This is a genomic window from Mesorhizobium sp. M0195 (assembly GCF_040322115.1).
Taxonomy (GTDB): domain Bacteria; phylum Pseudomonadota; class Alphaproteobacteria; order Rhizobiales; family Rhizobiaceae; genus Mesorhizobium.
On sequence record NZ_JAMYSV010000009.1, the window covers coordinates 1 to 108727 of the forward strand.

Genomic DNA, 108727 nt, shown 5'->3' on the forward strand with positions numbered 1-108727 from the left:
CTATAGGGGAGTAGGGGAGTAGGGGAGTAGGGGAGTAGGGGAGTAGGGGAGTAGGGGAGTAGGGGAGTAGGGGAGTAGGGGGCATGCGTTCCGCAGTGCAATCTACACCTCACATACTGCCTTACTCCCCTATTGCCCTACTGGCTTCAAATGCCTTCGCCGGCAAGCTCCTCGGAAAGTGCGGCGACCTGGTCCTGGGCGCTGCGCATCATCGGGTAGATGCCGAGAACGCGCTGCCAGGCTTCAAGTGCCGACTGCTTGTGGCCGGTTTCGGCCATGATCTGAGCCAGGCCCGAAAGCGCGCCGAAATGGCGTGGTTCGAGCTGCAGGGTGCGGTCGATGTCCGCCATCGACTTCCCGTAGTTCTTCATCATGAAATGAACAGTGGCGCGCCGGTTCCAGCCTTCCGCATAGGTCGGCTGCAAAGTCACCGCCTGATCGAGAAAATCGAGCGCGACATCGAATTTCTGATTTTCGATTGCCTTCTGCGACCATTGCATCATCAGGTCGATAGAGGCGCTGCCCGACTGGGACCACTCGCTGCCGATCCGTCCGGCGATGCGCTCGGCCGCCTTTTCATTGCGTTCGCGCTTGAGATCGGCAAACAGCTGATCGAGCCGCGCCTGTTTCGTCTTGACGACCGGAGGTGCTGTCGGCGGAGTTGTGGTCGGATCTTCAGCCCACGCCGGCAGCGAGACAGCGCCGGAAACGAGGAAAGCCGTGAAAAATGCAAAAAGAATCCGCATCGCGGGAATCTAGCCCCCGACGCCGGATCGTCAAACTGAATTTAGCGTGAGTGTCGTATCATGCGAACGGAGGCGCGCAGCCTCCGTCGAAAACTCAACCCTGGCGCGCCTTGTAGCGCGGCGCGGTCTTGTTGATGATGTAGATGCGGCCCTTGCGACGAACCAGCTGGTTGTCGCGGTGACGCGCCTTCAACGCCTTGAGCGAATTCTTGATTTTCATGGTCTTGCCCGTCGGTCTGGGCCCGGTCACGGGCCGAATTATTAAGGCGCGCCCACAGACGCGCCTTTGAACTGTGCGTGGCTCATAGACGAGGAGCGTTGCCCGTGTCAACCGCAAGCGCGTTGCCTAAACGATACGGACCGTTTCGTATCATCAAATATCCGCCACTGGCGCCTTGCGGCATTGCGCAGGCTTGCGACGGCTGGAATGATGCGGTTGCGAATTGGAGATCGTCATGCGCCGAATTCTTGTGTCCGCCTGTCTTGTCGTCCTCGCGGCAGGCTCTGTTGCCCATGCGCAGGAATGCGACCGCAACGACGACAGCCAGCAGATGATGAACATCTGCGCCGACGCGGACTACAAATCCGCCGACGCCAAGCTCAACAAGGCCTACCAGGATCTCATCGGCGGAAGTGACGCAAAAGCCAGGAAGCTGTTGCAGACGGCGCAGCGCGCCTGGATCGCTTTTCGCGACGCGGAATGCAGCTATTCCGCCGCGGACAGCGAAGGCGGCTCGATCTATCCGATGCTGATATCGGAATGCCTGACGCGGCTGACCGACGATCGCACTAAGCAGCTCACCGCCGATTCGACCTGCGCAGAAGGCGATGTGAGCTGCGCCAGCCCCGACGAGGACGAGAGCGGCGACATCCAGTAAGCGTAGGTTCTAACTTTGTGTTTGAGCATGATCTTTTCCGAAACCGGATTCCACTTTTCGCTAGCGCGGACCTTCGGTTCGGGATCATGCTCTAGCTGCGGCGGCTCACGCGCGTAAAATGGCCCATCTTGCGGCCGGGCCGCGCCTCGGCCTTGCCATAGAGGTGCAGCATCAGATCGGGCTCGGCGAGCAGCTCAGGAACGCGCCGGATGTCGTCGCCGATCAGGTTTTCCATGACGCAGTCGAACTGCCGGGCGGGACTTCCCAGCGGCAGGCCGGCGACGGCGCGGATGTGCTGCTCGAATTGCGAGATGGTGCAGGCGGCCTCCGTCCAGTGACCGGAATTGTGGACGCGCGGCGCTATCTCGTTGACCAACAGCGAACCGTCGGCAAGGACAAAGAATTCGACGCCGATGACGCCGACATAGTCGAGCGCTGCAAGGATCTCCGCCGCCGCCGTTTGAGCCGCAGCCGCCGTCTCGGATTCTACTCCGGCCGGCAGCGTCGAGCTGTGCAGAATACCGTTGCGATGGACATTCCACGCTGGATCGTAGGCGGCGAGCGAGCCGTCGCTGCCGCGCGCGGCGATCACCGAAACCTCGCGCTCGAAGGTGACGAAGGATTCCAGGATCAACGGCACGTTGCCCATCGCCTCGCAAGTGCCGGCAAAGCCGCCTGTTTCCATGTTGCGGAAGACACGCTGGCCCTTGCCGTCATAGCCCATGCGGCGCGTCTTCAATATGCCGCTGCCGTTGAACTGTTTCAGCGCAGCCGTCAGTTCCTCGTCATTGTCGACGGGACTGAAATCCGCGGTCGGTATGCCGATACCATTGAGGAATTTCTTTTCCGCCAGCCGGTCCTGCGCCACTTCCAGTGCGCGTGCCGGCGGATAGACCGGCACCGTAGAGGCAAGTGCCGCGGCAGCCGCGACCGGAACGTTCTCGAATTCATAAGTAACGACGGCACTGGCCGCAGCCAGCTCGCCAAGCGCGGCCGCGTCGTCGTAGGCGGCGACGATCTGCCGGTTGGCGACCTGTGCCGCCGGGCAATCCGGCTGCGGCTCCAGCACGACGATGCGATAGCCGAGGCGGGCCGCGGCCATCGCCAGCATGCGGCCCAGCTGGCCGCCGCCGATGATGCCGATGCTCGATCCCGCCGGCAGGCTCACGGCGCGTCCGTGGGCTCGGCGGCCACCTTGGCGGTCTGCGCGGCGCGCCAGCTATCCAGCCGGGCGGCGAGCTTTTCGTCGCTCAGCGCCAGCACCGCGGCGGCGAGAAGGGCAGCGTTGGCAGCGCCGGCCTTGCCGATGGCCAAAGTGCCGACCGGAATGCCGGCCGGCATCTGCACGATTGATAGCAGCGAATCCTGGCCCGACAGCGTCTTTGATTCCACCGGCACGCCGAGCACCGGCAGCGGCGTCATCGCCGCCGTCATGCCGGGCAGATGCGCCGCACCCCCGGCACCGGCGATGATCACCTTGTAGCCGGCCGCCTTGGCGCCCTTGGCGAACTCATAGAGCCGGTCGGGCGTGCGGTGGGCCGAGACAATCAGCCGCTTGTGCGAAATGCCAAGCGCCTCAAGCGTTTCGGCGGCGTGGCGCATCGTCGCCCAGTCGGACTGGCTGCCCATGATGATGGCGACGTCGGCGCGGTGATCGTCCAAGCTTCTGCTCTCCGGCGGCAAAGGCGCGCATTAGCGGAAATCGAGGGGAGCCGCAAGGATGGCCGGAAACGGCAAAGCCGCTTGTGCCGTCTGCGTGGCTACGCACATGGACTTGGGCGGTCTGTCATCGGGCGGCCGCTGCTCGGAAGCGGTTGACGAAGTCGTCAAGTTCAGGCCGTTCGGTATCGGAAATCGCCCAGTAGGAAAAGGCGCTGTCGCTCCAGTGGACCAGCGAGAAGCCACCAGCAGAAAGATCGACCGGTCCGGCTGTCGAGCCGGTTTCCTCGGGCGCGGCGACGAGAGTGATCAGGTGCTCGCGGTGCCTGTAGACCAGTGCCGGCACTGGCTGGTCGGCGATCACCTCGACTCGGCCGCCGAGCAACGCGAAGCCGTCACTGGCAAGGTCAGGTGCCGGCGGCGACAGGCCGACCCTGCCATCCAGCCAGGGTTTGACCGTGTGCCGGTCCGACGAGACGACGTCCACCGGGCTGGCTGCCAGCAGGCTGCGGCGGTGGCCGTTGGCGACCGCGGCGGCAAAGCTGTCGGGCGCCCTGCTCAGCATCATCCACTGCGTCGCGCCGCTGGCCAGCACGGCGGTAACGACGATCGACGCCGCCAGCGCGCGCCAGTCGAACGCGCCAAATCGGTGCACGGCTCTGTGTGCCGGCGGCACTCGAGCGGCGGGCGCCGGCGCCGGCAGCACTTTCTCCGTACCGGCTGTCCCGATTGCAGCGATGCGAGCCTTGAAATCCTCACGGACATCGAGCCTCGGCAGCCCGCTGACGACCGTCTGCAGCGCAACGATGCGGGCATGATCGGCGGCGAGCGCCGGGTCGGCGGCGATGCGTCGCTCGACAGCCAATGCTGCTGCTGCGTCGAGCTCGCCATCGACCAAGGCGTGGATCATCAGCGCCACGCCCGCCGGGTCATCGGGCAGTCCATCGTTGTGCGCGCTCATGGCGCCCTCCCAAGTTGGGATATCAGCAGACCGCGCGCCCTCGCCAGCCGCGACATCACCGTGCCTAGCGGCACGCCAAGCAGCGTCGCGATCTCGCGATAGCTGAGGCCGTTGACGTCGCGCAGCACCACAGTCTCGCGAAATTGGTGCGGCAGCGCGGCGATCGCCGCCTCGAGTGCGGCCGTGTCGGCCTTGGCGATCAGGCTTGCCTCAGGATTATCCGTATCCGGCAGGCCGGCGCCATATGCAGCCGTCATGTCATCGAGGTCGCTCAGGTCGCCGACGGCGACGATACTGCGCGGCCGGTTGCGCGCCAGCCAGGAGTAAGAGGCGTTGCGCACGATCGCCAGCAGCCAAGCGCGCGCATTGCCGCCGGCATAGCCGGCGATGCCCGCATGCGCCTTCAAACAGGCCTCCTGCACCACATCCTCCGCATCGGCTGCGTTGCCCGTCAGCCAGCGGGCAAGCGCAAGCGCATCCGCGAGATGGGGCAGAACCACCTCGCGAAAGCGCTCGGTCGCGGCCTCTTGGTTCAACACCGTCGCATCGCCCGGCATCCCGGGCAGAACCTTCCGAAAATCCTCACGGAGCGACGGTGATCCTGCCCTGCATGTGCGGGTGAAGCCCGCAGAAATAGGCATAGTCGCCCACTTTGGTGAAGGTGAAGGCATATGTGTCACCGGTGTCAAGCGCCTTGGAGCGAAACGAGGCATCGTTGGCGACCACCAGATGCGGGATGTCGTCGTCATTCTCGAAGGTCACGGTGTGCCCTGCTTTATCGTCAGCACCGCCGGTGTGAAGGCAAAGTTCTCGATCTTGACCATTGGCTGGTCTGCTGCGTTCAGTGGCATGGCAACCATTATCAGGATCGCCGCCAAACCGAACGTGACAGGGGATACGACCAAGACGCGGGATGGGAAGCGGATCATCGCATTTCTCCTCAAGCCAGCGTGCTGTCGATGATGGCGAGGTCCTGCCCGCCTTGCTTGACCGTCACGCTGCTCGTGCCGAGCAGGCTGCGCAACTGGCCGGCAGGCACCGTCATCGGCCCGGGTGAGGCTGCGGTGCCCGGCGCCGGTTGCGGGAAAGCGGTCGAGCGCGCGGTATGGAAGGTAACGTTGCCTTCGACCTTCTGCATGATCTGGTGGATATGGCCGTTGAGTACGGTGACAGAGCCGAAGCGCTTGAGCAGGGCCAAGGCCTGCGCCGCGTCGTCGGTGCCCCAGCCCCATTCGGGATAAACAGCCCATAGCGGGATGTGGGCAAAGACGACGATTGGCGTCGAGGCGGTGACCGCCTTCAGATCATCGGCCAACCATGCCAACTGGTCGGCGCCGAGATTGCCCAGCCCTCCAGCCTTCAGGTTGACGACGTTGACCAGCCCGATGAAATGGACGCCGTTCTGGTCGAACGAATACCAGCCAGCGCCCTTGGTGCCTTTGCCGTAGCGGTCGAGATAGGCCTGGCCATTGCCGTCATCGATCAGGTCGTGCTCACCGGGCACATAATGTACGTCGAAGCCTGCGCCGCCGATGATCTGGGCAGCGTTGTCGAACTGCGCGACTTTCGACAAATGGGTGATGTCGCCGGTGTGGATCATGAAAGCGGGCTTTTGCGGCAACGCCTGGATCTTGCCGATGGCCTCCTTCAGCGTGTCGATGGCGTGCGGGTTGGCAGCCTTGTCGAAGCCGATGTGGCTGTCGGAGATCTGGAGGAAAGTGAAGCCGGTGGCCAAGGCTTCTGCGGCTTGCGCCGCGCCGAGCAGGCTGAGCGAAACCGGCACGCCGGCCGAAATCGTCCATAGCACTCCCGTGCCGGCCCAGATCATGCATTCCAGTGCATGACGGCGGCTGATGCCGTCAGCTTCATTGTCGTGGTGGTGGGTCATACCGGTCTCCTGCAACGCCGGAAATGGCGTCTGCTTGGGAGACCAATGGGCGGGGTGGTTTATTCCGCCCGACGACCAAAAAGTCATTCACAGTGCCGTGATGGCGCAATGGCCCGATGCCAAGCCGGCGCTGGAAGGCACTGGCTCGACCACGTTATGGCGATGTCTAGTCCGGCCAGCGCAAGGCCCCGGCGGACTGCTTGCGAGCGGGTTTCATCGCATCCGCAGGACGCTCCTTCGCGGTCAGCACGGCGCGAAGCTGCTCGGCGACGATTTCTGCCTCGCCGGGGTGCAGGTTGCACGGATCAAGGAAGAAGTGACCGCGCTCGACCTCGTGGTTGCGCACGATGATGGGGGGCGAGCCCGCCGCCAGCGCCGAGGCAAGGCCGGCGGCGGTGAACCTGCTTTCAGGCGTAACAAACACCTGCAGGCGGTCGAGCGGATTGGCGGTCGGATCGGGAATGATATGCGCGGCGATACCGGGCAGTCCTTGCAATGCGTCTTTCCACAGATGCAGGGCGGCTTCCTCCCGCTGACGGATGCCGGCATGGTCGCGCCGCTCCCAGGCTTCCAGGGCCGCCATGGTGCCGGCAATGCTTTCCTTGCCCACCTTCATCGCCCGCGCAACGCCACGATTCTGGAGATAGGCGGCCCGCACCAGATCCTTGCGCCCCGTCACGATGCCGCTTGTCGGTCCGCTGAGGAACTTGTGCCCGCTATAGACGACGATGTCGGCGCCGCGTGCGAGAAAGCCGCGCAGGTCGTATTCGGAGGCGGCGTCGACGATCACCGGCACGCCCTTGGCGTGGCAGATCTCGCAGAACTCCTCGAGCGAAAGCATGCCGTATTGCACCGTGTGGTGCGCAACTACGTAGAGGCCGGCCGCGGTGCGGTCGCGGATCGCGTCGCGCACATGATAATCCTGCGTCACGCTGACCGTGCCGGCGGGTATTGTCTTCGCCCCGGCCAACCGGATCGACTGGTCGATCGGCGCGCCGTAATTGACGATATGACCGAGCTGGACGATGACCTCCGACTTGAGGCCCTCAGTGTCGTCCGGCAGCCGCTCGATCGCAAGAAGGCTTGTTCCGGTCATCGCGCCGGCAATCGCCATGGTTATGCCGCTGGCGCAGCACGCGGTGATGAAGCCGGCCTCGCCGCCGGTGAGGCGTGCAATCACAGTACTTGCGGCGCGCTGCAGATCGTCCATCTCGACCCATTGCGAGGCGATTTCCGACATTGCGGCAATCGCTTCTGGCACGATGATCGAAGCGCCGAGCGCCGTCATCGTACCGGAAACGTTGATGATCGGGCGAAGGCCAAGCCGTTCGCGGATTGTCGTGTTGGAACGGTCAGCGGCATAGGTCGTCATCTCTGCAGATCCTGTTCGAACGATTTCAGGCGATCTCGACGACCGCCTCGATTTCAACTGTGATGTTGCCCGGCAGCGAGCCGACACCGATTGCCGAGCGGGCATGTCCGCCGATCTTATCAAAGACGGCCGCGAAAAGATCGGAACAGCCATTCACCACCTTGGGGTGCTCGCTGAATGTCGGCGTCGCATTGACAAAGCCAAGCAGCTTGACGACGCGCACGACGCGGCCGAGGTCGCCGGCCGCCGCATGCATGACGGCGAGCAGGTTCAGGCCGGTCAGACGCGCATGATCATAGGCCTCTTCAACGCTGACGTCGTCGCCGACCTTGCCGGTGCAGAGCGCGCCATCGGCGCGCAACGGCCCCTGGCCGGAGAGGAAGATCAGCCGTCCGCTCTCGGCATAGGTGACGAAGTTGGCGATGGGCTTCGGCGGCTCGGGCAGTGTCAGGCCCAATTCCGCGAGCCGGATGTAAGGCGTCATAAAAGCTCCTTGCGACAGCTTTCGCCGTCCGATGTCAAAAATGCGAGGCGCGAAATCGCGCCAGGAAGCTGCGAAGGCGTTCATTGTCGAAGCCCGCCGCCAGAATCTCGGCGGGTGGTCCGACGGCGCTGACGCCGCCGTCCGCCATGAAAACGATGCGGCTCGATGCATCGCGTGCAAAAGCCATCTCATGCGTGACCATCAGCATCGTCATGCCGTCTTCGGCAAGGCTGCGAACGACCTCGAGCACCTCGCCAACCAGTTCGGGGTCGAGCGCCGAAGTTATCTCGTCGAGAAGCAGTATCTTCGGCTCCATCGCCACGGCGCGGGCGATGCCGACGCGCTGCTGTTGGCCGCCGGACAACTCGGCCGGCAGGCTATCGGCCTTGTGGGCGAGGCCGACCCGGCCGAGCCAGTGCTCGGCAATGGTGCGGGCCTCGGCATTGCTCTTGCCGCGCACCTTGCGCAGGCCAAGCATGATGTTGCCGGCGGCAGTCAAATGCGGAAACAGATTGAAGCTCTGGAACACCATTCCGGTCTCGGCTCGCATCGCCGCCAGGTCGCGCTCGCTGCGTCGCTGGCGTGTTCCCGTCTCGCGATAGCCGACCTCCTTGCCATCGATACGGATCGAGCCGCTGTCGTAGCTCTCCAGGAAGTTGACGCAGCGCAGCAGCGTGGTCTTGCCGCTGCCGGAAGGGCCGATGACAGTCACCACCTCGCCGCGTGTCACCTTGAGACTGACCGAGCGCAGGACCTCGACGGATCCAAAGGCTTTGGAAACCTCGGAGACATCGAGAAGTGCCGGATTCTGGTGCGAGGCATTGGACATCTTGCTATTCCCGGATGAAGGAGAAACGCTGCTCCAGCCGCCGGCTGGCCAAGGAGAGGGCGTAGTTGACGGCGAAGTAGACGAGCGCACCGAGAATGTAGAGCGGCATCGCCTCATAGGTGCGGCCGATGACCTGGTTGATTGCCTGCATCAGGTCGGTGATGCCGAGCAGCGAGACCAGCGCGCTGCCCTTCACCGCGTCGGTCACGCCATTGATCCAGGGTGGCAGGAACCGCCTGAACGCCTGCGGAAAAATGACGTAGGCCAGCCGCTGACGAAAGGTCAGTCCGATCGCCATCGCCGCCTCGGACTGACCCTTGGGAATCGAGCCGACGGCGCCCCTCAGATATTCGACCACTTGTGCGGTCTTGAAGAGGGTGAGGGCGAGTACGGCCGCCCAAAAGGATTCGAGATGCAGCCCCACCGCGGGCAGGCCGTAATAGACGAAGAAGATCAGCACCAGGATCGGAATGCCGCGTATGGTGTCGCTGAAGATGCGCACTGCCCAGCGCAGCGGAGCCGGACCGTAGACAAGGCCGACGCCCATCAGCACGCCGGCGATGAGCGATAGCACTACGACCAGCAGCGACACCCACAAGGTCACGGCAAAGCCTTCGGCGAGGAACGGCAAGGCGTAAATGATCTGGCTCAGCATCTCAGCGCGCCGCCTTGAACCGGCGCTCGACCAGCCGCAACGCGAAAAGCAGTGCATAGCCGGTCAACAGGTACATCGCCGTCACCACCAGATAGACTTCGACAATGCGGAACGTGTTGAAGTTGATCCACTGGGCGCCGTAGGTGAGCTCGGGTACCGAGATGACCGATGCCACGGACGTGTCCTTGAAGAGCGATATGAATGTGTTGGAAAGCGCCGGCAGCGTTATGCGCAGCATCGTCGGCAGGCGCACATGGAGCAGCCTTTGCCATGGCGTCAGGCCGATTGCCTTGCCGGCGTCGAGCTGTCCGCGCGGTACCGCCTCGAGCCCCGAGCGAAACACCTCGACCAGGTAGGCGCCGCTGTAGAGCGATAGCGTGGCAATAAATGAGGTTTGCGCACTGTAGGCAATGTCGATCACCGTCGGCAGGCCGTAGAAGACCAGATAGACGAGCAGGATCAGCGGCACGTTGCGGATGAACTCGACATAGGCCGCGATGATGGTCCGCACCGCACGTCCGGCCGATACGTACCAGACCGCCAGAACGAGCCCGATGACGATGCCGATCGCGATCGAGATGACGGCCAGTTCGAGGCTTAACAGCAGTCCGCCCCAGAGCTTGTCGAAATGCCGCCAGATCAGGTTGAAGTTGAGGGTATAACCCATGCATCCCCGTCATAGAGGGCTGTGATGAGAGGGGGGCGGAAGGACGTTTGTCCTTCCGCCTGCTTGCATCAGATGACCGGGAAACCGGGATGGCGGGCCGGCGGCTCCTGTCCGAAATAATCCTTGAACGCAGCGTCGTAGAGTGCCGTTTCATGGCCGAACATGGCGATGGTGAAGGTCTGGTTGACGAAGGTCAGCCAGTCGAGGTCGCCCTGCCGCAGTGCGGCGCCATAAAGCATCGAGAACCAGCTCTTGCCGGCATCGAAGTATTTGTCCGGATTGCGCGAGGCGAGCCAGCGGACCGTTGACAGATCAACCGCGGCAGCGTCGACGCGCTTGGATTCCAGGGCCTGCAGCACGTTGGCCTGCGTGTCTATCTGCATCACCTGCGACTCCGGCAGCACGATATGCACATTTGCCTCGGCATCAACGTTTTGCAGGATGGAAATCCGGGTCGCCGAACCGGCGGCAAGCAGCTTGTCGAAGGTCTTGTTTTCGGCGTTCGGAAGGGTCAGCAAGGCGATGCCTTCGACGTAGTAGGGCCTGGAGAAGTGGATCAGCTGCGAGCGCTGGGCGGTCATGGTCATGAACTGGATGGTGATGTCGACCTTGTTGGTGGTCACGTTCGGAATGCGCTGAGCCGGATCCTGCATGACGAATTCGACTTTGGTCGGGTCGTCGAAGAGCCCCTTGGCGAGAATGCGACCCATGGTGATGTCCATGCCCACCAGTTCGCCGGCGTCGTTCTCGAAATGCCAGGGCGCATTGGTGCTGCCGGTGCCGACGATCACCTTGCCGCGCTCGAGGACGGTGCGCAGCAGGCTGTCCGGCGCTGCCTGGGCCGCCGCTTTCTGAACGTCGACCGCGGTAGCGGCGCTCATCACTCCGGCCGTTGCAAGCCCGGCCATTCCCAGTTTCAGAAATTCACGTCTTTTGGATGTGTCGTTCACGGCGACCTCCTTTCGTGTTGTGTTCCCCTTTGGACCAGCGATACAGGCATCGGTTGCAACTGATGTAATTGTCTCTTACAACAGACGCCTGTACTCTGTACAAGACAGATTAACATCAGGGATCGATAATGCAAGATGGCAACGCCTTGGCCGCTCGACCGGACGTCGGATTGGACGAGGACAAGACCTCGGGGTCTCGGGAGAAGGGTCTCAACCGGGTTCTCCAGATTTTGGAGTTTCTCCACACGACCCAGCGCGCGATCGGCGTTGGCGACCTTGCCAAGGGAGTGAACGCGCCGCGTTCGACGACCTATACGCTGGTGCGCTCGCTGGTCGACGCAGGCCTGCTGGAGATGGCCGGAGACGGCAATCGGGTTTATTTCGGAAAGAAGCTTTATCTCTACGGAATGGACTATGTGCGGGGCAACGACCTGCTCAGGCGAGGGCGCCAGGAAGTCGACCATCTGTCGCGCGAGACCGGCGAGACCTCGGAGCTGTGCATGCTGCAAAGCGGCCGCTATACCATCGTCCATTCAAGCCCGGGAACGAGGCCATTCAGGATCAGTTCGGCGACGGGTCTGCAAATACCGCTTCCCTGGACAGCTTCCGGGCGGCTGCTCCTCGCCGGGTTCGACAGGGCGGCGATCGAGGATATGGTCTCGGAAGACGATCTCGTGCTGCCGGACGGCCGCAGGTTGCGGCTCGACGATTTCATAGCCGACATCGCCGTCGCCAAATCGGCCGGCTACTGCGTCACCTCCGGCCTTGTCGATGCCTATACGAAATGCCTGGCCGCGCCGGTTTTTTCAGCGCCGGGCAGGGTCGAGGCGACGATGTGCCTGGTGGTTCCGATCGATACTTCGAGGGAAAAGACCGACGATCTGATAGCGCTGTTGCGCGAGCGCGCCGCGCGGCTTTCGATCGCGGCATAGCGCTTTTCCAGCAGGCCGGCGCCGGCGTTCGTTCAAGCAATAATGTCTGGAATGATCTTGTCTTCCAGCGCCATCAGCCTGTCCTTCAGGAAAAGCTTCTTTTTCTTCATGCGCTGGATCTGCAGCGGGTCGCAATTCATGGCGATCATCGCATTGATGGCCGCGTCGAAATCGGCGTGTTCCTGCTTCAGCCGGGAATATTCGAGGCGGATATCAGCCTGTTCCTGATCGGACATTTTTACCGTCTGCACGTCTGCGGCGCCCAAACACTGGGCCTGATTGGGCGGGACCGGGGCCTTCTTGCACCGGCGCGCAGCCCATACCACATTTCACATTGTCGTGGAATGCTACCACGCAGCATTCGACATCGGTGCTCGATGGTGGCACACTGTCATTATGCCGTCACAGAAGCGAGCCTGCGGTGGACGTGCCTTGGCGGCTGCAATCGAGGAAACCATGAAAGGGAGAACCAATCATGTCTCTTGCATCCCATCTTGATGAGCTGCAGCGGAAACACGGCGACATCGAACGGGAAATCGACGATGCGATGGCCCATCCATCGGTAGACGACCTCGAAATCGTGAATCTCAAGCGGCGCAAGCTGGCGCTCAAGGACGAGATTGAAAAACTGAAGGCGAAACCGACGACGCACTGAAGCCCTTCCAGGACTAGAAGCGCGCGCCGCCCGGCGCGCGTCTCTTTCCGGTGGCATATCGCTATGCTGCCGGAAATGCATGTGGATTTGCGGCAAGCTGCCGTCTTGTCATTTCCGATTTGCTAGGCCTGCGCGCCAGTCGCCATTGACAAGCCATCTTTGCTCCTCCACCTCATGCCCGGACCTTCAAGATTAAAGGCAGCCGGCATGACCGGATATTTTTCCTCACCCTTCCCACGCCGCAGGTCGGTCGGTGTCGATGTCGGCGGCGTGATTGTCGGCGGCGGCGCGCCGGTCGTCGTCCAGTCAATGACCAACACCGACACGGCCGATGTCGATCAGACGGTCGCACAGGTGGCGGCGCTGCATCGCGCCGGCTCCGAGATCGTGCGCATAACCGTCGATCGCGACGAAAGCGCTGCCGCCGTGCCGGCCATCCGCGAGCGGCTGGAACGACTCGGCATCGACGTGCCGCTGGTCGGCGATTTCCACTATATCGGCCACAAGCTCCTGGCCGACCACCCGGCCTGCGCCGAGGCACTGGCCAAATACCGCATCAATCCCGGCAATGTCGGCTTCAAGGACAAGAAAGACCGGCAGTTCGCCGCGATCGTCGAGATGGCGATCCGATACGACAAACCGGTACGCATCGGCGTCAATTGGGGTTCGCTCGACCAGGAGCTGCTGACCCGGCTGATGGACGACAACCAGGCCCAGGGCTTTCCGCTGACCGCCCAGGAAGTGACGCGCGAGGCAATCGTGCGGTCGGCAATCCTGTCGGCCGAAATGGCTGAAGAGATCGGCCTTGCCCGCGAGAAAATCATCCTGTCGGCCAAGGTCAGCGGCGTGCAGGATCTGATCGCCGTCTACACCGAGCTTGCCACCCGTTCCGACCATGCGCTGCACCTCGGCCTGACGGAGGCGGGCATGGGCTCGAAAGGCATCGTCGCCTCGTCCGCGGCCATGGGCATCCTGCTTCAGCAGGGCATTGGCGACACCATCCGCATCTCGCTGACGCCGGAGCCAAACGGCGACCGCACGCGCGAGGTGCAGGTGTCGCAGGAGCTGTTGCAGACCATGGGCTTCCGGCAGTTCGTGCCGATCGTCGCCGCCTGCCCGGGCTGCGGGCGCACAACCTCGACCGTGTTCCAGGAGCTTGCCCAGAACATCCAGGCCGACCTGCGCAAGAACATGCCGGTGTGGCGCGAACAATATCCCGGCGTCGAGAACCTCAAGGTCGCGGTGATGGGTTGCATCGTCAACGGTCCGGGCGAATCCAAACACGCCGATATCGGCATTTCGCTGCCCGGCACCGGTGAGACGCCGACCGCCCCGGTGTTCGTCGACGGCAAGAAGGCGGCGACCCTGCGCGGCCCGTCGATCGCCGCGGATTTCGAGAAAATGGTTTCCGACTACATCGAACGGCGGTTTGGGCAACACGGCAAAGCCGCGGCGGAGTAGTTCGATGCGGCGTTTGCTTGGGGCGACGCTGGTTGTCATTTCCGGGCTGGGCTGGGCGACAGCCGTCCAGGCCGATCCGCCGCGGCCCGCCAAGCAGAAGCTGATCGATCGAGTTTGCGATCTTATAGAGACGCATGCCGACCAGAACGGCCTGCCCCGGGATTTCTTTGCCCGGCTGATCTGGAAGGAGAGTCGTTTCGATCCCAACGCGGTCAGCCCCGTCGGCGCGGAGGGTATCGCCCAATTCATGCCGGGTACCGCCAAGATGCGCGGGCTCGCCAATTCGTTCGATATCGAGCAGGCTATCCCGGCCTCGGCAAAATATCTCGCCGAAATGAAGACCGGCTTTGGCAATCTGGGCCTCGCCGCCGCAGCCTACAATGCTGGCGAGAGCCGGGTGACGCGCTGGCTGAATTCCGGCGGATTCCTCCCGATGGAGACCGAAAGCTACGTCCTGGACGTTATGGGCGAGCCGGCCGACAAGTTCACCGATGCCGCGTATGCCGGCGTCATCCGGCCGCTCGACAAGAAGGCGAGTTTCGCTGCCGCTTGCCGCGAGCTGCCGGTGATCATGTCCAGAACCGTGCCGATGTCGTCGATCAACATCAAGCCGTGGGGCGTGCAGGTGGCCGGCAATTTCCGTCGCGCCGCGGCGCTCAATCAGTGGAGCAACGTGAAGCGCCGGTTTCCAGCCTTGCTCAGCGGTCGCGATCCGGTGGTCAGCCGGGTGCGCACACCGATCGGCAGGCGCGGCATCTATGCGGTGCGGATCGGCGCCGACACCAAAGCCAAGGCCGACGATATTTGCCAGAAACTGCACAGCGTGGGCGGCGCATGCATCGTGGTGCGCAATCGGTAAGCCATATGTCGGTGCGTTTTCGCGCCATTGCTGCCATCTTGCTCCCCGTGGGCACTTCGTCCTCGACACGTGAATCATATTTTTGGTGAACCGTTAACCAGGTCTTGCATCGTCGTCGATGCGGGGTAAGGTCCCCGCGATTTTTCGCGAAAGGGATCAGCATGGCCGGCTTCAAGACACTGGACGACATCGGCAATATCAGCGGCAAGCGTGTGCTGGTGCGTGTCGACCTCAACGTTCCCGTCACCGAGGGCAAGGTCACCGACGCCACCCGCATCGAGCGCATTGCGCCGACCATCGCCGAGCTCTCCGGCAAGGGAGCCAAGGTCATCCTGCTTGCCCATTTCGGCCGGCCCAAGGATGGACCGGCGCCCGAATTCTCACTCGAACCGATCGCCAGGGCGACGGCGGACGTGCTCGGCCGCCCCGTCGGCTTTGCCGCCGACTGCATCGGCGACAAGGCCGCAAATGCCGTTGCTGCCATGAACGGCGGCGACGTGCTGCTGCTCGAGAACACCCGCTTCCACAAGGGCGAGGAGAAGAACGACCCGGCCTTCACCGAAAAGCTCGCCGCTAACGGCGACATCTTCGTCAACGACGCCTTCTCTGCTGCGCACCGTGCCCATTCGTCGACAGAAGGGTTGGCGCATGTGCTGCCGGCCTTCGCTGGGCGCACCATGCAGGCCGAACTCGATGCGCTGGAAAAAGGGCTTGGCAATCCCGTCCGTCCGGTTGTCGCCATCGTCGGCGGCGCCAAGGTCTCGACCAAGATCGACCTGTTGATGAACCTTGTGAAGAAGGTCGACGCGCTGGTCATCGGCGGCGGCATGGCCAATACGTTTCTAGCGGCGCGCGGCACCGACGTCGGGAAATCCTTGTGCGAGCATGATCTCGCGACCACCGCCAAGCAGATCATGATCGAGGCGGCTGAGGCCGGCTGCGCCATCATCCTGCCCGCCGACGGCGTCGTCGCCAGGGAGTTCAGGGCCGGCGCCGCCAACGAGACCGTCGCCATAGCAGACGTGCCGGCCGACGGCATGATCCTCGATGTCGGCGCAAAGACCGTGAAAACCATTGCCGAATGGATCGACCGTGCCGCGACGCTGGTCTGGAACGGGCCGCTCGGCGCTTTCGAAATCGAGCCATTCGACCAGGCAACGGTGGCGACGGCCGGGCACGCGGCAGCGCGCACCAAGGCCGGCAGACTGGTCTCGGTTGCTGGCGGCGGCGACACGGTGGCGGCGCTCAACCATGCCGGCGTCAGCGATGATTTTACTTATGTATCGACGGCCGGCGGCGCTTTCCTCGAATGGATGGAAGGCAAGCCCTTGCCCGGCGTCGACGTCTTGAAGCGCTGAGCGCGACCGCAAGAGCAGCGCGAAGGAGTGCGCCCGCGACTTTCAATCGATTCGCGCTTGTTTGACGAAATGGTTCGACTTGAACCTGCGTTGCTCTGGTGGTCTGCTGGGCGTGGATCAATTCTTTCAGGAGAAGCACGATGAGCGAACGTCTCGAGGACATTGCCGCCGCGATGGTGGCCGATGGCAAAGGCTTGCTGGCGGCCGACGAAAGCTCCGGCACCATCAAGAAACGCTTCGACGTCATCGGCGTCGAGTCGACCGCCGACAGCCGGCGCGACTATCGCGAGATGATGTTCCGCGCCAGCGAGGCAATGACCAAATACATTTCCGGCGTCATCCTCTATGACGAGACCATCCACCAGAAGGCCGCCGACGGCACGCCGCTGGTCGACATCATCAAGGCATCAGGCGCCATCCCCGGCATCAAGGTCGACGCCGGCGCCAAGCCTCTGGCCGGCTTTCCCGGCGACACCATCACCGAAGGCCTGGACGGCCTGCGCGAACGCCTCGCCGACTATTACAAGCTCGGCGCCCGCTTTGCCAAATGGCGCGCGGTGATCGATATCGATGTTTCCAAAGGCGTGCCTTCCGCCACCTCGATCGGCTCGAACGCCCATGCGCTCGCCCGTTACGCCGCGCTTTGCCAGGAAGCCGGCATCGTGCCGATCGTCGAGCCGGAGGTGCTGATGGACGGCGCCCACGACATCGACACGTGCTACGAGATCAGCAAGGCGACACTGACAAAGTTGTACACCGAGCTCTATGCGGCCCGCGTCGCGCTCGAAGGCACCATCCTGAAACCGAACATGGTCCTCGCCGGCAAGAAATCGGGCAAGGTCAGCAGCCCCGGGGAAGTCGCCGAAAAGACCATAAAACTGTTCCGCGAGACCGTGCCGGCGGCGATTGGAGGCATCGCCTTCCTTTCGGGCGGACAATCGGACGAGGAGGCGACCGCCAACCTCAATGCCATCAACGCCATCGGCCCGCATCCGTGGAAGCTGACCTTTTCCTATGGCCGCGCCTTGCAGGCCGCTCCGCAGAAGGCCTGGGGCGGCAAGGCAGCGAACGTCGCCGCCGCGCAGGCCGCCTTCGCCCATCGCGCCCACATGAACCATCTGGCGGCGCTTGGACAATGGCAGCCGAAGCTTGAGCAAGCCGCCTGACCGAAGACATCTTGCGTTTCTCCCGACCCGGGCCACGTGCCCGGGTTTTTGTTTGAAAGCAGCAAGGGCTGCAATTTCTTGCAACTGAAATGCAGTCCGGTGTCGGTATTCCTCGCTGCCGAACGTCCTCCGTGAAAAGAGGAGCAGACCTATGCCAAACAACAAGACCGTTTCGCAGGAAGACTGGTTTCAGGCGCACAAGGCGCATCTGGCGCGCGAAAAGGAATTGACGCGCTTTCGCGATCGTGTCGCCGCCGAACGCCGCGAATTGCCGTGGCTGAAGATCCGCAAGGACTACGTCTTCGAGACCGAGCAAGGGCCAAAGAAACTGCCCGACCTGTTTGGCGGCAACAGCCAGATGATCGTCTACCATTTCATGTTCGGGCCGGGCGCCGATTATCGCTGCGAAGGCTGCTCATTCCTTGCCGATCATATCGACGGCGCCAACCAGCATCTCAGGCACCACGATGTCTCACTTGTCGTGGTAGCGCGGGCGCCATTGGCCGAATTGCTGCCCTACAAGCAGCGTATGGGATGGAAATTCGACTGGGTGTCGTCCTACGCCTCGGACTTCAACTTCGATATGCAGGTGTCATTCACGGACAAGCAGATCGCGGCCGGCGATACGACCTACAATTTCGAGCGGCGTGCGCGAAACTCGAAAGACCTTCCTGGCGCCAGCGTGTTCTATCGCGACGAGAAGGGCGACATCTTCCTGACCTTCGTCTTGCGCTCCCGAGGCGGCGATCCGCTGATCGGCGCCTATCATTATCTCGACCTGACGCCGAAGGGTCGCAACGAAACCGGCCCGCATCATAGCCTCGTCGACTGGGTGCGGCTGCATGACGAGTACGAAGATCAATCCGGGACACATGACTGCTGCCATTGAGGCGGCAAGGGTGTCATTGTAAGGTCGTTCACCTCCAATGCAACATGCGCTAAGTGCTGTTCGCTATGCCCTAAAAGGGACTTGCCATGCGGCGCTTTCCGACCCTTCTCACCTGGTTCGCCTTTCCGGTCTATGTCTGGCAAGGACTTGGCGTGCGTCGCCGCACTACCCGCATGCTGCCGGCGCAAGGTCCGGTCATGCACGAGATATCTGGCCTGACGCCAGCAATCTCGGTTCTGGTGCTTGGCGATTCCTCCGCCGCCTCGGTAGGCATCGGCAATTCCGAAAACGGATTGGCCGCGCAACTGGCCGTTCTGATTGCGCAACGCACCGGCCGCATCGTGCGCTGGCGGGCAGCCGGCTTCAACTCGGCAACCTCCGGCCAGATCCGCGATCATGTGCTGCCCAACCTATCGGCCGATCCGTGGACGCATATCGTGCTGGCGATCGGCACCAACGACACCAAGAATTTTCATTCGGTACCGCGGTTCAAGCGCGAGTTTGGCGGCCTGCTTTACGCGCTGCGCGCCAAATGGCCGGAGGCGCGCGTCGTGTGGTCGCCGGTGCTTGAGTTCACCCGGGCGCCGGCAATGCCGCCGCTGCTCGGCAAGATTCTCGAAATCCGTGCCGTCGAAATGAACCGGATGGGCGCGCGCCTTTGCCTCGAGCGCGGCGCCATACCGGCGCCCCGCCTGCCGATCACCGATGCCGAGGCCGGCTTTGCGTCGGATGGATTTCATGCTTCGGAAGCCGGCTACCGAGCCTGGGCGGAACATCTGGTCAGCCTGGTGCTCGGCAACGAACCGGGCGTCGCGTAGCGGGCCGCCGGCACTAAAGCGCGTCGCGTTCGATTGGCCTCATCCGACGCGCTTCAGGTACTGTTTCCATGCATGTCATTGTCGCAAAACCGCTGCACACGTTTGCGCGACATGCATCACGTCCAGTGCCCGAGCACCGCCGTAATCGAAATCGCCGCCATCGCCAGCAGCGCCAGCTTCCAGAAATCGCTGCGCCGCTTCAGTCCGGGCCAGCCGAGCGGCTTGATGAGCTGGATGACCATCATGGCGATGATGACGAGCGCGAGAAGTTTCGACATGCAGCCTTTGATCAGCATCGCGGCTGGCTGTCAAAGCGGCTCCGCGATCGCCGTCTTTCCAGTGCGGCAGGCCTCTTTTCAGCACTGCCTTGTCACTTCGATGGATAAATCGGAACGCCGGTCATGAGAGCCGCACCCTCCTGACAGACTGCTGTCAGCAGGGGTGTGCGATAGTGCCTGCATCGAAAGAGAGGAGACCAGCCATGAACGGCATTACCATTCTGCGTAGCGTGCAGCACTATGTCGGCAAGATCCGGACGATCCGCAATGAGATCCGCACCCAGCGATTCATGAACACCCTGCCGGCGGACATCCGCAAGGATATTGGTTGGCCGGACATGTATGGCGACCGCCGCAATGGCAGCAATTGAGGCAAGCTTTCTGCGTGGCGTTTGGATGCGACCTGGCGACGAGCTGAAATGGGCATGCTGAAGCCTCCTGACAGTATGGTGTCAGGAGGCTCGTGCCATAGTGCGATGGCCGCCGAAGCCGGATGGCCGAGAGGACGATCGATGAAAAGCTGGAACGACAGGCTGAACACGCCTGGCCTCAACGGCATAAGACCGTCGCCACGCACCATCGGCGACGTCGTCGAAGGCCAGCCGATGCTGGTTCCTACAGCTCGCCAGGTCCATGCATTCATCCGCTCCATCCCCGAAGGCATGGACGTGGATATCCGCGCTTTGCGCACCGCTCTCGCCATCGAGCACGATGCCGAGATGGCATGTCCGGTCACCATCGGCTATCATCTGCGCACCGTCGCCGAGGCCGCCAACGAGGATCTTGAGCGTGGTATGGCGCTGGGCGACGTTGCGCCGTTCTGGCGGGTGGTCGACGCAAGCACGCCGACAACGAAGAAACTGTCCTTCGGCGCGGCCTTCGTCGCCGCGCAGCGCAAGCGCGAAGGGCTGGAACGATAGACGCCGAGGGACCATACGATGCGCCGCGCCGACAGGCTCTTCCAGATCGTGCAGCATCTGCGTGGTGGTCGTCTGGTCACCGCCCAGAAGCTGGGCACGTGGCTCGAGGTTTCCGAGCGGACGATCTATCGCGACATCGCAGACCTGCAGTCGACCGGCGTGCCGATCGACGGCGAGGCCGGTGTCGGCTACATGATGAGGGAGGGTTTCGACCTTCCGCCGCTGATGTTCACGCGTGACGAGATCGTCGCGCTGGTCGCCGGCGCCCGCATGGTGCGCGCCTTTGGTGGCGCGGCCATGGCGCGAGCCGCCGACGAGGCGCTGGTCAAGATAGGCGCCGTGTTGCCCGACGCCGAAAAGGACCGCATCGCCCGTACCGAGATCCACACGCCGATGTGGGTGGTAAGCGATGCCGCCCGCGAAGCCATCGACCTGATCGAGCGGTCCATCGAGAAACGTCAGGTGCTGACCATCGACTATTCGGATGAGGCCGGCCGCAGCACCGCGCGCGACATCCGCCCGCTCGGCCTGTGGTTCTGGGGCAAGGTGTGGACCTTGGTCGCCTGGTGTGAGATGCGCGGCGATTTCCGCGCCTTCCGCATCGACCGCATCGCCTCGGTGGTCATCGCCGGCCGCACCTTCAAGCCGGAGCGCGGCAAGCAGCTCGCCGATTTCTATCGCGCGGTGGAGCGCAGCGAGGATTACGGCATGGCGCCGGACCGGGCGGCGCGAAGCTGACACGGAAGATCACAAAAAAGCCCGCTTGAAAGCGGGCTTTTTGTTTTGGATGCCAGACCTATTCCTCTTCGTCGGCGTCCTTGTCCTTCGACTTCAGCGCCGAAAGCTTGGCGAAGACGGCGTTGGCGTCGAGTTCCTGGTCCTCGTCTTTCGGCTTTTCCGGCGCCGGCACCAGTCGTTCGGTCAAGGCGGCCGGCAGCAGCGTATCGCCGACCGGCTGCGCCTGCTCACGGCCGCGCGAGGCGCGGTTGATTTCCATATCGAGGTCGATCTGCGACGTCAGGCCGAGTGTCACTGGATCCATCGGCTGGAGATTGGCGGAGTTCCAGTGCTTTCTGTCGCGGATCTGGTCGATCGTCGACTTCGTTGTGCCGACAAGGCGGGCAATCTGCGCATCCTTGAGCTCGGGATGGTTGCGCACCAGCCAGAGGATGGCGTTGGGCCGGTCCTGGCGCTTCGACAGCGGCGTGTAGCGCGGACCCTTGCGTTTGGATTCCGGCACCCGCACCTTGGGATCGGAGAGCTTCAGCCGGTGGTTGGCGTCCTTCTCGGCGCGCGCGATCTCGTCGCGAGTGAGCTGGCCGGTCATGATCGGGTCCATGCCCTTGATGCCTTGCGCCGACTCGCCGTCGGCGATCGCCTTGACCTCAAGCGGATGCAGTCCGCAGAACTGCGCGATCTGCTCGAAGGAAAGCGCTGTGTTGTCAACCAGCCAGACGGCGGTCGCCTTTGGCATCAGCAGCGTATTGGCCATTACAAAAATCCTTCTCGTTCGCCCGCGTTCCCGCGCGGGCGGTGGTTTAGAGCCACCAAATGGGAAAATCGCGGTCTATATAACCGCTCGCTCGCCGTTTCGCAATGTTTTTGGCAGGCGCGCGTCAAGGACGGCACGGCAGCGCGACCAGCAGACCGCGAAGGGTCGGCAGATGACGCCATGCAGTCGAAAGCTTCAAAAAGACAAAGCCCGCCAGACCAAGGTCGGGCGGGCTCGGAACCGGCGACGGAAATCCGTCTGCTGCGGCTCTGGCTTCTAAAGCTTGATCCCGAACCGCGGCTCGGCGTTGCGGAAAAGCAACGCCCGGTCTTCGGGCGGGATCGTGCTCGAGATCAAAGCCCTTGGCGGGCGATTCTCTCGATGTCGCCGCGGTTGATGCCGAGGTCGTTGAGCTGACGAGCGTTCAGCCGGTTCAGTTCGCGCACGGTTTCGTTGTACATGCGCCAGTTACGGAAAGCGCGGATCGGGTTCATGGTAGTCCTCCATCGTTTCGATGCCGCGTAAGTAGGCATCGGCGATGAAAAATTGAACAGACGCTTTTGCATGGCCGCAATGCGTTTGTTGCATTGCACCATTAAGCTTTCGTTCAGTCTGTTTGCCGGTCGTCAGGCGACATCGAGCACAATCTTGCCGATGTGCTCACCCTCCTCCATCCGCTCATGCGCCCGCCAGGCTTCCTTGAGCGGGAAGATCGTGTCCATCACCGGCGCAACCTTGCGCGTGCCGAGCAGCGGCCAAACCTGCGCCTCCAGTGCCGCCGCGACTGCCGCCTTGAACTCCACGGTGCGTGGCCGGAGCAGCGATCCCGTGTGCACGAGCCGCTTTGCCATGATCTTGAAGAAATCGGCGCTCGCCACCGCTCCGCCCTGCGTCGCGATCTGGACGATGCGGCCTTCCATGGCTGCAGCCTCATAGTTCCGCGCCACATAGTCGCCGCCGACCATGTCGAGGATGACATTGGCGCCCTTGCCGCCGGTTGCCTCCTTGACTGCGGCGACGAAGTCCTCCTCGCGGTAGTTGATCGCCCGGTCGGCGCCGAGCTTGAGGCAGGCGTCGCATTTCTCCTTGCTGCCGGCGGTGGTGACGACATAGGCGCCGAAAGCGGCAGCAAGCTGGATCGCCGTGGTGCCGATACCCGACGAGCCGCCATGCACGAGCAGGGTCTCGCCGCTCTTCAGGCCGCCGCGCTCGAAGACATTGTGCCAAACAGTGAAGTAGTTCTCCGGCAACGCCGCCGCTTCGGTGTAGGTAAAGCCGGCGGGCAGCGGCAGCACGCTGCCGGCGTGCACTCTGACATATTCGGCATAGCCGCCGCCCGCCGTCAGAGCACAGACCCGATCGCCGACGCGCCAGCGCGATATCTCATCACCAAGGGCAGCGACTTCGCCTGCTGCTTCCAGGCCCGGCAGATCCGACGCTCCCGGCGGTGGCGGATAGGCGCCCTTGCGCTGTTGCACGTCCGGCCGGTTGACGCCGGCGGCCCGCACCCGGATCAGGATCTCGCCGGGACCGGGATCCGGTACGTCGCGGGTTTCCGCTTTCAGCACTCGCGGCCCGCCCGGTTCCGATATGGCGATCGCCATCATCTTCGCCGGAATTTTCTGTGCGTTCGCCATGAATTTTCCCGTCGTGCTCCGCCGGTTTCTCGTGCCAGCTCTTGCCCGCCATTTGCATCCATACCCTTGCCCTATGTATGCTCATTGGCAAATCAGGCAAATGGGCAATCACGGAGGAGCGACGATGGCGATCTTCGACGACGAACCCAAGAAGAAAGCGCGCCCGCACGAGATCGGGCAGGATCTGTCGCTGCTTTCTGTCGATGAATTGTCCGAACGGATCGGCATCCTGCGCGACGAGATCGCCCGGCTGGAAGCCGAGCTCAAGACCAAGGGCTCGACCAAGTCGGCGGCAGAGGCGCTGTTTCGCCGTGGGTAGTTACTGCGGGTAATTCCAAAAGCTCGGGCACGCCGCCGAAAAGCCCGAATGCCGCTGTCTCCAGACTTGTGCCCTAAACCCCAGCCGGATTGAAAAATGTTCGCAAGCTACAGACCGATCCTCTCGCTGCTGCGCGGCACCGCGTTCCTGTTGGCGGCATCCGGACTGCACGGTCTGCTGTTGCCGCTGCGCGGCCAGGTGGAGGGCTTCTCGACGGCATCGCTCGGCCTGATGGGCACGGCTTGGGCCGGCGGCTTCGTCACCGGCTGCTTCTTTGCGCCACGCATCGTGCGCCGCGCCGGTCATGTCAGGGCTTTCGGCGCCTTTGCCGCATCGGGAGCGATCGTCGCACTGCTCACCGGCCTGATCATCGACGAATATACCTGGATCCTGCTGCGCGCCTTCACCGGCTTCACCATGGCCGGCGCCTTCATGGTCATCGAAAGCTGGCTCAACGAGAAGGCCACCAACGAAAACCGCGGCACCGTCTTCGGCCTCTACATGATGGTCACCTATGCCTCGATCATGGGCGGTCAGATGATCGTTGCCGGCGGCGATGTGAGATCGGCGTCGCTGTTCATGATCACCGGCATTCTGTTCTGCCTGTCGCTGATCCCGACGGCGGTCTCGACGGCGTCTCACCCCAAGCCGCTGCAGGACGTGTCGCTTGACGTCAAGGGGCTCTACGTCAATTCGCCGGTGTCGGCGATCGCTTGCGTGCTGATCGGCATCGCCAACGGCGCCTGGGGTACACTTGGTGCCGTCTATGGAGCGCGCATCGGCATCTCGACAGCCGAGATCGCGCTGATGATGAGCCTCGTGGTCATCGCCGGCGCTGCCATGCAGCTTCCGGCCGGGCGGCTCTCCGACACGACGGACCGTCGTTTCGTGCTGGCGGGCGCGGCCTTCGGCGCTGCGCTGTTTGCCATCGCCATCTTCCTGTTCGAACCGCGCTCCGGCGTCTTCGTCATCGTCTGCACCGCCGCCTACGGCGCCTTCGCCTACACGCTCTATTCGATCGCGGTGGCGCATGCCAATGACCATGCGCGATCGGAGGACTTCGTCAAAGTGTCGGGCGGCCTGCTGCTGCTTTATGGCTTCGGCACGATGATCGGTCCGCTGGTGGCCGCCGGCCTGATGGGCTGGATGCGCCCTGAGGGGCTGTTCCTGGCCACTGCGCTCGCGCATCTCAGCCTGGCTGGCTATACGCTGCTGCGCATCAGCCGTCGCGCGCCGGTGCCGATCGAAGGCCGCGATGCCTTCAAGACCCAGCCCGCCGATCGCTCGGTGACGCCGGAAGCGTTGCGGCTCGACCCGCGTAGAAAAGCTGAAGCCGACAGTTGAGATTCGAGGCGCTTTGCCCCACAAATAAGGCATGATGCTTTCCGACGCCTTCATGGCGATTGCCGATCCCAACCGGCGCCATCTCTTGGAAGAGCTCCGGCGCGGACCGAAGACCGTCAACGAATTGGCATCCGGCTTGCCGGTGTCCCGCCCGGCCGTTTCGCAGCACCTGAAGGTGCTGCTTGATGCGGGGTTGGTCAACGCCAAGCCGGAAGGCACCAGGCGCGTCTATACGGTCAGCAATGCCGGCTTCCTGAAGCTCAACATCTGGCTTGACCAGTTCTGGGATGCGGAGCAGCTCGGTTCACCCGGAAGCTGAGAGGCATCGTCAGCGCGTCGAGCAACTATGCAGCATCGGGCCTAGAGCAATTCCAGGAAAAGTGTGAAACGGTTTTCCGTGCGGAATTGCGCAAAAACAAAGAGACAGAGCGGTTCGGCGTTTCCGTGAACGATGAACTACTCTAGCCATTGTTGTAGGGGAAGAGCTTGAAATACGGCTGCGCTTCCTCGATCACACGGGCAACCGAGGGGCGTTGCAGCAACCGGTCGTGATAGCGCCTGACCGCAGGATATTCGTCTCCGAACGGCTCGACCTTGTTGGCGTAGAACAGCGCGGGGGCGGCAGCGCAGTCGGCCATGGTGAAGCTCGCACCCACCGCCCATGTCGTCGACTGCATGTCCTGTTCAATGATGGCGTAGGAGCTGCGCAGCTGGGCGCGGGCCTGCTCGACGCCGAACGGATCGGTCTTGCCCTCCGGCCGCAGCCGGTCACCAACGATCTTCTGCATCGGTTCCTGGACATAGAAGTCATAGAAGCGGTCGGCGAGCCGGGTCTGGCGAGCGAGATCGAGATCGGCGGGGATCAGTTCGACCGGCCCAGGATAATACGCGTTGAGATATTCGATGACGATCGTCGATTCCGGCACGGTCCGGTCCAGCGCTTCATCGCGCAGCACCGGCATCTTGCCGAGCGGCCACAATTTCAGAAACGCGGCGCGCGACTGTTCATTGCCGAGATCGACAACGACGGATGTGAATGGCGTGCCGTTCTCATAGAGCGCGATCAGCGGTTTCCAGCAGAAGGAGGCCAGTGGATGAAGGTGCATAATCAGGGACATTGTTTTTCGTTCCTTGGGTGGTCTGTCTCGCGGTGTCGGGGTCGGATAACTATCTGGCCTGGCTGTGGGCGACGATGGCATCGATGATCGCAGCCCAGTCGTCGGGATGCAGTTCGTGGCCACCGCCCTCGATCCGGAGCAGCCTTGCACCGGCGACCGCGTCGGCAAGAGCGGCGCCATGCTCGACTGGAAAGATGGGATCGTCGGTGCCGTGGATAACAAGGAGTGGGATTTTCATGTCGCGCAGCCGACCGGTCCAGTCCTCGCCGCTCCCATCTTCGCCACTTTTGAGCATGAAATGATTGGTCGCACTTAGAAAACCGCCGGACCGGTCATAATCCTGTTCGACGAAAGCCCGTGTTCGCTGCTCGTCGAAAGAGTGCGCCGCACCGGTGAGCGCATGCGCGTCCTTAACGATGAAATCGACCACTTGGCCCCGGTCCGACCAGTCGACCTTCGCGCCTTCGGCCGAATGTCTCCTATAGGCCTCGGTGGTTCCGCGCAGATGCGACGTATCGATGCCCAAGGGCGAGCTGCTGATCACCGTCAGCGAAGTGACACGCGACGGGTATTTCAACGCAACGAGCTGCGCGATCATGCCGCCCATCGACATGCCGACCATATGCGCCTTTCGGATTCCATGGTCGTCAAGGACGCGGATAGCATCGTCCGCCATGTCGTCGAATGTATAAGGCGGCTCGCCCGGCGCGTATTTGGTCGAACGGCCGGTATCGCGATTGTCATAGCGGATCACGAAGCAACCCTCGCCGGCCAGCTTCCGGCAAAACGCTTCGGGCCACCAAAGCATGGAAGCCATCGCGCCCATGATCAACAACACCGCCGGATGGGCCGGGTCGCCGAAGGTCTGCGATACGATTTCGGGGTGTCCGGCGCTTTTCATGGTTTTCCTCCGTGGGCTTCCGATCCGATTGCAAATTGCAATCAGTTGCACGATATTAAAACCGATACAATAATGCAACCGGTTTTGGAGATTCGCATGAACATCGATCGTCGGTCCGGATGCCCCATCAACCTGTCGCTCGAAGTGTTCGGCGACCGGTGGAGCCTGATCATCCTTCGCGACATCATCTTCGGCGGCAGACGCCACTTTCGCGAACTGCTCAACGGCTCGATGGAGGGCATCGCCTCCAACATCCTCGCCGACCGGCTGAAGCGGCTGATGGAGCTCGGCATGCTGACCAAGACGGGCGATCCCTCCCACAAGCAAAAGGCGATCTACAGCCTGACCGAAATGGCGATTACGCTGGTGCCGATCCTGGCCCATCTCGGCGCCTGGGGCCGCGTCTGGCTGCCGGTCAGCGACGAGCTCTCGATCCGTGCCGAGCTTCTGGAAAAAGGCGGCCCGCCGATGTGGGAGCAGTTCATGAACGAGTTACGCTACGAGCATCTGGGCACATCTCCCGCGCCAACTGGACCCGCTGTCCGCGCGATCTTGCAGGCCGGATACGATGCGGTGGTCGCCCGCAACGCGGAGCGAGTCGGCTGCGATCCGGCGCCATCACCAACTTATTTTCCCAATTGCGGGCTGGCTCTGCTATCAAGGGACTGAAGATAATTTACGGGATTGGATAACGCTCTTGGTCGAGAACTCTAAGGACACTGCCCGTGCGCGGGCCGATTTGCGTTTCAAGAAACAGGAAGAGGCAGCCACGGTGCGCCAGAAGGCGATGGCGGAATATGTCGCCGAGAGCGACGCGCGCCAAGCCAAAACCAACAAGCTGCGGGCGCTGCGCCTCGCCAAGGAAGCGGAAGACCTGGCCAATGCGCCTCCGGCGCCGGTGAAGAAGCCTCGCGCCAAGAAGAAATAAGCCGGCGCTCCCTGGATCCCACTGCTTCCTTTCGTACGCGAAACAGTTTCACCGCGATCTGTTCTGCCGGTTGATAACTGGCGTTTAGGAGACGGCCATGACCGCACTGACGCTCGACAAAGCCCTTGAAATCATCGCCGCCGCCTTTGCCAAGGGTGCCGAGCTCAAGCTCAGGCCGCTTGGCGTCTCGGTGCTCGACGCCGGCGCCCATCTGGTCGCGTTCCAGCGTCAGGACGGCGCGTCGTTCCTGCGTCCGCAAATGTCGGCCGGCAAGGCCTATGGCGCGCTCGCTATCGGCATGGGCTCGCGCCGGGTGGAAGCCTTCGCCAAGGAGCGCCCGCATCTGATCGCCGGCGTCTCCGACGTGTCGGGCGGGCGCGTCCTGCCGGTCGTCGGCGGCGTGCTGATCCGCGACGAGGCCGGCACGATCATCGGCGCCGTCGGCATTTCCGGCGACACGTCCGACAATGACGAAACGGCAGCCATCGCCGGCATCGAGGCGGCTGGCTTTGGCGCCGACCCGGGCTGAGCCGGGATCCTTAATTCATATTGATGTCGCGGCTGGCCGACCGCATCGACACCGAAAAGCCGGCCAGCACGTCGATCAGCGCTATGACCATCAGTGTGAAGAAAACAGAATGGGCGGCGCCCTTCACCAGCAGGAACTCGACCAGATAGGCCACAAAGACGAAGGTCGACAAAAGGTGGTCCATGATCGAGGCATTTGTCGTACGCGTCGACTTCACTACTTCGACGAACAAGAAGATCAGTGCGATCAGCACGATGAGATCGCCCAGGGTCATCGAGAACACGCCACCCGACATCATCCGGACCGAAAACATTTCGGTCGCCCACGGATCGTCGCCGCTACCGAATATTCCTAGAAGCCCGAGATTGTAGAGGATGAAAGGCACGATCAGCAGCGGGATGGCACCGAACATGTGGCGGCTCCGGTTGGACTGATCTTTGTAGAGTGCGCCCGGCGTTCGCCGTCAAGAATTTTCGTGCGACCGATAAACACGGACAAAGACGGCGTGAAACAACAATGTCAGGCCCGGCTGATACGATCAGTTGTCACAAACGCAAAAAGACCGGCCAATGGCCGGTCGCTTCGCAACCTGTAAACCGTCGAAAGCTCTCTCAGCTTTCCTTCGGCTCCAGAACCTGGCGACCGCGATACATGCCGGTCTTCAGGTCGATATGGTGCGGACGGCGCATCTCGCCGGAGTTCTTGTCCTCGACATAGGTCGGGGCCTTCAGTGCGTCGGCGGAACGGCGCATGCCGCGCTTCGACGGAGAGGTTTTTCGTTTCGGAACGGCCATGGATATGCTCCACTACATGGTCAAAACGCCCCGGCGGCCCTCGTGAAAGGGCCACATCAGGGGCCGGAATCTGAGAAAGTCGGCTGCCTATACACGCCCGATGGCGTTTTGGCCAGCGTCGCCGTGTTTTTTTTTGACACTATCGCAGGCAACCGACATAGGCGCCGGCGCGGCCCGCGCGCCGCTCGATCAACGCGGCAAGCCGCCTCAGTCCTGGCCCGGGCTTCGCTGGATTGCGCACGATCGGGTTCGGCAAGGTGACGGCAAGCAGCGCTGCCTGCCGGCGCGACAGCTGTTTTGCCGAGACGCCGAAATGATGCTGGGCGGCGGCCTCGATGCCGTAGACGCCCGGTCCCCATTCGGCGATGTTGAGGTAGATCTCCATGATCCGCCGTTTCGACAGCACCGCATCGAAATAGACGGCCAGCGGCAGTTCGACGACCTTACGGACCGAGCCCAACGGCCGCGACCATAGATAAAGGTTCTTTACCGTCTGCATGGTGATGGTCGAGGCGCCACGTGTCATCTCGCCGGCGAGCGCATCGTCGACAACGCCGCGCAACTCGCCCAGATCGACGCCGCGATGGAAACAGAACTGCCCGTCCTCCGACATGATGACCGAATATGCCAGCACCGGCGCGACCTCGTCGATGGAAACCCAGCGCCGATCGTAGCCGGAAAACGTCGCCAGGTCCTTCAGCATCAATGTCGACACCGGATGCACGAATGACGGCAGGTACAGGAAGGTCAGCAGCACCGGCACCAGCGCCAGCACGACGGCGACGGCGATGCCGCGCCGGACCCAGCGTTGAAGACCGATGCGGCTGCCGCGTCTCGGTCTCGCCATGTCCAACCCTTCGGTTTCGTGATCGACGATCGGTTCCGCCAAGCCACCCAGTCCGCGCTACTCCCTGCCCCCGGCATAATGGCGCTTGGCTTCTTGCGCAACGTCTGAGTGTCGGCTACCGCTCCCGACCATGACGAAAGACGACCAAATGGCGTTCGAAGCTGCACTTATTGCCCGGGCAGTTCCGCTCGAGGCGCTGCTGAGGCGGTTGCTCGACGGACGCACGCTTTCAGGCGAGGTCGCGCGGCCCGAACGCCTGATGGCGGCAATGCGACATGGCGTGCTGAACGGCGGCAAACGACTGCGTCCCTTCCTGGTTATGGAAAGTGCTGCACTGTTTTCAGCCGACGGCGAGGCGGCGCTGCGCGTGGCGGCGGCGCTCGAATGCGTGCACTGCTATTCGCTCATCCATGACGATCTGCCGGCCATGGACGACGACGATTTGCGCCGCGGCCAGCCGACCGTGCACAGGGCTTTCGATGAGGCGACCGCCATTCTTGCCGGCGACGCCTTGCTGACACTTGCCTTCGACATCCTTGCCGACGAGGCGACAATGCTGCCGGCCGAGCGCAGGGCAGCGCTGGTGCTGGCACTGGCCCGTGCCGCCGGGGCGGGAAGCATGGTCGGCGGCCAGATGCTCGATCTCGAGGCCGAACAAAGCCGGCCGGACGAGGCCGGCATCATCCGGCTTCAGGCGATGAAAACCGGTGCGCTGATCCGCTTTGCCTGCGAAGCGGGAGCCATGCTTGCCGGCGCGCCGTCGGGCGACCGCGAAAGGCTGGCCGAATTTGGTTCGGCGATCGGGCTTGCCTTTCAACTTGCCGACGATCTGCTCGACCTGACCGCCGACGCGCATCAGATGGGCAAGGCCACGGGCAAGGACGCCGCGGCCGGCAAGGCGACGCTGGTCGCGCTGCACGGACCGGGCTGGGCGCGGGACCAGCTCCAGGGCCTCGTCGACCAGGCTCATGCGCTGCTCGAGCCTTTTGGCGCACAAGCCGCGCTTCTGAAACAAGCGGCGCAGTTCGTAGCAGCCCGCAACAATTAAAAGCGCTCCCATGGCGCCGTACAGTCACGGAGAATTGCCGACTGTTCGGCCAGATGCCTTGGAGCAGCCGATCGGGACTCCGGCGATGTCGGACCATATGGCTCGCCACGCCAGTTGCCGAGCCATTCTTCAACCCTCGGCGGCAGGGTTCCGCGGCTAGCGTCGACAGCGGTCAGCCTTCGCCAGTTGCCTTTTCCGCCACGGGCTGCGGAACCGGTACCAGCTCGGCCTCCGCCTCGACCGCCTGCGCTTCGGCCGGCTTGCGCCGGTTGCGGATGAAGGCGGCGATGCGGTCGCGGATTTCGCCGGCGCTGAGGAACACCGGAACGCGCGCCACCGGCGCGGTCGGCTCGAAGGACAGGCCAAGGCCGGTGATCCTGCCCTTGTCGTCGACGTCGCGCACGATCAGCTCGATCGGACCGAGCAGCACGCGGTCGGCGTATTCGGCGTGGCCGCCGAGCCGCGTCGTGACCAGGTCGCCGATGCTGAGCTTGCGTTCCGCTTCGGTCAGGCCCGGCGCATAGGCGGTCTCCAGTTCCTCGGCGGAGCGTGACGGATCGACAGCGAAGGCGCCGAAGAAGTCGGCATCCTCGGGATCGACCACGGCACGGCTGGCGAACAGCTTGTCGAGCAGGCGCGGATAGCGGTCCGGCACGAAGATGTAGACGTGGTCACCGGCCGCCAGCCGGCCCATATCCTGGAAGCGCATCGAGCGTCCGTCGCGCAACACAAGCGATGGCCGCGCCCAGCGCGGAATGCGTTCGCCGCGCGCCACCGGGCTGCCGGGTGCCACGCGGTAGGCGAGAAGCTCATGATGGGCGGAGCCCGGCAGTTCCAATTCGACCTTGTCGAGCGGTCCCAGGCGGGCCGGCACGATAAGGCCGAGGCGGCGCGCCAGCGGCCCGACGGTCCATCCCTGGATGATCAGCGAGACCAGCACGATGATGAAGGCGGTGTTGAAGATGAGGCGGCCGTTCTCAAGGCCGCCGAGCAGCGGCGTGATGGCAAGCAGTATCGACACGGCGCCACGCAGGCCAACCCATGAGACAAAGGCGACTTCCGGGCGTGGCAGCCGGAACGGCACTAGGCACAGCCAGACCGCGATTGGCCGTGCCACAAATATCAGGAACAGGCCGAGCAGCACTGCCGGCATCAGGATCGCCGGAAATTGCGAAGGCGTCGCGAACAGGCCGAGGATCAGGAACATGATGATCTGCGCCAGCCACGACATGCCGTCCTGGAAGCGCTTGAGGATGGTGACGGCCCGGATATCGGAATTGCCGGCAATCAGGCCTGCGAGATAGACCGCCAGGAAGCCGGAGCCGCCGACGGCGCCGGCGGCAGCAAACACCATCAGCGACAGCGTCAGTACGAAGATCGGCAGCAGGCCGTGATCGAGATTGAGGCGATCGACAAGACGCACAATGGCCATGCCGCCGAGAATGCCGATGACCGCACCGAGGCCCATGTTGACCAGGAAACCGACGGCAAGATCGGTAACCAGCACCTTTGCCTCGGGGTGGATGTTGGCGGCGATGACCTCGACCAGCGTGATGGTCAGGAAGATGGCGATCGGGTCATTGGTGCCGGATTCCACCTCGAGCGTGGACCGCACGCGCTCGCGCAAATTGATCTCGCCGGCGCGCAGCAGGAAGAACACCGCCGCGGCGTCGGTCGAGGCGACGGCGGCACCGAGCAGGAAGGATTCCAGCCAGGTCAGGTCGAGCAGATAATAGGCGGCGGCGCCGAACAGGCCGGTGGTCAAAAGGACGCCGAATGTCGCGAGCGACAGCGCCGGCCCGGCCGCCTGCCGCAAGGCGTTGAGCGGCGTACCGAAGCCGGAATCGAAAAGGATGACCGCCAGCGCCAATGAGCCGGCAAAATAAGCAACTCGGGCGTTGTCGAAGTGGATGCCGAGACCGTCGGTTCCGGTAGCGAGGCCGATGCAGAGAAACAGCAGCAGGAGAGGGGCGCCGAAACGGAAGGCGATCAAGCTCGAAAACGCGGCGGCAACGACAAGTGCTGCTCCAACAAGCGTCACCAGATAGATACCATGCTCCATTCGTTGGTCGCCCCTAGTCGATATGCTCCGGCATCACGGGAGAGTGGGGCGAAGACATGGCCGCTGCAAGGCAGCAGCGTGGCTTTTTGCCCCACGCTGCCGATCGTCGAAAGTTTTGGCATCCCCGAGCAGCAGAGCGTGCGTTGGCGGTTCGTGCTGCAACGAAAAACGCCCGGACTGAGCCGGGCGTCTTCCAGGTCGAGAAGATGGTTCTGCGATCAGGCGATGGTCCTGCCGAAGGCGACGGCGGTATCGCCCATGCGGTTCGAGAAGCCCCACTCATTGTCGTACCACGACAGCACCGAAACGAAGTTGCCGTCCATGACCTTGGTCTGGTCGAGCGCCACGATCGAAGAATGCGGATCGTGGTTGAAGTCGATCGAAACATTGGGGTGACGGGTAACGGCGAGGATGCCCTTCAGCTTGCCATTTGAGGCAGCGATCACCGCGTCATTGATCTCCTGGACGGTGGTCGGCCGCTTGGCGATAAACTTGAAATCGACGAGCGAAACGTTCGGCGTCGGCACACGGATGGAGATGCCGTCGAGCTTGCCCTTGAGCTCGGGCAGTACCAAGCCGATGGCCTTGGCGGCACCGGTCGAGGTCGGAATCTGCGACAGCGCGGCAGCACGGGCGCGGTAGAGGTCCTTGTGCATGGTGTCCAGCGTCGGCTGGTCGCCGGTGTAGGAATGGATCGTCGTCATCATGCCCTTTTCGATGCCGACCGCCTCATTCAGCACGGCCGCCAGTGGCGCCAGGCAGTTGGTGGTGCAGGAGGCGTTCGAGATGACGATGTGGTCCTTGGTCAGCTTGTCGTGGTTGATGCCATAGACGACGGTGAGGTCGGCGCCCTCTGCCGGAGCGGAGACGAGAACGCGCTTGGCGCCGGCGGTCAGATGGGCGACGGCCTTGTCGCGGGCGGTGAAGATGCCGGTGCATTCGAGCGCGATGTCGATGCCGAGCTCCTTCCAGGGCAGTTGCGTCGGATCCTTGATCGCGGTGACCTTGAATTTTTCCTTGCCGACGATGATCTGGTCGCCGTCAACCGTCACCTCATGCGGAAAGCGGCCATGCACGCTGTCGAAGCGCAGCAGATGCGCGTTGGTCTCGACCGGGCCGAGATCGTTGACCGCGACGACATCGATATCCTTGCGGCCGGATTCATGGATGGCGCGCAGAATGTTGCGGCCGATGCGGCCAAATCCGTTGATGGCAACTCTGACGGTCATTGTTCTCTCCCTGGGAGCTGGAGGCCGAAGATCAAGTCCGCAGCTTCATAACGGCGGACGGGCAAAGAATCCAGCCGCCGAGGCTTGGATTTAAATCGATTAATGCTCCACCGCCCGGCAAAACCGCTATGCCAGCCCTTGCCGGGCGGGCTCACCTTCATTTGCCGTGCAGACGGGCTTCCGCCGCCTTCACCGTTGCTTCGGCGGTGATGCCGAAATGCGGGTAGAGCTGTTCGATGGTGCCGGAGGCGCCAAACCCGGTCATGCCGATGAAGATGCCGTCGGTGCCGATGAAGCGATCCCAGCCCTGGCGGATGCCGGCTTCGATGGCAATCTTGAGCGGCGCATTGCCGATCGTCCTGCTGCGATAGTCGGCGCTCTGCTTATCGAACAATTCGAAGCACGGCACCGAGACGACGCGGGTCGCATGGCCGTGCTTTTCCAACGCCTGGCGGGCGGCCAGCGCGATCTCGACCTCGGAGCCGGAAGCGAAGATCGTCACCGCGGCTTCACCGCTCGCGGCGGCAAGTTCATAGGCGCCGCGGCTGCTGAGGTTTTCCGCAACGAAGTCGTTGCGTACCGTCGGCAGGTTCTGCCGGGTCAGCGCCAATGTCGAAGGCGTCTTTTCCGACTCAATGGCCAACTGCCAGCATTCCGCGGTTTCGACCGCGTCGGCCGGGCGGAAGACATTGTGGTTCGGGATGGCGCGAAGTGCTGCCAGATGCTCGACCGGCTGATGGGTCGGGCCGTCTTCGCCAAGGCCGATCGAATCATGGGTCATGACGAAGATCGAGCGGATGCCCATCAACGAGGCAAGCCGCATCGCCGGACGGGCATAATCGGAAAAGCACATGAACGTGCCGCCATAGGCGATAATGCCGCCATGCAATGTCAGGCCGTTGAGCGCGGCCGCCATGCCGTGCTCACGAATGCCATAGTGGACATAGCGCTGGCCATAATCGTCGGCGGTGATGTTTTTGGTCTGGCTGGTCTTGGTGTTGTTGGAGCCGGTCAAATCAGCCGAGCCGCCGATGGTTTCGGGCACGGCGCCGTTGATGACCTCCAGCGCCATTTCCGATGACTTACGGGTGGCGACCTTCGGCTTGTCGGCGGCGAGCTTCTTCTTGTAATCCCCAATGACGGCGTCGAAGTTGGCCGGCAGCGTGCCACTGATGCGGCGTTCGAACTCTGCGCGCAATTTGGCGTCTGCCTTGGCAAGCCGGCTTTCCCAGTCGGTGCGCGCCTTGACGCCGGTCCGCCCGGCGCTACGCCATGCGTCGAGGATGTCGGCCGGAACCTCGAACGGCGGATAATCCCAGCCGAAGAATTTTCTGGCGCCGGCGATTTCCTCGGCGCCGAGCGGCGAGCCATGCGCCTTGTTGGTACCGGCCTTGGTCGGCGCGCCGAAGCCGATTGTCGTCTTGCAGGCAATCATCGTCGGCTTGTCGGAATGGCGGGCCGCCTCGATGGCATAGGCGATCGCTTCCGGGTCCTGGCCGTCGATATGGCTGGCATTCCAGCCGGACGCCTGGAAGCGGGCGACCTGGTCGGTGTTGTCGGCGAGCGACACCGGGCCATCGATCGAGATGTTGTTGTTGTCCCAGAAGACGATCAGCTTGTTCAGCTTCAGATGTCCGGCAAGCGCAATGGCTTCCTGGGATACGCCTTCCATCAGGCAGCCGTCGCCGGCCAGCACATAGGTGTAGTGGTCGACGAGATCTTTGCCGAAAGCGGCATTCATGATGCGCTCGCCGAGCGCGAAGCCGACCGAATTGGCAAGGCCCTGGCCGAGTGGGCCGGTCGTCGTCTCGATGCCGGCGGCATGGCCGTATTCCGGGTGGCCCGCCGTCCTCGACCCCAATTGGCGGAACTGCTTGATCTGGTCGATGGTGATGTCTTCGTAGCCGGTCAGATAGAGCAGCGAGTAAAGCAGCATCGAGCCGTGGCCGGCCGACAGGATAAAGCGGTCGCGGTCCGGCCAATGCGGGTTTTTCGGATCGTATTTGAGAAAGCGGGTGAACAGCACCGTGGCGATGTCGGCGCAGCCCATGGGCAGCCCGGGGTGGCCGGAGTTTGCCTTCTCGACGGCGTCCATGGCGAGAAAACGGATCGCATTGGCCATCCGGTCATGTTGTTCGCGCGAGGTCATGCTTCCTCCAAAATGGGGGTTTGGGCCTTGGGAAAGCCCTTGAAAAGGGTGCGCGACACATAGCAGGCGCGGCCTTTTAGTCAACAAATCGGTGTGCTTTTGCCGGTCTTGTGATGGCCATGCGCGACCTACATTAGCGTTAGCAGGGGACAGTCGCGACAGCTTTATTGACGTGCGGTTCACACGACGCGTAATGTTTCAGGGATAACGCGTTCTGAACGTGGATGATTCGGTGATGGGCAGGGCGCAGGACGAAAGCCATGACCGGGGAAACGACCCTCAAGGAAGTCATTGTCAGGCTGGGTAAGGCCATCGAAGGGCTGGAAAACGCCGTCGCGGCCAAGCTCGAGCACGAGCGGGACTATTCGGAAGCCGAGGCCGAAGTGCAGCGGATGAACGCCGACCGCTCGCGGCTGGCGCAGGAGCTCGACAATTCCGAAGCTCGCGCCGAACGGCTGGAAGATGCCAACAAAGAAGTGTCGCGAAGGCTGGTGACAGCCATGGAGACCATCCGCGCGGTACTGGACAGGTAGGCTAATGGCACAAGTCACGGTTTCCATCGACGGCAAGCAATATCGGATGGCCTGCGACGAGGGGCAGGAAGAGCATCTGATCGATCTTGCCGAGCGCTTCGACCGCTATGTCTCGCATCTGAAGGATTCTTTTGGCGAGATCGGCGACCAGCGACTGACCGTGATGGCCGGCATCATGGTCATGGACGAGCTTTCGGAACTGCAAAAGCGGGTCAAGGGCATGGAAAGCGAAGTGCTGACGCTGCGCAAGACGCGCGACGATGCACTGACCAAGGCCGACAAGAACGATTCCGTGCTGACCGGGGCGCTCGGCGCGCTGGCCCAGCGCATGGAAGACCTGGCGACGACGCTGGCAGTGAACAAGGCGTAGCGCGGCGCGTCGCCTCATCGACCCGACGCCACTTAACGGCGGAATGGGCAGCATCTGAGCCGAACAATCGGCGGAAATGCCTGCGCGTTTAACCAACCTCCGGTGCTTTTTCGCCAGCGCGGAAATCACTGCTGTATTTCCCGCCTAAGTGACAAAAATTTTTTGAGGCCGGCCACTATCCTAGCGTCAACAGCCACTTGAAGGATGACGCCGCAGTGTTAGAAATGCAAGCAACGCCGGTGGGGCGTTCAATGCCAGCGGCAAGCCAAACAGGTAGGGACACGCCATGAGCCTTCGCATCAACGACATCGCACCGGACTTCACCGCGGAGACCACGCAAGGACCGATCAGCTTCCATGAATGGATCGGCGACGGCTGGGCGGTATTGTTCAGCCATCCGAAGAACTTTACGCCGGTTTGCACGACCGAACTCGGCACGATGGCCGGGCTCGAAGGCGAGTTCAGGAAGCGCAACGTCAAGATCATCGGCATCTCGGTCGATCCCGTCGAAAGCCACGAAAAGTGGCAGAACGATATCAAGATCGCCACCGGCCATTCGCTGAACTACCCGCTGATCGGCGACAAGGATCTCAAGGTCGCCAAGCTTTATGAGATGCTGCCGGCGGGTGCCGGCGAGAGCTCGGAAGGCCGCACGCCGGCGGACAATGCCACGGTGCGTTCGGTCTACGTCATCGGGCCCGACAAGAAGATCAAGCTGGTTCTCACCTATCCGATGACGACGGGCCGCAACTTCGACGAAATCCTGCGCGCCATCGATTCCATGCAGCTGACCGCCAAACACCAGGTGGCGACGCCGGCGAACTGGAAGCAGGGCGAGGACGTCATCATCACCGCTGCCGTCTCCAATGAGGATGCCATCAAGCGCTTCGGTGCCTACGAGACGATCCTGCCATATCTCAGGAAGACCAAGCAGCCTTCCGCCTGAGCAGGCAGGGGCGGCACGGAGAATTTTCGGTTTTCCTGACCCTATGAGCATGAGGTGCTTGACGGCGCTTGGTTGACGGACAACCATGCCTTTCATTTGCCGTGGCAGAGAAAATCCTTCCTGCCGTGGTGAGGGGCGAAGGAGGCTGGGATTGGACGCATTATCGGCCAGGTCGCAGGTCACCGGCTTCTATGACGAGCCGAGCGGGTCCGTCCAGTATGTGGTCGCCGACATGGCGACCCGCAAATGCGCCATCATCGATCCGGTGCTCGACTTCGACGAAAGGTCCGGTGCAACGGCAACGAAGAACGCCGACGCCCTGCTCGACTTCGTCAGGGAAAGCGGGCTGGAGGTCGAGTGGATCCTCGACACGCATCCGCATGCCGATCATTTCTCCGCCGCCCATTATTTGAGGGGGAGAACCGGAGCGCCGACGGCAATCGGCGAAAAGGTCATCGACGTCCAGAAATTGTGGAAGGTGATCTACAACTGGTCGGAATTCTCCGCCGACGGTTCGCAATGGGATAGGCTATTCGCCGACGGCGCAACTTTTTCGGTCGGCGGCCTTCCGGCGAGAGTGCTGTTCTCGCCGGGCCACACACTGGCCTCGATCACTTACGTCATTGGCGACGCCGCCTTCATCCACGACACGTTGTTCATGCCGGATAGCGGCACCGCCAGGACAGACTTTCCGGGCGGCAGTGCCGAGCGGCTCTGGCGTTCGATCGAGGACATCCTGGCGCTGCCGGACGAGACACGTCTGTTCGTCGGTCACGACTACCAGCCGGGCGGTCGCGAAGCGCGGTGGGAAAGCACGGTCGCGGAGCAGAAAGCCAGCAACATCCATGTTGCCGGCGGCAAGACGGAAGCCGACTTCGTCGCGCTCCGCCAAGCCCGCGACAGGACGTTGCCGATGCCGCGGCTGATCCTGCACGCGCTGCAGGTGAACATGAACGGCGGACGCCTGCCGGAACCGGAATCCAACGGACGGCGCTATCTGAAGTTTCCGCTCGATTGCCTGTGAGGAGATGGGTCGCTGGCACTACAGTGCCATCCAAACTGGGGCCGCCTCATCGTTCTGCGACGGTCATCCAAGTTATTGATCGTTATTGATCCTGATTCGATTTTTGCGATGTTTGAATCCGATAGGTCCAGACGGGAAGACGGTGGCGGCAGCCGGATGAGGAGCGGCGCAGAACGCCAGCTAGGTGTTTACTCTGCGTCAGGGTTTTGTTCGGCGGGCTAAATGTTCATACGTGATTTGCCAAGGGTCGCTCTCGGAAGATCTTTCCTCGCCGATCCAATGGAAGTTGTTGGCAGTGATCTCTGTGAAACGCCAACGAGTTTTCAGACCGCGCGAGTCATCGCCGAGCTGGACAATGTCCTTACCCTCGGCTCGGCCGATCTGGCGCGAGTGATCCCGGTTGAGCGGGTCGTTCCATATGATGTGCCAGCCATCGATCCCAGGGTCGAAGATGCGCAGGGTAGTGCCGTACATCGTGGACGGCGCAGGGCGCTTGGGCCTGATCCAAACGTCCTGAATCGCGCGGCCTTCGAGCACCCAGCCAAAATGGCATTCGCCATCCCATTTCTGGATTGTGCCGTCGTCGAGATAGCGGACCGAGTCCATTTCCCAGCTTCCAATTAGCCATCCATAGAGGGCCATGTCTTTTGCACGATCGGCTGGGGGACCTTCGGATCCAAGAGCGGTCAGAAACGGGGAAATCGTCATCGTCATACTGCCTTTCGTTTTCAATAGACGAGCTCAACTGCCCGGCGCAGCCCCGGCGGCTCGTTGTCGCGCCGCCTGCCGCGAGCGCCGGGTTGTGGAATGCCGCGGTCGGCGCCGCAACATTGCCGCCACAGCTTGCAGTCTTGCGGTTTTCAGGGCTTGGGGAAAATTGCGGTAATGCCGCTATCGATGCGATCGTCTGGAGACGCCATGGCAAGGCTACTGAGCAGTTATGGCGGCGGATCGGACATCCGCGAAGGCGCCGCGGAACCGGCAACCCGCTAATGCATGTCGCGCAAAAGTGTGCAGCGGTTTTGCTTAACGACATGCATAAAAACAAGAATCTAAAGCGCGTCGCACAAGGCCGGCCGAACGCGACGCGCTTTAGAAAAAACGGCGGCGCCAGTTACCTGACGCCGCCGTTATTTGTTTCTACCGGAAGGTCTTACGCCGCCGGCTGCGCCTCGATGGTGCGCAGCGCCTGCGTCTGGCGCTTGGCCGCGGCCTTGACCGCGTCCTGCACCTTCTCGAAGGCGCGCACCTCGATCTGGCGCACGCGCTCGCGGCTGATATCGAACTCGGCCGACAGCTCTTCAAGCGTCAACGGCTCATCGGCGAGGCGGCGCGCCTCGAAGATGCGGCGTTCGCGGTCGTTGAGCACGGCAAGAGCGCCCGACAGCATGCCGCGCCGGTTTTCCAGCTCGTCCTGCTCGATCAGCATCTCTTCCTGGCTTTCGTGGTCGTCGACCAGCCAGTCCTGCCATTCGCCGGACTCGCCTTCACTGGCCCGGATGGGCGCATTGAGCGAGGCGTCGCCCGACAGACGGCGGTTCATCGACACGACTTCCGCTTCCGAGACGTTCAGCCGGGTGGCAATCTCGGTGATCTGGTCGGGCTTCAAATCGCCTTCGTCGAGCGCCTGGATCTTGCCCTTCACCTTGCGCAGGTTGAAGAACAGGCGCTTCTGGTTGGCGGTGGTGCCCATCTTGACCAGGCTCCACGAGCGCAGGATGTATTCCTGGATAGAGGCCTTGATCCACCACATCGCATAGGTGGCGAGACGGAAACCGCGCTCCGGTTCGAATTTCTTGACGGCCTGCATCAGGCCGACATTGCCTTCCGAGATCACCTCACCGATCGGCAGGCCATAGCCGCGATAGCCCATGGCGATCTTGGCGACGAGCCGAAGGTGGCTGGTGACGAGCTTGTGCGCAGCCGTGGTGTCCTCATGCTCGGCATAGCGCTTGGCGAGCATGTACTCTTCCTGCGGCTGAAGCATCGGAAAGCGGCGGATTTCTTCCAGGTAGCGGCTGAGACCGCCTTCGCCGGAAACGATACTGGGTAATGACTGGGCCATGATAGCGCCCCCTCTCTATTGGAGTGATGCCCCCGAAACGCGGCGGGCATGTGGCGCGAATGCCAAAGGCACATTCGCGCCAACCGACATATATAGGAACAAAACCAGAAAGACAGGCATTTGTTCAACACGAAACAGTGTGTCACGTTGAAGTGAACAGCGCCGGTCAGGTTTTCAGGTGGTTGGTTCAGAGCTTGCGGAAGCCGTCGACAAGTTCCTCCATGTCCCACGGTATCGGTGCTTCGAACCTCATCGTTAGATGGGTATCCGGATGCCGAAATGCAAGGAGGCGGGCGTGCAAAGCTTGTCGCGGAAACGCTTTTACCTTGCTTCTTAGCGGCTCGGGCAACCGATTGGCCTTGGTGCGGAAAGCCTGGCCGTATTCGGGGTCGCCAATCACCGGATGGCCGATATGGGCCATGTGGACGCGTATCTGGTGAGTGCGACCGGTTTCCAGCCGGCATTCGACCAGGCTCGCCGTGGCGAATTCCTGCTGCTGCTCGCCAAAGCGCTCGACAACGGTGAAATGCGTGACGGCGTGGCGGGCATCGTCGCGGCCTTGCGGCACCACGGCGCGGCGTACCCGGTCGGCGGCGCGGCCGAGCGGCGCGTCGACCGTCCCGGTCGGCCTTGCCGGTATGCCCCAGACCAACGCCAGATACGCGCGCTCGAGATCGCCGGTCAGGCCGTGGTCGGCAAAGGCCTCCGACAACGCCTTGTGGGCGCGATCGGTCTTGGCGACGACCATGACGCCACTGGTCTCCTTGTCGAGGCGGTGGACGATGCCCGGCCGTCTCACCCCGCCGATGCCCGACAGGCTATCACCGCAATGATGGATCAGCGCGTTGACCAGCGTGCCGGTCCAGTTGCCGGCGCCGGGATGCACGACCAGCCCGGCCGGCTTGTTGATGACGATCAGCTCGCTGTCCTCGTAGAGGACGTCCAGCGCAATATCTTCGCCTTGCGGCTCCGCCGGTTCCGGCTCCGGCATGTCGACCGACACGCTGTCACCTTGTGCCATCTTGCGCTTCGTTTCGTCGACCTGCCTGCCGCCGATCCTGACGGCGCCCTGCTTTATCAGCATCTGTACCCGGCTGCGCGACATGTCGGGGCCGAGCCTGGCCGCCAGCCATTGGTCGAGCCGCTGGCCGGCCGCATCAGCGCCCGCCTCCAGGACGATCGGTCCGGCCCCTATTAATTGTCTGACCTCTTCGTTATGAGCGCTCATCGAAAACAGTTCCGGAATCTGCTGCCATGGCCCGGCCGCTTGCCGACGAAGACGAGGAAAAGCCGCTCGACCCCGAGGTCGAAAAGGTGCGGAGGAAGCTCGTCCGCTTCGTCGCCATCAATCTCGGCCTGCTGTTCCTCGCCCTTATGGTGGTGATCGCAGCACTTGTCTACAAAGCGCGCAACGCGCCGCCTACCGCCCCTCCGCTAAGCAGCGACATCCAGGTGCCGATCGGCGAAACGGTCAACGGCGACATCGTGCTGCCGGTCGGCGCCAGGGTGATCAGCCAATCGCTCTCCGGCAATCACCTGTCGATCGACGCCGAGCTGCCCGACGGCAGCCGCGCCATCTTCGTTTATGACATCACCGAGCGCCGCATCGTCGGGCGTTTTTCGATCAGGAACAAATGACCGGTTTTGCCGAACACCGCAGCATTGCCACGGTCGCGCTTGTCGTCGCAAATTATGACGAGGCGATCTCGTGGTATGTCGACCAACTGGGTTTTGTCCTCACCGAAGATGTCGATCTCGGCGGCGGCAAACGCTGGGTCACGATCACGCCGCGCAAAGGGCAGGGCGCGCGGCTGCTTCTCGCCGAAGCATCCGGCGATGCGCAAAGGCACGCCGTCGGCAACCAGACCGGCGGGCGGGTCTTTTTGTTCCTCGAAACCGACGATTTTGCCCGCGACCATGCGCTGATGCTCGAAAAAGGCGTCGAGTTCCGCGAAGCGCCACGCCATGAGGCTTATGGCACGGTCGCGGTCTTCGCCGACCTTTATGGAAATCTCTGGGACCTGATCGAGCCAAAACGATAGGCTTGCAGCGGATTTTTCGTCTGTGCGAGCAGTGGCCCTGAGCCTAGTTGCTTTTTCCCAGCCGTCAGCCTATATCGCCGGTTCTTGAACGCGCCCATCGTCTAGCGGTCAGGACACCGCCCTCTCACGGCGGGAACAGGGGTTCGATTCCCCTTGGGCGTACCAAGTCTCTCCAAGCTCTCGGCAAACCATCAATCCGATCCATCGCCTTAGGTCGCGGCGGATTTGGCTCATTGCCGCTTCTGACGCAGCGGAGCCGATTGCATTAGTATTGCATCATGGGTCTTGCGGCACAGAATTAGCGGCGCGCAGAACGTCGCGCTGAACAGGGCAGTCGATGCCACGCGGGGAGGAGCCAGATATAGAAACTACAATCGCCAGGCGTCCATCACGCTGGTCGGCACTGCCTGGAGCCGACCTGAGCTACAGCGGCCGGCGGCGGATCGTTTTGGCGAGCTCGGCGAAGGCGCCTCTCCCTTGAAGGGTGGATGCCGGGAATACTCGGCCCTTAGCACCGGCCAGCGAAGCTGCGCGCGACGCGCATGGCTGGGCTCTAAACGCGCCATACTCCAGTTGCAGTATCGTAGTTTCTTTGCCGTTCGAACTTCTCTCATGGTTTCGCACGATACCAAGATGTGCTGCGAACGACACATCCACGGCGCGCTCAACCATTCGATCTATTCCGGCAAGCCGAAAAGTGTTTGCGCGCCTGCTATTCCTCCGAGCGGATGACTGCCCATGGCGATCATCGGCTCGGTAGTTTCTGCCTCGAACACTGTCGACGCGAGCACCGTCCGTCCCAACGGCTTGCACAGCCCTTCGATGCGGCTGACAAGATTTACAGCCTTGCCGATCGCGGTGAAGTCCAACCTGCCGGCAGTGCCGATATTCCCCCAGAGTATCTCGCCGACATGCAGGCCAATGCCATATCCGAGCTCGGGGCCGCCATTGCGGCGCCGAGTTTGGTTGAGATGATCTATCCCGGCGCGCGTGGCCTTCACGGCGCGTATCGCAGCGTCACATGCGGCATTTGCATCGCGCTCGCCAATCGGGAAAATCGCGAGGACGCCATCACCTATAAACTTGAGAACCTCACCACCAAATGCGTGCACCGCGCCGGCGACGCAATCGAACCAGGCATCAAGTACCAATACGATCTCGTCTGCATCATGAACCTCGGATAGATCGGTGAAACCTCGAAGGTCCGCGCACAGAAGCGCAGCCCGTATCGTCTCTCCCTTTACTCGACGCGAATGACCGTTGAGCACATGTGCTGCACTGCGCTTTCCCAAATATGCTTCGAGCAATGCGCGTTTCGCGGACCGTTCTGCGAGTGCGGTCATCGGAGCCGCAGCAAACCGGGAGATTTGCCGCAGCAGCTCTGACTGCGCCTCATCCGGAGTATGATCGAAGGCCCACACCAAAGTCGGTGCGACACCGCCCGCTCGCTCGTCGAACATGATCGCCCGCGTCGTGCCAAGCCACTCCCGCAGCACGAGCCGGGGATCGGCATTCTGACGGTCGGCGCCTATTCCCAAAGCCTCGACCACTTCACCCCCAGGCGCTCGCCAGAGCCAGATACGGCGTGAAATGATTGGGTCGGGAGCATCCTGCGCCAGCGCGCCGGCGATGATCGGCAAGCCGTCTTCCATCAAATGCGTTGAGAGCTGCAATAGAAGTCGCCCACCGTCGCCAATATGCGCGGCGTCGTCCAGAAGGAATGAAAGCGACTTTGCGAGAAGCATCGGTAGAAGGTCACTCGGCACCGGCTTATGCTTACGCCTCGAACATCTTCTTGCAACTCCCCATATTCGCTTAAATAGCACGGTATTCGATGCGGATGTGACCTGGAGTGAGCTATGGCGGAATCGGTTTACACAGAGATTGAGGTCGCCGCGCCACAAGCGACCGTGTTCGCGCTTTTGACGGATCCGGACCAGATCGTGCGATGGATCGGGACCGAAGCGAATTTGGATGCAACGCCGGGCGGTCTGTTCCTCGTCAATGTCGGTGGTCGCCATATGGCGCGCGGTGAGTTCACCGAGGTGATCCCGGTCCACCGTCTTGCCTACAGTTTTGGCTGGGAAGACAACGAGACCGTGCCGCCCGGCTCCAGTCATGTCGAGATCGACCTGATCGCGAGGGATGCGGGGACACTGATCCGCTTCACGCACAGCGGACTGCCGAACGCAAAGGAGCGTGACAGCCACCGAAGGGGATGGGAGCACTACCTCTCAAGGCTGAAGATCACTGCCGATGGGGGACATGTCGGCCCCGACGTGCCGATGAAGAATATGTGATTTCATCTAAGGGCCGCGGATGCCCGTAATCCGAACCAGGCGCGGCATGCGTCAACGAGGCCCCTTTGACCTGCAGTCGCCAAACCGGCCGCTCGGGAAACCCAGCGACCTGCGGGCCGCCGCACCATTACAGCTGCCGGCGACGGATCGTTTCAGCGAGCTCGGCGAAGGCGTCCGCGATCCCGGTGCTGCTCTTGGCGCCTGCGTGGAGTTCTTAAAACTCAGCGCTTCTGGCGCAACGCCTCGGATTGAATTAGCATCCGTTCATCAAAGCTCCGGCCGAACTCCTGCAGGATGCGGAATGCGGAGCGCAGGCGCGCGAGGCCGGGCGCGGTCACATGCCGGGCGCCGATCCAAGCGCGACTGGGCATCCGAACTTCCGTTCGGCGGCAAGACGGCGTGGCCGGGAGGAGTCAGATGCAGAAGCTGCAGTCACAAGGCGTTCATCACATCACGCTGGTCGGCGCCGGGCGTCAGACCTCGATCGATTTCTGGGAGGGCGTGCTCGGCATGCCTTTCATCTTCGAGCAGCCCAACCTCGACAAAGCCACCGAAAGCCATCTCTATTTCGATCCGGGCGATGGCCGGCTGATCACCGTCTTCACCGACGAGAGCCGCACGCCGGAGAAACGGCGCACGCCGACCGATACGGGCTGCGTGCATCACATCGCGTTTGCGGTGTCGCGCGTCACCTTCCTGCAGGCGGTCGCCCGGCTCGACGAGCGCGGCATCAAGCACAGTGGCGTCAAGGATCGCGGCTTCATGGACTCGATCTATTTCGAGGATCCGCTCGGCCTGCTGATCGAGCTCGCCTCCTACCGCTTCGAGCCGCCGGCCGGCTTCAGCCATGCCGACGTGCTGATGCAGGCGCACAAGCTGCGTGTCGCGCGCGGCGACTACAACATCGCCGAAGTGCACCTTGCCGATGCGATCCAGGCGCTGGTCGAGCGTTCGCGCACGACCTTGTCGGAGGATCGCGCACCGAAAAATCCGTACTGACGGCACGCCGAACAAAGGGAGGATATAATGGCAAAGACAGCAACCATGAGTGCAAAGAAGCCCGCGGCCAAGGCAGCCAGGCCAGGAGCGAAGCCGGCGGCCAAAGCCGCCGCCAAGTCAGCGGCGAAAGTGGCAAAGCCGGCGACGAAAGTCTCCACCAAAAAGACCGCGAAGGCCAAGGCGAAACCGGCGAAAAAGCCGGCGCTCACGCTCAGCATGCTGAAGCCGAGCGTCAACAATATGAGCGTTCGGGTGTTTGCACGCGCCGCCGGGCTCGACCATTCCGAGACCGACGTATGGGGCCTCACGCGCTCGCCCGAATACATGGCGCGAAACCCGGCCCATTTGACGCCGATGATCGAGGACAAGGGCCTGCCGAGAGGTGTCTTGTGGGAAAGCTGCGCCATCATGCAGTACCTCGCCAACAAGCACGGCCTGGAGAAACTATATCCCAAGGCGCCGGCCAAGCGGGCAATGATCGACAGTGCCATGTTCTACCTGATCGGGACGCTCTACCCCTATGTGGCGCGCGCCACCTATCCTGCACTGAATTTCCCGCAATATGCCGGCGAGGTCGGGCACAGCGACGCTCATCCCGACAAGAAGTCGGAAGCCCAGAAGGCCGCTATAGAAGCGATAGCCGAGCCGCTGGAGGTGTTTCACTCCTTCTTCAGGAACGGCAAGCCGTTCATCGGCGGCAAGGACCCGTCGATCGCCGACATCCGTCTGGCGGCGACGCTCGAGTTCCTCGCCGTCATCGACTATGCGTTGCCCCAATGGGCAAAAGACTATATGGCGGCGATCGAGAAGAAGCTCGGCAAGGCCTATGCCGAGCCGGCCGGCGACGTGCGCGGCTATATCGCCTATGTGAGGTCGCAGGCCAACGCCTGAGGCACATGCCAATAGCGGTCGTCCGCACGTCTGCAGGAGCCGGTAATGAATTGGGGATTTTTTTAATCTCCCCTGTTTGCACGATGTGGGGAGCTTAAGGTTTCGTTAACCTAAACCCTTTCTACTGAATCCACCTCCAGCCCGCGACCACGGATGTACTGGCGCGGATGGGAAGCAAAGGTCGGCTGCGCGCCGGCCTTTTGCTTATTTCAGCCCCTGCCGAAGTTGCGCCAGACGGCGTTTCACGACGCCTGCATGGCTGATGAAACGCGTCGCCGCCATCTTGTCATCGCCGCCGTCGGCCCTACCATCGAAGTTCGTCCCGTCCTCGAGGGCGGTTCAAGGACAGAGGCCCTGCCATGAAAAGCATTGCTGGAATGATCGTGATTGCAGGCGCCATGCTGGTGGGCGCAACCGGTCAATCGAATGCAGCGACGCTCAACACCATGCCCGAGGTCGGGGCTGCCATCCAGGCGTGCTGGACCCCTCCGGCGAATGCCGGGAATTCCACCGTCACCCTGAGCTTCAGCTTCAGGCGCGATGGCACGCTGATCGGCCGGCCCAAGCCGACCGCCATCCGCGTCGCCGGCGAGGAGAAGGCGCGCCAAGCTTTTGTCGACGCGGCGGTCGCGGCCGTGGACCATTGCCTGCCGTTGAGCTTTTCACCGGCGCTGGCTCAAGGCATCCCGGGCAAGGTGTTCACTCTGCAATTCAACTCGCCCAAACAAGAACAGGCTGCACCGCGAGTGAAGGCTTCGCCTTGATCTTTTCCAAAAACCGGATTCCACTTTTCGGGATCTAGTGGCGGCTTCGTCTGGCCTCGACATGTCGCGCCAGTTCCGGCATCTCGAAGACATAGTCGCTCCAGGCCGATTCCGGAATCTGGCCGGCGAGATAGCACTCCAGCAAAAGCCTCTGCTCGTGATCGAGTGGCCTTGGTGCGCGTTCATGGTCCAGCCCAAGTGAATGGAACAGATTCCTGGTCAGCCCCGCGACAGTGAAGTGGATCGACATCTTCGGTCTCCTCCTTTGGCCGCTCAACGCCGAACCTGGGGCTAAGGTTTCAGCAACGGCCGGCCGGCAACGCCGGATTGATCGCGGTGCGGAACCAGCCGCGCGCTTCAAATTTCGCCTTGGCGGGCGTCGTTGCTGCCGGTTCGTCTCAATCTTGAAATAAAAATGTAATATTGAATTCACGCGAGTGGATTTACTACACTAGAACTGAAGTCTCCGATGGTGTTGTGGTCTACTTCAATTAGGTATAACTGATTTAGCCAGCACTTATCCATAGTCGACAAAGAAATCCTGTTCTCGGTGCAACAAGGACAATGGTCGTTCCAATGACACGCTTCTGGTTCCTCACGATTCTGATGCTGGTGTCGGCAATAGCCATTGCGCTCGGGACATCCTTCTCCTACGCGGATAGCTGCGGTGCTATCAGGAGCCAATTGTTTTCGGCGGGGCGCAGCGGCGGGACCAGCCCCGAGCTTGCCCGACTGCGCCGGCAACTCGCCGCGCTTCAAAAGCTGGAGAGACAACGCCGATGCACGGCAAAAACGGCCGGCTTCTTCTTCAACCCCTGCGCCGACCTGGTCGCCAGCAAGGCGGAGGTGCAACGCCAGATCGCCAGACTGTCGAATTCGGGCAGGGACACGTCCGGATTGAAGGCCAGGTTTGTCGCGCTGGGCTGCGCCGCCCCCGCTGCCAAGAAACAGCCGGCGCAGCAGCGCACAGCACCCAAACCCCAGTTCGCAGGCACAATAATGGGCGGCAATCGGATGCTGTTTTGCGTTCGCTTGTCGGACGGATATTTCTTCCCCGCGCCAAAATCGCAGTTCGCCAAGAGCGACGATCTGAAGGAAACGGTCGATCAGTGCCGCTATATCTGCGACGATGCCGGCGTCGACCTCTACACGCTGAGCGACGCCACTCGCGAGACTGAAGAGATGGTCGCGCTCCAGTCGGGAAAACCCTATGTGGAGCTACCTGCCGCGTTCCGGTACCGCGACGACGCGAACTTCAAGGCCTGCGACGTCAAGCGCTATTATCGGCGCGTCGCCGAACTCAGGGCACGAACCGTGACACCGGCCAACATGACCAACGCCATCATTCCCTTGCCGACGGCAAAGCCGGATTTTGGCATCGTCGCGGAAATTCCTGAATCCGGGATCGAAACCGCCGGTGCCGTTCCCGCAGAGGCAAAAACGCCTGTTGCCGAGGTGCAGGGCGCCGCCCAGCATCAGCCGATCGAAACGGCGATCGGCGCGCGGCCGGTGAGAGTGGTCGGGCCGGCCTTTTTCCCGGCGGACTGATTCAGGCGGGCGATGTTCCGAGACGGCGAACTTTTGACCGGATAGCCGCTTCGAGGCGTAGGGCCGTCGACCGACGTCGGCTGGTTATTCGCAGACCATGCGGGCACGTTTGCCGGGCTCGCTGACGTTCCTGCAAGTTAGCGCCTTCGTCGGCTCCGGCGACAGCACGGGTGGGTTGTTGGTGGCCCTCCTCCGTGGCGCTGCAACGGAAGCTGCATTCCTGCGCATCGCCGGCCTTTTCGTCGTTTGCGGCGCCACTGGAAAGACGTCGGTCTCCAGTTGCGACTGTTCGGCTTGCGCCTGCGGCGAAGGCCGGTCCCAGAACCGGCGAACATCGAGCGGCTTGGGAATGATCACGGTGCCGTCATAGCTGCGAGCGCAGCCGCTTCCCAGAGGCAGCGCCAGGCACAGGAAGACAGGCAGAATCCGTCGAGACATCAGCAATACCCCTGCAAGCTTATAACGCCGCTTCGGCCTAACCGACAACCGGCGGAATAGGGCGAAGGGAGTAGATACCGTGAAGTAGAAGTCGTCGCGCTTCCCGTCGAAGGCCTTGCTCGAAGATCGAGCGCCGAGTCGGGCGCGAATGGGGATCCAGCGCGAGTTAGAAACTTGCGATTCGTCAACGCTTCCAGCGTAAGGCCATGGTGCGATCGCACCATACCAAAGCCGCGCTCAGTGGCGACAATGGGATGTTCGAAGTTCCGCTCCTCCAGTTACGGGCGGGAGCAGCGACCGCCGGCAAGAAACAGGGTCAGATTTACCCCAACGGACCTGTTTCGGCGATGGCGCGGCCATGACACGTTCTGGCTGCATGCAACGCGCTCCCGTCCGGTTTTTTTCTTTTAAAGCCGGTGGCTGCGATCGCCGAGCCGACGATGCCGGCCGGAAATCACGCAAGCTGCTGATTCCAGCGGCAAACCGCGGCCCATGCCGACAAAGCCCGCGGCCGCTCCTTCTTAACCCGGCTGGACGACGTTACCGGAGCGACATGAAACTGTCATGCGACTGTAATAATCGGGGGCTATTGGCCTCAGCGGGCGCCGGAGGAATGGCGCCGAGAGACCATATTCCGAACAGGAGCAGGCCACATGAGACATTTCATCCGCTCGGCGGCCGTTGCGATTGCAATGGCGGCGACGACCACCCTCACCCTGTCCGCCGCGCTCGCCGCGGACATCTCCGGCGCCGGCGCCACCTTCCCCTACCCGATCTATGCGAAGTGGGCCGACACCTACAAGAAAGACACCGGCGTTGGCCTCAACTACCAGTCGATCGGTTCCGGCGGCGGCATCAAGCAGATCAAGGCCAAGACCGTTACCTTCGGCGCTTCGGATGCGCCGCTCAAGGGCGACGAGCTTGAAGCGTCCGGACTGGCTCAGTTCCCGATGGTGATGGGCGGCATCGTTCCGGTCGTCAACCTCGAAGGCCTCAAGCCGGGCGAGTTGGTTCTCGACGGCCCGACGCTGGCCGACATCTTCCTCGGCAAGATCACGAGCTGGGATGACGAGGCGATCAAGAAGCTCAATCCCGACGTCAAGCTGCCTTCGCAGGCGATCGCGGTCGTTCACCGTTCCGATGGTTCGGGCACGACGTTCAACTTCACATACTACCTCGGCGACGTCAGCGCGGACTGGAAAGAAAAGGTCGGCGTCGACAAGGCCGTGGAATGGCCGGTCGGCATCGGCGCCAAAGGCAATGAGGGCGTTGCCAACAACGTCTCCCAGACCGGCGGCGCGATCGGTTATGTCGAATACGCCTACGCCAAGCAGAACAAGCTCACCCACACCGACATGATCAACAAGGACGGCAAGAAGGTCGAGCCCACCGCAGCCGCGTTCTCGGCGGCAGCGGCCAATGCCGACTGGAGCTCGCAGCCGGGCTATGGGGTGATCCTCGCCAATGAGCCGGGCGCCGAGTCCTGGCCGATGACGGCGGCGACGTGGATCCTCCTGTATAAGAAGCCGGACGACGCCGCGACCACCGGCGAAGCGCTCAAATTCTTCGCCTGGGCGTATGACAAGGGCGACGAGATGGCCGGCGAGCTGGACTACGTTCCGATGCCCGACAAGGTGGTTGAGAGCGTCAAGGCCATGTGGGCCAAGGAAGTCGTCGGCGACGATGGCAAGCCGCTCTACTCGGCTATGTAATCTCCTCCAGGGAGGGCGTCGACGGCGCCCTCCCTGTTGCCTTTAATCGCGAGGACCCAATGACCATCGCTTCCGATGCCATGCCATCATCTGCAGCAGCCCGGGCCAGGGACGCTACGGTGCGGCGCTTCGCGCTCACAGATGCCATATTTCGCGGACTCACCCGCGCTTCCGCAATCCTTGTGCTGGTCATCCTCGGCGGTGTCGCGATCTCGCTGTTTGCCGGCTCATGGCAGGCGCTGTCGTCCTTCGGCTTTTCTTTCCTGACGACTGAGAGCTGGAATCCGGTCACGGAAAAATTTGGCGCACTGGCGCCGATCTACGGCACCCTGGTGACGGCGGCCATCGCCATCCTGATCGCGGTTCCGATCGGCATCGGCATTGCGATCTTTCTCACCGAGCTCTGCCCGCGCCCGCTCAGGCGCCCGATCGGCATAGCGGTCGAGCTATTGGCCGGCATTCCCTCGATCATCTATGGTATCTGGGGCCTGTTCGTGTTCGCGCCATTCCTGCAGACGACGATACAGCCCTTCATCATCAACATCTTCCACGGCGTGCCGGGACTATCCAGCCTTTTCGCCGGCCCTCCTTACGGCATCGGCCTTCTGACCTCGGCGCTGATCCTCGCCATAATGGTGTTGCCCTTCATCACCTCGATCACCAAGGATGTCTTCGATACGGTGCCGGCGGTGCTGAAGGAATCGGCCTACGGCATCGGTTGCACGACCTGGGAAGTGACCCGGCGCGTGGTCATTCCCTATACCCGCATCGGCATCATGGGCGGCGTCATGCTTGGCCTCGGCCGGGCACTCGGCGAAACCATGGCGGTGACTTTCGTCATCGGCAACGCGCATCGCATCAGTGCCTCCCTGTTCGCACCGGGCACGACGATCTCGGCGACCATCGCCAATGAATTTACTGAGGCCGACGGCGACCTCTACACCTCCTCGCTGGTCGCGCTCGGCCTGATCCTGTTCGTCATCACCTTCCTGATCCTTGCCGCCGCCCGCTATATGCTGATGCGGATCGACGCCCGTACGGGAGCCTGACCGATGTCGACATCCTCATCGCTCCACAGCCGCCGCAAAGCCAGGAATTCGGTGATGATGGCGCTTTGCGTCGTCGCCGCCGGCATCGGGCTTGCCTGGCTGGCGCTCATCCTCGGTGCGTTGGTCTACAAGGGCACAGCCGGGCTTTCGTTCGCGGTCTTCACCGAGATGACGCCACCACCGGGCGAGGCCGGCGGCCTGCTCAATGCCATCGCGGGCAGCCTGCTGATGACGATCATCGCCGTTGTCGTCGGCACGCCGATCGGCGTGCTGGCGGGAACCTACATGGCCGAGTATGGACGCTTTTCGCGCATCACTACCGTCGTCCGCTTCATCAACGACATCCTGTTGTCGGCGCCGTCGATCATCATCGGCTTGTTCGTCTATGAATTGATGGTGCGGCCAATGGGACATTTCTCGGCCATTGCCGGCGCCGTGGCGCTTGCCATCCTGGTCATTCCGGTGGTCGTGCGCACCACTGAAGACATGCTCAACCTGGTGCCGAACGCGTTGCGTGAAGCCGGTGCCGCGATCGGCGCACCACGCTGGGTGGTGATCCGTTCGGTCGCCTACCGCGCCGCATTGTCCGGCATCGTCACCGGCATATTGCTGGCGATAGCACGCATTTCCGGCGAGACGGCGCCGCTGCTCTTCACCGCGCTCAACAACCAGTTCTGGAGCAGCAATATCAACGCGCCGATGGCCAGCCTGCCGGTGACCATCTTCCAGTTCGCTCTCAGCCCTTACGAGGAATGGCAGCAACTGGCGTGGACCGGCGCACTCATAATCACCCTGACGGTTCTGGGCTTGAGCATCCTCGCCCGCAGCCTTACCGGACGCAGAGAGGACAGATGACACAGATGTTGTCCCCAGACATGACGATGACCGAAACGGTCACCGAGAAGACGAAGATCGAGGTCAAGAACCTCAACTTCTACTACGGCCAGAGCAAGGCGCTGAAGGACATCAGCCTGTCGCTGCCCGAGCGCAGCGTCACGGCCTTCATCGGCCCTTCGGGTTGCGGGAAATCGACGCTGCTGCGCGTCTTCAACCGCATCTACGAGCTCTACCCGAAACAGACCGCCGAGGGCCAGGTGCTGCTTGACGGCAAGAACATTCTCGACCGGTCGCAGGATCTCAACCTCCTCAGGACAAAGATCGGCATGGTGTTCCAGAAGCCGACGCCGTTCCCGATGTCGATCTACGAGAACATAGCCTTCGGCGTCAGGCTCTACGAGAATCTCGGCAAGTCCGAGATGGACGGCCGCGTCGAGCAAGCGTTGAAGCGGGCGGCGCTGTGGAGCGAGGTCAAGGACAAGCTGAACGCCAGCGGCTTGAGCCTGTCCGGCGGCCAGCAGCAGCGGCTCTGCATTGCCCGCACCGTGGCAGTGAAGCCGGAAGTCATTCTGCTCGACGAACCGGCTTCGGCCCTCGACCCGCTGTCGACGGCCAAGATCGAGGAACTGATCGACGAGCTGCAAGCCGACTACACGATCGTCATCGTCACCCACAACATGCAGCAGGCGGCGCGCGTGTCGCGCCAGACCGCCTTCATGTATCTGGGTGAACTGGTCGAGTTCGACCGGACCGAGAAGATATTCACGTCGCCCCGCGAGAAGCGCACGCAGGACTACATCACCGGCCGCTTCGGCTGAGCCGTTCCGATCATGCATATGAGGACAGGACCATGGGCGAACACACAGTCGCTTCTTTCGACGAGGATCTCGAGCAGATCAGCAAGCTGATCCGCGACATGGCCGACCTCGCCGGTTCGATGGTCGGCGGGGCGACCAAGGCCCTGTTGAATTCCGACAACGTGCTGGCGCAACGCGTCGTCTCCGACGACGCCATCATGGACGCGCGTCAACGCGAACTGGACGACCGCGCCATCACCCTGATCGCCAAGCGCCAGCCAATGGCTCACGATCTGCGCCATGTCGTCGGAGCGATCCGCATGGCCGGCGACCTCGAACGCATCGGCGACCTTGCCAAGAATATCGCCAAGCGTGTGAGCGCGGTCGGCCTCAGCGTCACGCCGCGCGACCTATCGCATTCCATCGATGCGATGGCGCAGCTGGTGCTCATCCAGGTGCAGGGCGTCATCGAGGAGTATGCTGCAGGCGATGCGGCCGCGTTGGCCAAGCTGCGCGCCGCCGACGAGCGTATCGACGTCAAATACACGTCCGTGTTCCGCGAGCTGTTGACCTACATGATGGAAGATCCGCGCAACATCACCGCTTGCACGCATCTGCTGTTCTGCGCCAAGAATCTCGAGCGGATCGGCGACCATGTCACCAACATCGCCGAGAATGCGTATTATGTGCTGACCGGCGAGCAATTGCCCGTCAATCGTCCGAAGCAGGACGAAACAACAATGTCCGCGCCGGTGACATGATGGGGGTGCCCAGCCGATGATCGCACCACGCATAATGGTGGTGGAGGACGAGGAGCCGTTGGGCGTGCTGCTCCGCTACAATCTCGAATCCGAAGGCTACCAGGTCGAGGTGGTGACACGCGGCGACGAAGCCGAGATCCGTTTGCAGGAGAATGTGCCCGACCTTCTGGTGCTCGACTGGATGATACCGGCGGTTTCCGGCATCGAGCTCTGCCGCCGGTTGCGCGTGCGCCCCGAAACCGAGCGGCTGCCGATCATCATGCTGACCGCGCGCGGCGAGGAGAGCGACCGGGTGCGCGGTCTTTCGACCGGCGCCGACGACTATCTTGTCAAACCGTTTTCGACACCGGAATTCATGGCCAGGGTCAAGGCGCTGCTGCGGCGCGCCAAGCCGGAAGTGCTGTCCAGCGTGCTGAAGGTCGGCGACATCGTGCTCGATCGCGAATCGCACAGGGTCTATCGCAAGAAGAGCGAGATCCGGCTCGGGCCGACCGAATTCCGGTTGCTCGAGTTCATGATGCGGCATCCGGGCCGCGTCTTCTCGCGTAGCCAGTTGCTCGATAATGTCTGGGGCGAGACGATCTATATCGACGAACGCACCGTCGACGTGCATGTCGGGCGGCTGCGCAAAGCCGTCAATAACGGCCGCATGCCGGATGTCATCCGCACCATCCGCGGTGCCGGCTATGCGATCAGGGAAGATTGACCCGCCTGGTCAGGCGACGTTCTTTCTGACGCCGGGCCTCATTTGCGCGCCCGGCGCGAAAATCTCCTGGTCGACGAAGCTTAACGCCCGCATCGCGCAGCCTTCGCGGATCAGCGGCAATTCGTTCGGCTCGGTATCGAAGGAGATCGAGCCCGAGTGCTGGCCGCCGGCGGTCTGGGCGATGGCCTTGCGCAAGGCCGGCTCGATCAGATCGAAGGCGGCGGCACTGGCGCCGACCATCGCGACCGGTGCCGGATCGATCAGCGCGAACAGCGAGCCGAGACCGAAACCCAGCGCTTCGCCGGCCTTGCGGTAGGCCTCGCGTTCCGGCCCATCCTTCTCGCGCGCGCGGGCGGCCAGCGCGCGCATGTCGGCGTCGCCGACGTCGGCGACCGGTTCGCTGTCTTCGCTCATCTGCCTGGCGTTGCGCCAGATGGCATAGTTGCCGGCATAGGCTTCGATGCAGCCGCGCCGCCCGCAACGGCAGAGCGCGCCGCCCGGACGATGGATCATGTGGCCAAATTCGCCGCCCGAGGAATGCGTCCCGGTGAACAGTTCGCCCTTCAGCACAAGCCCCATACCGATGCCATGCGAAAGCAGGATGGCGATGAAGTCGTCGCGATAGCGATCCGGATTGCGCCAGCGCAAAGCCACCGCCATCATATTGCAGTCGTTCTCCACCGTGGCCGGGATGCCGAATTCGTCCTCCAGCATGTCGGCAAAGGCGATGTCGGTCTGCGGCGTGATCGGCGACCACAGCATGGCGCGTGCAGGGGAGTCGGTAATGCCCTGAATCGCCAGGGCGATGCGGGCGACACTGCGGACGTCAAGGTCTGGGTCCTCAAGCCGGCGCCGGACGATGGCCATGCATTCGCGGATCAGCTCGTCGCGCGGCATGGTCAGCGTGTCCAGCCGGCGCTGTTCCTCGGCGACCACCTGTCCCGCATAGTCGATAATGGCGGCCGACAGGAAATTCAGCGACAACACCACAGTCAGCACCGCCGCCGCTTCCGGGTTGAGGGCGAGGCCGACCTGTGGACGACCGCGTTTCAACGAAACGGGCTCACTTGCCTTGCTCTCGGCGAGGATGCCTTCCCGTATCAGGTCGGAGGAGATCGCCGATATGGTTGAATGACTGAGGCCGGTGGTGGCTGCGATCTCCGTACGCGATGGCTGGCCGGCCCGGCGCACCGCCGAGATCACCATCGCCCGGTTGCGCCGGCGCAAATCGTCATGGCGGATTCCGACCGACATCGTTTTGCTTTCCTCCCGGTTGCCGCGGCCGCTCATGAACCGGAAGCCCTCGGTAATGTCCGACAAATAGTGTCGGATGCGGCAAATAGTGTCAGATGCAGGTGGCGCTGTCATCGTTTATTCCGACGCTCGAAAAAACTCGCACAGTCATCAAAATCCATCAGAATCGATGTTGACAGCAGCCGGAGATCGGGCCAGTATTTTTTCGAGGCTCGAAAAAATTAGAGCTTCTAAGCTGGTCTTTGAGCCAATTGGTCACGCCGTACGCGGCGCAGGGAGGATATGATGAAGAAATTCACGACCGCCATTCTGGCGGGTGTCGCCATGACGCTGGCGCTGGCGTCGGTGGCGCAGGCGAAAGACAAGGTCATCGGCGTTTCCTGGTCGAACTTCCAGGAAGAGCGCTGGAAGACCGACGAGGCCGCAATGAAGGCGGCCATCGAGGCCGCCGGCGACAAGTATATTTCCGCCGACGCACAGTCCAACCCCGGCAAGCAGCTCACCGACGTCGAGAGCCTGATCTCGCAGGGTGCCAATGCGCTGATCATCCTGGCACAGGATGCCTCGGCCATCGGGCCGGCCGTGCAGAAGGCACTGGACGAAGGCATCCCCGTCGTCGGCTATGACCGGCTGATCGAGAACAAGGACGTGTTCTATCTGACCTTCGACAACAAGGAAGTCGGCCGCATGCAGGCCCGCGAAGTCTTCAAGGTGAAGCCGGAAGGCAACTACGTCTTCATCAAGGGTTCGGGTTCCGATCCGAATGCCGATTTCCTGTTTGCCGGTTCGATGGAGGTGCTGAAGGAGGCCATCGACAGCGGCAAGATCAAGAATGTCGGCGAGGCCTATACGGACGGCTGGCTGCCGGCCAACGCTCAGAAGAATATGGAACAGTTCCTGACCGCCAACGACAACAAGGTCGATGCCGTGGTCGCGGCCAATGACGGCACCGCCGGTGGCGTCGTCGCCGCGCTGACAGCACAAGGGTTGGCCGGATCGGTTCCGGTCTCGGGCCAGGACGGCGACCACGCCGCGCTGAACCGCATCGCGCTTGGCACACAGACCGTGTCGGTGTGGAAGGACGCGCGCGAGCTCGGCAAGAACGCCGCCGAGATCGCCTCGCAGCTTGCCGACGGCAAGCAGATGACCGACATTGCCGGCGTGAAGGATTTCACCACGCCCGGCGGCAACACGGTCAAGTCGCTGTTCCTGACTCCGGTCGCCATCACCAAGGATAACCTCAACGTCGTCATCGACGCCGGCTGGATCAAGAAAGAAGAGGTCTGCGCCGGCGTGGCGGCTGGCACTGTTGCGGTCTGCAACTGATCCGTCGTTTCCAAGCGTAGAGAACGCCGCGGCTGTAATGCCGCGGCGTTTTTTTCAAAAAGAATTGTTTTTCCGCTTCCGGCGGATAATTTCTAGGCTGCTTCCGGCATCCGCGGCAGACGGCAACCCGGCGGGAGAAACATGATGACCGACACGACTTCCAACACGCCGGTCGACAGCACGGCGGACCGGGCGCGGGAATCCGAGCTCGGCATCGTTGCCCGGTTTCTCAAGGCAACCGAGATCGACACCCGCATGCTCGGCATGGTCGGCGCGCTGTTGGTCATCTGGATCGGGCTGCATGTCGTTTCCAGCGTACGGCTCGGCGTCAATCCGTTCGACTTCGACAGCCGGACCTTCCTGACGCCACGCAATCTCTGGAACCTCTCGGTGCAGACTTCCGCCGTGGCCATAATGGCCGCCGGAATGGTGCTGGTTATCGTCATGCGCAATATCGACCTGTCGGTCGGTTCCGCCGAAGGCCTGATCGGCGTGGTCATGGGCTTTGCGCAGGTGCATTTCTTGGTGCGAATGATCGGTCTGCAACTCGGCAACCCCTGGATCTGGATCCTGGCGCTGGCCATTGGCCTGGCGCTCGGTCTTCTTATCGGAGCGTTCCAGGGATATATCATCGCTTATCTCGAGGTGCCGGCCTTCATCGTGACGCTGGGCGGCCTTCTGGTCTGGCGGGGTGCCGCATGGTGGGTCGCCAGCGGTCAGACGATTGCGCCGCTTGATGCCACGTTCCAGCTGATGGGCGGTGGGCCGGCGGGTTCGATCGGCGCGCGATGGAGCTGGATCGTCGGAATTATCGCGTGCCTGGCGGTTGTGTTCATGCTGCTCAACGGGCGGGTGCAGCGCAAGCGGTTCCGCTTTCCGTTGCGCCCGATCTGGGCCGAGACGTTCCTCGGTGTCCTCACCTGCGCTGTGATCATGGGGGCCATATGGCTCGCCAATTCCTATCCTTGGCCGGTCGGCATCGTGAACAGATACGCGGCGGCCAACAATATAACGGTTCCCGAAGGCGGGCTGTTCATCGCCCATGGCATCGCCATACCCGTGCTGATGGCTGTGGCGGTCGGGCTGATCATGACCTTCATCACCAAGCGTACCCGTTTTGGCCGCTATGTCTTCGCTATCGGCGGCAATCCGGAAGCCGCCAACCTTGCCGGTATCAACACGCGGTGGGTGACCATGAAGGTGTTCATGATCATGGGCGTGCTGGCGACGATCGCCGCGGCGATCTCGTCAGCCAGGCAGAACTCGTCGACCAATGCGCTGGGCACGCTAGACGAACTGCTGGTCATCGCCGCCGCGGTCATCGGCGGCACGTCACTTGCAGGCGGCTCCGGCACGGTGCTCGGCGCCATGCTCGGCGCACTTTTGATGCAGTCGCTGCAATCCGGCATGGTGCTGCTCGGCATCGATTCACCGCTGCAGAGCATCGTCGTCGGCGCCGTGCTGGTGCTCGCGGTCTGGCTCGATACCGTCTATCGCAAACGCGTTTAGGGAGGAGGAACGATCATGGCCGACAAGACCGCTCCCACGGGCACGCCTCTGATCGACATGCGCAGCATCTCGATCGCCTTCGGCGGCATTCGCGCCGTCGACGATGCCTCGGTCGATCTTTTCCCGGGCGAGGTGATGGCTTTGCTCGGCCACAACGGTGCCGGCAAATCGACGTTGATAAAAATCCTGTCCGGCGCCTATAAGCGCGATGCGGGCCAGATTTTCGTCAACGGCGAGGAGGCTTCGATCTCCAACCCCCGCGACGCCAAGAAGTACGGCATCGAGACGATCTATCAGACGCTTGCGCTGGCCGACAATGTCGATGCGGCCGCCAACCTGTTTCTCGGCCGCGAGCTGATGACCGGCTGGGGTACGCTCGACGACGTCGCCATGGAGGCCGAGGCGCGCAAGGTGATGGGCAGGCTCAATCCGCGTTTCCAACGCTTCAAGGAGCCGGTGGTAAAGCTTTCGGGCGGCCAGCGGCAGTCGGTGGCGATCGCCCGCGCCATCCTGTTCAATGCTCGCATCCTGATCATGGACGAGCCGACGGCGGCACTCGGGCCGCAAGAGACGGCGCAGGTCGGCGAACTGGTCAAGCAGCTCAAGGCCGACGGCATCGGCATCTTCCTGATCAGCCATGATATTCACGACGTGTTCGAGCTTGCCGACCGTGTCTGCGTCATGAAGAACGGTCGGGTTGTCGGCACGGCGCGCACAACCGATGTCACCCAGGACGAAGTGCTCGGCATGATCATCCTCGGCAAGTGCCCACCCGGCGCCATTCCGGGGCCGGGCGCGCTGAAGATCGCCGCATGAACGAGAATTAGCCGGCTAATCACAAGCCGCCAAAATGTGCCAGTCGTCACCATGCTTTGGCCTGGGCATTGTGTTGGCGTCGGGACTTGCCCATAAAGATGCCGAACCGTCCACGGGACGTATCTGCAATTGAAGAAGCTGTTTCCGACCGTCGCTTTTATCGCCGTCGCGCTGATCAGCCTGACGATGGCGGGCTTTGCCTATTTTGCCACCCAGGAGGCGGCCCGCATTAAATTCGAGGCGACGGCGGACGACGCGCTTAACCGGATCGAAAGCCGCATCGACCTGGACCTGTCGCTGCTGCGCGCAACGCGAGCGCTGTTCGACGCGCGCAATGGCGGTATCTCGCAAGGCGAGTTCAAGGCTTTCTTCAACGCGCTCGACATCGACAATAATTTCGCCGGTCTGCGCGGCATCGGTTTCCTCCGCCTGGCGAAAACTGGCAACGAGGCGGCGGTCGAGCGCGACATCCTGCACGATCACGGCGCAAGCCACCCGATCTACCCCGACACGAACTTACCGTGGCGTACGCCCATCGTGCTGTTCGAACCGCTGGATCCGTCCAACAAATCCAGCATCGGCTACGACATGTTCACCGGGCCGGCGCGGCGCGAGGCGATCGAAAAGGCGATGGCCGACGACCAGCAGCACGCCAGCGGGCTCGTGCAGCTCGGCAAGGATACGGGTGCCGCGCAGACCTTTACCGGGTTCCTCGTCTTCGTCCGGCTCAATGTCGAAACCGCGCCGGACGCCGTGAACGCGACGAGATCCTCGACTGCCGGCCTCCTTTATGCGGCCTTCCGCGCCCGTGACCTGTTCCAGGCTGCGCTCAGTCGGGCACCATTGCTGCCGGTTAACACCGAGATCTATGACGGCACGGTGGACAGCGACAACCTGCTGTTCCAATCGGAAACGCCGCCTGTTTCGAGCCTCGGCGACAGGCTGCTGGTCACCCGCAAGATCACCGTCGCCGGCCGGCCGTGGGTCGTCCTGTTCAGGCCGACAAGTGCTTTCTCGCAACCTTCCTCGCGCGCCATCCCGGTGATGCTCGGATTGTTCGGACTGCTGCTTGCGGGCGCCATCGCGCTGGTGGCCCGCTATCAGGAGCGGGCCTATGAGGCGATCTCGCTGCTTCACGAAACGACCGAAAAGAGCCTGCTGGAAAAAGACCTGATGCTGCAGGAGATGAAGCATCGCATCAAGAACTCGATCACGCGGGTGCTGGCAATCGCGCGCCAGACAGCATCGCACACTACCGACGTCCAGGAATTCTCGGCTTCTTTCTCGGCCCGGCTGCAGGCGATGGCGGCTTCCCAGGACATGCTGACGCGCTCACGCTGGCAGAAAGCCGATCTCGGCGACCTGCTGCGCATCGAGCTAGGCCAGGTGTTCGGCAGTGAGCTTCCTGAAGGGCTGCTGTCGGGACCGCAGGTTCTTCTCGATGAAAAGACGACGCAGGCACTCGGCCTCGTCTTTCACGAACTGGCGACTAACGCGCTGAAGCATGGCGAAGCCGGCAATTCAGTCGGTGCGCTGAAGGTCGACTGGTCGCTCGAAGGCCGTAGCGGCGCCCGGACATTGGCCCTCAACTGGCGCGAGGCCGGTCAGAAGAAGCTCGCGACACCGGCAAAGAGCGGTTTTGGCACCAGACTGATCGATCTCAACATCACACGCGAATTGCGTGGCACAATCAGGCGCGATTTTCGCGAAGATGGTTTGAACGTGGAAATCAGGGTTCCGCTGCCGGCCTGAAACGCCTCTCGCGGGCCGCGTCGCAACAGCGCTTCAAAGGGCAAACGCGAAGACAGGTGGCCTGCCTCCGCGTTTGCTATTCGCCTGGAGCTCGAAACTAGTTGCAGCGAGCTGTGTAAATCCGGCCGTGACGATCTCTGTATTGGCAGTAGCCATTTTGCAGACGGCGAACCAGCAGACCGCCAATCGCACCAGCGCCAGCGCCGATCAAAGCGCCCTTGCCGCCGCCGACAGCGCCACCAATGAGCGCGCCGCCCACAGTGCCGATACCCACGTTCTCTTCCGTGGTGGTGCAGCCGCTGACCGCAACCACGGCAACCATGGCAATAATCATCTTCCGCATGAAGTCATCCTCACTTTTGTCCTCACTTTAATAAGCTCCAGCCGCCATTTAGCATGAAAGTACGGCCTTTGCCCGCACGATTTCATTGTTGATTAAGATAGTCTTTTTCGGGGCGTGCGCCGTTCGATGCTACCACGAACCCGGAAATCTCCAAGGACGCATCGAGCGTGCCGTCGGGACGCACGTTCCAGACGATCCTGTCATAGTCGTCCTCGAGCGCCGGATCGACGGCAAGGCATTTGGCGACGAGATGTTGGGCCTGGCCTTGCAGGTCGGTGACCGCGAATGGGCACGGCCAGTACTCGGGCAGTGGTTTCAAAGCGATCAAGCAGAGGCGAACTCGATCAGATCAACTGGGACGCTGCGGTCAGGACGATCGCGGCCATAAGCGCGACGGCGGCGAAGCGGAGGGGCGAAGCACGAGGCGCGGGCGCTGCGGACGCTTCGGGATCCTGAAAACCGCCCATCGAGACACGAGCGGCCTGTTCCAGTCTGTTCAAGTCGGCAGCCGTCAAGGCCCATTCCTTTCATTTTGTGCCAAACTCAATCGATGGATCGACACGTCGGACAGGATCGGACTTTATGGTGAACAGTCGGTTAAAGTTGGCGATGCGCAGAACCCTTCTCGCGGCGGCCGCCGTTCGTTCAATCCGTCTCGAAATTGCCGTGAGGAACAAGAAGGCGGTATTCGAGGCGGTTCCCGGTGATCTCAAGTGTCGCCGTTCCATTCAACGATGTGGGTACGACGCGTTCAAGCGCGACGCTGCCAAAACGCTTCTCGCTGCGCTGATTGTCGTTGGCTCCGATCGCTTCTGCCCATGTCAGCGACAGCGCAGGCTCGCCAGCGGAAGCTGCCGTCAGATCGGCCGTCACCTCGACGAAACCGTCGCTGCGCGACAGCGCGCCATAGCTGACCGAATTGACGGCGAGCTCATGCATGGCCAAGCCGATGTGCAAGGCGGCATTGGGGTTGAGATATGGATTTGCGCCGCGGAAACGCAGGCTGTGTAAAGGGTCCGCGCCGTACCTGCCGACCTGACCGGAAACCAGCTCGCGCAGCGCTGCGCCCCGCCAGTTGGATGACGTGACTAGGTCCTGCGAGGAGGCCAGCGACTGCAATCGGCCACGGAAACGCGTCAGGAAATCATCAATGCTGCCGGAATAACGGCCTGTCTGGGTGGCGATGCTCTGGATGATGGCCAAAAGGTTCTTGGAGCGATGACTGACTTCACGCAGCAGCGCCTTCAGCGTCTGCTCCCGGCGTTTCTGCTCGGTTGTTTCGACCATGGTGGTCACGACGCCCTGCACCGCGCCGGTGTCGCTGCGGTCGGCGTCGATCCACACCTGAAACCAGCGGGCGCCATCATCGGCCGGCACGCTGAGTTCGAGATGTTGAGGATTGCCGGAGACGATGACGTCGTGCTTGGCGGCGCCGATACGCTCTGCCTGCGCCGGTGGCAAGATGCCGTTGTTGTCGGAGGCATCGGAAGTCCATGGTGCGCGCATGTTGCGCGCCCACACAGTTTTCATCTCGCGATCCTGGTATAGAACGGAAATCCCGGTATTGTGCAGTGCATGGAGAAGGGCCCGGCCAAGCTGCATTCCGGGATGCAAAGCGATGATCTCATCACTCCGGCCGCGGTCTTTCATTTTTCCGACTCTGGAACGCATCGGTCAATTTTGCTCAACCCACGTCAGGCTGAACGGCTCACGGAAAAATGGGTTCCAAAAGGAGGAGCTGCGGATCAAGCCCTAAAAGCGGTCCGCCGAGCGGCATCCCGTTGGAGGACACTGCCCGGCGGTGGCTGGAAACCGTTTGAGGGGTGCGGCTTCCAGTGTTCGCTTGAATGGCCGCTTGGCATTCACGCCCGTCTGATCAGGCCGGCAATTAGCGATATGATCAGGAAGGCGAGAAAGATGAAGAACAATATCTGCGCTATGCCGGCCGAGGTGCCAGCGATGCCGCCGAAACCAAGCGCACCGGCGATAATCGCCACGACTAGAAATACGAGCGCCCAGTAAAGCATGATCCATCTCCTTCCAATGCTGCGGTGAAAACGTGATTCGCCTCCGTTTGTTCCACCATTTCCCGAAAAAGACGATGCTGAAAATCGTTGCGGCCCGAATTGCTGCGATGTGTGCGAAAAGGTCCTCGTCAGGTTCGGCAGCAGTTGGCTGTCGTGTGTTAAGCCGGCGTCACGCCCCATCTGGTCCAAGAGGAGTGGCTATCCCACACCCTGGCGGCGGCAACTCGGCCGCCCGCTGTTCATGCCGCGGCTTTCGCGTGCCGGTCAAAGAACAGGGCCTGGCTGATAAGAGCCTTGACCATATCCGGGTTGAACGGCTTGGTAACGAGGAAAGCCGGTTCCGGCCGCTCGCCGGTGAGCAGGCGCTCGGGAAAGGCGGTGATGAAGATCACTGGCACCGAGGTGGACGACAGGATCTCATTGACGGCCGCGATGCCCGAACTGCCGTCGGCAAGCTGAATATCGGCAAGCACCATCTTTGGCCGCGTCTTGCCGAACATCGCCACCGCCTCGGCGTGGGTGCGCGCCGTTCCGACGACGCGGTGGCCGAGGCTTTCGACCATTTCCTCGATATCCATGGCGATCAGCGGCTCATCCTCGATGATCAGCACATCGGTTGCCACCTGGCGGGAGATCTCGTTGCTCGCCTGCGCGAGAAGTTCGGAGAATTCCTGTTCGTCGACGTCGAGAATCTCCGCCGCCTCATCTTCGCTGAAGCCTTCAACCGCGACCAGCAGAAAGGCTTGGCGGGGACGAGGCGCAATTGCATTCAGATTGGCCGCGGCACGCTGTTCCCATGCCGACTGGGCATGCTCCTGCGGAACGCGAATGGCCACTGAGGTGAAGAGCTTGGCAAAGACCTTGTAGAGCGCGATGCGGTCGTTCGATGCGTTCGGAAAGATGTCGACATCGGCAATGATGGCCTCGAGCATTGCGGCGACCAGCGCGTCGCCGCTCTCCTGCGATCCGGATACAGCGCGCGAGAAGCGACGCAGGAACGGCAGGTGCGGAGCGATGGTTGCTGATAGGCTCATATTGGACGTCTCCCTCATATGACGTGATGCATGTTACAGCTAAAAACGGTTCGCAGGGCCCAAGGGTGAAAACGCAGGTTCTGCGAAAAAGTTCCGATCATGCGGAACTAAGTATATGGGCTGGCGTTTAAGGGCGGGTTGGGCAACCAGACGAGGCTGCCGCTTGCCTTGCGTTATGTGTTGAAGGGCGGCTTAAGGCTGGGACAAAAGGGCGAATGAAGAACATGACGAAAGCTACCATGGGTGGCGTTGGCAACGGGCGCCGGGCTGCTTCCCGCGACCCGCTTGGGCCGAACTCGGAAATCGGCCGCAAACTCAAACAATACTACGACGAGCTGGTCTCCGACAATGTGCCGGATCGCTTCGCCCAACTGCTCAGCCAGTTGGAAAAGGCCGAACCTGTACAAAAGAAGGACTGAGGCATGGCGGCCGTCTCCCAGGGCTTCAAGACCGACTTGCTCGGCTCGATCCCGAGCCTGCGGGCTTTTGCCGTGTCGCTGACGCAAAACGCCGACAAGGCCGACGACCTGGTGCAGGAAACATTGGTCAAGGCCTGGGACAAGCATGAAAGCTTCCAGCCCGGCACCAATCTGAAGGCATGGCTGTTCACGATCTTGCGCAACGAATTCTATTCGCAGATGCGCAAGCGCGGCCGCGAGGTGCAGGACAGCGATGGCGTCATGACGGCCAGGCTTGCCGTTCACCCGGCCCAGCACGGCCAGCTTGACCTCGAGGACTTTCGCGGCGCGCTCGAATTGCTGCCAGAAGACCAGCGCGAAGCCATTATCCTCATCGGCGCGTCCGGCTTCTCCTACGAGGAAGCGGCCGAGATCTGCGGCTGCGCCGTCGGAACGATCAAGAGCCGCGTCAGCCGCGCCCGCACACGGCTGCAGGAAATCCTGAAGATCTCCGGTGAAGACGAGTATGGCCCGGACGCAATTTCGGCTCAGGTAACCGGGTCGACGGCTGCGTGAGGCGCGGCGTGTTCGAACCGCTCCGCGCCTCAGCGGAGAGGCGTTCGCCTGCAGGCCGCCGCCACTGCCTCGAGGAGATCGTCTCCCGAATAGGGCTTGGTGACCAGCCTGACGCCGGGAAAGGATTTCTTGATCTCATCGGTATCCGAATAGCCCGAGGCGAAGACGAACGGGATGCCCGCTTCACGCAGCCGCGAAGCAAATTGGAGCGTCGAAACGCCGCTCAGCATGAGGTCGACGATGGCGACATCGAACTGCGCGGCAACGTCTTGCTGTTCGATCTCAGTCAGATCACGGGCGATGACCACATTGAGCGCGCCGTAGTCGCGGCAAAGCTGCTCGATATCCATGGCAATCAGGAACTCATCTTCCAGGATAAGAATCCGCAAACCGTCAAGTGATGCGCGCACGCAGCAATATCTCCTTAAATGCGTATCGTGAAACGAGGGAAGTCATGATCGTTATTTGGCATGCTGTCATTTAAAAAAGACGTGCCGGCGCGGATGCGTCGGCCTCGGCCCATGCAAGGCATTTGCAACGCGCGCTGCCGGAGATAGGGTTAGAAGAGGTTCGCGCCGGAACCTTGGGGTCTGTCGGGCGTTTCGACCGAGCAAAATCATGGAGAGTGAAGCAATGGCGACTGCCGCAGGTAAGGCCGGGAACGAAGCCCGCACGAATTCCGATATTGAGGCCGACATCGCACAATTGAAGGCCGACATCGATCAACTTACCAAGCTGTTGGCCAAAACTGGCGAACATGGCTACGGGGCAGCGCGGCGAGCCGCCGCCGAAGGCGTCGAGCAGTTGCGAACCCAAGGCGAGGCAGCTTTCGATAGCTTGCGCGCGAACGCCAGGGACATCGAGGCGCAGATGATAGCGCATATGCGCGAAAAACCGGTGACTTCGCTGGCGATCGCCGCAGGCGTCGGATTCCTCTTCGCGCTTCTCGCGCGCCGCTAGTTCTGCACGCATGGGAATGCTTGCATCGCTGATCTCGGGCCTTGCCTCGGGCGAAACCATTGCGGCGGTGCAACGCGTGCGCGTCGCTGCGATTGTCTATTCGGTCGCAGCGCTCGCGGCGCTGTGCGGCCTCGGGTTCCTCGTCGGGGCGGCCTATATCTGGGCGGCGGCCCGCTATGGGCCGATGGCAGCTTGCCTGAGCTTCGGGATCGGCTTTCTGGCAATCGCCGGTCTCATCCTGCTCGTCTACCGGATGTCGGCCGGCTCGCGCGCCAGGCGCCGGGCGAAGCGACGCAACGCCGACATGAAGGCTATCGGCATCACTGCGGCACTCGCCGTGCTGCCGGCGCTGCTCAAGGGCAAAGGTGGCCTGGCGAAGGGCGGGTTGGGCGCCATTCTCGGCCCGGCGATAGCACTCGCTGCCTACGCCATCTACCGCGAGAATGTGAAGCGCGGCTCGGATAATCCGGATACCGGCAAACCCGAATAGTTCGGAGGGGATAGTTCAGGGCAAACGGTTCTGGCGCCGGTCGCAAAATGCCGGCGTTACAAATCTTCGAGCGGAATCGATATTTCCGCGACCACGCCATCCGGCCGGAATTCATGGGTCACCTCGCTGGAAATGACCTTGGCCAGGCTGCGGCGGATCAGGATCGAGCCGAAGCCATGGCGTTCGGGCGGCGCAACCCGCGGGCCGCCGCTTTCGCGCCAGGCCAGCAACAGACGCCGTGCACCCTTCCTGCCTTGTACCTTCCAATCGAGATCGACCTTTCCGGAAGAAACCGAGAGCGACCCGTATTGCAGTGCGTTGCTTGCCAGTTCATGCAGGATCAGCCCGAGTCCGACTGCCTGGTCGGGTGAGAGCAAGACATCGGCGCCGGAGATCGCCATCCGCGATTGTCCGGCGGCTTGGAACGGCTTTACCTCGATCTGCACCAGCTCGCGGATGCCGATGCCGCGCCACTCGCGGTCCGACAGCAGGCTGTGCGCAACGCCCAGTGCCTGCAGCCTGGCGCTGAAGGCGCCGAGGAATTCGCTTGGCTGGCGGGCATGGCGAACGGTCTGCGTGGCCAGCGCCTGTACAGTTGCCAACGTGTTCTTGACGCGATGATTGAGCTCGCGCAGCAACAGCCGTTGGCGTTCGTCGCCTAGCTTGCGTTCAGTGATGTCGTAATTGACGCCGAAGATCAGCGTCGGCTTGCCCTCGCCGTCGCGCTCTATGACGCGGCCGCGCGTTGCGACCCATCGTGGCGGATCGAGGCCTCTGACACGGTATTCGCCAAAATAGTCATCGCTGCCGGTCAGCGCGTCGCGAAAGCGTGTTTCGGTCTGGTGAACGTCGCGCGGGTCGATGGCGGTCAGGATGTCGCGCGCCCTCAGCCTGTTCGACTTCGGCAGGTTGAACAATTCGGGCAGCAGGACGTCGCAGTCGATCATGTCGCTGCGGATATCCCATGCCCAGCTGGCAAGCGAAGCCGCGTCGAGCGCGATAGCGCGCCGCTTTTCCTCTCGAACCAATGCGGCCTTGGCGATCGCCGCGCTGCGGGTTGCATCCTTCAGCGTGAACAGGCTGGCGGCGAGTCCAGCCAGCGCCGACAACTGGTCGAGCTGGACAGAGGAGGGATGCGCGTGCGGCTTCCGGTCGAGCACGCACAGCGTGCCGATCAGCGCGCCGTCGATCATGATCGGCACGCCTGCGTAAAAGCGGATATGATGCTCGCCGGTGACCAGCGGATTGGCTTTGAACCGCGGATCGGCCGCCGCGTCGGCCACCACCATCGGCACGTTGCCGGCTGCGATGGCATAGGCACAGAACGATGTCTCGGTCGCGGTTTCGGTCTGGTCGAGGCCGATACAGGACTTGAACCACTGCCGCTCGGCGTCGAGCAGCGTGATCAGTGCGACAGGCGTTTGCATCGCCGAAGCGGCAAGACCGCCAATGCGATCGAAATCAGGGTCGGCAGCCCTGTCCAGCGCGTCGAGGCCGTGCAGCACGGCAAGACGGTCCGCGGCGCCCACCACACGGCGAATATCGGCCGGCAGACCCGGCGTGTTCTGGCTATTGTCGTCCACTATGCCCCCAGTGGCCGGCTCCGCTGATTGATCAGGCCAACCGGCCCGTTTGCCGCCTTGCAGAGCCGGAACTTTCGCTGCGGGGGACCGTTACCAGCCAACGCCCCGCCAGTTACGCCTGCCGGCGCCAAATATGGAGCCAGACAATGCCAAAAACCATTCCTGAAAACAAAGCCCGTCAAGGGCGGCGGGGTCGGCATGTCCTTCGTATCCTGATCGCCGCGCTGCTGCTGGCCTTTATCGCCTGGGGCGTCGCCGAAATCTACGGCTGGATGATCGAGACGCCGAAGACCGAACAGGGCAACACGCCCAGCGGCTAGGTTCTCCCCATCGCTCGTGCCAGCTCGCATCACGCAGCCCCACATCAGGCATCCCACGTCAGGCAACCTTTGCCTCGGCGGCGCGCGCCGGGACGAGAACATTCAACGCGCGCGGATGGATTTCGACGGTCGTCTCGCGATCGAGCTTTACCAGTTCGCCGTCCATGACGGCCTGAACTTTCCTGTTCGTCGAATGGATTTTCAAAACGGCGCGGTTTGCCTGATGGATTTCGACATGTTCGTTGCCGCGCCATTTCCCACGGGCGACGTCAAAGAGGAACCTGATCAATTCGCCGCGCCGCCGTGCTACGGTGACATAGATGCCCAGCACGCCGCCTGCCGGATCATCGGCATAGGGCAGGTGGCCCTCGCCAAACAGATTGTTGGTGATGCCGATACCGGTGATCCGGGTTTTGATCTCGGCCTCGCCGATCGTCAGCGTTACGTTCATCGCCGGCGGGTTGTTGATCGTTGCCCAAGCGGCTCGCACCGAGGCACGCATTTTCCCCAGCCGCGAGCCGAATTCCATCTTCTGGCGCAGTTGCACCATCCTGGCATGCATGCCGATCGAGAATTGATGCACGAAAGGCCGGCCGTTGGCTGTTGCAATGTCAATCGCCATCACCTCGCCGTCGGCAAACGATTTCAGCGCCGCATCGAGGGTCTGCGGAATGCCGAGGCCGCGCGCAAAAAGGTTCATTGTGCCAGCCGGCAGAATTGCCAGTGCCTTCTCCCCATTCATCAAACGGGCTGCCGCGGCCGAAATGGTGCCGTCGCCGCCGCCGGCCAGCACGGCGTCGATGCCGCGCCTGGAAGCTACGCCGTCCAGTGTGGCGACGATATCCTTGCCGGCAACGATTTCGATATCGATCGAGTGGCCGGCAGTCTCAAGCGTGCTGCGCATCCGACTGGCGAAGGCCTCAAGATCGATGGTGCGCAGGGTGCCGCCGTCCTTGTTCAGCACCGCTGCAAACCGCATGGCCGTTCCATTTTTTCCAGCACCTATCCGGCCGGGACGGGGTCCCAGCCGGGAGTGGAACGGCGCGGCCGAGAAAATGTTCCTTTCGACCAGCGCAGTGAATCCGAGAACCATTGACATCGTACCGGGTGCACCACGGCTTTTTTCGGAACAACAGTGTGGTCACAACGTTGTGAACATGCAGAAGACGCTGCGCCCGCAGTGACGCCAGGCGGGCAGGGCGTGCACGAAATCACCGACGAGGAGACACTAAGATGATCCGCACCCTTTTAACCACGACAGCAGTCGCAACATTGATTGCGACGGGTGCCTTTGCGCAGTCGGCGACGACCCCGGCGCCGGCGCAGCCACCCGCAGTAGAGAACCCCGCTCCAGCCGCTCCGGTGCAACGGGCCGAGGGCAGCCTTGCTACCAACATCATCGGCGAATCCGTCTATAACGGCACCGGCGCCGATGCCCAGAATATCGGCAACGTCAGCGACATCGTCTTCGACGAGCGCGGCAAGGTAAAATCCGTCGTCATCGGCGTCGGCGGATTCCTGGGCATCGGAACCAAGAATGTCGCCTTCGACTACGGCAAGATGCAATGGGCAGAAAAGAACGGCGACCGCTGGCTGATAGCTCAGACGACGAAGGATGAGTTGACGGCTCAGCCGGATTTCGACCGGAAGCCTTACGATCCGCCTCCGCCGCCAGCTTCGGCCGATAATGCGGCACCCGCCGCCCCTTCGGCTTCCACCAGCGCGCAAAATACAACGCCAGCGCCTGCCGCGCCGGCTGAGCCAGTGAAGCGCGCCGAAGGCAATCTCGCCACCAATATCATCGGCGAGACCGTCTATAACGGCACCGGCGACGACGCCCAAAACATCGGTGACGTAAACGACATCGTCATCAACAAGGAAGCCAAAGCGCAATCGCTGATCATCGGCGTCGGCGGCTTCCTCGGCATCGGCGAAAAGAACGTCGCCTATGATTTCGACAAGGCGCAGTGGGCCGAGAGGAACGGCGATCGCTGGCTGGTCGCGCAAACCACCAAGGAAGAGCTGCAGGCGCAGCCGGACTTCAACCGCAAGGCCTATGATCCGGCGCCGGCATCCACTGCTTCGAACGATGCCAATGCGCCTGCCACCGTCACGCCTACCGTGATGGCCAGCAACACCGCGTCGACCAACAACACTGCGACGACCAATAACGCTGACCAGGCCGGCAAGACGGCTCAAAACGCCCCAGCGCCCGCAACGGCCGACCAGACCAAAACCGGGTCGATCGACAAGTCGACGTTGACTGAAATGCCGATCGGCCAGATCCGGGCCGAGGATCTGGTTGGAACGACCGTTTACGGCGCCAACGATGTCAACGTCGGCGAGATCGGCGATATCGTGCTGGGCGCCGATAAAAAGGTCGATGCAGTCATTATCGATGTCGGCGGGTTCCTCGGTGTCGGCGAGAAGGAGGTGGCGGTCGGCATGGACAACCTGAAATTCATGACCGACAAGAACGGCAAGCGCTATCTCTACACGAACTTCACCAAGGAGCAGCTCGAAGCGCAGGCCCCCTATGACAAGGCCAGCTATGCGCAAAACCGCGACAAACAGCGCATGATCATGCGCTAAGCAGCACACAGGTCGATAGAAGCCCCCGCCGGCAACGGCGCGGGCTTTGTTTATGGCGAGGGAAAGCCGGCGACATGGCCGGCAACGCCATTGTCCGTCAATTCGGCGAGCGCCAGAGATTGGTCGAGATGCTCGGCCCGCCAGGCAAGCAGCCTTTCGGCAAGTTCCAACCGCACCGGCAGATAGGCTGGGTCGTCAGCGACGTTGGCCAGCTCGCCGGCATCTTTTTCCAGGTCGAAGAGCAAGGGCGGCAGGCCGCCCCCGAAATTCACATATTTGAACTTTTGGGTGCGGATGACAGCGAGATTGCACTGACGCGGACCGATACCGAAATAGCGTTCTGCATCACCATCGGCGATCGAGCGGAAATCGAACTCCCAATGCGCCGCATCGCGCCAATCGTCCGGCTCCGTTGCGTCCAGGAAAGGCGCCAGCGAGCGGCCGTCGAGCCGCGGCAGCACTTCGCCGCCGGTGAGCTCGAGCCCAGTGAGCTCGAGCAAGGTCGGTGCCAAATCGACCGCCTCGGTGAAGCGGTCGACACTGCTGCCGGCAGCCTTGCGGCGGCGCGGATCGCGAATGATCAGCGGAATATGGAAGCTGCCGTCGAAGAAGCCGCCCTTGCCCAGCATGAAATGATCGCCCATCATCTCGGCGTGGTCTGAGGTCAGCACGATGACGGTGTCGTCCCATGCATCGGCCGCCTTGACCGCTTGCCAGACACGGCCAAGCTGCGCGTCGACCTCCGAGATCATGCCGTAATAGAGCGCCCGGATGCGGCGAAAACTATCGTCGCTCCAGTCGCGCACCTTACCTTCCGAGCCGGGGCGGAATTTCGACCGTTCCTGCCGGTCTAATTCATAGGCGAGATAGGGGTGGCTTGCTGCTTCGGCCTGCCAGCTTTCAGCGCGGTCAAAAGCTGGGCCGACGGCCGGATCGTACATGGTGTTGTAAGGCGCCGGCACGATGAAGGGCGGATGGGGGCTGATGAAGGAAAGGTGCGCGAACCACGGCGCATCGTGCTCCTGCTCGCCGAGCCAGCGGATGAATTCGCCAGCCAGGAAGGCCGACGGCGTCTCGTCCTTCGAATAGATTGGCGGGGCGTTGCTGATCTCGCCGTCGTTTTCCAGGATTTCGCCCGCCGGGCGGTGGATGTCGGGGGAGCCGGCGCCGGCATCGACGCCGCGCGCCTTGAGCCATGACAGCCAGGGCCTCTGATGCTCGGGCAGAAGCTGGCGCACGGTAAAGCCCGGCAGCACGCCTTCATAACTCTTCAGCTGCGGATCGCCAGGCGCCAGCGTGCGCGGGTCGCGCGCCGTGTCGGTATAACCGAACAGCGTCGGATCATAGCCGAGGGCGCGCGCCCAGAGCGCTATGTTGCCGTGGCGGGCGTCGAGCGGTGTGCCGTTGCGGCAGACACGATTGTTCATCTGATAGAGGCCGGTGTAGAGGCAGGCGCGCGCCGGCGAGCAAGGTGCGGCGCCGCCATAGTGCTTCCGGAACAAAACGCCCTCGGCAGCCAGCGCGTCGGCATTCGGCGTCCTTACCACCTTGTGGCCAGCAGCTGACAGGCAGTCGCCGCGCCACTGGTCGCAGGTGATCAGGAGAATGTTGGGGCGTTTTCCACTCAACCGCTGTATCCTCATGCTGGCTACATGCGTCGCTCATGGAGCGCAATTTCGGCGAGTATGCAAGCCGGTCCAGTTTGCCGAATGGTGAACAAGACCTGCTTCGTCGTTCACTTTAACAGCACAGTCCATTCTGTGTTTGCCGCCTTTGCGGCCAGGAGGCGGATGCTCATATTTGCGTGGACAGCGGCAAGGGCCGCACCGGCACAAGGAAGGGAGCCACAGATATGCTCGACCAGGTCAAAGGCCTGCATCACGTCACCTCGATGGCCAGCGATGCGCGTCAGAACAATGAATTCTTCACAGGGACGCTCGGCCTGCGGCGGGTCAAGAAAACCGTCAATTTCGACGCACCCGACGTCTACCACCTCTATTACGGCGACGAGGTCGGCACGCCCGGCTCGGTGATGACCTACTTTCCGTTCCCGAACATCGGCAAAGGGCGCCATGGAGTCGGCGGAGTCGGCACCACCGCTTATTCGGTGCCCGAGGGCACGCTCGGCTATTGGGAGAAACGGTTTGCCGAGCAAGGTGTCACCGGGCTGTCACGCGAGGAGACGTTCGGCGAGAAGCGTCTTGCGTTTGCCGGTCCCGACGGCGACGGGTTTGCGCTGGTCGAGGACAGAGCGGACAGCCGTGCGCCATGGGCCAAGGGTGGCATCCCCACCGACGAGGCGATCCGCGGCTTCCACTCGGTGTCGCTCAGGCTGAAAGATGGCGGCGCCACCGAAGAGCTGCTGAAATTCATGGGTTATGAGGAGGTCGACAAATCCGGCAACGTCAGGCGGCTGGCGGTGAAGAACGGCAACGGCGCCGATGTGGTCGATATCGAATCGCTGCCAGGGGCCGGCTTCGCCAATCTCGGCGCCGGCTCGGTCCACCATGTCGCTTTCGCCGTCGAGAACCGCGCCAAGCAGCTCGAAGTGCGCAAGGCGCTGCTCGATACAGGTTATCAGGTGACGCCAGTGATCGACCGCGATTATTTCTGGGCGATCTACTTCCGCACACCGGGCGGCGTGCTGTTCGAAGTCGCCACCAACGAGCCGGGCTTCGACCGCGACGAGGATACCGCCCATCTCGGCGAGGCGCTGAAACTGCCGTCGCAACACCAGCATTTGCGGCCCTATCTCGAGCAGCATCTGCAGAAACTGGAAGACTGAGGGCAAGGTTATGAGCAAGGATTCGTATATTCACAAGGTGCTGCCCGGTTCGCCGGGCGGACCGTTGCTCTTCGTCTTCCATGGCACTGGCGGCGACGAGGATCAGCTTCTGTCGCTTGGGCGCGATCTTGCGCCGCAAGCAACGATCGTTGCCCCGCGGGGCGATGTCTCGGAACAAGGCGCCGCACGCTTTTTTCGTCGTACCGGCGAGGGCGTTTACGACATGGGCGACCTCACGCGAGCGACGGACAAGATGGCCGGCTTCGTCAAGGCGCATGTCGAGGCGGCAAAGCCATCGTCGGTGCTAGGCCTGGGTTATTCCAACGGCGCCAACATCCTGGCCTCGGTGCTGTTTGCCGAGCCGTCGCTGTTCGACGCAACGGTGCTGATGCATCCGCTGATCCCGTTCGAGCCGGAGGTCAAGGGCAGCCTTGGCGGCAGCCGCATCCTGGTCACCGCCGGCAGGCGAGACCCGATCTGTCCGCCTAATTTGACGGCGCGGCTCGAAGCCTATTTGCGCGCCGATGGCGCCGATGTCACAGTCGAGTGGCATGACGGCGGCCATGAGGTGCGGCCGGGCGAGATCGAGGCGGCGCGGCAGCTGTTCGCCGTGGCGTCGGATGAAAGGACCGCAAGCCATGTCTGACCTATTGCCGGAAATTGAACTGGAGGACCGCGGCTCGAAGGGCCGCTACTTCCTGCGTGGGCCGGACGGCGCCGAGGCGGAGATGACCTTCACCAAGATCGGCGAGCACCAGATCATCATCGACCATACAGAAGTGCCGGATGCATTTCGCGGGCAGGGCGCGGGACTTCGCCTGGTCACCCGTGCCGTCGAGGATGCGCGTGCGGCGGGCAAGACGATCATCCCGCTTTGCCCGTTCGCCAATGCTCAGTTCCGCCGCCATCCGGAATGGGCGGACGTGCTGAAGCGGTAAGAGACAGCCCCTCGATGAATGACAGGAGAAAGGGTGCGCGGCTTTACCGCGTGCCCCTTCGACCATTGGCGGCGTACAAACACAAGGCAAACATGCGGGATTTGCGCAGAGCGCCCGTCTTACCTAAGTATTGGCAACAACCGGCTCGCCTTCTGCGGCCCGACCACTTCAACCGAATGGCCCCCCATGACCGAATCCGATCTGGTTCCCGTCTTCGACGGCCACAACGACACGCTGCTCAGGCTCTACCAGTCGAAGGATGCGGACGTCGAAAAGCTGTTCGTCGAGGGGACGCCGGGTGGCCATATCGACCTGCCGCGCGCGAAGAAAGGCGGATTTGCCGGCGGCATGTTCGCGATCTTCCCGCCGCCTGCCGAGAAATCCAAACGCGGTGCGGTGCCGCTGGCGCCGAGCGACAGCGAGCCCTTGCCGCCCGAGGTTCCGCGCGCCGATGCGCTCAACTCCACCGTAGCGATGGCCTCGATCCTGTTCAGGCTGGAGCGGGCTTCGGCGCTTACCGTCTGCCGCAGCGCCGGCGATGTGAGAAAGGCGATGGCGCAAGGCTCGATTGCGGCGGTGTTTCATATCGAAGGGGTCGAGGCGATCGACCCTGAGCTCACCCTGCTCGACGTTCTCCACGCAGCCGGCCTGCGCTCGCTCGGCATCGTCTGGAGCCGTCCCAATGCCTTCGGCCACGGCGTGCCGTTCCGCTTCCCCTCGTCGCCCGATACAGGGCCGGGGCTGACCGATGCCGGTAAGGCGCTGGTGAAAGCGTGCAACCAGCTGAAGATCATGATCGATCTTTCGCATCTCAACGAAAAAGGTTTCCGCGACGTCGTCGAGATCAGTGACGCACCGCTGGTCGCGACCCATTCAAACGTGCACGCGATCTGCGGCCATTCGCGCAACCTCACCGAATGGCAGCTCGGCGCGATCCGCGACTCCGGCGGCATGGTCGGGCTGAACTTCGCCACCGGGTTCCTGCGTGAGGACGGCAGGATGAACGCCGACACCAGCCTCGACATCATGGTGCGCCATGTCGATTCACTGCTGCAGGCGCTGGGCGAAGACGGCGTCGGCCTGGGCTCGGATTTCGACGGCGCTATGATCCCGGCCGTGATAGGCGACGTTGCCGGCCTGCCAAGATTGCTCGACGCTTTCGCGGCGCGCGGCTTCGGGCGCGCGCTGATCGAGAAGATCGCCTATCGCAACTGGCTCGGCATCTTGGAGAAGACCATCGGCTAAGCGGGTGATGCCGGCTTGTCCGGAACACAGGTTGGAGGCGGACTATTCGAAACCCATGCGTTTAAGCCAGTCCTGGCCAATGCCGCGGTCGCGGATGATCGGCAGCGGATCGGTCGAATCCAGCCTCGCACAAATGCGGTAGACCTCCAGCGTTTCAGCGCTCATCTCGCCGCGCTTGTAGAAGAACATGGCCGCGGCATAGCGGGTGCGGCCCGACCATTTTTCGCCGAGCGGCGTGTTGACCAGCTGCCACTGTTCGGCGGCTTCGGCGTCGATTTCGGGACTGTCGATGTCGTCGGCCATATTCAGAAATCCGCAGGCGATTGGCAGTGCGGCGGCCGAGCTTGATGACCAGCCGCGGCACCAGTTTGGCACGCTTCAGCAGCTTTTGATATTGCAGCTCGCGCCTGGCGTAGATCTCGACCCAAGATCCGCTACAGGCGGACTCGGCGGTGCTGATCTGGTCCGCGTGCCGGGATCGTTGCCTTTCGCCGACGGCGCCTTCGACGTCGTTTTCTATAAGGGTGCAGTCTCGACGAGAACATTCGAATATGGGCAGCCATGCAGAAGGTGCTTGACAGTGCCAAACACCGTCCCACTGATCTTCGCGGCCGAAGCCGGTCGGCTAGCCGGCGATGCTGGAGACCGTTACCCGATGAAGACAACAGAGGCGCGCGAAGCCCTCCTCGAACCGGCGCGAAAAAGCGATTCCGATAAGCGCGGCCGCAAAGCGTCGAAGCAGACAAGGCAGGTTCAACTGATCGAAGCGACTATCGATTCATTGGCCAAGCGCGGCTATTCGGAAACGACTATGGCCGACGTCGCCGACGGCGCCGGCCTGTCGCGCGGCATCGTCAATTTCCATTTCGAGAGCAAGGAGAAGCTGCTCGTCGCCACTTTGCAATACATGCATGACGAGTATTCGGTGCATTGGCGCAGCGCCTTGCAAAGGGCCGGCGATGATCCCGCCCGCCAGCTGCAGGCATTGGTGGCGGCCGATTTCGACCGCTCGATATGCAACAAGCGTAAGCTGGCTGCCTGGTGTGCCTTCTGGGGCGAGGCCAAATCGCGACCGAAATATCAGGCGCTGAGCAGCGCACGCGATGCCGTCTACCAGAACATCTTCATCGACCTTTGCGCGGCGCTCAAGCAGAACGGCTTCTATGCCTATGAGCCGCAAGTCATGGCGCTGGCGCTCAGCGCCATGCTGGATGGTCTGTGGCTGCATTTGATGATGGGCATCGAGGACGCCACACGCGAGACGGCGCTGCAGGCTGCGAACGAGTTCCTGTCTGCGGCATTCCCCAAGCACTATCCGAACTCCGCAGCCCGCGGTGCCAGGCCGGCGTGAACCATCAAAAAGAGGGTGGACCAGCAATGAAGACAATGATCCGGCCCCTGACATTCGAGAAGATCAAGGCCGGCTAATGAAGTTCAAGATCGAACGAGCCGATGTAGCCATCGTCGGCGCCGGCTTCACCGGCCTGTCGGCCGCGCGTGAATTGAACCACGCCGGCATCGATGTCGTGCTGCTCGAAGCCCGCGACCGTGTCGGCGGCCGCGTCGAAGCCGTGCAGAACGGGCTCGGCGAGCGGATCGACAGCGGCGGCCAGTTCCTGTGCGAAGACATGCCGGAATTGATGGCGCTGGTGCAAGCGCGCGGCAAGACATTGGTCGAGACCCATATCGCAGGCGAATTCGTCACGCAGCCGCGAATGGGCGAGGCGCAAGCCGGGCGCACTTACGGCACCGCGATGCGAATGCGCGAGCGGATGAACGCGATCGCACCGAACGACCCGACCATTGCCGGCTTGACGGTCGCGGCATGGCTCGATCGCCAGGCCGATCCCGACGATGCGAAGGCCGCCTTTCGGTCGATGATCGAGGGCCTGTGGTGCCTGGCAATGGAAAGGCTGCCGCTGTGGTACTTGATCGACAATGATCGCCGCATCACCAACGAGGTGTCGGAGCTGCAGTATTTCGTGGGCGAAACCATGCATTCGCTGGCGGATGATCTTGCGCGGGATCTCGGCGATCGACTGCGGCTGAGTACAGCTGTCGAGGCCATTGAGCACGGCCCGGGAGGGGTTCGCGTCGTTTCGCCTGCCGGCGCGATCGAGGCACGAGCGGTACTGGTCGCCGTACCGCCGATGATGGCCTCGAGAGTGGATTTCGTGCCGCCGCTGCCGGCTGTGCTGAAGAGGGCCCTCAGCGTCTGGCAAAGCGGCGCGGTGATCAAGATGCTGGTGCGCTACCCCAAGGCTTTCTGGCGCGACAGGGGCTTGAGCGGCATGGTGATGTGGCGCGACCCGCACGGGCTTTTTGCCTGCGATGCCAGCAGGGACGAGGATCATGCAGCACTTGTCGTCTTCATCGGCGGGCCGCTGGCGCAGCGCTGGCGGGATATGGACGACGCGGCGTTACGCGCAAAGGTGACGTCAAAGCTGGAAGAGGCGCTCGGTATCGAGGCGGCCGGCATTATCGATCTCAGTTATCGCGACTGGACCGGGGATCGCTGGAGCGGCGGCGGTTACAGCGATCTGATCGTCGATGCGACGGCAACTGATGCCGAACGCATTATCCGTGCGGGCGCTCCGCTGGTCCATTTTGCCTCGTCGGAGCTGTCGCCGTCATTTCCGGGCTATGTCGAGGGCGCCATCGTCGCCGGCCGCATTGCTGCCCGAAAAATTATTCAGTCGGCCATCGACAGCAGAGCCTCGGGGCCATAAGCGAGGCGGATCAAGCTGCGGAGCGGGATCGACACGCATTGCCGCGAGCTCGGCCTGCTGGTCAGGCCGCTGATCAATATGTGCGTCATGTCCCGGCGCTGATCATCACGCGCGAGCAGATCGACGACATGGTGTCGATCCTGCGCCAAGGTATTTCGCGCACGATGGACGATCTGCGCCGGGAAGGGGTGTGGCGGGGATAAGCGTTTATGACTGGCGATCTCGCCGGTCGTTTGGGCCATATCGGGTTTCCAGGAGGCGAACTGCCGTCCTGAACTATGCGTGCTGTGCCCGCGTTCTGGCGGCCTTCTGCGCCGCCGCCTTCCTTCCGCTGGCGCCTTTCGTCTCGGCGGCCTTCTTCGCGGCGGCCGAGCGCTCCTCAGCCGTCCGGCGCGAGGCCGCACGCTTGGCCTGCTGCGAGAGCGCCTCGTGCGACGCCGCGCTCTTCGGCTCGTGCTCGAGCACCTTGGAAACGGCCTTCGAGACCCGCGGGCGGCGTTTCGGCGTGCGTTCGCCCTGGCCGGCCTCATAGGCGTATTCGGCGCTCTTGCGCGTGCTCTCCTTCACCTTGGCCTTTTTGGGCGGGGGCAGGTCTACGCCTGCGCGCCTCGCCTCGGAAAGCCCGATGGCGATAGCCTGCTGGGTCGACCGCGCGCCGTGCTCGCCGCGGCGGATTTTATCGATCTCCTCGTGCACGAACTCGCCGGCCTGAGTGCTCGGCGATTTGCCCTCGCGCTTGTCCTTTCGGGCCTTCTCGATGGTTTTCTTGTCCGGCATTGTCTTTCTCCCACATACGGGTTGCGACAGCCTTTCGGGTTGCCGCTGCGCGCGGTCTTATGAGGATCATAACGCGTTGAGGACGCAAATGATCCCGGGACTGGTGATCCAAGCCCCGGCTGTCAGGACGTCGACGCCGATCCGTCCGAAATCAGATGGCGCAAGAACCATTGAGTAGCGAGATCCGCGACTTCGTCCAGGGCGCCGGGCTCCTCGAACAGATGTGTCGCGCCAGGGACGATGGCGAGCTCCTTCTCGCCGCGGAGCGCCACCAGCGCCGAGCGGTTGAGTGCGATCACTTGCGTGTCCGCGCCTCCGACGACGAGCAAGGTCGGCGCCCGGACGCGCGGCAGGGCGAGCGCTGCGAGATCGGGCCGGCCACCACGCGAAACCACGGCCGCGGCCTGGTCGGGCCGCTCGGCCGCCGCCACGAGGGCGGCACCGGCGCCCGTGCTCGCGCCGAAATAGCCAAGACGCAACCCCGACGTGTCCGGCGAGGCGCCGAGCCAATCCGTGACGCCAACCAGCCGATCGACGAGCAGTCCGATATTGAAGCGCAACTCGGCCGTGACCTGGTCGATCCGCTCCTCTTCGGCCGTCAACAGGTCGACGAGGAAGGTGGCGAGGTTCGCCTCGTTCAGCCTTGCGGCCACGTAGCGGTTGCGCGGGCTGTGGCGGCTGCTGCCGCTGCCATGGGCGAAGAGCACGAGGCCAGGAGCATCCGGGGGCAACGAAAGATTGCCCTCGAGCGTGACAGGCCCCGCGGGAACATGAACGACGTGCTCGCTATGCCGGTCCATATCCACCTCCGCTATGGCGATCTGGTGCCGCGCGCCGGACCCGCGCCCGCGTGCCCAGCCAACTCCTCTTCGGAAGCGGCAGGCTTGTCGGAAGCTGCAGGCTTGGGCACGGACCTGGCGAGCAGCGCGCGGACCTCTTCATCGCTCGTCTGCGAGAAATCCACGTACCAGCGCCCGACACCGAGCAACGGCTCTGGTGTCGTCGCGCAAACGACCTCGTCGGCGTCCGCCCGCATCGCGTCGCAAGTGTCGGGGCTACCGACGGGAACGGCCGCGACGATACGGGCGGCGTGGTTTTTTCAGCGCCTTGATTCCGGCCCGCATGGTCGATCCGGTCGCAAGCCCGTCATCCACGAGGATAATGGTCCGTCCATTCAACTGCGGTGGGGGTCGCCCGGCCCTATAGAGGTGCTCGCGGCGCAGAAGCTCTTTTTCCTCCTTTGCAGCGACCGCGTCGATGACATATGGCGGGATCGCGAGACCGCTGACGATTTCGTCGTTCAGGACACGTACGCCGGAGGGCGCGATCGCCCCCATGGCCAGTTCCTCGTGGCCGGGGACGCCGAGCTTGCGCACGACGAAGACGTCGAGCGGTGCCTTGAGTGCCTGCGCGACCTCGTAGCCGACCGGCACGCCGCCTCGGGGCAGCGCCAATACGATCACGTCGTCGCGGCCGGCAAAGCGAACGAGCTCCCCGGCGAGTTGCCGCCCGGCCTCGCGGCGATCTGAAAATATGACGGCCATGACCTTCAATCCGCGTGCATCTGTTTTCCCGGTGGATGTGCTTTCACCAACCTGCGGCTACATCCCGTGGGATGGCTGATCGGCGACAGCAAATAAAACTCGTCCGCCCATGAGGATGTTCCGCACGCCGGCCGGGAAAGGCGGTCCGAAAAACCCCGGAATGCGCATCGGGGAACAACCGGCAGGTAGGACTGTTTGGTCACATCCGCCGTAATCGGATTTGAACGGAAGGAGGATTCGATGAACGCCACTGGACTCGACGTATTCGACAAGACACTGCAGACCACGAACATCTGGCTCGACGAGATCATGGACGAGATTGGACCGGATCGGCAGGTCGCCTGGCACGTTCTCGGAGCGGTGCTACACGCCCTGCGCGACCGTATGCAGCCGGATCTTGCAGCCCACCTCGGCTCGCAGCTGCCGATTCTGGTGCGTGGCGCCTTCTATGACCAATTTCAACCTTCCAAGGCTCCCGAGAAGGTGCGGTCGCTCGACGAGTTTCTGGCCAAGATCAAGGCGGAGCTTGAATTCACCCGTCCGGTCGATTCCAAGGATGCATTCAGGGCCGTGTCCAAGGTGCTTGCCCATCATGTCGGAGAAGGACAGATGCACAAGGTGTGGGAATCCCTGCCAGGAGAGATCAGACGCGTCGCCGAAGCTCAGCAAGCGGCGTGAACGGCGCCGGCGCGGGTTTCTTGGTCGCAATCTTCTTGGGGAAACAGCAATGCCACTCACCCTTATCAGCCCGGCGTTCCCGGCAGGCGGAAAAATTCCCGAAAGGTATACGCGTGACGGCCAGAACGTCTCGCCGCCACTGAAGTGGTCCGGCGTTCCGGATGGTGCCAAGAGCCTTGTTCTTGTCGTGTTGGATCCCGATGCGCCAAGCGGGACTTTCGGGCATTGGGCGGTATTCAACATCCCGCCCGATGCCGGCGAACTCGCCGAGGCAGCAGACGGCAAGCCCGGTCCGTCGGCACTCAGGCAGGGCACCAACGATTTCGGCAATGCCTATTACGATGGCCCGCAGCCGCCCGTAGGGCATGGCGTCCATCATTACCATTTCCGGCTGGCCGCGCTTGATGTGCCGAGCCTCAGCGTACCGGGACAGGCGGGCGTGCATCAGGTCTGGAAGCAAGCCCAGAAACACGCATTGGAGGAGACGGAGTTGGTCGGAACCTACGAACGGCCGGCGTGACGCGGGCGACGTCGGTCGCCGCCTTCACAACGTAATCTGGGCAAGCGGTTTTCGGGCAGGGCCGTGGATGACCGAACCATCGGCCGCGAAGATCGAGCCGTGGCAGGGACAATCCCAGGTGTGGTCCGCAGTGTTCCAGGTTACGGTGCAGCCCTTATGGGTGCAAGTCGCCGAAACCGCCTGTAGTGCGCCTTCGGTGTCTCTCCACGCCGCAATCTTTTCCTCTCCCCTGACGATCACGCCCCCCATACCACGCGCAATGTCGTGGGTGCTCGAGACGATCGATTGACTGCGGCCGTTCTTGTGGAAGTCCTCAGGATAGGGCCGGGCCGGATCGTAGAGTTTTTGCCATGGGCTCGGGCGGCCGCAGATCAGGTCGGCGATCATCGCGCCCACGGCCGTCCCGTTGGTGATGCCCCAGGCGTTGAAGCCGGTGGCAATGTAGAAGCCGGCTGCCTTGGTGGGATCGGGCTCGCCGGCATATGGAATTCTGTCTGCCGTATCATAATCCTCATTGCACCAGCGCCACGCGACGTCGCCGACCGAAAGGTTCTTTCTTGCCCATTTTTCCAGTTCGACAAACCGTTTGGCCACGTCGCCGTCCCAGCCGGTGTTGAACTTGGGGCCGAGCGTGACCAGCAGCGGCCCTTCGGCATCATGGCCCGTGCGGATGGAATGCGTCGGGTCGTCGATGCCGATGAACATGCCGTCGACAGTAAAGGGATCGTCGATCCGAAAGGCCATGGCGGTGTGGCAGCGCGGCTGCGTCCGGTTCGCCATGCCGATGGGGCTCTTCACCGTCATGTTGGTGGCGACGACGACATGCCCGGCATCAACGGCGCCGCCATCGGTGACGATGCGCCAGCGGCTTGCCTCGTCGATCGAGGTGGCGCGGCTGTTTTCGAAGATCCGACCGCCACGGGCCGTCACCGCTTCCGCCAGGCCAACCAGATACATCGCCGGATTGAACTGCGCCTGGTCAGAAAACCGTAGCGCGGCGGCCGTTTCGAAAGGCAGCGGCGCGTGGTCGAGGATCTCGGCCTCCAGCCCGACCTGGCGCGCGGCCTCCGCCTCGGCCGCGACCTCCGCGCGCCGGCTTTCATCGCAGGTGTAGGTGTAGGCGTCCTTGCTCTCGAGATCGCAGGCGATGGCGTACTCGCGAACCCAATCGCGGATCTGTCGGGCGCCGGCGGAATTCGCATCGGCGTAGACCTGCGCCAACTCCCGGCCGACAGTGTCGATGAGATGACGATAGATCAGTGCATGCTGCGTGGTGATCTTGGCCGTCGAGCGGCCGGTCACCTGTCCGCCCGTGCGCAGGCCTTCAACGACGACCACCGACCGGCCTGCCTCGCAAAGGCGAAGCGCCGTCGTCAGCCCGACAATTCCAGCACCCACGACAACGGCGTCCGCACGGATCGAACCTTCGAGCTGGGGATAGTTCGTGGATCTGGCTGCCGCTACCCAACAGCTTCCCGGTTTTCCCAAGAGAATGGCCATTTCAACCGCGCTCCTTGCGTCTTCCATCGACAACCGCGCCGGCAGGGGAACGTTCCCGAGCTTGGTTGCTTCTTTCAGTCATTGTCCCGCCACCCCGGGTCAGAAAAGCACCGGGAAGGCGCGAGGTGCAGGCCATCACCCAGGTGATCGCCTCGCGGTCGTATTCGTCGCCGGAGCGCCAGTCCTCGAAGAAGGCATTCAGCCTATCGACACGCCCCGGCCAGATGCCGGCGGCTTGCAGGCCGAGCGATACGCCGTAATTGGTGAAGGCGAACTTGGTATCGCGCAGCCATGGCGCGCGGCTGAAATAACCGGGCGGGTCGACCCACATCGTTTCCAGGGTTCGCAGCGAACGCCTCGTCTGGGCCTCGGCCCACGGCTCGTCGGGAAAGAAATGGGCGAGCCACAGCATCATGCCGAGGCCGAGGTCCTGGTCGACGTCGAGTGTGCGCCAATCGCGCTCCATCAGGTCACGCATCTGCGCGATCTCGGGCGCCAGTTCCTCTTCGTCGAGCATGCGATAAGAGACGTAGCCGTCATAGGCATCCATGCTGCCGAGGCCGTAGCCGGGGTAAGGACCGCTCAAATCCTCCTGCATCTTCCAGATCACGCCGCGGCCGGGGACCACAAACGCCGGGTGAATGTCCCGCGCCAGCGCAATGCCGCGTTCGCGGTATTCCGCCTTCAGATCGCCGAGACGCGCCAGGGCAAACAGCCACATCGCCAGATAGTGGAAATACTGGCCGTCGCGATCGGCCGCTTCGCCGATCCTCAATCCGCGCCGGCGGCCGAGCACACGCTCGACATCCACCACCAGCCGCTCGGCCTCGTCCAGCCAGCGCTCTTCGCCAAGTTCCGTATAAAGCGAGACGTAGAGCACGACCCCGAATGCATCGGTCCACAGATATCGCAAGCCGTTGGGCCAGATGCCTTCGGCGCGCATCCAGTCGAGTTTTTGCAGGACATAATCGACGTCACGCAGCATTGCGCCAAGCCCCGTATCCACGGCAGACTTTGCCGATGTTCGGCTCCATGCGATTGCGAGCATGCGGAATATCTGCCTCAGGTTGATCTGGCCTGATATCGCCAAACGATCTGATCGGCGGCGGGGTTCCTTGGTCGCTTCCACCGGCCGCGACCGGGAACCCTCGACCTGATCATGAGTTTCGGGTCCAGGCGCTCACAACGGGATGCGGGAGGTTACCAGTCATTTTCGGAGCCTTTCAATCGAGGAGGCAAAGTTGCGACACCGCCAAATCAGAGTTGACGGAATTACTGTCTTCTTTCGCGAGGAAGGGCCGGCCGACGCTCCCGTGCTTCTGCTGCCGCACGGCTATCCCTGTTCCTCCTATCAGTTTCGAAGGCTGATGCCCGGACTGGCTGATCGCTGGCATACGTTCGCCCCGGACTTTCCTGGCTTCGGCTATAGCGCTACGCCCGACATGGCTGCATTCGGCTACGATTTCGAGACCTATGCCGGGTTTTTGGCGGCTTTCGCGGACACGCTCGGCCTGTCCCACTATGCGCTCTGGCTGCACGATTACGGCTCGCAGATCGGATTGCGCCACGCCATCGCCTATCCGGAGCGCATTGCCGCGCTTATCATCCAGAACGGCGACATCTACGAAGACGTGCTCGGCCCGAAATACGCAGCCATCAAGGCGTATTGGAACGACAAGACGCCCGACAAGCATCGCCCGCTGGAAGAAGCGGTGAGCGAGGAGGGCTTCCGGCACGAGTTCATCGGTGAGGTTGGCGAGGCCGTGGCCGAGCGCGTGCCACCGGATCTGTGGAAACTCCATTGGCCTCTGATGGACACGCCGCCCCGTCGGCGGCTCGCGGTCGGCCTGATGGAGAAGCTGGAGGCGAACCTCAACTGGTTCCCGAAATACCAGGCTTATCTGCGCGAACGGCAACCACCGACACTGATCGTCTGGGGTCCTGAGGATGGCTATATGCCGGCCGCATCGGCCCGCGCCTACAAGCGCGACTTGCCGCAAGCAGAGCTCCATCTCCTCGATGGCGCCGGCCACTGGCTATTGGAAACCCATTTCGATGAGGCGCTTGCGTTGGTGCGCGACTTCCTCGCGCGTTCACAGCCGAGCACCGATGCAACCGTCTGGTAACCTGTTGAAAACGTGGTGATCCCGACAGGGATTGAACCTGTGACCTACAGATTAGGAATTTGTACCTTCATCAGCATATTACGCTGCCTGTAGCTGACATTCACGGCAACCAGCACCGAGACCCCAAAGTAGCCACTTGTTCGAGGAAATGCCTTGGCAGATCTTGAGGAGATGCCGGCCCGCCGTGGGAGGTGCCGTGCGCCGGGGCCGGCGTCCGGAAGCCCTCCAGGGAACGAACGCGCGGGTGGTGATCGCGAATTCGACCCTATGGAGATTTGACGAGAACTGCCAATACTCCTCAATAAGGCTCTCGCCGACATGGTCAGACACGGTCCAGGAACTCGAGCACCCGGCGCGTGAGCAGTGCGCTGGCAGCAGCGTCGTACGACGGGAGCGAGCTGTCGGCGAAGTAGTGCTGGTCGCCGGGATAGAGGAACAGCTCCGCGTCCTCGACCTTCTCCACGATCTCGCGAGCGGCGTCGATGTCGCCCTCGCCGATGAATATCGGGTCGTTATCCATACCGTGGATCTGGACCGGGACGCCGTCCGGCCAGGGTCCGAACGCCCACTCGCCGCTAATCGGCAGACAGGAGTGGAAGAGCAGGGTTCCGCAGGCACCGGGTCGTGTCTGTGTGAGCTTCTGCGCCGGCAGTACCCCGAACGAGAATCCGGCGTAAACGAGCTCGGGCGTCAGTTCGCCGGCGACGCCGACGCCGCGCTCCCGCATGTCGTCGAACCCGATCTCACCGATGTAGGCGAGACCCTCGTCAATACTCTGGAATGTGCGTCCGTCGAACAGGTCCGGCGTATGCACGGTGTGCCCGGCTGCCCGCAGGTCGTCAGCGAACGCGCGCACGCCGGGAGTCAACCCTTGTGCGTGGTGGAACAGCAGGACCTCGGCCATGGGAGCCTCCAGGTGGGACGTGGATTGCGGCGATAATTGCGAATCGCTTCGCAGAACTGCAAGCGATTTCGCTGTGCATCGAAGAACTTCCAAATGATGACAAGCCTCGGCGCATCGTCTTTTCCCGGCGTGACGACGCGAGGGCCGATCTACACCAACAGATAGGCGGCGACGAAAATGCTTCCGGCGTTACCTGCGTCCGCCAGACGGACGCACCGCGGCGGTAGTCTTGGTTCGAATTTCCGCCAAGGTCAATTTTGGGGTCACCACGAAACGCCATCCTACGAAAGTGCCACGAGAGCTCGCCGGCTGTTCACAGCTGCTCTACACGCTCGGTCCTCGACAAGCCGGCCAGAGAACTATCCTTCCTGAAGCGACGCGGGATCAAGGGGCGCGTCGCCTGGCCGGACGTGACGCGCAGGAGCGGGCATCTTTGCAACCGCGACGATCACTCCGGCACGCCGGCAATACCCAACGCTTCGACGTAGTGCTCGGCGAACACCTTGTCCCGCCACGGGTTGATCTGCTTCTGCAGGCCGAGCGTGTAGGTCGGGAACGCCTCCATCAGCCGCCGCGCCGCCGCCTGCGCTTCGTCCAGCCGGTTGAGTTTGACCAGCGCCATGATCACCACCCGGTGCGAGGAGCCGTAATTCGGCATCTCGCGCAGCGCTCGTTCTCCCCAAGCCAGCGCTTCCTCGTAGCGTTCGAGCATCAGGTAGCTCATCCCGATGCCGGAGAGCGCGATGCCCTTCTCGGGGTCGACCGGGCTCAGCCGCATCGCCCTGTGGAAGTGCTCGATCGCGACGAGGGGGTGGCCGGAATGGGCGTTCACCCAGCCGCTGCCCGTATGGCCCTGCGCCGAATTGGGGTTGAGGAGCAGGGACCGTTCGATCGTGTCCAGCGCCGTCTCGTAATCCTTGGCGCTGTAGGCGATCACCTGCGCGGCGAAACGCAAGCTTGTCGGGTCGTCTCGCGCGTCCGCCAGCACCTCGCGGGCCATGCGCACGGCGACGCGGATATCGTCGGGCTCGTGCCAGCACTGACTCACCGACAGGCTGCGGATATAGGCACCGAGTGCCTTCGCCAGGGTGAAGTCTGGGTCGATGCTGAGCGCCTCGTTGGTGAGCCGGCGCACGTCGGCGAAGCCTTCGCGCGTCATGCTGTAGAAGCGCGGCAGCGCACGAAGGTAGAGGTCGTAGGCACCGATGTAGTCGGTCGGCTTCATGCGCGCCTGCTTGATCTCCTGCAGCCGGATGCTCGGTTCGACAGCGCCGACGACGCTCTCGGTAACCTTGTCCTGCAGGTCGAAGATGTCGCTCACGTCGCCCTCGAAGCGGTCGGCCCAGACATGGTGTCCGCTGATCGCGTCCACCAACTGCCCACTGATGCGCACCCGCGATCCTGCTCTGCGGATGCTGCCTTCGAGTACGTAGCGGACGCCCAGCTCGCGCCCGACCTGGCGCAGGTCCACCGCCCGGCCCTTGTAGGTGAACGACGAGTTGCGGGCGATCACGAAGAAGGAGTTCACCCGGCTCAATCCCGTGATGATGTCCTCCACCAGCCCGTCGGCGAAGTATTCCTGGTCGGGATCGCCGCTCATGTTGGTAAAAGGCAGAACCGCGATCGAGGGTTTCGCGGGCAGCGGAGGCGATGCAGCCACCGAGGCGCCGGCGTCGGTCTCGACGCGGTAGGCGCGCACAGGCCGCTCGATGTTCTTGAGGCGCAGGTTGCCGAGCGGCGTGAAGCTGCAGTCGAGCTTGCCCTGAAGGTGGTCGTAGGCGGTGCCTGAGACGACCACGGTGCCGGGGTCGGCGATGCCGTCGAGGCGGGCTGCGATATTGACCCCGTCGCCGTAGAGGTCGCCGTCCTCCTCGCAGACCACGTCGCCGAGATTGACGCCGATGCGAAAGCGAATCCGCTCTTCCTCGGGCATCTCCGCCTCGTGTTCTGCCAGGGCCTGCTGGATCGCCATCGCCGAGGCCACCGCGTTGACGACGCTCGCGAATTCACACAGCATGCCGTCGCCGGTGAGCTTGACGATCCGACCCTGGTGCTCAGAGACCAGCGGTTCGAGCAGGTCCTTGCGGTAGACCTTCAGCCGCTCGAGCGTGCCGCGCTCGTCGCGCTCCGTCAGGCGCGAATAGCCGACCACGTCGCAAACCATGATCGCTGCGAGGTGGCGCTGCGTGGTCATTGCACCGCTCGACCAAGCGCCTGCGCGCGGGCCGCCCCGCGTCCATGTCCTGGCACCTTCCAGACGCCCCATGTGCATGGTATCCGTCTCTCCCAGTCGCCGCCGGTCGCCGATACAGAACGGAAAACGCAGCTCGACTTTGCCTTCACGAGATTTCGCTATCCCGCTTGCGAGGCGTGGAGCGATCCAGTCGCCGCGCTAACAGCCAACCGGCGATACGCCCACGCAGCCTCTGGGACGCTGACACGCCACTCCTCCCAGAAGGCCGGAGATATTTACTGCCCTTGGTAACCGATTGACGCCACCGTGGCGGTGTTTTTGTCACCGCGATGTAACAGCGAGATGCCTACGAACGCGCATCGGGCATCACACCAGACGTTCGCGCTTAGAGGTGCTGAGGTCGTTGGCTAGCGCGGAACGTCTGCCAACGAGCTTAGTGCCCGGCGGATAGAGTCGCGCGAAAATGGCTTCTCGACAACTGGTCGACCGGCCCGTTCAAGGAAGCGCGCCGCAGCGCCGCCGAGCGTGTCGCCGGTAACGAAAACGAATCGCTCCGCTATGCCCGGGGTTGCCTGACAGGCCCAGTCGAACAAGGCGGGGCCGTCGATGTTCGGCATCCGCAGATCGCAAAAGATCACATCGAAAACAGCACTCATCAGCGCTGCCTTGGCGCCGGCACCGTCCTCGACGATCCTGACGGCAAAACCTTCAGCCTCTAGTAGTTCTGCCACCGTTTCTCCAACCTCCCGTTCGTCATCGACCACAAGGGCGGTACAGCCGATGTCCGCGACCGAGTGAGCCGCAACACCTTCGACTGAATCTGACGAAGTGCAGGCCTCCACCGGCAACAGCAACCGGAAATGCGCGCCGTCCGCACGGTCAAGCAGGGTCAGCCGCCCATTGTGCGACTGCACCACGCCGAGCGAGAAAGCGAGCCCGATCCCGGTGCCCGCGCCCTGAGCCTTGGTGGTAAAAAACGGATCGAAAATGCGGTTCCGGATCTCGGCGGGCACACCGGGGCCATTGTCGGCGATCACGATCTGGAGGTCATTGCCTTCAAGCGACGTTTCGATCTCGATCCGCCGCGGTGCCGGTATCTCCTGCAGGGCGTGTTGCGCGTTGACGATCAGGTTGTAGAACACCTGATGCATCTGGTCAGGGTCGACTTCCAAAGGCGGCAGGCCCTCGGCGAGCCGGCATTGCACCTCGATGCCTGCCGTGCGCAAACCGTAGCCGGCGATGTCAAGAACTGCGCGGATCAGATCGTTGACGTCGGTACTGCGGCGCTCCGGCTGGCGTTGTCGCGCCATTGCCAGGAAAGTCTTCACGATGCGCGCGCAGCGCTCGGCGGCGAGTCTGATCTTGCCGGCCCGCTGTGCATGGGCGGTTCCGGCTAGAAATTCTTCCAGCAACTGGGCCTGCGCGACGACGACCGCCAAGGGGTTGTTGAGTTCGTGCGAAACGCCGGCAAGCAGCGAACCAAGTGCGTTGAGCCGCTCACTCTGCGCCAATGCCTCGCGCGACCGCGCCAGTTCGGCTTCAGCCGCCTTGGTTGCGGTGAGATCAAGAATGCTGCCGACGATCACCGGTCGGTCGTCCATCTCGATGTGGCGCCAACTCAGCGACACGGGAAACACGGAGCCGTCCAGCCGCCGAAGTTGAGCCTCCACGCCGTCGGCGCGCGGCTGCTGACGTGACAGGGCCCTGATGCGCCGATAGTCTTCCCGTGTGGCGAACCAGCGGTGCTGGCGGAAGCGGTCCTCGTCACGCGGGCCTATACCCATGATCTCGCGGAAGGCGGGATTTGCGGTAATCAGGTGCCTCGTTCGCGAGTCTATGAACACGACCGGAACCGGATGGTGGTGAGTGAGGTCTCGGAAGCGCCGCTCGCTTTGCTGCAGGCGCTCGGCCGCGCGCTTCTGCTCGGTGATGTCGATATCGAAGCCGCCGATGCGCGCCTGTTGCTGATCGGCCCACAGCACGGGAAAGCGAACGACAAGGCTCCAGGCATAATCGACCGCGTTGCTTAGAAATTCCTCGATTGCAATCGCCTGTCCCGATTCCAGCACGCGGCGATCGTTTTCCGCGATCATCGCGGCCTCCTGCGGCCCGAAAATGTCGGCCGCGCTTAGTCCGATCGCGCTCTCGGCTGGCCGGCCGAAGACCTTTCCCATTTCCGGATTGGCGACCAGATAGCGTCCGTCGGTATCCTTCAGGTACATGCCTACGGGAGCATGCTTCATGAATGCCGCCAAGCGGGCTTCGCTGGCTCGCAGAGCTGCGTCGGCAGCGTGGCGCTGCGACAGGTCGCGCAAGCTCGCCGTGAAGAAACGACGTTTGCCGCTCCGGGCTTCGGTGATCGTGAGTTCCACCGGAAACTCGGTGCCGTTCGCTCGCATGGCAGTCTGCTCTGTGCGACGCCCGAGCAACCGCGGGGCGCCACCCGCAAGATAGGCGGCAAGCCCGTTTGCGTGCGCCTTGCGCAGATGCGGCGGGACGATGAGCTCCGAGATCTGTCTGCCGACCGCTTCAGCGCGCGAATAGCCGAAGGTCGCCTCGGCCGCCGCGTTGAATTCCACAACCAATCCGGCTTCGTCCGTGACGATCACGCAGTCGAGCGATGAGCGAACCACCGAAGCGAGGATCGCCTGTTGGAATGCGTTTCCGTCATCGTCTTCTTGCAAGGGCGGGCTCCGTGACGACCGGTCGGTACGCTGGCCGTCGGGCCGGCAAGGATGACGATTATCGTGAGTTCCGGCAAGATGCCTGAATCCGACCGCAGTACGGTGCGGGGTGGGGAAACGCTTGCACCAGCAGGACAGGAGCGCCATTTGCTGACCCTCATGGCGCGTTTCGAAACCTGCCGTTCGCGCTATGACCTGATGCGACCCTTCTTTGCTCCGAGCGCCTGACCGCGATGCCGCGATCTCGTGGTACACCGAAAAGCTGGATTTCAGCGTCGTGGATACCGTACCGTCTGGCGACGATATGACCTTCGTCTTTCTTTCGCCGGCAGTGGATGACGGCTTCCGCCTTGAACTTCTGGCAGGCCCCGGCGCTGCCGAGCGCCCCGTATACGCGGATCTTGGCGCCAGCCTCGGCCTGTCGGGGTGGCATCACCTTTGCCTTCGCCTGGACGACGTCGACAAGGCCGTTGCCGAGTTGAAGCGCCGTAGCGTGAAAATCGTGCATGAGCCATTCGATGTTCCGGCGATCAGCAGCCGCATCGCGTTCTTCTCCGATCCTTGGGGCAACATCTTCGAACTGATGCAGCCAGTCACCGCCTGATTATCGGCCAAGGAGTTAGCGTCAAAGGCGTCCTTTTCCTGCGCCATGTCTTACACAGTGGGTAGGCGCCCACACAGCCCAGCTCAGACACACGGACTAACTTCAGACGCGTATGGCCAAGGAACCGGTGGCGAGGTTAGCTTTGTCCGCAGAGCGGCTGTTCCGCGCGAGGGCGTCGTTTGTGATCCAGTTAAGGTTCTTTCTTCCGCAGGTCTTTGACTACGTCGAGAAAAGCTCGCAGTGCGGGCGGTACGGCTCGATGTCCGGGGTAGTAGACCGCAACTTCTTCCGGTGCTGGCGTCCACGCGGTCAGGACCTTGCGCAGCCGGCCATCGGACAACGCCGCTTCGGCGGCCCAATCCGCCACATAGGCGATGCCCAGACCCCCTATTGCAGCTTCGACCATCAGTTCCTCGTCATCAAGGACGATGGGGCCGTTTGCCCCGATCACCAGTTCCTGGCCTGCGCGTTCGAACTCCCATCGATAGAGCTTGCCGCTGGGCATACGGTGGCCGATGCAATGGTGGCGTTGCAATTCCTCGGGCGTTCCCGGCTCCCCGAAGCGATCGAGATAGGCGGGCGACGCGATACAGATGAACGTCAACGCGCGTGCAAACGGCACGGCGATCATGTCTTTGGGAATTGATGTGATGAGGCGTACGCCGGCATCGAACCCGCTGGACACGATATCGATGAGCTGCCCCTCGACGACGATGTCCACGGTCACGTCCGGATGGCGCTCCGCCACCTGCGGAAGGACCCGGCGAACGAGAAGCCCGGCCACCAATCGCGGTGCGTTGATGCGGACCGTGCCCGCGACATTGCCCCGGAACCCCGCGACGCTGTCGAGCGCCTCGTCCAGCGAGGCGAGCGCCGGCTGAAGACGGTCGAGCAACCGGAACCCGGCTTCTGTCGGCGAGACGCTGCGTGTGGTGCGGTTCAGAAGTCGCACGCCCATGCGTTCCTCGAGCGCACGCATCGCATGGCTCAATGTGGAAGGTGCCGTGCCGATCTCGTCCGCTGCGCGGCGGAAGCTGCGATGTGTGGCAACGGTGACGAAGGCGGTGAGATCGTTGAGCGACGGGCGGGGCATTGATGGGGATTTTGCATTATCCCATGCCGATTTCAACGGCTAATGCGCGCAATGCGACTGCCCTATCTCCCGCCTGGATCAATTGGAGAAATGAGAAATGGAAAAGACCTGGCTCATAACGGGTGTGTCTTCTGGTCTAGGCCGGCTGCTGGCGGAGAAGGCCCTGATCAGGGGAGACCGCGTCGTCGGTGCCAGCCGCAGCGAGGACGCACTTCCCGACCTGCGTGCAAGTTACCCCGAACGGCTCCGCATCGTCGCAATGGACCTCAAGGACCAGAGCTCGGTCCGCGCCGCGGTCGACCGCGCCTTCGCGGCATCCGCTCGGATCGACCTCGTCGTCAGCAATGCTGGCTATGGCCTCCTCGGCGCGGCTGAAGAGGCTGGCGATGTGCAGGTCCGGGACATCATCGACACCAATCTCATCGGCTCGATCGCACTCATCCGGGCGGCGGTGCCGCATCTGCGCAGCCAGGGTGGCGGCCGGATTTTACAGGTATCGAGCGAGGGAGGCCAGATCGCCTATCCGGCTTTCAGCCTCTATCACGCGACCAAGTGGGGTATCGAGGGATTCGTCGAGTCCGTGGCGCAGGAGGCTGCTCCCTTCGGCATCGAATTCAGCCTTGTGGAACCTGGGCCGGCGCGGACCGGGTTCGGCGGCAATCTCGCGCGGACCAAGCCGCTCGCGGCCTATGAGGGAACACCCGCCGGTCAGATCCGCGAGGCGCTGGGTGTCTCATGGGTGATCAAGGGCGACCCCGACCGCATGACGGACGCAATGATCCGGCTTGCCGATCAGGATGGTCCACTCCCGAAACGGCTGGTGCTTGGTGCCGAGGCCTATGCCGGCATCCGCAAGGCACTCGGCGGGCGCATCGAGGAGCTCGACCGGCAGAAGGACATCGCGGTTGCGGCGGATTTCACCGACGAGGAGCTGGCGCGGCTGTGACCCAACCTGTGCCGCCGATCCAGAGCCGCAGGCCACCGGCATGCAGCTCCGCCCGTTGATGCCCCAGGCTCCGGCCCGGCGCCGTTATTAAGACAGAAAGGAATACGAAATGCCTGCACGTGACGCCATTTTCCCGGCCAAACGCCACGCGTTATACGATATTCATCGATATTCCGCGGCCATTCGCTCTGGCGATCTTCTCTTCGTGTCGGGTCAGGTCGGGAGCCGTGAGGACGGCTCGCCTGAGCCCGTATTCGAGGATCAGGTTCGGCGGGCCTTCGCCAATATGCGTGAGGTCTTGGCCGCCGCCGGGTGTAGCTTCGATGACGTTGTCGACGTCACCACCTTCCACACCAACCCGGACGAACAGATCGAAACGGTGCTGGCTGTCCGCGCGGAAGAGATCGGCGCACCTCCCTACCCGAACTGGACGGCAGTGGGCGTCAATTGGCTCGCGGGTTTCGATTTCGAGATCAAGGTCATCGCCCGCATCCCTTTGACGACAAGCGGTCAGCCAGCGGACAAGGGATGATCGTTCACCCTGCAATTTTCTGCATCGGCGATTTGGGCCGATTTCAGACCGTCCGGTCAAAGGAGCTGGTTCAAGGATAGCTGCCATTCAACTCCCAACCCGGAGCGGACGTTAACTCCAATCAGCCGCAAGGGAGTTTTGATGGGGCGATTGCTGTTATTGACCCGCCAAGCGTGATCGTCCCTTCGTGCGAACAGTAGACAATCCAATCAACTTTCTCAGAGGTCCAATAACCCTCGCCGCTCGTGCCATAGACGAGGTGCCGTACCAATTGGCAAAAAAGTACGGCACCAATTCACTAAGTTATTGAAAACTTTGGTGATCCCGACAGGAATCGAACCTGTGACCTACAGATTAGGAATCTGCCGCTCTATCCTACTGAGCTACGGGACCACGCGGCCCGACACATAACCGCTTCGGATCGTTTCGCCAAGAGGCAGTTAGGCCGCTCGCTTCGGCTCCACCGCGAACGGACTCAGGCCGAGCCAGGTCTGCATTTTGCGCGCGATATCCTGGTCGCCAGTCAAGATGACTTTCGGCCCGGCCTTCTCGACGGTGATCAGTCCCATCCAGATTTCGGTCATGGTGTGCAGGTCGGTCGAGACGTAGAGATCGACATCGAAGCCCGGGTCGTACCAGCAGAGGTCGACCTCGCCGTGCTTCTCGACGATCAGCCACCACGACCGTTTCGAGGCGGGGAGCTCCTGGTACAGAAATTGTATCACCGTGCGGCCATCGGGCAGCGGCGACGCATTGAGGTTGCGCCGCATGTCCCACATCAGCAGCGACGGATCGAGGTTCTTCAGCGACAACCGCGACTCGACCCATTTCTGCCCCCAAAAGCCCATCGCCTCGACAACGGAACGCAGATCCTTGCCTGCCTCGGTCATCCGGTATTCGAAGATGCCTTTCTCGCCGCGCACCTCCTTGCGCTCGACGATCCCGGCCAGCTCGAGCTCCTTGAGGCGTTGCGACAGAAGGGTCGGCGACATTTTGGGGACGCCGCGGCGCAGATCGTTGAAACGGGTCGAGCCCGCCACCAATTCGCGAAGCAGAACCATGGTCCAGCGGGTGCACAGCACCTCCGCGGCCATCGATAACGGGCAGAACTGTTTGTATCCGGACTGGGTCACGATGTTGCCTTCCCCTCAAACTCCGCCGGAACCATAGGCCTTTCCCAGCGACGCGGCGAGTACAGAAACTGTACCACACCAGTACAGATCGCGGACTGGCTGGCGCGACCCTTGCCGTGCGACCCCTCTGCCGCTGCACGGGATACCCCTGTGCACGACCAGGAGACATGACCCATGACCGCTTACGTTATCGCAGACATCAAGGTGAGGGACCCGAAGTGGATGCCGGCCTATGCCGCGTCGGTCCACGACCTCGTTCACAAGCACGGCGGCAGATATCTGTCGCGCAGCGGCAATGTGAAGACACTCGAAGGCAAGCCGCTCGACACGACGCTGATTGCCTTGATGGCGTTCCCGACCGAGGCAGCGGCGCGCGCCTTCACCGACGATCCTGCCTACGCACCGTTCGTTTCGGCCCGTCAGGGCGGCAGCGACAGCCGTTTCCAGCTGATCGACAACTCCGATCTGGCTGGGACGATCCCGTATCTGCCGAAGGGATGATCTTCCCCTGCATTCGTCGCATCGGGATAGGGATCTCCCAGCAACAACAGCCACAGCGCCCACCTGCCGGACCTCCTTACCTCCGGCGGCCAGCCGGGCTGTGCTTTTCAAGAAGAATGGAATGACTATGACAATCAACTTTCGCAATAGACTTCTCGCTGCCGCGGCGCTGCTGTCGGCCTGCACTGCGTTGGCGCAGGCGCATCAGGCAGCGCCCGCGTCCGGTCCCAATCCGCTGGCCGACAAGGTACGCGCCGCCAACAGCCGCTTCGAGAATGTGGCGGCGGCGACCGCCGAGGGCTATGCGCCGATCCCCTGCGCCAGCGGCATCACCGGCGGCGCCATGGGCATCCACTACGTCAATCCCGGCTACCTCAAGGACGACGCTGTCGATGTCGCCAAGCCGGAAGCGGTGATGTACGAGCCGATGGCCGACGGCACGCTAAAACTGATCGCGGTCGAATACATCACCTCGAAAGGCCCGGCCTCGCTCGATGGGCATCTGTTCAACTTCAACAGCGCGCCCAATCGCTATGGCCTCGGTCCGTTCTATGAGCTGCATGTCTGGGCCTGGAAGGGCAACCCGACCGGCGCGTTCGCGGATATGAACCCGAACGTGTCGTGCGAACCGACGACTGCTGTCAGCCAGTAAGCAGCCGAGCCAGGCGGCGCCAACGCCGCCTGGCCGAATGTGGGAGCAGGCCCCAAAGAGGTCGGGATAGCGGAACTTTCGGGACGCCGGCGCGCTTTAGTGTCCCGAAGGAGACACCGCATGAGCGCCACCAAAGAGTTCTTTCAAACGTGGCTGCAGGAGAATGTCGGCAATTTGCCTGCCGAGAGCGAGGTGAGCGTCGCCGTTCTGGCGCAGCAATTCGAGCAGGACGCCGACGCTGCCGGCTATGGCCACGAGGTTCGCGAAGACGAACTCGGCAATATCCAGGAGGCGATCGAGGCAGCCCTGAAGAAGGCGAGGACAGGCGAAGAACCGCAACCCGCCGACGACAACGAGCTGGCGCCGGTCATGGAAGCGCTGGAGGTCGAGGATCCGAAGAGCGGGCCGTAAGCCAATGCCGAACGGCTACGCCGCCAGCGCTGTTTCCGCCAGCTTCACCCAATAGCTCATGCCGTGCGGGATGACCTCGTCGTTGAAGTCGTAGGCTGGGTTGTGCAGGCCGGCGGTATCGCCATTGCCGATGAAGATGAAGGCGCCCGGCCGCGCTTCAAGCATGTAGGAGAAATCCTCGCCGCCCATCACCGGCTGGATCGCGCGGTGCACATAGCTGTCGCCGGCGACGTCGGCCGCGATGTCGCTGGCAAAGACCGTCTCTTCCGGATGGTTGAAGGTGACCGGGTAATTGGCATTGTAATCAACCTCGATTGTCGCGCCGAAGGCAGCGCCCAGGCCTTGGCAAAGCGCGCGGATGCGCTCTTCGGCCTTCTTGGCGACCTCCTTCTTCAGCGTGCGTACGGTGCCGGCGATCTCGGCGGTCTCGGGAATGACGTTATAGGCATCGCCGGCGTGGAATTTCGTCACCGAGACGACCACCGCCTCGACCGGATCGGTGCTGCGCGAGGCGATCGTCTGCAATGCGCCGACGAGTTGGCTGGTGATGACGATCGGATCGATGGTGCCGTGCGGCATCGCCGCGTGGCCGCCCCGGCCCTTGACGGTGATGGTGAATTCGGCGGTCGCCGCCATGATCGGGCCCGGCCTGATGGCGAACTGGCCGACCGGCAGGCCCGGCATGTTGTGCATGCCGAAAACCTTGGAGATACCGAAGCGCTCCATCATACCGTCCTTGACCATCTCGTTGCCGCCGCCGCCGCCCTCTTCGGCCGGCTGGAAGATGACCGCGACGGAGCCGGCGAAATTGCGCGTTTCGGCGAGGTATTTGGCGGCACCCAACAGCATCGCGGTGTGGCCGTCATGACCGCAGGCGTGCATCTTGCCGGGGACGGTCGAGGCATAGGATTTGCCGGTGATCTCGTTGAGCGGCAGGGCATCCATGTCGGCGCGCAGGCCGATGGTCGAGCCTTCGCCGTGGCGGCCGCGGATGATGCCGACGACGCCGGTCTTGCCCAAACCCGTCACGATGTCGTCGCAGCCGAAAGCCTTCAGCTTCTCGGTGACGAAAGTGGCGGTCTTGAAGACGTCGAAATTCAGCTCCGGCGTCTGGTGCAAATGGCGGCGCCAGCCGGCCACCTCGTCCTGCATTTCGGCGGCTCGGTTCAGGATCGGCATGATGGTTCCATTTCGCTGTTGGAGCAGGCGGTCTTGGCCTGCTGCTTTGCAATTGTGCCTGTTGCCTTGCAACCATGCACGCTGCTTTGCATTGTGCTGCTGCTTCCACATTGTGATCGGCAGCACTTTGCCATGTTGACGTCACATAGAGTAAATAGCACCGCGACTGTGGTCCGGGAACAGAGGGCCGGACCATTATCCTGGCGATCGTGTAACGAAATCTTACGGAGCCAGGTGGGACTGCGGCAAGAGGCTATTTCGGTTTTCATGATGCGCTACAGGCATTTCCTCAAACTGTTGGTGGCGGGCACGGTGGCGCTTGCGTCGCTGGCCGGGCCTGCCTTGGCCAATCCGACAATCCTGTTCGACCTGAACAGCGGCAAGATCCTGCAGCACCAGGAGGCGTTCAGGCGCTGGTACCCGGCTTCGCTGACAAAGCTGATGACCGCCTATGTGGCGTTTCGTGCGATTGCCGCGGGTGAGGTCCAGCTCGATTCGCCGATCAAGGTGACGAAACATTCCGCCGGCGAGCCGCCGAGCAAGATGGGCTTCAAGCCGGGCTCGGTGATGCGGTTGGACAATGCGCTGAAGATGATGCTGGTCAAATCGGCCAACGATATCGCCATGGCGGTCGGCGAGAATATCGGCGGTTCGCAAGCGGCTTTCGCCGAACGCATGAACGCCGAAGCGCAGAGGCTCGGCATGAGCGGGTCCCATTTCGTCAATCCGAACGGGCTCTATTCGCCGGACCAGTATACGACAGCGCGCGATCTCGCTTTGCTGGTGATGGCGATTCGCAAGGAATTTCCGCAATATGCCCCCTGGTTCTCGATCGAAGGCCTTGCCGTCGGCAAGAAGGCGATCTCCAACTACAACCTGCTGATCGGCCGCTATCCGGGTGCCGACGGCATGAAGACGGGTTTCGTCTGCTCGTCCGGGTTCAACATGGTCGGCTCGGCGACCCGCAACGGCCGCACCCTGGTCGCCGTGGTGCTCGGCGAGCAATCGGCCGTCACCCGCGCCGAGGCGGCGGCAAAATTGCTCGACCAGGGCTTTGCAACGCCGGCGCCGAGCTGGCTGACGGTAGCGGCGCTGCCCGCCTATGGCGACACCATGTCGGCCAACGACATGAATGACGAAATCTGCAAGAAGAAGCCGGTCGATGAGCAGTCGGAAACCGCACCCGCCGTCGGCGACAAGGGCAAGGACGTGCCGAAATCGCCCTATCAGGAAAAGCTCGACCATGTACCGACGCTGATCGCCGTCGGCCTTGGCGGCGCCACGGGACCGAAGCCGAAGGCGATGCTCGACGCCTCCGGGCAGGAATATGCCGACGTGCCGCTGCCGACATGGCGGCCGGACCGGGCGCCGCCGGCCGGCGCCGAGCCAGTTGTGGCCGGATCCGCCACCGCCGCGCAGGTCCAGCAGCCGGCCAAGGCGCTGAACTAGCCGCATGGCCGGCTTCCCGATCCCCGTTTCGGTGCTCACCGGCTTTCTCGGTGCCGGCAAGACGACGCTGCTCAACCGGCTGCTGCGGGATCCCGCGCTCGCCGACACCGCCGTCATCATCAACGAGTTCGGCGAGGTGGCGATCGACCATCTCCTGGTCGAGCAGGCCTCCGACGGCATCATCCAGCTCTCCGACGGCTGTCTCTGCTGCACGGTGCGGGGCGAGCTGGTCGACACGCTGGCTGACCTCGTCGACCGCCTGCAGACCGGCCGCATCGACCGGCTTGCCCGCGTCGTCGTCGAGACCACCGGGCTCGCCGATCCCGCCCCCGTGCTGCAGTCGATCATGGCGCATCCGGCCCTGGTCCAGGCCTTCCGGCTCGACGGCGTCATCACCCTGGTCGACGCCGTCAACGGCAATGCGGCGCTCGATGCCCATGTCGAGGCGGTGAAGCAGGTGGCGGTCGCCGACCGTATCGTGCTCAGCAAGGCCGACCTGGCCACGGATGCAGGCGATGTCGAGGCGTTGCGGGCGCGGCTCAGGCAGCTCAACCCGGGCGCCGTGGTGCTCGACGCGAGTCAGGCAAGCGCCGCGACTCTGTTCGATTGCGGCCTCTACAATCCGGCCACCAAATCCGTCGATGTGCAGCGTTGGCTGGGCGAAGAAGCCGGCGACGACCATGACCATAGCCGGCATGACCACAGCGGGCATGATGACGACGGGCATCATGACGACGGGCATGACGGTGGCGATCACCATCACCATGATCATGGTCATGGCCATAGGCACGATTCCCGCGTGCGTTCGCATTCGTTGGTTCACGACGGGCCGGTGCCGTTTTCGGCAATCGAGATGTTCCTCGATCTGCTGCGCTCGGCGCATGGCGAGCGCCTGTTGCGGATGAAGGGCGTCATCGAGCTTGCAGAAGACCCGTCGCGGCCGCTGGTTATCCATGGCGTGCAGAAGATCCTGCATCCGCCGGTGCAACTGCCGGCCTGGCCGGACAGCCAGCGCGGCACCAGGCTGGTGCTGATCACGCTCGACATGCCGGAAGACTATGTCCGCCGGCTGTTCGCCGCCTTCACCAACCAGCCGTCGATCGACACGCCGGACCGGGCGGCACTGGAGAGCAATCCGCTGGCCATCGCCGGGCGGTGAAGCGGCTGATCTCCCCCCTCGAGGGGGAGATGGCCGGCAGGCCAGAGGGGGTTGCCGCGCGTGAAGCGCCAACTTTCTCTTTGGTCGTACATGGCGTCGCGCCAGCCGAGGCAACCCCCTCTGTCGCCTTCGGCGACATCTCCCCCTCGAGGGGGGAGATCACGCGCTCAGCCGCGCTCGACCAGGAAGCGGTGGCCGGCTGACATCGCCGTTGTCTCGACCAGCCGATGGCCGCTCTCGGCGCAGAAGGCGGGAATGTCGATGACGGCGAGGGGGTCGGTGGTTTCGAGCCACAGGCGGCTGCCCGGCTGCATTGTGGCCAGGCGCTTTTTTGCCTTGAGCACGGGCAACGGGCAGTTCAGGCCTTTGAGGTCGTAGACGGCGGCGGGGCTGGTTGAGGGCCTCTCTTCTTGGCCCCCATCTTCTTGTTCAAGCATGAAGTTCAGCCGCCAAACATGCCGAGCAGCTTTTTCTTCAACCTTGTCGCCGTGCTTTCGGCGTCCGCAGCCTGCGTTTCGACTGCCGGGGCGGCGTCCGATGGCGCTACGGTGGCAGTGGCGACAGGCATCTCTGCGGCGGTCTTGGCAGCTTCCTTTTCGGCGAGCGCCTGGGCTTTGGCAGCTTCCTTCTCGGCCAAGGCCTGTGCCTTGGCTGCCGCTTTCGCTGCCTTCGCCGCTTCTATCGCGGCAAGCCGCTGTTCCTCGGCCTTCTGCTTGGCAGCCTTTTCGGCGTCGAGGGCCGCCATCTTGCGGCCCGCCGGCGAATCGATGCGGCCCATGCGCGCCGTTTCGGCCACCGTGCCGTCCGGGTTGAGCGAGGGCGGCTCGATCGGAACGCGTTCGCCGCGGGCACGCCGCTTCGACCAGTCGGAAACGATGCTGGCTTCCTTGATCCCGGCGATGGTCGGCTTGGGTGCCGGCACGCTGGCCTTGACGGCGCCGTTGAAGGCCGCCTCATAGGTGCTTTGATAGGCGTTGATGGCGCTCTTCAGCGAATCGGGCTGGGTGGTCGCAGGGCAAGCGCCGGTCGGATTGAAGGTCGAGCCGTCGGCCGCAACCTGGTTGAAGACGTAGCGCTTCTCGCAGACGTCGACTTTCGGCGGCACCTTGGTGACCTCGAAATTGTCGTAGCCGACCTTCAGCATCTTCCAGAATTCGTAGTTCGGGTCGTTGCGATAGCGCGCCATGTTGGCGGCGGTCATGCGGAACGGAAAAGCCTGGATCTGGAACTCGGTCTGGCCGCCCTGGAAGGCGTCGCGGCCGAAAGCGTAAATCTGCTCGATCTGCGCGTCGGTCATCGAATAGCAGCCGGACGACGAGCAGGCGCCATGGACCATCAGGTTGGAACCGGTGCGGCCATTGGCACGGTCATAGGCGTTGGGGTAGCCGATATTGAAGGACAGGTGGTAATTCGACCGCGGGTTCATCTGTGCCGGGCGGACCGTGTAAAAGCCTTCCGGCGCCTGGCGATCGCCTTCGGTGAATTTCGGGCCGAGCTTGCCCGACCATTTGCAGATGTCGTAGCTCGCGACCAAGTCGTAGCGGCCGTTGGTCTTGGCCTTCCAGATTTCGAGCTTGCCTTCTTCCTTGAAGATGCGGGCCATCACCGAGGAGGTGCGGACCATGCCCTTGGCTTTCATTTCGGCCAGGATCTTGTCCGGCAGCGGCTTGTTGGCTTGCGGCGCAAAATCCTTCATCGAAGCGTCATTGCAGCCGGCGACGCCGATCGCAGCGATCAGAACTCCGGTGCGGGCAAGCTTGGCAAACATGGATATGGCTATCGTCTTCATTTCTGCGCCGCGGATGCCGCAGCTGCTAAACCGACCACTGACGGACTCTAAGCCCGTTAACCTTGAAAATTCCTTACCGCAAGCATGCGGCGCGTCCCCTTACGGCAAGCCCACTGAGCCGAATGCAGCGGCATTTTTGTGGCGAAACTGGTTCGCGCCGCCACATTTCAGGCCGCGTGCCTGGGTTGGTTACAGATTGCGGCCCATCGCCAGGTATTTCTCGCGGCGATGCTCGCGGAAGTCGGTGTTGGCGCCGGAGAATTCCTTCATCGTCCTGGCGATGAGGTCGCCGGTGGCGGCGATCACCGTTTCGGGGGCGCGATGGGCACCGCCGAGCGGCTCCGCGATGATGGCGTCGATGATCTTCAGCTCCAGCAGATCCTGCGCCGTGATCTTCATATTGGTCGCCGCATCCCTGGATCGCGTGGTGTCGCGCCACAGGATCGAGGCGGCGCCCTCCGGGGAGATCACCGAATAGATGGCGTGTTCGAGCATGTAGACGCGGTTGGCGGTGGCGATCGCTATGGCGCCGCCCGAGCCGCCTTCGCCGATCACCACCGAGATCGACGGCACCTTCAGGCCAAGGCAGGCCGAAGTCGAGCGGGCGATGGCCTCCGCCTGGCCGCGCTCTTCGGCGTTGACGCCGGGATAGGCGCCGGCAGTATCGACCAGCGTCAGCAACGGGATTTGGAAACGGTCGGCGAGTTCCATCAGCCGCACCGCCTTGCGGTAGCCCTCCGGCCGCACCGAGCCGAAATTATGCTTCAGCCGGCTTGCCGTGTCGGAACCCTTCTCCTGGCCGATGATCGCCACCGGCTCGCCACGGAAGCGGGCGAAGCCGCCGACGATCGCCTGGTCCTCGCCGAAGTTGCGGTCGCCGGCGAGCGGCGTGAAATCGGTAAGCAGTCCCTTGATGTAGTCGATGCAGTGCGGCCTGTCCGGATGGCGCGCCACCTGCACCTTCTGCCACGGCGTCAGCGCCTTGTAGGCGTCGCGCAGCGCATCGCGCGAGCGCTTCTCGAGCCGGGCGATCTCATCGCCGACATCGACCGCCTCGCCGTTCTCGGCAAGCTTCTTCAGCTCGAGGATCTTGCCTTCGAGATCCTGTACAGGCTTTTCGAAATCGAGGTAATTGTACATTCTTGGGCGGACCGGCAAGTCGGAAGGCAATGACTGACGCAAGCCTGAAAATGCAGGCTGGGCGCGGTGGAACGTCGTTCTCACATAGCGACATGACGCCTAGTCGGCAAGCGGATGATGATCGTTGACCAGACGCATCAGCCGCTCCTCCAGCACATGCGTGTAGATCTGCGTCGTTGAAATATCGGCGTGGCCAAGCAGCTGCTGCACGGCCCTGAGATCGGCGCCGTTCTGCAGCAGATGGCTGGCGAAAGCATGCCGCAGCACATGCGGCGATATCTTCGCCGCGGCAATGCCGGCCCGTGCGGCAAGCGCTTTCAGCTCGCGGGCAAAGACCTGTCTCGAGAGATAGCCGCTGTCGGCGGCGGCCGGAAACAGGAACGGGCTGTCGGCAAGAGCCGGCACCGCCGCCCGTGCGGCAAGCCAGGTCCGCATCGCGGTGCGCGCCTTGGCCGACAGCGGCACCATGCGCTCCTTGTTGCCCTTGCCGCGCACCATGAAGAAGCGGTCGTCGCGCTGCGCCACCGTCACAGGAAGGCCGACCAGCTCCGAAACGCGCAAGCCGGTGGCGTATAGCACCTCGACCAGCGCGTGCAGGCGCAGCGCCGCCAGCCTGTCGGCGCCATGCATGGAGGCCTCCTGCGCGGCGCGGTCGAGCAGCCGGCCGGTATCGGCTTCGCTCATCGTCTTCGGCAGCGGCCGGCCCTTCCTCGGGCTGTCCAGCGTGCCGGTCGGATCGTCGCCGCGCAGGCCCTCGGCATAGAGAAACTTGAAGAACTGCCGGATCGCCGACAATTTGCGCGCCTGCGAGGTGGCGGCAAAGCCGCGCGCGGCGATGTCGTCGAGATAGGCACGGATGTCGGCGCTGGTGGCAGCGGCAAGCCCACCGCCGATCCCGGCGGAAGCGTCTTCGAGGTCGCGGCGATAGGAGGAAAGCGTGTTTTCGGCGGCGCCGCGCTCGGCGCTCATCATCTCCAGGAAGGCTTCGATGCGAGCGGCGCTGTTCATTTTTTGGGATTGAGCTTTTCCGGAGGGATGCGCACGCTCATTTCCGCCTTCCTCGGCTCGACGAACATGACCAGGGCGAACATCGCGCCATAGACAATGCCGGCCAGAATCGCGAGCGTCACGACAAAGCGAAACAGTGTTGGCATTAATTTTCGCCCGTCGTCTTATTCTGCATTTCCAACCCTGTGCCCTTATGAGACGCCAATCCGGCCAATTCAAGGGTGAAGCCCATAGTCCCGGTTGCGCCGCGCTTGACGCAAACAGGCTTTTGATGTCGATACGCCGCCAAAGAGGCCCTAGAAGCATGAACGCGCTACCAGCAAATCCTCCGGGCGAGAGCCATGCCGCGCTGCTCGGCCGGCTGGGCGGCCGTTCCATCGTCTTTGTCGGGCTGATGGGCGCCGGCAAGACGGCGATCGGCCGCAAGGTGGCGGCGATGCTGGCACTGCCCTTCATCGACAGCGACCAGGAGATCGAAAGCGTCTCGCGCATGAGCGTCCCGGACCTGTTCGAGCGCTATGGCGAGGCGGAGTTCCGGGCACTGGAGCAGCGCGTCATCCTGCGTGTGCTGGAGCACGGGCCGCAGGTGCTGTCGACCGGCGGCGGTGCCTTCATGAACGCGCAGACGCGCGAGGCGATCGCCAGCCATGGCGTTTCGGTTTGGCTGAAGGCCGAGATCGACCTGTTGATGGAGCGCGTTTCCAAGAAACAGAACCGGCCGCTGCTGAAAAGCGCCGATCCGCGCGCCGTGCTTGAACGGCTGATGGCGGAACGCTACCCGGTTTATGCCGCGGCCGATGTCGTCGTGCCGACCCGCGACGACCGCAAGGAGATCATTGCCGCTGAAGTGGTGGACGCGCTGCGCGGCCATCTCGGCGTTGCCGACATCGACGAGGTGCGGTCGTGAGCGCTGATGCAACGGT

127 protein-coding genes, 2 tRNA genes and 2 pseudogenes (1 of these 131 cut by a window edge) are annotated in these 108727 nt (G+C 62.7%); 68 read left to right on the plus strand and 63 right to left on the minus strand.

Annotated elements, in window-relative coordinates; translation table 11 throughout:
* Positions 1-146: 146 nt before the first annotated feature.
* Both NKJ12_RS18340 and ykgO read right to left on the minus strand, forming a co-directional pair.
* Positions 147-746, minus strand: coding sequence for a tetratricopeptide repeat protein (locus NKJ12_RS18340; RefSeq protein ID WP_352687263.1), 600 nt, complete (start codon positions 744-746; stop codon positions 147-149).
* A gap of 94 nt (positions 747-840) precedes the next feature.
* The gene (gene ykgO, locus NKJ12_RS18345) at positions 841-966 is read right to left on the minus strand and encodes a type B 50S ribosomal protein L36 (RefSeq protein WP_006203764.1); all 126 of its coding nucleotides are present in this window, start codon (positions 964-966) and stop codon (positions 841-843) included.
* A 235-nt stretch (positions 967-1201) separates the two neighbouring features.
* On the opposite strand from ykgO, the gene NKJ12_RS18350 reads away from it, so the two are divergent.
* Positions 1202-1624 (plus strand): lysozyme inhibitor LprI family protein, encoded by a 423-nt coding sequence (locus NKJ12_RS18350; protein WP_352504986.1) that lies wholly within the window; start codon positions 1202-1204, stop codon positions 1622-1624.
* A gap of 91 nt (positions 1625-1715) precedes the next feature.
* On the opposite strand, the gene NKJ12_RS18355 is transcribed toward NKJ12_RS18350, so the two are convergent.
* The 13 genes from NKJ12_RS18355 to NKJ12_RS18410 form a co-directional block, all read right to left on the minus strand.
* Entirely contained in the window at positions 1716-2792 is a 1077-nt protein-coding gene (locus NKJ12_RS18355; protein WP_352704289.1) for a 5-(carboxyamino)imidazole ribonucleotide synthase, read from the minus strand.
* A complete protein-coding gene (gene purE / locus NKJ12_RS18360; RefSeq protein WP_352504988.1) occupies positions 2789-3286 on the minus strand; it encodes a 5-(carboxyamino)imidazole ribonucleotide mutase in 498 nt (165 codons plus the stop codon). The genes NKJ12_RS18355 and purE overlap by 4 nt, the downstream gene beginning before the upstream one ends.
* A 124-nt stretch (positions 3287-3410) precedes the next feature.
* Entirely contained in the window at positions 3411-4244 is an 834-nt protein-coding gene (locus NKJ12_RS18365; RefSeq protein ID WP_352704291.1) for an anti-sigma factor family protein, read from the minus strand.
* A complete protein-coding gene (locus NKJ12_RS18370) occupies positions 4241-4801 on the minus strand; it encodes a sigma-70 family RNA polymerase sigma factor (protein ID WP_352880739.1) in 561 nt (186 codons plus the stop codon). The genes NKJ12_RS18365 and NKJ12_RS18370 overlap by 4 nt, the downstream gene beginning before the upstream one ends.
* Before the next feature lie 25 nt (positions 4802-4826).
* Positions 4827-5006 carry a cupredoxin domain-containing protein gene (locus NKJ12_RS32280; protein WP_502905718.1) on the minus strand — a complete coding sequence of 60 codons (180 nt, stop codon included), beginning with the start codon at positions 5004-5006 and terminating at the stop codon, positions 4827-4829.
* Positions 5003-5173, minus strand: a complete 171-nt coding sequence (locus NKJ12_RS32285; RefSeq protein ID WP_502905719.1) for a hypothetical protein — start codon at positions 5171-5173, stop codon at positions 5003-5005. The genes NKJ12_RS32280 and NKJ12_RS32285 overlap by 4 nt, the downstream gene beginning before the upstream one ends.
* Before the next feature lie 11 nt (positions 5174-5184).
* The gene (locus tag NKJ12_RS18380) at positions 5185-6132 is read right to left on the minus strand and encodes a metallophosphoesterase family protein (protein WP_352504992.1); all 948 of its coding nucleotides are present in this window, start codon (positions 6130-6132) and stop codon (positions 5185-5187) included.
* Between the two features lie 166 nt (positions 6133-6298).
* Positions 6299-7504, minus strand: coding sequence for an aminotransferase class V-fold PLP-dependent enzyme (locus tag NKJ12_RS18385; RefSeq protein ID WP_352704293.1), 1206 nt, complete (start codon positions 7502-7504; stop codon positions 6299-6301).
* Positions 7505-7529: 25 nt separating this feature from the next.
* Positions 7530-7988 (minus strand): RidA family protein, encoded by a 459-nt coding sequence (locus NKJ12_RS18390; protein WP_352704295.1) that lies wholly within the window; start codon positions 7986-7988, stop codon positions 7530-7532.
* Between the two features lie 34 nt (positions 7989-8022).
* The gene (locus tag NKJ12_RS18395; protein WP_352489302.1) at positions 8023-8817 is read right to left on the minus strand and encodes an amino acid ABC transporter ATP-binding protein; all 795 of its coding nucleotides are present in this window, start codon (positions 8815-8817) and stop codon (positions 8023-8025) included.
* A gap of 4 nt (positions 8818-8821) precedes the next feature.
* The gene (locus NKJ12_RS18400) at positions 8822-9472 is read right to left on the minus strand and encodes an amino acid ABC transporter permease (RefSeq protein ID WP_254816526.1); all 651 of its coding nucleotides are present in this window, start codon (positions 9470-9472) and stop codon (positions 8822-8824) included.
* A 1-nt stretch (position 9473) separates the two neighbouring features.
* The gene (locus NKJ12_RS18405; protein WP_352650808.1) at positions 9474-10139 is read right to left on the minus strand and encodes an amino acid ABC transporter permease; all 666 of its coding nucleotides are present in this window, start codon (positions 10137-10139) and stop codon (positions 9474-9476) included.
* Positions 10140-10207: 68 nt separating this feature from the next.
* The gene (locus NKJ12_RS18410; RefSeq protein ID WP_254816528.1) at positions 10208-11089 is read right to left on the minus strand and encodes a transporter substrate-binding protein; all 882 of its coding nucleotides are present in this window, start codon (positions 11087-11089) and stop codon (positions 10208-10210) included.
* Between the two features lie 128 nt (positions 11090-11217).
* On the opposite strand from NKJ12_RS18410, the gene NKJ12_RS18415 reads away from it, so the two are divergent.
* Positions 11218-12021: an IclR family transcriptional regulator gene (locus tag NKJ12_RS18415; RefSeq protein WP_352704297.1), complete on the plus strand. Its 804-nt coding sequence runs from the start codon at positions 11218-11220 to the stop codon at positions 12019-12021.
* A 32-nt stretch (positions 12022-12053) separates the two neighbouring features.
* On the opposite strand, the gene NKJ12_RS18420 is transcribed toward NKJ12_RS18415, so the two are convergent.
* Positions 12054-12257, minus strand: a complete 204-nt coding sequence (locus tag NKJ12_RS18420) for a YdcH family protein (protein ID WP_023678480.1) — start codon at positions 12255-12257, stop codon at positions 12054-12056.
* Between the two features lie 239 nt (positions 12258-12496).
* Here NKJ12_RS18420 and NKJ12_RS18425 point away from each other — a divergent pair, with 239 nt between their 5' ends.
* The 7 genes from NKJ12_RS18425 (at position 12497) to NKJ12_RS18455 (ending at position 19227) form a co-directional block, all read left to right on the plus strand.
* Positions 12497-12676, plus strand: a complete 180-nt coding sequence (locus NKJ12_RS18425) for a YdcH family protein (protein ID WP_254816530.1) — start codon at positions 12497-12499, stop codon at positions 12674-12676.
* Positions 12677-12883: 207 nt separating this feature from the next.
* Positions 12884-14137, plus strand: a complete 1254-nt coding sequence (gene ispG, locus NKJ12_RS18430) for a flavodoxin-dependent (E)-4-hydroxy-3-methylbut-2-enyl-diphosphate synthase (protein ID WP_352476160.1) — start codon at positions 12884-12886, stop codon at positions 14135-14137.
* Between the two features lie 4 nt (positions 14138-14141).
* A complete protein-coding gene (locus tag NKJ12_RS18435) occupies positions 14142-14996 on the plus strand; it encodes a lytic transglycosylase domain-containing protein (RefSeq protein WP_352704299.1) in 855 nt (284 codons plus the stop codon).
* A 161-nt stretch (positions 14997-15157) separates the two neighbouring features.
* Entirely contained in the window at positions 15158-16354 is a 1197-nt protein-coding gene (locus NKJ12_RS18440) for a phosphoglycerate kinase (protein WP_352704301.1), read from the plus strand.
* A 140-nt stretch (positions 16355-16494) separates the two neighbouring features.
* Positions 16495-17520: a class I fructose-bisphosphate aldolase gene (locus tag NKJ12_RS18445; protein ID WP_352704303.1), complete on the plus strand. Its 1026-nt coding sequence runs from the start codon at positions 16495-16497 to the stop codon at positions 17518-17520.
* Positions 17521-17671: 151 nt separating this feature from the next.
* The gene (locus NKJ12_RS18450) at positions 17672-18409 is read left to right on the plus strand and encodes a DUF899 domain-containing protein (protein ID WP_352704305.1); all 738 of its coding nucleotides are present in this window, start codon (positions 17672-17674) and stop codon (positions 18407-18409) included.
* An 86-nt stretch (positions 18410-18495) separates the two neighbouring features.
* Positions 18496-19227, plus strand: a complete 732-nt coding sequence (locus NKJ12_RS18455) for an SGNH/GDSL hydrolase family protein (RefSeq protein WP_352704307.1) — start codon at positions 18496-18498, stop codon at positions 19225-19227.
* Between the two features lie 116 nt (positions 19228-19343).
* Here the strand turns inward: NKJ12_RS18455 and NKJ12_RS18460 are convergent, their stop codons facing one another.
* Entirely contained in the window at positions 19344-19505 is a 162-nt protein-coding gene (locus NKJ12_RS18460) for a hypothetical protein (protein WP_008873884.1), read from the minus strand.
* Between the two features lie 203 nt (positions 19506-19708).
* On the opposite strand from NKJ12_RS18460, the gene NKJ12_RS18465 reads away from it, so the two are divergent.
* The 3 genes from NKJ12_RS18465 (at position 19709) to NKJ12_RS18475 (ending at position 21163) form a co-directional block, all read left to right on the plus strand.
* Positions 19709-19876, plus strand: a complete 168-nt coding sequence (locus NKJ12_RS18465; RefSeq protein WP_352505002.1) for a hypothetical protein — start codon at positions 19709-19711, stop codon at positions 19874-19876.
* Positions 19877-20017: 141 nt separating this feature from the next.
* Positions 20018-20425, plus strand: coding sequence for a hypothetical protein (locus tag NKJ12_RS18470; RefSeq protein ID WP_352505003.1), 408 nt, complete (start codon positions 20018-20020; stop codon positions 20423-20425).
* Positions 20426-20443: 18 nt separating this feature from the next.
* A complete protein-coding gene (locus NKJ12_RS18475; protein ID WP_023678491.1) occupies positions 20444-21163 on the plus strand; it encodes a helix-turn-helix transcriptional regulator in 720 nt (239 codons plus the stop codon).
* Positions 21164-21221: 58 nt separating this feature from the next.
* Here the strand turns inward: NKJ12_RS18475 and NKJ12_RS18480 are convergent, their stop codons facing one another.
* The 3 genes from NKJ12_RS18480 to NKJ12_RS18490 all read right to left on the minus strand — a co-directional run bounded on the left by NKJ12_RS18480 (position 21222) and on the right by NKJ12_RS18490 (position 23554).
* Entirely contained in the window at positions 21222-21917 is a 696-nt protein-coding gene (locus NKJ12_RS18480; RefSeq protein ID WP_352505004.1) for a DUF1013 domain-containing protein, read from the minus strand.
* Between the two features lie 353 nt (positions 21918-22270).
* The gene (locus NKJ12_RS18485) at positions 22271-22411 is read right to left on the minus strand and encodes a DUF1127 domain-containing protein (protein ID WP_023720976.1); all 141 of its coding nucleotides are present in this window, start codon (positions 22409-22411) and stop codon (positions 22271-22273) included.
* A 132-nt stretch (positions 22412-22543) separates the two neighbouring features.
* On the minus strand, positions 22544-23554 hold the full coding sequence (locus tag NKJ12_RS18490) for an NAD(P)H-quinone oxidoreductase (RefSeq protein ID WP_352704309.1): 1011 nt from the start codon (positions 23552-23554) through the stop codon (positions 22544-22546).
* Between the two features lie 124 nt (positions 23555-23678).
* Between NKJ12_RS18490 and NKJ12_RS18495 the strand changes: the two genes are divergently transcribed.
* The 3 genes from NKJ12_RS18495 (at position 23679) to NKJ12_RS18505 (ending at position 25536) form a co-directional block, all read left to right on the plus strand.
* Positions 23679-23873, plus strand: a complete 195-nt coding sequence (locus NKJ12_RS18495) for a DUF1192 domain-containing protein (RefSeq protein WP_023678495.1) — start codon at positions 23679-23681, stop codon at positions 23871-23873.
* A gap of 96 nt (positions 23874-23969) precedes the next feature.
* Positions 23970-25217 (plus strand): MFS transporter, encoded by a 1248-nt coding sequence (locus NKJ12_RS18500; RefSeq protein WP_023678496.1) that lies wholly within the window; start codon positions 23970-23972, stop codon positions 25215-25217.
* 31 nt (positions 25218-25248) lie between these two features.
* Positions 25249-25536 (plus strand): ArsR/SmtB family transcription factor, encoded by a 288-nt coding sequence (locus NKJ12_RS18505; RefSeq protein ID WP_023678497.1) that lies wholly within the window; start codon positions 25249-25251, stop codon positions 25534-25536.
* 142 nt (positions 25537-25678) lie between these two features.
* Here NKJ12_RS18505 and NKJ12_RS18510 read toward each other — a convergent pair whose 3' ends face one another.
* Both NKJ12_RS18510 and NKJ12_RS18515 read right to left on the minus strand, forming a co-directional pair.
* Entirely contained in the window at positions 25679-26335 is a 657-nt protein-coding gene (locus tag NKJ12_RS18510) for a glutathione S-transferase family protein (RefSeq protein WP_352505005.1), read from the minus strand.
* Positions 26336-26384: 49 nt separating this feature from the next.
* Positions 26385-27236 carry an alpha/beta fold hydrolase gene (locus NKJ12_RS18515; protein ID WP_352704311.1) on the minus strand — a complete coding sequence of 284 codons (852 nt, stop codon included), beginning with the start codon at positions 27234-27236 and terminating at the stop codon, positions 26385-26387.
* Between the two features lie 96 nt (positions 27237-27332).
* Between NKJ12_RS18515 and NKJ12_RS18520 the strand changes: the two genes are divergently transcribed.
* The 3 genes from NKJ12_RS18520 (at position 27333) to NKJ12_RS18530 (ending at position 28693) form a co-directional block, all read left to right on the plus strand.
* Positions 27333-27905, plus strand: coding sequence for a winged helix-turn-helix transcriptional regulator (locus tag NKJ12_RS18520; protein ID WP_352704313.1), 573 nt, complete (start codon positions 27333-27335; stop codon positions 27903-27905).
* A gap of 28 nt (positions 27906-27933) precedes the next feature.
* Complete coding sequence (locus NKJ12_RS18525; protein WP_023678501.1) at positions 27934-28164, plus strand: hypothetical protein; 231 nt, start codon at positions 27934-27936, stop codon at positions 28162-28164.
* A gap of 97 nt (positions 28165-28261) precedes the next feature.
* On the plus strand, positions 28262-28693 hold the full coding sequence (locus NKJ12_RS18530; protein WP_352505008.1) for a GlcG/HbpS family heme-binding protein: 432 nt from the start codon (positions 28262-28264) through the stop codon (positions 28691-28693).
* A 10-nt stretch (positions 28694-28703) separates the two neighbouring features.
* Here NKJ12_RS18530 and NKJ12_RS18535 read toward each other — a convergent pair whose 3' ends face one another.
* From NKJ12_RS18535 to NKJ12_RS18545, 3 genes are all read right to left on the minus strand, one after another.
* Complete coding sequence (locus NKJ12_RS18535; protein ID WP_023720966.1) at positions 28704-29105, minus strand: hypothetical protein; 402 nt, start codon at positions 29103-29105, stop codon at positions 28704-28706.
* Positions 29106-29304: 199 nt separating this feature from the next.
* A complete protein-coding gene (rpmF, locus tag NKJ12_RS18540) occupies positions 29305-29487 on the minus strand; it encodes a 50S ribosomal protein L32 (protein WP_006203806.1) in 183 nt (60 codons plus the stop codon).
* A 139-nt stretch (positions 29488-29626) separates the two neighbouring features.
* The gene (locus NKJ12_RS18545) at positions 29627-30385 is read right to left on the minus strand and encodes a biosynthetic peptidoglycan transglycosylase (protein WP_352505152.1); all 759 of its coding nucleotides are present in this window, start codon (positions 30383-30385) and stop codon (positions 29627-29629) included.
* Positions 30386-30464: 79 nt separating this feature from the next.
* Between NKJ12_RS18545 and NKJ12_RS18550 the strand changes: the two genes are divergently transcribed.
* On the plus strand, positions 30465-31382 hold the full coding sequence (locus tag NKJ12_RS18550) for a polyprenyl synthetase family protein (RefSeq protein WP_352505009.1): 918 nt from the start codon (positions 30465-30467) through the stop codon (positions 31380-31382).
* A gap of 172 nt (positions 31383-31554) precedes the next feature.
* On the opposite strand, the gene NKJ12_RS18555 is transcribed toward NKJ12_RS18550, so the two are convergent.
* The 3 genes from NKJ12_RS18555 to tkt all read right to left on the minus strand — a co-directional run bounded on the left by NKJ12_RS18555 (position 31555) and on the right by tkt (position 36822).
* Positions 31555-33444, minus strand: coding sequence for a potassium/proton antiporter (locus tag NKJ12_RS18555; protein ID WP_352505010.1), 1890 nt, complete (start codon positions 33442-33444; stop codon positions 31555-31557).
* A gap of 218 nt (positions 33445-33662) precedes the next feature.
* Positions 33663-34673, minus strand: a complete 1011-nt coding sequence (gene gap / locus NKJ12_RS18560; protein WP_352704315.1) for a type I glyceraldehyde-3-phosphate dehydrogenase — start codon at positions 34671-34673, stop codon at positions 33663-33665.
* Between the two features lie 157 nt (positions 34674-34830).
* Positions 34831-36822, minus strand: coding sequence for a transketolase (gene tkt / locus NKJ12_RS18565; protein ID WP_352704317.1), 1992 nt, complete (start codon positions 36820-36822; stop codon positions 34831-34833).
* A 260-nt stretch (positions 36823-37082) separates the two neighbouring features.
* Here tkt and NKJ12_RS18570 point away from each other — a divergent pair, with 260 nt between their 5' ends.
* The 4 genes from NKJ12_RS18570 (at position 37083) to NKJ12_RS18585 (ending at position 39695) form a co-directional block, all read left to right on the plus strand.
* Positions 37083-37355, plus strand: a complete 273-nt coding sequence (locus NKJ12_RS18570; protein WP_224615501.1) for a DUF4164 domain-containing protein — start codon at positions 37083-37085, stop codon at positions 37353-37355.
* 4 nt (positions 37356-37359) lie between these two features.
* Positions 37360-37725: a cell division protein ZapA gene (locus NKJ12_RS18575; protein ID WP_254816554.1), complete on the plus strand. Its 366-nt coding sequence runs from the start codon at positions 37360-37362 to the stop codon at positions 37723-37725.
* A gap of 286 nt (positions 37726-38011) precedes the next feature.
* Positions 38012-38671, plus strand: a complete 660-nt coding sequence (locus NKJ12_RS18580; protein WP_254816555.1) for a peroxiredoxin — start codon at positions 38012-38014, stop codon at positions 38669-38671.
* A 151-nt stretch (positions 38672-38822) separates the two neighbouring features.
* A complete protein-coding gene (locus tag NKJ12_RS18585; protein WP_352704319.1) occupies positions 38823-39695 on the plus strand; it encodes an MBL fold metallo-hydrolase in 873 nt (290 codons plus the stop codon).
* A gap of 198 nt (positions 39696-39893) precedes the next feature.
* Here NKJ12_RS18585 and NKJ12_RS18590 read toward each other — a convergent pair whose 3' ends face one another.
* From NKJ12_RS18590 to NKJ12_RS18600, 3 genes are all read right to left on the minus strand, one after another.
* Positions 39894-40409: a hypothetical protein gene (locus NKJ12_RS18590; protein ID WP_352704321.1), complete on the minus strand. Its 516-nt coding sequence runs from the start codon at positions 40407-40409 to the stop codon at positions 39894-39896.
* A gap of 439 nt (positions 40410-40848) precedes the next feature.
* Positions 40849-41760, minus strand: coding sequence for an RNA polymerase sigma factor RpoH (gene rpoH, locus NKJ12_RS18595; protein ID WP_023678514.1), 912 nt, complete (start codon positions 41758-41760; stop codon positions 40849-40851).
* Between the two features lie 187 nt (positions 41761-41947).
* Positions 41948-42988, minus strand: coding sequence for an RluA family pseudouridine synthase (locus NKJ12_RS18600; protein ID WP_352634141.1), 1041 nt, complete (start codon positions 42986-42988; stop codon positions 41948-41950).
* Between the two features lie 26 nt (positions 42989-43014).
* Here NKJ12_RS18600 and NKJ12_RS18605 point away from each other — a divergent pair, with 26 nt between their 5' ends.
* From NKJ12_RS18605 to NKJ12_RS18615, 3 genes are all read left to right on the plus strand, one after another.
* Positions 43015-43398 (plus strand): fimbrial protein, encoded by a 384-nt coding sequence (locus NKJ12_RS18605; protein ID WP_352634139.1) that lies wholly within the window; start codon positions 43015-43017, stop codon positions 43396-43398.
* Positions 43395-43802 (plus strand): VOC family protein, encoded by a 408-nt coding sequence (locus NKJ12_RS18610; RefSeq protein WP_352704323.1) that lies wholly within the window; start codon positions 43395-43397, stop codon positions 43800-43802. The genes NKJ12_RS18605 and NKJ12_RS18610 overlap by 4 nt, the downstream gene beginning before the upstream one ends.
* A gap of 90 nt (positions 43803-43892) precedes the next feature.
* Positions 43893-43967, plus strand: a tRNA-Glu gene (locus NKJ12_RS18615).
* Between the two features lie 512 nt (positions 43968-44479).
* On the opposite strand, the gene NKJ12_RS18620 is transcribed toward NKJ12_RS18615, so the two are convergent.
* On the minus strand, positions 44480-45547 hold the full coding sequence (locus NKJ12_RS18620) for an adenylate/guanylate cyclase domain-containing protein (protein WP_352704325.1): 1068 nt from the start codon (positions 45545-45547) through the stop codon (positions 44480-44482).
* 114 nt (positions 45548-45661) lie between these two features.
* On the opposite strand from NKJ12_RS18620, the gene NKJ12_RS18625 reads away from it, so the two are divergent.
* The 4 genes from NKJ12_RS18625 to tolA all read left to right on the plus strand — a co-directional run bounded on the left by NKJ12_RS18625 (position 45662) and on the right by tolA (position 48756).
* A complete protein-coding gene (locus NKJ12_RS18625; RefSeq protein ID WP_352687306.1) occupies positions 45662-46102 on the plus strand; it encodes an SRPBCC family protein in 441 nt (146 codons plus the stop codon).
* Positions 46103-46519: 417 nt separating this feature from the next.
* A complete protein-coding gene (locus NKJ12_RS18630) occupies positions 46520-47101 on the plus strand; it encodes a VOC family protein (protein ID WP_352687308.1) in 582 nt (193 codons plus the stop codon).
* Between the two features lie 27 nt (positions 47102-47128).
* A complete protein-coding gene (locus NKJ12_RS18635; RefSeq protein WP_352687310.1) occupies positions 47129-47992 on the plus strand; it encodes a glutathione S-transferase family protein in 864 nt (287 codons plus the stop codon).
* A gap of 377 nt (positions 47993-48369) precedes the next feature.
* Entirely contained in the window at positions 48370-48756 is a 387-nt protein-coding gene (gene tolA / locus NKJ12_RS18640) for a cell envelope integrity protein TolA (RefSeq protein WP_352704433.1), read from the plus strand.
* Positions 48757-48790: 34 nt separating this feature from the next.
* On the opposite strand, the gene NKJ12_RS18645 is transcribed toward tolA, so the two are convergent.
* Positions 48791-49006, minus strand: a complete 216-nt coding sequence (locus NKJ12_RS18645; RefSeq protein WP_254816566.1) for a hypothetical protein — start codon at positions 49004-49006, stop codon at positions 48791-48793.
* Positions 49007-49332: 326 nt separating this feature from the next.
* Between NKJ12_RS18645 and NKJ12_RS18650 the strand changes: the two genes are divergently transcribed.
* A complete protein-coding gene (locus NKJ12_RS18650) occupies positions 49333-50304 on the plus strand; it encodes a DUF2865 domain-containing protein (protein WP_352687312.1) in 972 nt (323 codons plus the stop codon).
* Positions 50305-50388: 84 nt separating this feature from the next.
* Here the strand turns inward: NKJ12_RS18650 and NKJ12_RS18655 are convergent, their stop codons facing one another.
* On the minus strand, positions 50389-50742 hold the full coding sequence (locus tag NKJ12_RS18655; RefSeq protein ID WP_254816568.1) for a hypothetical protein: 354 nt from the start codon (positions 50740-50742) through the stop codon (positions 50389-50391).
* 653 nt (positions 50743-51395) lie between these two features.
* On the opposite strand from NKJ12_RS18655, the gene pstS reads away from it, so the two are divergent.
* From pstS to phoB, 6 genes are read left to right on the plus strand one after another with little or no spacing between them, the layout of a single operon-like run.
* Positions 51396-52454, plus strand: a complete 1059-nt coding sequence (pstS, locus tag NKJ12_RS18660) for a phosphate ABC transporter substrate-binding protein PstS (protein WP_352704327.1) — start codon at positions 51396-51398, stop codon at positions 52452-52454.
* Positions 52455-52513: 59 nt separating this feature from the next.
* Positions 52514-53503, plus strand: coding sequence for a phosphate ABC transporter permease subunit PstC (pstC, locus tag NKJ12_RS18665; RefSeq protein WP_254816570.1), 990 nt, complete (start codon positions 52514-52516; stop codon positions 53501-53503).
* A gap of 3 nt (positions 53504-53506) precedes the next feature.
* Positions 53507-54358, plus strand: a complete 852-nt coding sequence (gene pstA, locus NKJ12_RS18670) for a phosphate ABC transporter permease PstA (protein WP_023720929.1) — start codon at positions 53507-53509, stop codon at positions 54356-54358.
* Positions 54355-55158 (plus strand): phosphate ABC transporter ATP-binding protein PstB, encoded by an 804-nt coding sequence (pstB, locus tag NKJ12_RS18675; protein ID WP_254816571.1) that lies wholly within the window; start codon positions 54355-54357, stop codon positions 55156-55158. Before pstA ends, pstB begins: the two co-directional genes overlap by 4 nt.
* A 32-nt stretch (positions 55159-55190) precedes the next feature.
* Positions 55191-55898, plus strand: coding sequence for a phosphate signaling complex protein PhoU (gene phoU / locus NKJ12_RS18680; RefSeq protein ID WP_254816572.1), 708 nt, complete (start codon positions 55191-55193; stop codon positions 55896-55898).
* A 16-nt stretch (positions 55899-55914) separates the two neighbouring features.
* Positions 55915-56604, plus strand: a complete 690-nt coding sequence (gene phoB, locus NKJ12_RS18685; protein WP_031212149.1) for a phosphate regulon transcriptional regulator PhoB — start codon at positions 55915-55917, stop codon at positions 56602-56604.
* 9 nt (positions 56605-56613) lie between these two features.
* On the opposite strand, the gene NKJ12_RS18690 is transcribed toward phoB, so the two are convergent.
* Positions 56614-57858, minus strand: a complete 1245-nt coding sequence (locus tag NKJ12_RS18690) for an ROK family protein (protein ID WP_352704329.1) — start codon at positions 57856-57858, stop codon at positions 56614-56616.
* A 285-nt stretch (positions 57859-58143) separates the two neighbouring features.
* On the opposite strand from NKJ12_RS18690, the gene xylF reads away from it, so the two are divergent.
* From xylF to NKJ12_RS18710, 4 genes are all read left to right on the plus strand, one after another.
* Positions 58144-59184, plus strand: a complete 1041-nt coding sequence (gene xylF, locus NKJ12_RS18695; RefSeq protein WP_352505024.1) for a D-xylose ABC transporter substrate-binding protein — start codon at positions 58144-58146, stop codon at positions 59182-59184.
* A 144-nt stretch (positions 59185-59328) separates the two neighbouring features.
* Complete coding sequence (locus NKJ12_RS18700) at positions 59329-60693, plus strand: sugar ABC transporter permease (protein ID WP_352476199.1); 1365 nt, start codon at positions 59329-59331, stop codon at positions 60691-60693.
* 15 nt (positions 60694-60708) lie between these two features.
* Complete coding sequence (locus NKJ12_RS18705) at positions 60709-61509, plus strand: ATP-binding cassette domain-containing protein (protein ID WP_352704331.1); 801 nt, start codon at positions 60709-60711, stop codon at positions 61507-61509.
* A 129-nt stretch (positions 61510-61638) separates the two neighbouring features.
* A complete protein-coding gene (locus NKJ12_RS18710; RefSeq protein ID WP_352687319.1) occupies positions 61639-63261 on the plus strand; it encodes a CHASE domain-containing protein in 1623 nt (540 codons plus the stop codon).
* A 97-nt stretch (positions 63262-63358) separates the two neighbouring features.
* On the opposite strand, the gene NKJ12_RS18715 is transcribed toward NKJ12_RS18710, so the two are convergent.
* The 6 genes and pseudogenes from NKJ12_RS18715 to NKJ12_RS18740 all read right to left on the minus strand — a co-directional run bounded on the left by NKJ12_RS18715 (position 63359) and on the right by NKJ12_RS18740 (position 66665).
* Positions 63359-63604, minus strand: coding sequence for a YMGG-like glycine zipper-containing protein (locus NKJ12_RS18715; protein ID WP_006328050.1), 246 nt, complete (start codon positions 63602-63604; stop codon positions 63359-63361).
* Positions 63605-63686: 82 nt separating this feature from the next.
* Positions 63687-63893: pseudogene (locus NKJ12_RS18720) on the minus strand (hypothetical protein); the annotation flags it as partial.
* A gap of 55 nt (positions 63894-63948) precedes the next feature.
* Positions 63949-64119, minus strand: a complete 171-nt coding sequence (locus NKJ12_RS18725) for a hypothetical protein (protein WP_352476202.1) — start codon at positions 64117-64119, stop codon at positions 63949-63951.
* A gap of 130 nt (positions 64120-64249) precedes the next feature.
* Positions 64250-65275: a sensor histidine kinase gene (locus tag NKJ12_RS18730; RefSeq protein WP_352704333.1), complete on the minus strand. Its 1026-nt coding sequence runs from the start codon at positions 65273-65275 to the stop codon at positions 64250-64252.
* A gap of 191 nt (positions 65276-65466) precedes the next feature.
* Entirely contained in the window at positions 65467-65631 is a 165-nt protein-coding gene (locus NKJ12_RS18735; protein ID WP_023678541.1) for a DUF1328 domain-containing protein, read from the minus strand.
* 239 nt (positions 65632-65870) lie between these two features.
* Positions 65871-66665 carry a response regulator gene (locus tag NKJ12_RS18740; RefSeq protein WP_352476204.1) on the minus strand — a complete coding sequence of 265 codons (795 nt, stop codon included), beginning with the start codon at positions 66663-66665 and terminating at the stop codon, positions 65871-65873.
* A gap of 215 nt (positions 66666-66880) precedes the next feature.
* Here NKJ12_RS18740 and NKJ12_RS18745 point away from each other — a divergent pair, with 215 nt between their 5' ends.
* Positions 66881-67084 (plus strand): NepR family anti-sigma factor, encoded by a 204-nt coding sequence (locus NKJ12_RS18745; RefSeq protein ID WP_023678543.1) that lies wholly within the window; start codon positions 66881-66883, stop codon positions 67082-67084.
* 3 nt (positions 67085-67087) lie between these two features.
* Positions 67088-67639 carry a sigma-70 family RNA polymerase sigma factor gene (locus NKJ12_RS18750; RefSeq protein WP_023678544.1) on the plus strand — a complete coding sequence of 184 codons (552 nt, stop codon included), beginning with the start codon at positions 67088-67090 and terminating at the stop codon, positions 67637-67639.
* A 29-nt stretch (positions 67640-67668) separates the two neighbouring features.
* On the opposite strand, the gene NKJ12_RS18755 is transcribed toward NKJ12_RS18750, so the two are convergent.
* Positions 67669-67989: a response regulator gene (locus NKJ12_RS18755; protein WP_502896068.1), complete on the minus strand. Its 321-nt coding sequence runs from the start codon at positions 67987-67989 to the stop codon at positions 67669-67671.
* Between the two features lie 283 nt (positions 67990-68272).
* Between NKJ12_RS18755 and NKJ12_RS18760 the strand changes: the two genes are divergently transcribed.
* Positions 68273-68599, plus strand: a complete 327-nt coding sequence (locus NKJ12_RS18760) for an ElaB/YgaM/YqjD family protein (protein ID WP_352505030.1) — start codon at positions 68273-68275, stop codon at positions 68597-68599.
* Positions 68600-68609: 10 nt separating this feature from the next.
* Complete coding sequence (locus NKJ12_RS18765; protein WP_352505031.1) at positions 68610-69089, plus strand: hypothetical protein; 480 nt, start codon at positions 68610-68612, stop codon at positions 69087-69089.
* Between the two features lie 56 nt (positions 69090-69145).
* On the opposite strand, the gene NKJ12_RS18770 is transcribed toward NKJ12_RS18765, so the two are convergent.
* A complete protein-coding gene (locus NKJ12_RS18770) occupies positions 69146-70672 on the minus strand; it encodes a sensor histidine kinase (protein WP_352505032.1) in 1527 nt (508 codons plus the stop codon).
* Between the two features lie 146 nt (positions 70673-70818).
* On the opposite strand from NKJ12_RS18770, the gene NKJ12_RS18775 reads away from it, so the two are divergent.
* Entirely contained in the window at positions 70819-70992 is a 174-nt protein-coding gene (locus NKJ12_RS18775) for a hypothetical protein (RefSeq protein ID WP_292659198.1), read from the plus strand.
* Between the two features lie 58 nt (positions 70993-71050).
* On the opposite strand, the gene NKJ12_RS18780 is transcribed toward NKJ12_RS18775, so the two are convergent.
* Positions 71051-71971 (minus strand): diacylglycerol/lipid kinase family protein, encoded by a 921-nt coding sequence (locus NKJ12_RS18780; RefSeq protein WP_352704336.1) that lies wholly within the window; start codon positions 71969-71971, stop codon positions 71051-71053.
* Between the two features lie 254 nt (positions 71972-72225).
* Between NKJ12_RS18780 and NKJ12_RS18785 the strand changes: the two genes are divergently transcribed.
* The gene (locus tag NKJ12_RS18785; protein WP_352704338.1) at positions 72226-73584 is read left to right on the plus strand and encodes a PRC-barrel domain-containing protein; all 1359 of its coding nucleotides are present in this window, start codon (positions 72226-72228) and stop codon (positions 73582-73584) included.
* Positions 73585-73634: 50 nt separating this feature from the next.
* Here the strand turns inward: NKJ12_RS18785 and NKJ12_RS18790 are convergent, their stop codons facing one another.
* Complete coding sequence (locus NKJ12_RS18790; RefSeq protein ID WP_352687330.1) at positions 73635-75212, minus strand: alkaline phosphatase family protein; 1578 nt, start codon at positions 75210-75212, stop codon at positions 73635-73637.
* Positions 75213-75436: 224 nt separating this feature from the next.
* Here NKJ12_RS18790 and NKJ12_RS18795 point away from each other — a divergent pair, with 224 nt between their 5' ends.
* The 4 genes from NKJ12_RS18795 to NKJ12_RS18810 all read left to right on the plus strand — a co-directional run bounded on the left by NKJ12_RS18795 (position 75437) and on the right by NKJ12_RS18810 (position 78552).
* The gene (locus NKJ12_RS18795) at positions 75437-76369 is read left to right on the plus strand and encodes a VOC family protein (RefSeq protein ID WP_352687332.1); all 933 of its coding nucleotides are present in this window, start codon (positions 75437-75439) and stop codon (positions 76367-76369) included.
* 10 nt (positions 76370-76379) lie between these two features.
* Entirely contained in the window at positions 76380-77015 is a 636-nt protein-coding gene (locus NKJ12_RS18800) for an alpha/beta hydrolase (RefSeq protein WP_352505036.1), read from the plus strand.
* Positions 77008-77307 (plus strand): GNAT family N-acetyltransferase, encoded by a 300-nt coding sequence (locus NKJ12_RS18805; protein ID WP_352687334.1) that lies wholly within the window; start codon positions 77008-77010, stop codon positions 77305-77307. The genes NKJ12_RS18800 and NKJ12_RS18805 overlap by 8 nt, the downstream gene beginning before the upstream one ends.
* A 186-nt stretch (positions 77308-77493) precedes the next feature.
* Positions 77494-78552 carry a dipeptidase gene (locus tag NKJ12_RS18810; RefSeq protein ID WP_352476217.1) on the plus strand — a complete coding sequence of 353 codons (1059 nt, stop codon included), beginning with the start codon at positions 77494-77496 and terminating at the stop codon, positions 78550-78552.
* Between the two features lie 42 nt (positions 78553-78594).
* Here NKJ12_RS18810 and NKJ12_RS18815 read toward each other — a convergent pair whose 3' ends face one another.
* A complete protein-coding gene (locus NKJ12_RS18815) occupies positions 78595-78855 on the minus strand; it encodes a hypothetical protein (RefSeq protein ID WP_352505038.1) in 261 nt (86 codons plus the stop codon).
* 352 nt (positions 78856-79207) lie between these two features.
* Between NKJ12_RS18815 and betI the strand changes: the two genes are divergently transcribed.
* From betI to NKJ12_RS18830, 3 genes and pseudogenes are all read left to right on the plus strand, one after another.
* On the plus strand, positions 79208-79903 hold the full coding sequence (gene betI / locus NKJ12_RS18820) for a transcriptional regulator BetI (RefSeq protein WP_352704435.1): 696 nt from the start codon (positions 79208-79210) through the stop codon (positions 79901-79903).
* A gap of 76 nt (positions 79904-79979) precedes the next feature.
* Positions 79980-81281: a flavin monoamine oxidase family protein gene (locus NKJ12_RS18825; RefSeq protein ID WP_352704340.1), complete on the plus strand. Its 1302-nt coding sequence runs from the start codon at positions 79980-79982 to the stop codon at positions 81279-81281.
* Positions 81282-81308: 27 nt separating this feature from the next.
* A pseudogene (locus NKJ12_RS18830) lies at positions 81309-81484 on the plus strand (aspartate aminotransferase family protein); the annotation flags it as partial.
* Between the two features lie 73 nt (positions 81485-81557).
* Here the strand turns inward: NKJ12_RS18830 and NKJ12_RS18835 are convergent.
* The 3 genes from NKJ12_RS18835 to NKJ12_RS18845 all read right to left on the minus strand — a co-directional run bounded on the left by NKJ12_RS18835 (position 81558) and on the right by NKJ12_RS18845 (position 83602).
* Entirely contained in the window at positions 81558-82058 is a 501-nt protein-coding gene (locus NKJ12_RS18835) for a DUF6496 domain-containing protein (RefSeq protein ID WP_352704342.1), read from the minus strand.
* A 122-nt stretch (positions 82059-82180) separates the two neighbouring features.
* Positions 82181-82858 (minus strand): dienelactone hydrolase family protein, encoded by a 678-nt coding sequence (locus NKJ12_RS18840; RefSeq protein WP_352704344.1) that lies wholly within the window; start codon positions 82856-82858, stop codon positions 82181-82183.
* A 255-nt stretch (positions 82859-83113) separates the two neighbouring features.
* Positions 83114-83602, minus strand: coding sequence for a phosphoribosyltransferase (locus NKJ12_RS18845; RefSeq protein ID WP_352704346.1), 489 nt, complete (start codon positions 83600-83602; stop codon positions 83114-83116).
* Between the two features lie 240 nt (positions 83603-83842).
* Between NKJ12_RS18845 and NKJ12_RS18850 the strand changes: the two genes are divergently transcribed.
* Together NKJ12_RS18850 and NKJ12_RS18855 are read left to right on the plus strand one after the other, a co-directional pair.
* A complete protein-coding gene (locus tag NKJ12_RS18850; RefSeq protein ID WP_352704348.1) occupies positions 83843-84280 on the plus strand; it encodes a DUF2267 domain-containing protein in 438 nt (145 codons plus the stop codon).
* 49 nt (positions 84281-84329) lie between these two features.
* Entirely contained in the window at positions 84330-84800 is a 471-nt protein-coding gene (locus NKJ12_RS18855) for a YbhB/YbcL family Raf kinase inhibitor-like protein (protein WP_352505044.1), read from the plus strand.
* Positions 84801-84824: 24 nt separating this feature from the next.
* Here NKJ12_RS18855 and NKJ12_RS18860 read toward each other — a convergent pair whose 3' ends face one another.
* A complete protein-coding gene (locus tag NKJ12_RS18860; protein ID WP_352704350.1) occupies positions 84825-86300 on the minus strand; it encodes an FAD-dependent oxidoreductase in 1476 nt (491 codons plus the stop codon).
* A gap of 1 nt (position 86301) precedes the next feature.
* Entirely contained in the window at positions 86302-87348 is a 1047-nt protein-coding gene (locus NKJ12_RS18865) for a hypothetical protein (protein ID WP_352704352.1), read from the minus strand.
* 142 nt (positions 87349-87490) lie between these two features.
* On the opposite strand from NKJ12_RS18865, the gene NKJ12_RS18870 reads away from it, so the two are divergent.
* Positions 87491-88426 carry an alpha/beta fold hydrolase gene (locus NKJ12_RS18870; protein ID WP_352704354.1) on the plus strand — a complete coding sequence of 312 codons (936 nt, stop codon included), beginning with the start codon at positions 87491-87493 and terminating at the stop codon, positions 88424-88426.
* Positions 88427-88748: 322 nt separating this feature from the next.
* On the opposite strand, the gene NKJ12_RS18875 is transcribed toward NKJ12_RS18870, so the two are convergent.
* The 3 genes from NKJ12_RS18875 to NKJ12_RS18885 form a co-directional block, all read right to left on the minus strand.
* Positions 88749-89330, minus strand: a complete 582-nt coding sequence (locus NKJ12_RS18875; RefSeq protein ID WP_352704356.1) for a dienelactone hydrolase family protein — start codon at positions 89328-89330, stop codon at positions 88749-88751.
* Between the two features lie 448 nt (positions 89331-89778).
* Positions 89779-91524, minus strand: a complete 1746-nt coding sequence (locus NKJ12_RS18880; protein ID WP_352687343.1) for an adenylate/guanylate cyclase domain-containing protein — start codon at positions 91522-91524, stop codon at positions 89779-89781.
* A 407-nt stretch (positions 91525-91931) separates the two neighbouring features.
* A complete protein-coding gene (locus NKJ12_RS18885; protein ID WP_352687345.1) occupies positions 91932-94208 on the minus strand; it encodes a hybrid sensor histidine kinase/response regulator in 2277 nt (758 codons plus the stop codon).
* A 51-nt stretch (positions 94209-94259) separates the two neighbouring features.
* On the opposite strand from NKJ12_RS18885, the gene NKJ12_RS18890 reads away from it, so the two are divergent.
* Positions 94260-94436: a hypothetical protein gene (locus NKJ12_RS18890; RefSeq protein ID WP_352687347.1), complete on the plus strand. Its 177-nt coding sequence runs from the start codon at positions 94260-94262 to the stop codon at positions 94434-94436.
* Entirely contained in the window at positions 94420-94812 is a 393-nt protein-coding gene (locus NKJ12_RS18895) for a VOC family protein (protein ID WP_352687349.1), read from the plus strand. The genes NKJ12_RS18890 and NKJ12_RS18895 overlap by 17 nt, the downstream gene beginning before the upstream one ends.
* Before the next feature lie 190 nt (positions 94813-95002).
* Here the strand turns inward: NKJ12_RS18895 and NKJ12_RS18900 are convergent, their stop codons facing one another.
* Positions 95003-95905, minus strand: coding sequence for a LysR family transcriptional regulator (locus NKJ12_RS18900; protein ID WP_352687351.1), 903 nt, complete (start codon positions 95903-95905; stop codon positions 95003-95005).
* Between the two features lie 97 nt (positions 95906-96002).
* Between NKJ12_RS18900 and NKJ12_RS18905 the strand changes: the two genes are divergently transcribed.
* Both NKJ12_RS18905 and NKJ12_RS18910 read left to right on the plus strand, forming a co-directional pair.
* Positions 96003-96851 (plus strand): SDR family oxidoreductase, encoded by an 849-nt coding sequence (locus NKJ12_RS18905; protein WP_352649277.1) that lies wholly within the window; start codon positions 96003-96005, stop codon positions 96849-96851.
* A gap of 109 nt (positions 96852-96960) precedes the next feature.
* On the plus strand, positions 96961-97383 hold the full coding sequence (locus NKJ12_RS18910; RefSeq protein WP_352687352.1) for a RidA family protein: 423 nt from the start codon (positions 96961-96963) through the stop codon (positions 97381-97383).
* A gap of 316 nt (positions 97384-97699) precedes the next feature.
* Here NKJ12_RS18910 and NKJ12_RS18915 read toward each other — a convergent pair.
* A tRNA-Arg gene (locus NKJ12_RS18915) sits at positions 97700-97776 on the minus strand.
* Positions 97777-97823: 47 nt separating this feature from the next.
* Positions 97824-98516 (minus strand): winged helix-turn-helix transcriptional regulator, encoded by a 693-nt coding sequence (locus NKJ12_RS18920; RefSeq protein ID WP_352505059.1) that lies wholly within the window; start codon positions 98514-98516, stop codon positions 97824-97826.
* Between the two features lie 174 nt (positions 98517-98690).
* On the opposite strand from NKJ12_RS18920, the gene NKJ12_RS18925 reads away from it, so the two are divergent.
* The 3 genes from NKJ12_RS18925 (at position 98691) to NKJ12_RS18935 (ending at position 100080) form a co-directional block, all read left to right on the plus strand.
* Positions 98691-99017 (plus strand): DUF1330 domain-containing protein, encoded by a 327-nt coding sequence (locus NKJ12_RS18925; RefSeq protein WP_023677873.1) that lies wholly within the window; start codon positions 98691-98693, stop codon positions 99015-99017.
* A 121-nt stretch (positions 99018-99138) separates the two neighbouring features.
* Positions 99139-99669, plus strand: coding sequence for a hypothetical protein (locus NKJ12_RS18930; protein WP_352574899.1), 531 nt, complete (start codon positions 99139-99141; stop codon positions 99667-99669).
* A gap of 120 nt (positions 99670-99789) precedes the next feature.
* Complete coding sequence (locus NKJ12_RS18935) at positions 99790-100080, plus strand: hypothetical protein (protein ID WP_352505060.1); 291 nt, start codon at positions 99790-99792, stop codon at positions 100078-100080.
* A 15-nt stretch (positions 100081-100095) separates the two neighbouring features.
* Here NKJ12_RS18935 and NKJ12_RS18940 read toward each other — a convergent pair whose 3' ends face one another.
* Complete coding sequence (locus tag NKJ12_RS18940) at positions 100096-101259, minus strand: M20 aminoacylase family protein (protein ID WP_352505061.1); 1164 nt, start codon at positions 101257-101259, stop codon at positions 100096-100098.
* Positions 101260-101529: 270 nt separating this feature from the next.
* Between NKJ12_RS18940 and NKJ12_RS18945 the strand changes: the two genes are divergently transcribed.
* Both NKJ12_RS18945 and NKJ12_RS18950 read left to right on the plus strand, forming a co-directional pair.
* Positions 101530-102708 carry a D-alanyl-D-alanine carboxypeptidase family protein gene (locus NKJ12_RS18945; RefSeq protein ID WP_352505154.1) on the plus strand — a complete coding sequence of 393 codons (1179 nt, stop codon included), beginning with the start codon at positions 101530-101532 and terminating at the stop codon, positions 102706-102708.
* 4 nt (positions 102709-102712) lie between these two features.
* Positions 102713-103867, plus strand: a complete 1155-nt coding sequence (locus NKJ12_RS18950; RefSeq protein WP_352505062.1) for a CobW family GTP-binding protein — start codon at positions 102713-102715, stop codon at positions 103865-103867.
* Positions 103868-104034: 167 nt separating this feature from the next.
* On the opposite strand, the gene NKJ12_RS18955 is transcribed toward NKJ12_RS18950, so the two are convergent.
* From NKJ12_RS18955 to NKJ12_RS18975, 5 genes are all read right to left on the minus strand, one after another.
* Positions 104035-104304 (minus strand): sulfurtransferase TusA family protein, encoded by a 270-nt coding sequence (locus tag NKJ12_RS18955; protein ID WP_352505063.1) that lies wholly within the window; start codon positions 104302-104304, stop codon positions 104035-104037.
* Between the two features lie 5 nt (positions 104305-104309).
* Entirely contained in the window at positions 104310-105635 is a 1326-nt protein-coding gene (locus NKJ12_RS18960; protein WP_352505155.1) for a L,D-transpeptidase family protein, read from the minus strand.
* 210 nt (positions 105636-105845) lie between these two features.
* A complete protein-coding gene (locus NKJ12_RS18965; RefSeq protein ID WP_254816618.1) occupies positions 105846-106796 on the minus strand; it encodes an acetyl-CoA carboxylase carboxyltransferase subunit alpha in 951 nt (316 codons plus the stop codon).
* A gap of 99 nt (positions 106797-106895) precedes the next feature.
* Positions 106896-107804 carry a site-specific tyrosine recombinase XerD gene (locus tag NKJ12_RS18970; RefSeq protein ID WP_352704358.1) on the minus strand — a complete coding sequence of 303 codons (909 nt, stop codon included), beginning with the start codon at positions 107802-107804 and terminating at the stop codon, positions 106896-106898.
* Positions 107801-107950, minus strand: coding sequence for a hypothetical protein (locus NKJ12_RS18975; protein ID WP_023677884.1), 150 nt, complete (start codon positions 107948-107950; stop codon positions 107801-107803). The genes NKJ12_RS18970 and NKJ12_RS18975 overlap by 4 nt, the downstream gene beginning before the upstream one ends.
* Before the next feature lie 158 nt (positions 107951-108108).
* Here NKJ12_RS18975 and NKJ12_RS18980 point away from each other — a divergent pair, with 158 nt between their 5' ends.
* The gene (locus NKJ12_RS18980; RefSeq protein ID WP_352616101.1) at positions 108109-108711 is read left to right on the plus strand and encodes a shikimate kinase; all 603 of its coding nucleotides are present in this window, start codon (positions 108109-108111) and stop codon (positions 108709-108711) included.
* Positions 108708-108727, plus strand: the 5' end (the start) of a protein-coding gene (gene aroB / locus NKJ12_RS18985; RefSeq protein WP_352704360.1) for a 3-dehydroquinate synthase. Its footprint extends 1123 nt past the window's final position; 20 of the gene's 1143 nt are visible here — the first part of the coding sequence; its start codon is at positions 108708-108710; its stop codon lies off the right edge, out of view. The genes NKJ12_RS18980 and aroB overlap by 4 nt, the downstream gene beginning before the upstream one ends.

Coding starts and splice junctions, on each gene's coding strand:
- NKJ12_RS18340 (WP_352687263.1), bottom strand. CDS start 746: ATGCGGATTCTTTTTGCATTTTTCACGGCTTTCCTCGTTTCCGGCGCT.
- ykgO (WP_006203764.1), bottom strand. CDS start 966: ATGAAAATCAAGAATTCGCTCAAGGCGTTGAAGGCGCGTCACCGCGAC.
- NKJ12_RS18350 (WP_352504986.1), top strand. CDS start 1,202: ATGCGCCGAATTCTTGTGTCCGCCTGTCTTGTCGTCCTCGCGGCAGGC.
- NKJ12_RS18365 (WP_352704291.1), bottom strand. CDS start 4,244: ATGAGCGCGCACAACGATGGACTGCCCGATGACCCGGCGGGCGTGGCG.
- NKJ12_RS18370 (WP_352880739.1), bottom strand. CDS start 4,801: ATGCCGGGCGATGCGACGGTGTTGAACCAAGAGGCCGCGACCGAGCGC.
- NKJ12_RS32285 (WP_502905719.1), bottom strand. CDS start 5,173: ATGATCCGCTTCCCATCCCGCGTCTTGGTCGTATCCCCTGTCACGTTC.
- NKJ12_RS18380 (WP_352504992.1), bottom strand. CDS start 6,132: ATGACCCACCACCACGACAATGAAGCTGACGGCATCAGCCGCCGTCAT.
- NKJ12_RS18385 (WP_352704293.1), bottom strand. CDS start 7,504: ATGACGACCTATGCCGCTGACCGTTCCAACACGACAATCCGCGAACGG.
- NKJ12_RS18390 (WP_352704295.1), bottom strand. CDS start 7,988: ATGACGCCTTACATCCGGCTCGCGGAATTGGGCCTGACACTGCCCGAG.
- NKJ12_RS18395 (WP_352489302.1), bottom strand. CDS start 8,817: ATGTCCAATGCCTCGCACCAGAATCCGGCACTTCTCGATGTCTCCGAG.
- NKJ12_RS18400 (WP_254816526.1), bottom strand. CDS start 9,472: ATGCTGAGCCAGATCATTTACGCCTTGCCGTTCCTCGCCGAAGGCTTT.
- NKJ12_RS18405 (WP_352650808.1), bottom strand. CDS start 10,139: ATGGGTTATACCCTCAACTTCAACCTGATCTGGCGGCATTTCGACAAG.
- NKJ12_RS18415 (WP_352704297.1), top strand. CDS start 11,218: ATGCAAGATGGCAACGCCTTGGCCGCTCGACCGGACGTCGGATTGGAC.
- NKJ12_RS18420 (WP_023678480.1), bottom strand. CDS start 12,257: ATGTCCGATCAGGAACAGGCTGATATCCGCCTCGAATATTCCCGGCTG.
- NKJ12_RS18425 (WP_254816530.1), top strand. CDS start 12,497: ATGTCTCTTGCATCCCATCTTGATGAGCTGCAGCGGAAACACGGCGAC.
- ispG (WP_352476160.1), top strand. CDS start 12,884: ATGACCGGATATTTTTCCTCACCCTTCCCACGCCGCAGGTCGGTCGGT.
- NKJ12_RS18435 (WP_352704299.1), top strand. CDS start 14,142: ATGCGGCGTTTGCTTGGGGCGACGCTGGTTGTCATTTCCGGGCTGGGC.
- NKJ12_RS18440 (WP_352704301.1), top strand. CDS start 15,158: ATGGCCGGCTTCAAGACACTGGACGACATCGGCAATATCAGCGGCAAG.
- NKJ12_RS18445 (WP_352704303.1), top strand. CDS start 16,495: ATGAGCGAACGTCTCGAGGACATTGCCGCCGCGATGGTGGCCGATGGC.
- NKJ12_RS18450 (WP_352704305.1), top strand. CDS start 17,672: ATGCCAAACAACAAGACCGTTTCGCAGGAAGACTGGTTTCAGGCGCAC.
- NKJ12_RS18455 (WP_352704307.1), top strand. CDS start 18,496: ATGCGGCGCTTTCCGACCCTTCTCACCTGGTTCGCCTTTCCGGTCTAT.
- NKJ12_RS18460 (WP_008873884.1), bottom strand. CDS start 19,505: ATGTCGAAACTTCTCGCGCTCGTCATCATCGCCATGATGGTCATCCAG.
- NKJ12_RS18465 (WP_352505002.1), top strand. CDS start 19,709: ATGAACGGCATTACCATTCTGCGTAGCGTGCAGCACTATGTCGGCAAG.
- NKJ12_RS18470 (WP_352505003.1), top strand. CDS start 20,018: ATGAAAAGCTGGAACGACAGGCTGAACACGCCTGGCCTCAACGGCATA.
- NKJ12_RS18475 (WP_023678491.1), top strand. CDS start 20,444: ATGCGCCGCGCCGACAGGCTCTTCCAGATCGTGCAGCATCTGCGTGGT.
- NKJ12_RS18480 (WP_352505004.1), bottom strand. CDS start 21,917: ATGGCCAATACGCTGCTGATGCCAAAGGCGACCGCCGTCTGGCTGGTT.
- NKJ12_RS18485 (WP_023720976.1), bottom strand. CDS start 22,411: ATGAACCCGATCCGCGCTTTCCGTAACTGGCGCATGTACAACGAAACC.
- NKJ12_RS18490 (WP_352704309.1), bottom strand. CDS start 23,554: ATGGCGAACGCACAGAAAATTCCGGCGAAGATGATGGCGATCGCCATA.
- NKJ12_RS18495 (WP_023678495.1), top strand. CDS start 23,679: ATGGCGATCTTCGACGACGAACCCAAGAAGAAAGCGCGCCCGCACGAG.
- NKJ12_RS18500 (WP_023678496.1), top strand. CDS start 23,970: ATGTTCGCAAGCTACAGACCGATCCTCTCGCTGCTGCGCGGCACCGCG.
- NKJ12_RS18505 (WP_023678497.1), top strand. CDS start 25,249: ATGATGCTTTCCGACGCCTTCATGGCGATTGCCGATCCCAACCGGCGC.
- NKJ12_RS18510 (WP_352505005.1), bottom strand. CDS start 26,335: ATGTCCCTGATTATGCACCTTCATCCACTGGCCTCCTTCTGCTGGAAA.
- NKJ12_RS18515 (WP_352704311.1), bottom strand. CDS start 27,236: ATGAAAAGCGCCGGACACCCCGAAATCGTATCGCAGACCTTCGGCGAC.
- NKJ12_RS18520 (WP_352704313.1), top strand. CDS start 27,333: ATGAACATCGATCGTCGGTCCGGATGCCCCATCAACCTGTCGCTCGAA.
- NKJ12_RS18530 (WP_352505008.1), top strand. CDS start 28,262: ATGACCGCACTGACGCTCGACAAAGCCCTTGAAATCATCGCCGCCGCC.
- NKJ12_RS18535 (WP_023720966.1), bottom strand. CDS start 29,105: ATGTTCGGTGCCATCCCGCTGCTGATCGTGCCTTTCATCCTCTACAAT.
- rpmF (WP_006203806.1), bottom strand. CDS start 29,487: ATGGCCGTTCCGAAACGAAAAACCTCTCCGTCGAAGCGCGGCATGCGC.
- NKJ12_RS18550 (WP_352505009.1), top strand. CDS start 30,465: ATGACGAAAGACGACCAAATGGCGTTCGAAGCTGCACTTATTGCCCGG.
- NKJ12_RS18555 (WP_352505010.1), bottom strand. CDS start 33,444: ATGGAGCATGGTATCTATCTGGTGACGCTTGTTGGAGCAGCACTTGTC.
- gap (WP_352704315.1), bottom strand. CDS start 34,673: ATGACCGTCAGAGTTGCCATCAACGGATTTGGCCGCATCGGCCGCAAC.
- tkt (WP_352704317.1), bottom strand. CDS start 36,822: ATGACCTCGCGCGAACAACATGACCGGATGGCCAATGCGATCCGTTTT.
- NKJ12_RS18570 (WP_224615501.1), top strand. CDS start 37,083: ATGACCGGGGAAACGACCCTCAAGGAAGTCATTGTCAGGCTGGGTAAG.
- NKJ12_RS18575 (WP_254816554.1), top strand. CDS start 37,360: ATGGCACAAGTCACGGTTTCCATCGACGGCAAGCAATATCGGATGGCC.
- NKJ12_RS18580 (WP_254816555.1), top strand. CDS start 38,012: ATGAGCCTTCGCATCAACGACATCGCACCGGACTTCACCGCGGAGACC.
- NKJ12_RS18590 (WP_352704321.1), bottom strand. CDS start 40,409: ATGACGATGACGATTTCCCCGTTTCTGACCGCTCTTGGATCCGAAGGT.
- rpoH (WP_023678514.1), bottom strand. CDS start 41,760: ATGGCCCAGTCATTACCCAGTATCGTTTCCGGCGAAGGCGGTCTCAGC.
- NKJ12_RS18600 (WP_352634141.1), bottom strand. CDS start 42,988: ATGAGCGCTCATAACGAAGAGGTCAGACAATTAATAGGGGCCGGACCG.
- NKJ12_RS18605 (WP_352634139.1), top strand. CDS start 43,015: ATGGCCCGGCCGCTTGCCGACGAAGACGAGGAAAAGCCGCTCGACCCC.
- NKJ12_RS18610 (WP_352704323.1), top strand. CDS start 43,395: ATGACCGGTTTTGCCGAACACCGCAGCATTGCCACGGTCGCGCTTGTC.
- NKJ12_RS18620 (WP_352704325.1), bottom strand. CDS start 45,547: ATGCTTCTCGCAAAGTCGCTTTCATTCCTTCTGGACGACGCCGCGCAT.
- NKJ12_RS18625 (WP_352687306.1), top strand. CDS start 45,662: ATGGCGGAATCGGTTTACACAGAGATTGAGGTCGCCGCGCCACAAGCG.
- NKJ12_RS18630 (WP_352687308.1), top strand. CDS start 46,520: ATGCAGAAGCTGCAGTCACAAGGCGTTCATCACATCACGCTGGTCGGC.
- NKJ12_RS18635 (WP_352687310.1), top strand. CDS start 47,129: ATGGCAAAGACAGCAACCATGAGTGCAAAGAAGCCCGCGGCCAAGGCA.
- tolA (WP_352704433.1), top strand. CDS start 48,370: ATGATCGTGATTGCAGGCGCCATGCTGGTGGGCGCAACCGGTCAATCG.
- NKJ12_RS18645 (WP_254816566.1), bottom strand. CDS start 49,006: ATGTCGATCCACTTCACTGTCGCGGGGCTGACCAGGAATCTGTTCCAT.
- NKJ12_RS18650 (WP_352687312.1), top strand. CDS start 49,333: ATGACACGCTTCTGGTTCCTCACGATTCTGATGCTGGTGTCGGCAATA.
- NKJ12_RS18655 (WP_254816568.1), bottom strand. CDS start 50,742: ATGTCTCGACGGATTCTGCCTGTCTTCCTGTGCCTGGCGCTGCCTCTG.
- pstS (WP_352704327.1), top strand. CDS start 51,396: ATGAGACATTTCATCCGCTCGGCGGCCGTTGCGATTGCAATGGCGGCG.
- pstC (WP_254816570.1), top strand. CDS start 52,514: ATGACCATCGCTTCCGATGCCATGCCATCATCTGCAGCAGCCCGGGCC.
- pstA (WP_023720929.1), top strand. CDS start 53,507: ATGTCGACATCCTCATCGCTCCACAGCCGCCGCAAAGCCAGGAATTCG.
- pstB (WP_254816571.1), top strand. CDS start 54,355: ATGACACAGATGTTGTCCCCAGACATGACGATGACCGAAACGGTCACC.
- phoU (WP_254816572.1), top strand. CDS start 55,191: ATGGGCGAACACACAGTCGCTTCTTTCGACGAGGATCTCGAGCAGATC.
- phoB (WP_031212149.1), top strand. CDS start 55,915: ATGATCGCACCACGCATAATGGTGGTGGAGGACGAGGAGCCGTTGGGC.
- NKJ12_RS18690 (WP_352704329.1), bottom strand. CDS start 57,858: ATGTCGGTCGGAATCCGCCATGACGATTTGCGCCGGCGCAACCGGGCG.
- xylF (WP_352505024.1), top strand. CDS start 58,144: ATGAAGAAATTCACGACCGCCATTCTGGCGGGTGTCGCCATGACGCTG.
- NKJ12_RS18700 (WP_352476199.1), top strand. CDS start 59,329: ATGACCGACACGACTTCCAACACGCCGGTCGACAGCACGGCGGACCGG.
- NKJ12_RS18705 (WP_352704331.1), top strand. CDS start 60,709: ATGGCCGACAAGACCGCTCCCACGGGCACGCCTCTGATCGACATGCGC.
- NKJ12_RS18715 (WP_006328050.1), bottom strand. CDS start 63,604: ATGCGGAAGATGATTATTGCCATGGTTGCCGTGGTTGCGGTCAGCGGC.
- NKJ12_RS18730 (WP_352704333.1), bottom strand. CDS start 65,275: ATGCGTTCCAGAGTCGGAAAAATGAAAGACCGCGGCCGGAGTGATGAG.
- NKJ12_RS18735 (WP_023678541.1), bottom strand. CDS start 65,631: ATGCTTTACTGGGCGCTCGTATTTCTAGTCGTGGCGATTATCGCCGGT.
- NKJ12_RS18740 (WP_352476204.1), bottom strand. CDS start 66,665: ATGAGCCTATCAGCAACCATCGCTCCGCACCTGCCGTTCCTGCGTCGC.
- NKJ12_RS18745 (WP_023678543.1), top strand. CDS start 66,881: ATGAAGAACATGACGAAAGCTACCATGGGTGGCGTTGGCAACGGGCGC.
- NKJ12_RS18750 (WP_023678544.1), top strand. CDS start 67,088: ATGGCGGCCGTCTCCCAGGGCTTCAAGACCGACTTGCTCGGCTCGATC.
- NKJ12_RS18755 (WP_502896068.1), bottom strand. CDS start 67,989: ATGGATATCGAGCAGCTTTGCCGCGACTACGGCGCGCTCAATGTGGTC.
- NKJ12_RS18760 (WP_352505030.1), top strand. CDS start 68,273: ATGGCGACTGCCGCAGGTAAGGCCGGGAACGAAGCCCGCACGAATTCC.
- NKJ12_RS18765 (WP_352505031.1), top strand. CDS start 68,610: ATGGGAATGCTTGCATCGCTGATCTCGGGCCTTGCCTCGGGCGAAACC.
- NKJ12_RS18775 (WP_292659198.1), top strand. CDS start 70,819: ATGCCAAAAACCATTCCTGAAAACAAAGCCCGTCAAGGGCGGCGGGGT.
- NKJ12_RS18780 (WP_352704336.1), bottom strand. CDS start 71,971: ATGCGGTTTGCAGCGGTGCTGAACAAGGACGGCGGCACCCTGCGCACC.
- NKJ12_RS18785 (WP_352704338.1), top strand. CDS start 72,226: ATGATCCGCACCCTTTTAACCACGACAGCAGTCGCAACATTGATTGCG.
- NKJ12_RS18795 (WP_352687332.1), top strand. CDS start 75,437: ATGCTCGACCAGGTCAAAGGCCTGCATCACGTCACCTCGATGGCCAGC.
- NKJ12_RS18800 (WP_352505036.1), top strand. CDS start 76,380: ATGAGCAAGGATTCGTATATTCACAAGGTGCTGCCCGGTTCGCCGGGC.
- NKJ12_RS18805 (WP_352687334.1), top strand. CDS start 77,008: ATGTCTGACCTATTGCCGGAAATTGAACTGGAGGACCGCGGCTCGAAG.
- NKJ12_RS18810 (WP_352476217.1), top strand. CDS start 77,494: ATGACCGAATCCGATCTGGTTCCCGTCTTCGACGGCCACAACGACACG.
- NKJ12_RS18815 (WP_352505038.1), bottom strand. CDS start 78,855: ATGGCCGACGACATCGACAGTCCCGAAATCGACGCCGAAGCCGCCGAA.
- betI (WP_352704435.1), top strand. CDS start 79,208: ATGAAGACAACAGAGGCGCGCGAAGCCCTCCTCGAACCGGCGCGAAAA.
- NKJ12_RS18825 (WP_352704340.1), top strand. CDS start 79,980: ATGAAGTTCAAGATCGAACGAGCCGATGTAGCCATCGTCGGCGCCGGC.
- NKJ12_RS18835 (WP_352704342.1), bottom strand. CDS start 82,058: ATGCCGGACAAGAAAACCATCGAGAAGGCCCGAAAGGACAAGCGCGAG.
- NKJ12_RS18840 (WP_352704344.1), bottom strand. CDS start 82,858: ATGGACCGGCATAGCGAGCACGTCGTTCATGTTCCCGCGGGGCCTGTC.
- NKJ12_RS18845 (WP_352704346.1), bottom strand. CDS start 83,602: ATGGCCGTCATATTTTCAGATCGCCGCGAGGCCGGGCGGCAACTCGCC.
- NKJ12_RS18850 (WP_352704348.1), top strand. CDS start 83,843: ATGAACGCCACTGGACTCGACGTATTCGACAAGACACTGCAGACCACG.
- NKJ12_RS18855 (WP_352505044.1), top strand. CDS start 84,330: ATGCCACTCACCCTTATCAGCCCGGCGTTCCCGGCAGGCGGAAAAATT.
- NKJ12_RS18860 (WP_352704350.1), bottom strand. CDS start 86,300: ATGGCCATTCTCTTGGGAAAACCGGGAAGCTGTTGGGTAGCGGCAGCC.
- NKJ12_RS18865 (WP_352704352.1), bottom strand. CDS start 87,348: ATGCTCGCAATCGCATGGAGCCGAACATCGGCAAAGTCTGCCGTGGAT.
- NKJ12_RS18870 (WP_352704354.1), top strand. CDS start 87,491: ATGCGGGAGGTTACCAGTCATTTTCGGAGCCTTTCAATCGAGGAGGCA.
- NKJ12_RS18875 (WP_352704356.1), bottom strand. CDS start 89,330: ATGGCCGAGGTCCTGCTGTTCCACCACGCACAAGGGTTGACTCCCGGC.
- NKJ12_RS18880 (WP_352687343.1), bottom strand. CDS start 91,524: ATGACCACGCAGCGCCACCTCGCAGCGATCATGGTTTGCGACGTGGTC.
- NKJ12_RS18890 (WP_352687347.1), top strand. CDS start 94,260: ATGACGATTATCGTGAGTTCCGGCAAGATGCCTGAATCCGACCGCAGT.
- NKJ12_RS18900 (WP_352687351.1), bottom strand. CDS start 95,905: ATGCCCCGCCCGTCGCTCAACGATCTCACCGCCTTCGTCACCGTTGCC.
- NKJ12_RS18905 (WP_352649277.1), top strand. CDS start 96,003: ATGGAAAAGACCTGGCTCATAACGGGTGTGTCTTCTGGTCTAGGCCGG.
- NKJ12_RS18910 (WP_352687352.1), top strand. CDS start 96,961: ATGCCTGCACGTGACGCCATTTTCCCGGCCAAACGCCACGCGTTATAC.
- NKJ12_RS18925 (WP_023677873.1), top strand. CDS start 98,691: ATGACCGCTTACGTTATCGCAGACATCAAGGTGAGGGACCCGAAGTGG.
- NKJ12_RS18930 (WP_352574899.1), top strand. CDS start 99,139: ATGACTATGACAATCAACTTTCGCAATAGACTTCTCGCTGCCGCGGCG.
- NKJ12_RS18935 (WP_352505060.1), top strand. CDS start 99,790: ATGAGCGCCACCAAAGAGTTCTTTCAAACGTGGCTGCAGGAGAATGTC.
- NKJ12_RS18940 (WP_352505061.1), bottom strand. CDS start 101,259: ATGCCGATCCTGAACCGAGCCGCCGAAATGCAGGACGAGGTGGCCGGC.
- NKJ12_RS18945 (WP_352505154.1), top strand. CDS start 101,530: ATGCGCTACAGGCATTTCCTCAAACTGTTGGTGGCGGGCACGGTGGCG.
- NKJ12_RS18950 (WP_352505062.1), top strand. CDS start 102,713: ATGGCCGGCTTCCCGATCCCCGTTTCGGTGCTCACCGGCTTTCTCGGT.
- NKJ12_RS18955 (WP_352505063.1), bottom strand. CDS start 104,304: ATGCTTGAACAAGAAGATGGGGGCCAAGAAGAGAGGCCCTCAACCAGC.
- NKJ12_RS18960 (WP_352505155.1), bottom strand. CDS start 105,635: ATGTTTGCCAAGCTTGCCCGCACCGGAGTTCTGATCGCTGCGATCGGC.
- NKJ12_RS18965 (WP_254816618.1), bottom strand. CDS start 106,796: ATGTACAATTACCTCGATTTCGAAAAGCCTGTACAGGATCTCGAAGGC.
- NKJ12_RS18970 (WP_352704358.1), bottom strand. CDS start 107,804: ATGAACAGCGCCGCTCGCATCGAAGCCTTCCTGGAGATGATGAGCGCC.
- NKJ12_RS18975 (WP_023677884.1), bottom strand. CDS start 107,950: ATGCCAACACTGTTTCGCTTTGTCGTGACGCTCGCGATTCTGGCCGGC.
- NKJ12_RS18980 (WP_352616101.1), top strand. CDS start 108,109: ATGAACGCGCTACCAGCAAATCCTCCGGGCGAGAGCCATGCCGCGCTG.